A 115,343-nucleotide genomic window follows, 5' to 3' on the forward strand; every position below is an offset into this window, starting at 1 on the left:
ACCACTTGCATTAGGGAGGGTAGCTGTACCACTAGTAACCACTGCCGTCCAACTACTAATTGTAGTCCCTGCCGGAGCAGTATCGGCAACCGTAACACTTGGTGCCATACTTGGACCGTTATTGGTCATCGTGATCGTATAGGCAACTGTAGTACCTGGTGCAAACGTAGTGCTGCCATTGGTTTTTACCGTAACAATATCATTCGATGGTGTATTGGTATCTGGACCATCTGTACAACTCGTACAACTTGGATCCGGATCCGTAGGACTGGTTACCGTAGCGGTATTGCTTAGTGTTCCTGTAAAACTTGCTGGAACATCCACATTAACCGTATAGGTAACTACTCCGCCATTACTCATATTAGTAAGGGTCTCATTAAGATCTCCACTACCACTTGCATTAGGGAGGGTAGCTGTACCACTAGTAACCACTGCCGTCCAACTACTAATTGTAGTCCCTGCCGGAGCAGTATCGGCAACCGTAACACTTGGTGCCATACTTGGACCGTTATTGGTCATCGTGATCGTATAGGCAACTGTAGTACCTGGTGCAAACGTAGTGCTGCCATTGGTTTTTACCGTAACAATATCATTCGATGGTGTATTGGTATCTGGACCATCTGTACAACTCGTACAACTTGGATCTGGATCCGTAGGACTGGTTACCGTAGCGGTATTGCTTAGTGCTCCTGTAAAACTTGCTGGAACATCCACATTAACCGTATAGGTAACTACTCCGCCATTACTCATATTAGTAAGGGTCTCATTAAGGTCTCCACTACCACTTGCATTAGGGAGGGTAGCTGTACCACTAGTAACCACTGCCGTCCAACTACTAATTGTAGTCCCTGCCGGAGCAGTATCGGCAACCGTAACACTTGGTGCCATACTTGGACCGTTATTGGTCATCGTGATCGTATAGGCAACTGTAGTACCTGGTGCAAACGTAGTGCTGCCATTGGTTTTTACCGTAACAATATCATTCGATGGTGTATTGGTATCTGGACCATCTGTACAACTCGTACAACTTGGATCCGGATCCGTAGGACTGGTTACCGTAGCGGTATTGCTTAGTGTTCCTGTAAAACTTGCTGGAACATCCACATTGACCGTATAGGTAACTACTCCGCCATTACTCATATTAGTAACCGTCTCATTAAGGTCTCCACTACCACTCGCATTAGGGAGGGTAGCCGTACCACTAGTAACCGCTGCCGTCCAACTACTAATTGTCGTGCCTGCCGGAGCAGTATCGGCAACCGTAACACTTGGTGCCATACTTGGACCGTTATTGGTCATCGTGATCGTATACGCTACTGTAGTACCTGGTGCAAACGTAGTGCTACCATTGGTTTTTACCGTAACAATATCATTCGATGGTGTATTGGTATCAGGTCCATCTGTACAACTCGTACAACTTGGATCTGGATCTGTAGGACTGGTTACCGTAGCGGTATTGCTTAGTGCTCCTGTAAAACTTGCTGGAACATCCACATTAACCGTATAGGTAACTACTCCGCCATTACTCATATTAGTAACCGTCTCATTAAGGTCTCCACTACCACTCGCATTAGGGAGGGTAGCTGTACCACTAGTAACCACTGCCGTCCAACTACTAATTGTCGTGCCTGCCGGAGCAGTATCGGCAACCGTAACACTTGGTGCCATACTTGGACCGTTATTGGTCATCGTGATCGTATAGGCAACTGTAGTACCTGGTGCAAACGTAGTGCTGCCATTGGTTTTTACTGTAACAATATCATTCGATGGTGTATTGGTATCAGGTCCATCTGTACAACTCGTACAACTTGGGTCTGGATCTGTAGGACTGGTTACCGTAGCGGTATTGCTTAGTGTTCCTGTAAAACTTGCTGGAACATCCACATTAACCGTATAGGTAACTACTCCGCCATTACTCATATTAGTAACCGTCTCATTAAGGTCTCCACTACCACTTGCATTAGGGAGGGTAGCTGTACCACTAGTAACCACTGCCGTCCAACTACTAATTGTAGTCCCTGCCGGAGCAGTATCGGCAACCGTAACACTTGGTGCCATACTTGGACCGTTATTGGTCATCGTGATCGTATAGGCAACTGTAGTACCTGGTGCAAACGTAGTGCTGCCATTGGTTTTTACCGTAACAATATCATTCGATGGTGTATTGGTATCAGGTCCATCTGTACAACTCGTACAACTTGGATCTGGATCCGTAGGACTGGTTACCGTAGCGGTATTGCTTAGTGCTCCTGTAAAACTTGCTGGAACATCCACATTAACCGTATAGGTAACTACTCCGCCATTACTCATATTAGTAAGGGTCTCATTAAGGTCTCCACTACCACTTGCATTAGGGAGGGTAGCTGTACCACTAGTAACCACTGCCGTCCAACTACTAATTGTAGTCCCTGCCGGAGCAGTATCGGCAACCGTAACACTTGGTGCCATACTTGGACCGTTATTGGTCATCGTGATCGTATAGGCAACTGTAGTACCTGGTGCAAACGTAGTGCTGCCATTGGTTTTTACCGTAACAATATCATTCGATGGTGTATTGGTATCAGGTCCATCTGTACAACTCGTACAACTTGGATCTGGATCCGTAGGACTGGTTACCGTAGCGGTATTGCTTAGTGCTCCTGTAAAACTTGCTGGAACATCCACATTAACCGTATAGGTAACTACTCCGCCATTACTCATATTAGTAAGGGTCTCATTAAGGTCTCCACTACCACTTGCATTAGGGAGGGTAGCTGTACCACTAGTAACCACTGCCGTCCAACTACTAATTGTAGTCCCTGCCGGAGCAGTATCGGCAACCGTAACACTTGGTGCCATACTTGGACCGTTATTGGTCATCGTGATCGTATAGGCAACTGTAGTACCTGGTGCAAACGTAGTGCTGCCATTGGTTTTTACCGTAACAATATCATTCGATGGTGTATTGGTATCTGGACCATCTGTACAACTCGTACAACTTGGATCTGGATCCGTAGGACTGGTTACCGTAGCGGTATTGCTTAGTGCTCCTGTAAAACTTGCTGGAACATCCACATTAACCGTATAGGTAACTACTCCGCCATTACTCATATTAGTAAGGGTCTCATTAAGGTCTCCACTACCACTCGCATTAGGGAGGATAGCCGTACCACTAGTAACCACTGCCGTCCAACTAGTAATTGTCGTGCCTGCCGGAGCAGTATCGGCAACCGTAACACTTGGTGCCATACTTGGACCGTTATTGGTCATCGTGATCGTATACGCTACTGTAGTACCTGGTGCAAACGTAGTGCTGCCATTGGTTTTTACCGTAACAATATCATTCGATGGTGTATTGGTATCTGGACCATCTGTACAACTCGTACAACTTGGATCTGGATCTGTAGGACTGGTTACCGTAGCGGTATTGCTTAGTGCTCCTGTAAAACTTGCTGGAACATCCACATTAACCGTATAGGTAACTACTCCGCCATTACTCATATTAGTAAGGGTCTCATTAAGGTCTCCACTACCACTCGCATTAGGGAGGGTAGCCGTACCACTAGTAACCACTGCTGTCCAACTACTAATTGTCGTGCCTGCCGGAGCAGTATCGGCAACCGTAACACTTGGTGCCACACTTGGACCGTTATTGGTCATCGTGATCGTATAGGCAACTGTAGTACCTGGGGTAATCGTACCACTACCATTGGTTTTTACCGTAACAATATCATTCGATGGTGTATTGGTATCAGGTCCATCTGTACAACTCGTACAACTTGGGTCTGGATCTGTAGGACTGGTTACCGTAGCGGTATTGCTTAGTGCTCCTGTAAAACTTGCTGGAACATCCACATTAACCGTATAGGTAACTACCCCGCCATTACTCATATTAGTAACCGTCTCATTAAGGTCTCCACTACCACTCGCATTAGGGAGTGTAGCAGTACCACTGCTAACCGCTACTGTCCAACTACTGATCGTAGTACCTGCCGGAGCAGTATCAGCAACCGTAACACTTGGTGCCATACTTGGCCCACTATTAATCATTGTGATCGTATACGCTACTGTAGTACCTGGTGCAAACGTAGTGCTACTATTGGTTTTTACGGTAATAATATCATTCGATGGTGTATTGGTATCAGGTCCATCTGTACAACTCGTACAACTTGGATCCGGATCCGTAGGGCTGGTTACCGTAGCAGTATTGCTTAGTGCTCCTGTAAAACTTGCTGGAACATCCACATTAACCGTATAGGTAACTACCCCGCCATTACTCATATTAGTAACCGTCTCATTAAGGTCTCCACTACCACTCGCATTAGGGAGTGTAGCAGTACCACTGCTAACCGCTGCTGTCCAACTACTGATCGTAGTACCTGCCGGAGCAGTATCAGCAACCGTAACACTTGGTGCCACACTTGGACCGTTATTGGTCATCGTGATCGTATAGGCTACTGTAGTACCTGGTGCAAACGTAGTGCTGCCATTGGTTTTTACCGTAACAATATCATTCGATGGCGTATTGGTATCAGGTCCATCTGTACAACTCGTACAACTTGGATCTGGATCTGTAGGACTGGTTACCGTAGCGGTATTGCTTAGTGCTCCTGTAAAACTTGCTGGAACATCCACATTAACCGTATAGGTAACTACTCCGCCATTACTCATATTAGTAAGGGTCTCATTAAGATTTCCACTACCACTCGCATTAGGGAGTGTAGCAGTACCGCTAGTAACCACTGCCGTCCAACTACTGATCGTAGTGCCTGCCGGAGCAGTATCGGCAACCGTAACACTTGGTGCCACACTTGGACCGTTATTGGTCATCGTGATCGTATACGCTACTGTAGTACCTGGTGCAAACGTAGTGCTGCCATTGGTTTTTACCGTAACAATATCATTTGATGCGACACAAACATTAGCAGTATTATTGGTCACATTACCCAAACGAGTAGCATCGGTAGTATAAGTTAAACCTGTAATCGCACCGTTGGTAGTAACTCCTGCGTTATTTACAACGCCTCCATACGTACCATCACTATTAGAATCTGCTGGTGAACTTAGATAATCTGTATAACTTGTATTATACGCTTCATTAGCATCATTACAGCCATCGCCATCACTATCGGTATTTATATAATCTGCCGGACTTGTTCCTACTGTATTAGTTGGGGTATTTCCTGTTCCTGCTGTACTTGGTACTCCATTAGTTGTTGGTGTAGTACCAACCGCTCCATTTGCCTGTCCTAAGTTTGTTGCACTTGGAGTTCCTCCTGATTCTACTACATCATAAATCCCATCATTGTCGCTGTCTATATCTAAATAATCTAATATACCATCTTGATCTGTGTCTTTTGGTATACAATAATTTAAAGAACTAACACCAATTCTCTGACTTCCTGTAGGAACTATACTATCTGAGTAAATTATTTCTATTGTATCCACTAGAACAGGAAATGTTATTTGAACATTTCCATCTACGGAAGTATTACCAATACCCTCGAATTCATTTAAACCATTATATTGGGTATATGTAGCATTTAAAGTAAAATCTGAAGCTGTTAGCGTAACCAAACTACCGTTAATATAACCATTAACTGTTATTTTATCAGCCCAACCCGTATTTGCATCAACATCAAGTAATGAAAATGACACTAACAAGGGCTTTGAAAACCCAATTGTAGCAACGGTATTATCACTTATAGAATTTGGCTCCTGGCTGAAGTTCCAAAAATTTGTAAATCCAGAATACGTAGAGCTTGTTTCAATATTTGCATCAGTTACACCTGCTCCTGCTGTTGAAGTTCTCGAAAACGTAAATGTCACCCCATTTTCTGTACTTGTACTTAGCGTAGGGTCTTGTTCATCAGAATAATGTACAGAATAATCAAATGTATTTGGTAAAGTACTACAACCTATTTCATCTGTATCCAAAATACCATCATTATCATCATCTAAATCTGCGGTATCTACTATTCCATCACCATCTGAATCTAATTCACAAACACTAACTGTACTATTATTAATCACATTGCTCAAACGGGTAGCATCGGTAGTATAGGTTAAGCCTGTAATCGCGCCGTTGGTAGTCACCCCTGCGTTATCTACAACGCCTCCATACGTACCATCTGCATTAGAATCGGTTGGTGAACTTACATAGTTTGCATAGCTTGTATTATACGCCTCATTGGCATCGTTACAGCCATCTCCATCACTATCGGTATTTACATAGTCTTCAGGACTTGTTCCTATAGTGTTAGTTGGTGTGTTTCCAGTTCCTGCTGTACTTGGTATTCCGTTTGTAGTTGGTGTAGTACCAACTGCTCCGTCTGCTTCTCCTAAATTAGTAGTACTTGGAGTTCCTCCTGATTCTACTACGTCATAAATTCCATCATTATCGCTATCTACGTCTAAATGATTAACAATGCCATCTCCATCTGTATCACAAGATCTATGTTTTATTCTTAATACTATACCATTCATAGAAGTTGTAGCTGCACCTCCACTAACTATGGAAGATAATATAGAAACAGTATTGGAATTATTAACGGTATAAGTTGCCTGCGGTCCAAAAATATTAGCTGTACCTCCTACCATATTCAATACACCGTTAGAGGTTATGAGTAACCCTGGATTTGCTGGAGGGTCAGATAAAACTCCTCCTACAGGGGTGAAATTTACAACCTCTCCATCTGTGAATTGACCGTCATAGAAAACAGTTACTTCTTCCATTGCTGCAGAAAAAGTAATATTAATTGTTCGCATACTTCCTATAGCATTGGCTACACTTAAAAATGGATTTCCTGGACCTCCAATCAAATTTGACACAGGAGTACTAGGTCCAGTTAACGTATATTCAACAGTCATACTAATTCCATTTAAATCAATGAAACCTGTAGCTGCTCCTAAATCTGCTATGGTTTGCCCACCAGGAGTACTTATACCCATATTTGTTAAACCAATATCATTCCAATTAATAATTGAAAAAATAGCACATTCTATATCATCTGCAATTCCATCATTATCATCATCTAAGTCTGCCGAATCTGGTATACCATCACTATCAGAATTGATTGCAGATACGGCTGGTCCGGTAGGATCAATAATTTCACTATCTCCTATAGAATCATCCTGACCATCTACTCCATCTGTTAAAGTATATTCTACTGTTGGTACACTAGCACCTCCTATTACCTCTGCTCCTGAAGTAACGGTATAATTTCTATAACTTTTTACCGTTCCTCCTGCAGTTAAGGGACCATATTTTCTATATGTATCATATGTTGAGAGTCCGTGCCAATAATACTTTACATCTCCACTTTGTCCAATAGCTCCACAAGCAAGCTTAAACTCTACTAAACCAACAGGGTATTCAAATAGTAAATCTTGGTCACTTAAAGAACTCTCAAACATAGTATTAACGCTTGATATTGTTCCACAATCTCCTGCTGCACTTAAAGTAACATATCCTCCTCCTGTTGCATCTAATAAAGTAGCAACTCCGTTTTGCTGTGAATCTAAAATCCCATCATTATTTCCATCTCCTCCGTTTGGCCCTGCATCCTCAACTGATGTTAGTACTCCATCTCCATCTCCATCTAATGAACAAACATTAGCTGTACTATTAGTTATATTTCCTAATTGCGTTGCATCTGTAGTATAGGTTAAGCCCGTAATCGCACCATTGGTAGTAACACCAGTATTATCTACAACGCCACCATACGTACCGTCATTATTAGAATCGATTGGTGAAGTTGAGAAATCGGTATAATCAGTATTATACGCTTCATTGGCGTCATTACATGCATCGCCGTCACTATCGGTATTTATATAATCTGCTGGACTCGTTCCTACTGTGTTAGTTGGTGTGTTTCCTGTGCCTGCTGTACTTGGCACTCCATTCGTTGTTGGACTTGTACCTACTGCTCCATCGGCTTGTCCTAAGTTTGTTGTACTTGGAGTTCCGCCTGATTCTACTACGTCGTATATTCCATCATTATCGCTGTCTACATCTAATCGGTTTTCTACACCATCGCCATCAGTATCACATATTCTGTATCTTATATTTAATAATATTCCATTTTGACCTGTAGATGCTAAACCTCCTGATAAAATAGTGGAGCTAATTGTCATCCTAGCACCATTTGTTATTTCATATCGTGGGAATGCTGTCAGGATATTTCCTAGACCTCCCACAGGGTTCGTTACACTTTGACCTGTAATATTTAAACCTGACACTGGTCCCGTAGGTTGTAATAACACACCTCCACTTGGTGTGTAGCTTACAGATTCTCCATCTGAAAAATTACCGTCATACATTAAAGATATTTTCTCAAAAGATCGTGTAAAGGATACTTCTACACTTCGTGTTCCGCCTACAGCATTGGCTAGAGCTAGCCAAGGACTTCCTACTCCATTGATAAGATTCGAAGTTGGAGTGGTAGCACCTGTAGTAGTAAATCTAACTGTGACACCTATCCCATTTAATGCTGGAATAGATAAAGCTGCTCCTATATCTGCTATGGTTTGACCTCCTACGGCACTTACACCGGCATCAGTTAACCCTAAATCTGCCCAGTTTATATTTAAACTAGCTAACACTCCACACTCAACAGTATCTAAAATACCATCATTGTCATCATCTAAATCTGCGGTGTCTGGTATACCATCTCCATCTGAATCTAACACACAAATAGTAGCTGTACTATTAGTTACATTACCCAAACGAGTAGCATCGGTAGTGTAGGTTAATCCTGTAATGGCTCCGTTGGTAGTAACTCCTGTGTTATTTACAACGCCTCCATACGTGCCATCTGCATTAGAATCGGTTGGTGAACTTACATAGTTTGCATAACTTGTATTGTAGGCTTCATTGGCGTCATTACATGCATCGCCGTCACTATCTGTATTTATATAATCTGCTGGACTCGTTCCTACTGTGTTAGTTGGTATGTTTCCTGTACCTGCTGTACTAGGTATTCCGTTAGTAGTTGGTGTTGTACCAATTGCTCCATCGGCTTGTCCTAAGTTTATTGTACTTGGAGTTCCACCTGATTCTACTACATCATAGATACCATCATTGTCACTATCTACATCTAAATGATTAACAATACCATCTCCATCTGTATCACATGACCTGTGTTTTATTCTAAATGACACTCCATTTTGAGAAGTTGTGTTTGCGCCTCCAGCAAGTATAGAAGATGTAAAAGAAATAGTATTTGAATTATTTACAGTATAAGTTGCCAGTGGTCCAGTAACTGTTCCTGTACCTCCAACTGGATTGGTTACACTAGTACTTGTTAGAATTAACCCTGTTGTTGCTGGCGGGTTAGATAAAGTCCCACTACTTGGGCTAAAGCTTACAGATTCTCCATCGGTGAATTGACCATCATAAAAAATAGTTACTTCTTCCAATGGGGCAGAAAAAGTAATTTTCACTGTTCTTGTACCACCTGGATCGTTCGCAATTTCTAACCACGGACTTCCTGCACCACCAACTAAGTTTGAAGTATTTATTTGGGCAGTTGCTGTATATTCAACAGTCATACTAATTCCGTTTAATTCAAAATACCCTGTAGCTGCACCAATATCTGCAATTGTTTGGCCTCCTGGAGCACTTATGCCGCCATCTGTTAAACCTATATCGTTCCAGTTAACAAGCGAGAAAAGAACACACTCCGTATCATCTAAAACACCATCATTATCATCATCTAAATCTGTAGTATCTGCTATTCCATCACCATCTGAATCTAATTCACAAACACTAACTGTACTATTATTAATCACATTGCCCAAACGGGTTGCATCGGTAGTATAGGTTAAACCTGTAATCGCGCCGTTAGTAGTAACTCCTGTGTTATTTACAACGCCTCCATACGTACCATCTGCATTAGCATCGGTTGGTGAACTTACATAGTTTGCATAACTTGTATTGTAGGCTTCATTAGCATCGTTACATGCATCGCCGTCACTATCGGTATTTATATAATCTGCTGGACTTGTTCCTACTGTGTTAGTTGGTGTGTTTCCTGTACCTGCTGTACTTGGCACTCCGTTTGTAGTTGGTGTTGTACCAACTGCTCCATCTGCTTCTCCTAAATTGGTAGTGCTTGGGGTTCCGCCTGATTCTACTACATCGTAAATACCATCATTATCGCTGTCTACATCTAATTGATTTGAAATACCATCATTATCAGCGTCACAAATTACTCCACCAAAAATAGAGTATGCCACAGTATCACCAGACCCAACATTTGAACTGGTAACAACCAACTCTGTAATAAGAGTCGAAGAATTACCAACTAACATAATAGTCTGATTATTTATTACATCTCCTAAACTAGATATTAAACCTGTAGAAGTATTATAATTCATTCTATTTGAAAATAATTCAGCTCTTCTGAACAAATTTACTGGAACACTACCTCCATTTACAGTAACCGTATAAGATCCGCCAGGAGAATTTACCCCATCAAAATCATTTATATAAAATGCTATTTCATTTGCAGGAATTCCAGGAGAAAAAGTCACTGTATATATGGCATCACCTGATATAGCAACTCTTGTTCCTGCCCCATTATCATTAATATAATAAGGGGTTTGCCCATCAGACACATTCATTGTATTAGTCTGAGAAGCAAAACCTGGAAGTGTATATGTTGCTGTACTTGTTGTAGATCCTATCCAAGCTCCACTTGAATTCTGCGCTTTAAATCCTTCACAATTTTCTTCTATATCTAAAACACCATCATTATCATCATCTAAATCTGCGGTGTCTGCTATTCCATCACCATCTGAATCTAATTCACAAACACTAACTGTACTATTATTAATCACATTGCCCAAACGGGTAGCATCGGTAGTATAGGTTAAACCTGTAATCGCACCGTTAGTAGTAACTCCTGTGTTATCTACAACGCCTCCATACGTACCATCACTATTAGAGTCGGTTGGTGAACTTACATAATCTGTATGACTCGTATTATATGCCTCATTAGCATCGTTACATGCATCGCCGTCACTATCGGTATTTATATAATCTGCTGGACTTGTTCCTACTGTGTTAGTTGGTGTGTTTCCTGTGCTTGCTGTACTTGGCACTCCATTCGTTGTTGGACTTGTACCTACTACCCCATCTGCTTGTCCTAAGTTTGTTGTACTTGGTGTTCCTCCTGATTCTACTACATCATAGATACCGTCATTATCGCTGTCTACATCTAATCGGTTTTCTACACCATCGCCATCAGTATCACATATTCTGTATCTTATATTTAATAATACTCCATTTTGACCTGTAGATGCTAAACCTCCTGGTAAAATAGTGGAGCTAACTGTCATTGTTGAACCATTTGTTATTTCATATCGTGGGAATGCTGTCAGGATATTTCCTAGACCTCCCACAGGGTTCGTTACACTTTGACCTGTAATATTTATACCTGATATTGGTGGGGTTGGTTGTAATAACACACCTCCACTTGGTGTAAAGCTTACAGATTCTCCATCTGAAAAATTACCATCATACATTAAAGATATTTTCTCAAAAGATCGTGTAAAGGATACTTCTAAATTTCGTGTTCCGCCTACAGCATTGGCTAGACCTAGCCAAGGACTTCCTACTCCATTGATAAGATTCGAAGTTGGAGTGGTAGCACCTGTAGTAGTAAATCTAACTGTGACACCTATCCCATTTAATGCTGGAATAGATAAAGCTGCTCCTATATCTGCTATGGTTTGACCTCCTACGGCACTTACACCGGCATCAGTTAACCCTAAATCTGCCCAGTTTATATTTAAACTAGCTAACACTCCACACTCAACAGTATCTAAAATACCATCATTATCATCATCTAAATCTGCGGTGTCTACTACTCCGTCTCCATCAGAATCGGTTGCAGCTACTGCTGGTCCGGTAGGGTCAATAATTTCACTATCTCCTATAGAATCGTCCTGGCCATCTACTCCATCTGTTAAGGTATATTCTACTGTTGGTACAGTAGCCCCTCCTATTACTTCTGTTCCTGAAGTAACGGTATAATTTCTATAACTTTTTACCGTTCCTCCTGCTGTTAAGGGACCATATTTTCTATACGTATTTATAGTTGAAAGACTATGCCAATAATACTTTATATCTCCACTTTGTCCAATACCACCACAAGCAAGCTTAAAATCTACTAAACCAACAGGGTATTCAAATAGTAAATCTTGATCACTTAAAGAACTCTCAAACATACTGGAAACACTTGTTATTCCTCCACAATCTCCTGTTACACTTAAGGTAACATATCCTCCTCCTGTTGCATCTAATATAGAAGCAACTCCGTTTTGTTGTGAATCTAAAATTCCATCATTATTACCATCTCCTCCGTTTGGCCCTGCATCCTCAACAGATGTGAGCACTCCATCTCCATCTCCATCTAATGAACAAACGTTAGCTGTACTATTAATTACATTACCTAAACGGGGCGCATCGGTGGTATAGGTTAAACCTGTAATCGCACCGTTGGTAGTAACTCCTGTGTTATTTACAACGCCACCATACGTACCATCTGCATTAGAATCGGTTGGTGAACTTATATAGTTTGCATAACTTGTATTATAGGCTTCATTAGCATCATTACATGCATCGCCGTCACTATCGGTATTTATATAATCTGCTGGACTTGTTCCTACAGTATTCGTTGGTGTGTTTCCTGTGCCTGCTGTACTTGGTATTCCGTTTGTAGTTGGTGTTGTGCCAACTGCTCCATCGGCTTGTCCTAAGTTTGTGGTACTTGGGGTTCCGCCTGATTCTACTACGTCGTATATTCCGTCATTATCGCTATCTACATCTAATCGGTTTTCTACCCCGTCACCATCAGCATCACAAATTCTGTATCTTATTCGCAATAATACTCCATTTTGACCTGTGGATGCTAAACCTCCTGATAAAATAGTGGAGCTAACTGTCATCGTAGCACCATTTGTTATTTCATATTGTGGAAAATCTACCGTAATAAGCCCTGTTCCTCCAACAGGGTTCGTTACACTTTGACCTGTAATATTTAATCCTGATATTGGTGGGGTTGGTTGTAATAATACACCTCCACTTGGTGTATAGCTTACAGATTCTCCATCTGAAAAACCTCCATCATACATTAACATTATTTTCTCAAAAGATCGTGTAAAGGATACTTCAACATTTCGTGTTCCGCCTACGGCATTGGCTACAGTTAGCCACGGACTTCCTGCTCCATTGATAAGATTCGAAGTTGGAGTGGTAGCACCTGTAGTAGTAAATCTAACTGTGACACCTACTCCATTTAATGCTGGAATAGATAAAGCTGCTCCTATATCTGCTATGGTTTGACCTCCTGCGGCACTTATACCGGCATCGGTTAACCCTAAATCTGCCCAGTTTATATTTAAACTTACCAAATTACATTCATCGGTATCTAAAACACCATCATTATCATCATCTAAATCTGCGGTGTCTAGTATACCATCTCCATCTGAATCTAATAAACAAACAGAGTTTGTACTATTAATTACATTACCCAAACGGGTAGCATCGGTGGTATAAGTTAATCCCGTAATAGCTCCATTTGTAGTAACTCCTGTGTTATTTACAACACCTCCATACGTACCATCTGCATTAGAATCGGTTGGTGAACTTACATAGTTTGCATAACTTGTATTGTATGCCTCATTGGCATCGTTACAGCTATCACCGTCACTATCGGTATTTATATAATCTGCTGGACTCGTTCCTACTGTGTTAGTTGGTGTGTTTCCTGTGCCTGCTGTACTTGGCACTCCATTCGTTGTTGGACTTGTACCTACTACCCCATCTGCTTGTCCTAAGTTTGTTGTACTTGGAGTTCCTCCTGATTCTACTACATCATAGATACCGTCATTATCGCTGTCTACATCTAATCGATTTTCTACACCATCGCCATCAGTATCACATATTCTGTATCTTATTCGCAATAATACTCCATTTTGACCTGTGGATGCTAAACCTCCTGATAAAATAGTGGAGCTAACTGTCATCGTAGCACCATTTGTTATTTCATATTGTGGAAAATCTACCGTAATAAGCCCTGTTCCTCCAACAGGGTTCGTTACACTTTGACCTGTAATATTTAATCCTGATATTGGTGGGGTTGGTTGTAATAATACACCTCCACTTGGTGTATAGCTTACAGATTCTCCATCTGAAAAACCTCCATCATACATTAACATTATTTTCTCAAAAGATCGTGTAAAGGATACTTCAACATTTCGTGTTCCGCCTATAGCATTCGCTACAGTTAGCCAAGGACTTCCTGCTCCATTGATAAGATTCGAAGTTGGAGTGGTAGCACCTGTAGTAGTAAATCTAACTGTGACACCTACTCCATTTAATGCTGGAATAGATAAAGCTGCTCCTATATCTGCTATGGTTTGACCTCCTGCGGCACTTATACCGGCATCGGTTAACCCTAAATCTGCCCAGTTTATATTTAAACTTACCAAATTACATTCATCTGTATCTAATATCCCATCATTATCATCATCTAAATCTGCGGTGTCTGCTATCCCATCTCCATCTGAGTCTAATAAACAAACAGAGTTTGTACTATTAGTTATATTACCCAAACGAGTAGCATCGGTAGTATAGGTTAAACCTGTAATGGCTCCATTTGTAGTAACTCCTGTGTTATTTACAACGCCTCCATACGTACCATCTGCATTAGAATCGGTTGGTGAACTTACATAGTTTGCATAACTTGTATTATAGGCTTCATTGGCATCGTTACATGCATCGCCGTCACTATCTGTATTTAAATAATCTGCTGGACTTGTTCCTACAGTATTCGTTGGTGTGTTTCCTGTGCCTGCTGTACTTGGCACTCCATTCGTTGTTGGTGTTGTGCCAACTGCTCCGTCTGCTTCTCCTAAGTTTGTGATACTTGGGGTTCCTCCTGATTCTACTACATCATAGATACCGTCATTATCGCTGTCTACATCTAAATGATCTGGAATACTGTCATTATCAGTATCAACACTAGCACTACACCCTGAAAGTGGCTCTATTGCCAATGCATATACTTCTGATGTCCCTGGAAAGAAAGTTGTAGAAGCTGTACCTCCAGTATTTGCTTCCATATCAATTTCTAAGCCAGTAATCTCTAGATTAGAATTTGGGGTGACCGCAAATGAAACTGTCTGTTGTACCCATCCTCCTGCATCTAGAATTGTAGCTTGTGCAGTAGAAATAATCCAGGTACCACTTAAAGTACCTTGATCTGTAAAGATGTTAACATTTCTTGGTGTACTGACATATCCTCCAGAAGTATTTGCGATATTATTATATTGGTGAAAACTTAGATTAAGTTGACCGTTTGCATCTATTGGTATCGTCTTTGGATTTGTATATGTGAAAGAAAATATTCCTCGTCCTCCTGCACTATCAAAACCATTTATAAATATTTCTGGATTTAATGGTGATGGCTGCCCTTGTACAGTTTGCAATTGTGTATAATCTGTATTATTTGATGTATCAAAAACTGAAAGACTTACATTATTTGTGTTACCAATATGGTTTATTTCTGCAGGATAGCACAGGCCCTCATCTGTATCTAAAATACCATCATTATCATCATCTAAATCTAGGTTATTAGGAATTGCATCTGAATCCTGTAGGTTATAATTATATTTATCTAATTGTATACTATTATTTACATTTCCTACTTCTAAAATCCAATCACCATCTTTACCTGTTACGTTATTTGATGCTGATACAGTAATACCTAATTCTTTTTCTAAATAGGAAACTGCCTCAAGGCCTTTTTCACCTTTAGCAAATTCGCAACCATATATATTAATATGTGTTTTTGTTTCTAATCTCTTAGAAGATCTTAACCAAGACGCTAATTGTAAGCTATTATACCATTTACCTTTTATTAATACTTCTCCAGGACGTGCATGAGAGAAAAAATGAAGAATAGAATGTTGTTCTTTTTCTTCTTCTAATAATTTTTCTTGTATTATATATGAGTCTTTTACCGAGGTATCAATATATATATTGGTATGTTTCGATAACAGATCTACACTCTCATACTTAGTTATATTTTCTGAGTTTATAGCTGTTTCTTCACCATATAAATCACTTGTTAATATTTTCACTCCATTATATGCAGCAACTAATTGCCCTATAGGATTGAAAACAAAAAATAGAAAACAAAAAATAGAAGTGTATTGTATAAAGCTACTTTTTAGCTTCATAATACAGAACGGAAAATTAGTAAAAACTTTCATAGGCAATTGATATAATACTATTTATAATATGTGTCTTGTAAAAAATAGAAAACAACCATAGTCTCTTTATGTACTATAAAACTTGGGTAGTTTTTTTAAACTATTGTATTTAATGGCATCTCTAATGTCGATAAAACACTAATGAAATTTCTCTTCAATCTTTATCATGAATCAATTTTATAGTAAAATCTTCAATTAAAGTTAACATTTCATTTCGTTAAAAATACAAGCAAACATCGCTATAATACATTTTTTATCGATGAAGTGAATTTTTAGTTCGACGGAATACAGTTTTAGTTCGACCAATGGTAAAACGCTCTCTTTTAGAGTGCTTTCAGTTTCTGAATTTTTTATTGCTTTTTTTTACAGAAAACTGTTTTTGAAAAGTTACATGCCATTGCAAACTTATAAGCATGTTTGCTATCGCTTTTACTAGTAACATTTCCTGGTTTTTTCTTTATAATATGGTAAGGCTTATTCTCAATTAGCACCGAAAAAGTTTCTAAAAATGAATATGTAATAAAAGAATACGCTCCCATCAAAATGGTAACCATTACTATTAAAACTAGTGCTCTGTAATTAGGTGAGTTATCAACTTGTTTTTGGATGCGACCTGTGTAGGTTTTTTGTATAAAAAAGATGCATCTTTTGATATAAAAAATAGGAATTTCATAATGGTGGTTTGTTTTAAAATTATCGTTATTCAAATCCTTACAATTACTGACTCGCCAAAAGTTTTATAATTGCAGGGTTGTTTTTTATATTTGTTCTAATTTGATATCATAAAAATATTATAACAATCAAAACCTTGTTATGTATAAAATGAAGTTATTTATGTAAAAAACGAAGTTTTTAGATCTAATACAGCCAAATCTATTTTAAAGTTGGTCTAAATGCTCCAATTGTCACATCTTATAAGTCAGAAAGCTTTTGTTCAAATAACTCGTATCAGTAAAACCTATCATATCTTAAGAAAACCTGTTCTTAAATCAAATTAGCCATCCCCCGTTTTTTTTTAAAGATGAAATTGAACTAAATCACAAAATCCAAATAGTTGATTTTCGGTTGTATGTTTTTTAGTATACGCTTTTAAACCTAAAAAAGATTTCCAAATATAAAATCTCTCGAAACACCAATAAAATCAACGTATGTTAAGTTTGAATAACAAATTTTCAGGGGATGGCTAGTTAAATCAAAAAAGCACATCTAACCCGGATTATGGGTATGCTTTAATTTTATATTTCATGTCACTAGCATCCGAAAGTTTTTATTTTCTTTCCTCTTATATGTCAAGCTGAGCTTGCCGAAGTTCTTAAACCTATGATTTTCAATTAGATTTAGACAAACTCAATCTGACAATTGGAACTATGCTAGGAAAATAAGAACAATACCCATCTAAATAATAATAACATTGTAATTAGATATTTAGGCTAAGTTCTAATTAGAATATGTTTTATCTTTACTTTATAAAAACGGAGAAATGATACCAGAAGATTTTAGAGATTTTTTCATTAGTTCATCGGCTTTGGTTCAATCAGAAATTGTTTCCACATTATTGGAGATCTCTACTGAGGGTTCAGCCCTGATTGATAGCAATCAGAGTAAAGCCATAAGCTGTCCTCATTGTAAGTGCAATAAAATTAAGGCTAATGGTAAGCTCAAAGGAGTACAGCGCTATGTTTGTAATACTTGTCATAAAAACTTTAGTGAAACTACCGGTAAGTTCTGGTACAACCTCAAGAAGAAAGACAAAGTTAATCGTTATTTATTCTGTTTACTCTCTGGATATAGTATTCGCAAGAGTGCCAAAGAAACAGGGATTTCTATTCAGACTTCTTTTGATTGGAGGCACAAATTACTTGTCTCCTTTGGGAGCGTAAGTGTGGATGAATTCCAAGGAATCCTAGAGAGTGATGATCTTTTCTTTGCTTACTCTGAAAAAGGGAATCGAAATTTGGATCGTCCTGCTAGAAAACGTGGCGCAAAGGCAAGTAAAGCTGGTCTCAGTAATGAAAAAGTAGCTGTGATAGCCAGTTGTGACCGATCAGGGAACAAAGATTTCAAAGTAGCTACCAGAGGTCGCATTAGTAAAAGTGACTTGGAGACTATATTACAAGGGAAGTTGGCTAAAGTAGAAACCCTTTGTAGCGACAGTCACAGAAGCTATACTGCATTTGCAAAAGACAAGAAGGTAGCACACAAAAAATTTAATGCTTCGAAGGGTCAAAGAGCTGTTGACAAAATATATCACGTACAAAATGTGAATAATATGGATATGCGTCTAAGGAAATTTATGGAGCCCTTCAATGGAGTGGCAACAAAATACCTTCAGAATTATCTGAATTGGTTTTTAGTCTTAGAAAAAATAAAAAATTCAACCAGTAAAATGGCAACCGTAGCAGCTATAGCCTTTGCTTCCAATACTGCCTGGATGGAATTTAAAAACATAGTAGTAAATAATATGCTTTTTAGAACTTAGCCGATATTTATAATATTTCGGTGTTGATTTTATACAAACTTCCGGATGCTAGTGAAAAACAATTAATAAATTTGGTAAGGAGGTTGCTTTAACATACCTTTATGTGTCCCCCTTTTTAAATCGAAAAAAATAAGAATATTCGAAAAAGAAATATATTTATCATTATGCCAAGAACAATTTTTAAGAATATTGTAATTCTAGATTTTCAAAAAATGAATTTTTTTGAGTTTTGTGAATACACGAATATTCGTTTTTTTGAGATTGTATACTTTAAAGAAGGGAGTGGTGTAATAAAAGTTAATGGAAAAGATTACTCATATTACGCTGATAGTTTTTTCCTTTTCATTCCAAATGACATATATCAAGTACGGGTAGATACGCCTACTACAGGATCTTCTATTAAGTTCTTAAGAAATTTTTTTTGTACAACCACTAAAGATGGTTTATCTCCTGAGTTTAATGACTGGTTTCAAAGAATTGAAGTTGTTTTAAATAACGAAAAGCAAAAAGGAGAATTTCAATTTCGATCAAAATCAGATAAAAAAAATCTGGTTTCGCTTATAACAATGCTTTGTGATGAAAATCGAGAAAGTGAAACTTATGACACCATCATAATTCAAAATATGCTATCTACAATATTACATCTCATTACACGAAACTCAAACCAGATAGATCTTCTTAAGTTTTCAAAAAAACCGTCTTTAGAAATTCAAGAAATTATCAATTATATTCATCATCATATTTTTGAGCCAACTCTGCTTTCAAACAAATCTATAGCAGAAAAATTCAATATTTCCAGCAATTATATTGGACAATATTTTAAGAAACATATGGATATTAGCCTTAAGAGTTATAAACTCAATTATAAATTAAAACTGGTTGAAGCACGCTTACAACATACAGATATGCATCTTTCGCAAATTGCTTTAGAACTTGGTTTTATAGATGGTAGTCATTTAGATAAGACCTTTACTGCTTATAAAGGAATGTCTATTGGAGCATTTCGAGCAACTTTAGAATAGGTTTTTCTTATATTTATAAACTCTATTTTTTACTTAAATTACTTCATTTTTTACTCAATCAAAACTTGATTGTAGTGGTAACTTTATCCTATCAAATTAAAACTGATAATAATGATGAAAAAGCCACATGAAGTTTTTGATGATCATCTTAAAGCAATAAAAACTTTAAATCCATTTGCTGTGATAGATAATTATGCCGCTGATGCTCTATTTGTTAACAGAGAAAGTACTTATAAAGGAAAAAAGGAAATACTAACGTTTTACAAGAAAAGATTACCTAGGCTGAAGAGTTTTAATGCTAATACAATTAGGCAATCAATGTGCTCTAATATTATAAACATTATTTGGCTTGTAAAAAACAAAGATGTTGTAAACGATGTTTATATAATAATAAATGAAAAAATTCAATATCAAAGATGTTCAGGGATAATTAAATAACCTAAAAACAAAGAAAATGAATACCGCAGAATTTAAAACTTTTAAAGTAGCAGTAAAAAACGCACAAGCTTGGGTAACTTTTGATTACGAACCGGTTAATATACAAGGTATTCCGATGCTAGAGGTTCTGTCGCATTATCTCGAAGAAGATATAATTTTGAAAGAAACTTACTCTTTAAGCAGCCAATGAACAAAACGTTTTAAACTTTGAATTTTTAGGATTCAAAATCTGACCTTTTCTAATAATGTGTATGATTTCTATTCCTGCGAGTGTTCTTTGTGCTGATTCGAATTCTTTAAATCCTGTGGTAATTGCAATTCTTCTTTTTATACTACGATGATCCTGTTCTACAATATTGTTGAGATATTTGACTCGTCGAATCTTTATCTTTTTTGAAGTTAAACTCCTTTTATTCCAAGTCCGTATTCCAGCTGTATTAGCTCCACTCTTATCAATATTTATTATCCTAGGCTTGCCGTTATTTCTAATAGCTTTACTCAAGAACTTTTGAGCAGAACCTTTCATCCTACGTTTTGTTAATAGGAAATCTATAGTGTTTCCTTGTTTATCAACTGCTCGGTATAAATACCTATCCTTACCGCCTACTTTGATATACGTTTCATCAAGTCTCCAACTATCTGTTAGTTGCCGTTTACGAGTATTCATATTGTGTTCTATTCCTTTAGGAAACTTAAATACCCACCGTTGGATTGTAGAATGGTCAACTTTTACACCTCTAATAGACATCAACTCTTCAATATCACGGTAACTTAAACTAAATCGAAATTTGAAATATATCGCTTGTTGAATAATGATATCAGGATATCGATGGTGTTTGTACATGGAACTAATTTAGAAGCTTCAAACTTTAGTATATTTAAAAGAGTGAAATTAATGCGACAGAACCACTTTGAAATTAATAGTGTATTTGATGACTAAATAGGCATGGTTTTAGAGTTCTCTTCATAGGAGTTCAAAAAGTGGAATTCTTCCTTTTAAATTAATCAGAATATTGGCATAAACACAACTTTTGATCTTGATCCTAAATTAACCAGAATATTTGCATAAACACAACAATTGAGCTTGATCTCACAATTCAATGATTATCTTAAGCTCTATAGGGCATTTCACCCGAAGGACACGAGTATAAAAAATAAAACCTTAGATAAAGCTAAAAATCTAGATGATGCGTAAAACACTACATAACAAGAACTTCACCCAACAAAACTAACTGCAGAAAGTAAATCTATTTGTAGAGAAAAACCTCTCTCATCGTATTTTTTGATGAAAACTGTACGTAAATACTGTACGTAAATCTGAAAAACTGAAGATTTTCAAGAAGAAAAAACAGTTGTAAACAAAAATAACCTCTTCAAAATCAAGAGGTTATCTTTAGTAGCGGGAACAGGACTCGAACCTGTGACCTTCGGGTTATGAGCCATTTCGGTCGCACTCAAACCGTCCTAGCTATCAGTGTCTTATCTTTTTCGAAGTACCTAAAAACTTGCAAATACCTACAAATGGGTACTTAAAATAGGTACTTTTCTATGAAGTACCTATTTAATATTTTTTACTAAAAATTACTATTTCCTTTGTACCAGTATTTATAAAAAAATCATCGTTTTATGAGGTAGAAAAGTAGATTACAAAGGATAAAATTAGATATTGTTTTGTTTTCTGTAATTAGATTAAGTCACTCTTAATAATAAAACCAGGAAAAAAATTAAAAAAAATTTTTGATATCATTTTTTTATTACATTTGATTAAATAATAATGCGTTTTATATAAAGGACGTATTGCCTATATAAATGAAAACGTTTTTCAGATTCGGGCTTAGGAGCATAAAGAAGTCTACTCCAAAAGCTGCCTCAGGGATGAGGAACCGAATTCTCAGGCTGACTTCTAAAGTATATACTATACTTAGACTATTGGAACGAATACAGTTCGTGCCCTACACTGTTTTTATTTTTCGTGTATGAGATTAGATTGAAACTAATTGCTTTCGCAATTTCTTATGTATCAATTTCTAATTTTTCAAACACATCATAATGAAAACAAAATATATCGATTTGATCGAACAGACCTTCCATTTTCCACAGGAAGAGTTTTCGCTCCAGAATAGCCAATTACAGTTTCACGGCATTGACCTTATGAGATTGATTGCTCAATATGGTGCGCCTTTAAAACTCACTTACCTACCCAAAATATCAGAAAATATTAATCGAGCAAAAAGCTGGTTTAACAACGCTATTAAGTCAAATGATTATAAAGGGAATTATAACTATTGTTATTGTACGAAAAGCTCACATTTTCAACACGTATTGAACGAAGCCCTTAAGAATGATATTCATATAGAAACCTCTTCCGCTTTTGATATTGATATTGTAGAAAACTTAAAAACACAAGGTAAAATCAATGATGATACCTATGTGATTAGCAATGGTTTCAAACGTGACCAATACATACAAAACATAGCCCGATTGATCAATAACGGACACCACAATTGTATTCCTATCATTGATAATTACGAAGAACTGGATCTATTAAGTGATGTAATTGACAAAGATTTTCAAGTCGGTATACGTATTGCTTCTGAAGAAGAACCAAAGTTTGAGTTTTATACTTCTCGATTAGGAATTGGGTATCGTAATATTGTACCCTTTTATAATAATCAGATCAAGAATAACCCAAAAGTGAAACTAAAAATGCTTCACTTCTTTATCAACACGGGCATTCGCGATACTGCTTACTATTGGAATGAATTACAAAAATGTCTAAAAGTATATATAAGTCTTAAGAAAATATGCCCATCATTAGATAGCTTAAATATAGGCGGAGGTTTCCCGATAAAAAACTCTTTGGCCTTTGACTATGACTATCAGTATATAATCAATGAAATTATTAATCAAATCCAAATTTCCTGTGAAGAAGCACAAGTAGATGTTCCAAATATTTTCACGGAATTTGGAAGTTTTACAGTTGGTGAAAGTGGTGGTGTTATTTACGAAGTACTATATCAAAAACAGCAAAACGATCGCGAAAAATGGAATATGATCAATTCATCTTTCATTACAACAATGCCAGATACATGGGCAATAAACAAACGTTTTGTGATGTTGCCCGTAAACAGATGGGATGATGAGTATGAACGCGTACTACTCGGTGGATTAACCTGTGATAGTGATGATTATTACAATTCAGAACAACATATGAATGCCATATATCTACCAAAATACAAAAAAGACAAACCATTATATATTGGTTTTTTCAATACTGGTGCATATCAGGAGACCATTGGTGGTTTTGGAGGATTGCAACACTGCTTAATCCCACAGCCTAAGCATATTTTGATAGATCGTGATCAGAATGGAAAGGTAACTACAGAAGTTTTTGCACCACAACAAACTTCAGAACAGTTATTATCTATTCTTGGATATCAAAAAATAGCAAAAGAAGAAGTTTTAGAACATTCACAAAAAGAAATAATTATAAATTCTAACTAACCTAAATCATTAAATCCAAACATTTTTAAAATGGAAACTAAGAAAACATATGCCGGAATTCCAGAACAATATGCTGGCTATGACAAATCAAAAGTAGTATTGATTCCTGTTCCTTATGATGGAACCAGTACCTGGGGCAAAGGAGCAGACAAAGGTCCTGAAGCATTTTTACACGCTTCAGAGAATATGGAGCTTTATGATATAGAAACGGAGAGCGAAGTATACAAACAAGGTATTTATCTTTCTCAACCCATCGACGAAAAAAGCTCACCAGACGCAATGGTCACTACAGTACACGATACTGTAAAAACCAATATTAAACGCAACAAGTTTGTTACGCTTTTTGGTGGGGAGCATTCTATTTCTATAGGAGCTATACGTGCATTTGATGAGTGTTTCAATGATTTAACAGTAATACAAATAGATGCCCACGCAGATTTAAGAAAAGAATATGAAGGTTCTAAGTACAATCACGCTTGTGCACTTTATGAGGCTAATCAAAACACTAATCTTATTCAAGTTGGGATTCGCAGTATGGATGCTTCAGAACAATTAGTAATGAACAAAGAAAATGTCTTTTTCGCTCATGAAATGGCAACCGATGATTATTGGATGGACAATGCAACCGAATTAATGACTGATAATGTCTATATCACTTTTGACCTGGATGCTTTAGACCCTTCTATTTTACCTTCAACTGGAACACCAGAACCGGGAGGATTGTTATGGTATGAAACCCTTGAATTTCTTAAGAAAATATTTGAAGAAAAAAATGTAGTTGGATTTGATATTGTAGAATTATGTCCAAATAAAGATGATAAATCTTCTGATTTTGCTGCTGCTAAACTCTACTATAAAATGTTGAGTTACAAATTTACTGAACAAGATGTTGATGACGCAAATGAAAATTTATATGCCCTTAAAGGCAATGATAAAACTAGCCACTTAAAATTTTCTGACGATGAGCATGAAGGATAAAGGAGCTATTTCACAATTTATAGAGAAATATTATCTGCATTTTAATGCTGCTTCTGTAGTAGATGCGGCCAAAGAATATGAAGCCCAAATTAATAATGGCTCAAAAATGTTAGTATCTCTAGCAGGAGCAATGAGTACAGCTGAATTAGGTAAAATTTTCGCAGAAATCATACGTCAAAACAAAGTACATATTATCTCCTGTACAGGTGCAAATTTGGAAGAAGATATTATGAATCTGGTAGCACATAGTCATTATAAGCGTGTTCCTAATTATCGTGATCTAACCCCAAAACAAGAATGGGATTTACTAGAACAAGGATTAAATCGTGTTACGGATACCTGTATCCCTGAAGAAGAAGCTTTTAGAAGATTACAGCAACATATTTTTAAGATTTGGAAAGATGCTGAAGAAAAAGGAGAGCGTTATTTTCCACACGAGTTTATGTACAAAATGTTATTGTCTGGTGTATTAGAACAGTACTATGAAATTGACATTAAGGATAGTTGGATGTATGCTGCGGCAAAAGCCAATTTACCGATGGTAGTTCCAGGATGGGAAGATAGTACAATGGGGAACATCTTTGCTAGCTATGTGTTGAAAGGAGAGCTTAAAGCAAGCACTATAAAATCCGGAATCGAGTATATGACCTTTCTTGCAGATTGGTATACCGATAATTCTGAAAATGGTATCGGATTTTTCCAGATAGGTGGTGGTATTGCAGGAGATTTTCCTATTTGTGTGGTGCCAATGCTATATCAAGATATGGAACGTACAGACACACCATTCTGGAATTATTTCTGTCAAATAAGTGACTCAACAACAAGTTATGGATCTTATTCTGGAGCAGTACCAAATGAAAAAATCACTTGGGGTAAATTAGATATTGATACTCCAAAATTCATTATAGAGTCAGATGCCACCATTGTAGCACCATTAATATTTGCTTATTTATTAGATATGTAAAAGATATGAAAACTTCAAAAAACAACCATTTAAAAAAGGTTATTGTTGACTTCAAAAAGTTAACCAATACTATTCTAGATTTATTGGTAATAAAGTATCCTGATGGATATGATGATAAAGATATTATTACGTTTAGAAATGCACAAAACGAAATCGTAGAATGTGTAGAAGTAAAAACTGAGGATACCTTATATCTTGTGAAAGTCAGTAAGCATATTGTTACCGCTATGGAAGATCACGATGATAACGATGAAGATAACCAAGATAAAGAAAGTGAATTCGAAGAATTCGAAGAAGAAACAGATGAGCCATCTCTAGAAGAATAATTCAAATTCAACTTGGGATTAGAGTACTCATACGATAGTATCGTGGGTACTCCTTTTCTTATTACTTATTTTAAAATTAAATTTTCAATGAAAGAACAAGTAGAAGCTTTTATGGCAGAGGTAAGAGTCAGAAATGCTCACGAACCTGAGTTTTTACAAGCTGTACAAGAAGTTGCAGAAACTGTAATCCCATTTATTTCCTCTCAGAAAATTTATGATGGTAAAAATATCCTTCTTAGAATGGTTGAACCAGAGAGAGTAATTACTTTTCGTGTTTCTTGGGTAGATGACTATGGGAAAATTCACGTAAACAGAGGATATCGTATTCAAATGAATTCTGCTATTGGGCCATATAAAGGAGGGTTACGTTTTCATCCTACTGTAAATCTGAGTATTCTGAAATTTTTGGCGTTCGAACAGGTATTCAAAAATAGTTTGACTACATTACCAATGGGTGGGGGAAAAGGAGGATCTGACTTTGATCCTAAAGATAAATCTGATGCTGAAATTATGAGGTTTTGTCACAACTTTATGGCAGAACTTTTTAGACATATAGGACCAAATACAGATGTACCCGCAGGAGATATAGGCGTAGGAAGTCGCGAAATTGGGTTCTTATTTGGTATGTACCGTAAAATTAGAAATGAATTTACTGGAGTTTTAACTGGAAAAGGATTAAGCTGGGGTGGCTCATTAATTCGACCAGAAGCAACAGGATACGGAACCGTATATTTTGCCGAAAACATGTTAACCACTAAAGAAGATTCTATTAAAGGAAAAATAGTTTCTATTTCTGGTTCGGGTAATGTAGCTCAGTACGCTGCCGAAAAAGTAATTCAGTTAGGTGGAAAAGTGGTAACGTTATCAGACTCTTCAGGGTACATTTATGATGAAAATGGTATCGATTTGGAAAAACTAAAATATGTGATCCATCTTAAAAATGTTGTTAGAGGCAGGATTAACGAATATGTCAAAAAATATCCATCAGCTAAATTCTTTCAAGATGAAACACCTTGGGATATTGCTTGCGATATTGCACTACCCTGTGCAACACAAAATGAACTTAATGGCAAAGACGCTAAAGCTTTAATCAAAAACGGTTGTATTTGTATAAGTGAAGGTGCAAATATGCCAAGTACTCCAGATGCTATTGCTGAGTTTCATAAGGCAAAAATTCTTTTCGCACCGGGTAAAGCATCTAATGCTGGAGGAGTAGCAACATCAGGCCTAGAAATGACTCAGAATTCATTACGCTACAATTGGACTCGTAAGCAGGTTGATCAAAAACTACAACAAATAATGTCTAGTATTCATGCTTCTTGTTTGGAATATGGAATGGATGATACAGGATATGTAGACTATGTAAAAGGTGCAAATATTGCTGGATTTGTAAAAGTGGCAGATGCAATGCTTGCTCAAGGAGTTATATAAAATATTTATCATGAAAAAAAACGCCTTTGCGCTACAAATTGCAGAAAGTATAGATATAGATGCCTGCAAAAATCACTTTAAACAAACACTTCTATTTTCTAATAGAGATGAATTGTTTTTCGATTTTGAAAACCAGAAATATGCTTATATTTTTAAATACGGTATTCTTTGTGTTTTTAATTTCGCTTCAAACGAACTGGATCAACTGAGACAACAGTTATTTAAATTTACTACACATGCAAAGCTTATAGATAGTTCTTTAACCCAATCTATAGATATAATTATAGATGCCGAGTCCTTTCGTATAGATTTTGAAAGTGTTCATCTAATAGATAATAATATTGAAAAAATACGCTTGGTAATGCATAATGCATCACAATCAGTACTATTAGACTATTATACAGGCATTGCAGAGCAACTTATTGAAGACACAGCACAATACACTAATTTTATAGAGACAAAAAGGACAAGACTATATACAGATGATAAAAAACATAAACATTTCGTTGAAAAGGTTTTAAATTCCAAAAATAAGATTTCTGAAAATCTTTACATATTTGATTCTCCTAGTGCTGTTTCGGATGATGAAACGCTTACTAAACTAAATACTGAACTCAAGAAAAAATTTGAGGTAAATGATAAGCATAAAACTATAAGCCAGAAGCTAAACATTGTAAAAGAAAACCTAGAATTCTTTAAGCATATTACGGTACATAGAAAAAGTAGTAAACTTAAATGGATTATTATAGTCATCGTGATCTTAGTTTTATTCATACTCAAATTTATAAAATAGCACATTCAACAAATTAAGAATAATAAGAAGTGAAGAACGTAAACTAGCTAAAGCAAAAAATATTCTGGATTTGTCAATTGTAAAAAATTAAAATACAAAAAGCATCTAAACCTTATTTTCAATTAATTGACGAAGAACTATGACAATTTACGTTGCAAATTGAAAAAAGAGAAAAAGAAGTGGATTCCGTTTTAACGAATTATCATATGGTTAAAGAGTAAGTAAATTATTTTAAAATTAACAAAGATTAAATAACCAGATATGCGTATAAAAAAGCATAAAGAGAAATCCAGATTAATCGTGTTTCAAGGAGAAAAAATTCTGGTTTTCCAAAAACTTAAAGACAAGTTAGAATACGGACTTATTGGTGGGTTTTTAAAAGGAAAAGAATCCCCAGAAGTAGCACTTATTAGGGAAACACTTGAAGAAACTGCTGTTGAATTAGCTGAAGAAGATTTGATATATCATTGTTCAGTCACAATTGATTTAAAGGATACAAAAAGGGTTCCCAAGCATTATTTCATTTGCGACGATTATTATAAACCATTTGCACTTGCAGAACCACATAAGTTTAAAAATATAAAATGGGTACATTGGAAAGAAGCTGCAAAATTTCTTGGCAAATCAGATAAGAAGGTAGTAAAAGAACTTTTTAACCCTTGTAAACTTAATCACTAAAAAACGCGTAGATGAAAAGCTCTATTATTAATCAAAGTGTTGAGTATGGTGTATTTAAAAAATACTATAACGGTTATTATCAATTTATAATGGATAACGGAGATATTTTAATATTTGAAGGAATAACAAAGTTTGCGATTAACAAATTCGATCTAAAAACAGATAAATTTCAAGGTAAAAGTTTTGAAATCACGTATTCAGAATATAGAGATGATGACGATGACGATTTTATCACATATAAGATTGAAAAATTAGAACTAGCTTAAAGTTTATTATATCAATTTGAATTGATAAGGCAGTGATTGTTTTGCATAGCAGTAGCTATGCAAAATATGAACAAAGAATTTAGACTAAAAAAGAACAAAATGATACGCGACATTATTAGTACTAGTTGGTATTGCCACGAAAAAATAGACGTATTAAACAAGATTTTTATCTAGATAGGAGGTTAAAATTTTGGATTACAAATTGATTAAAAACTTATAATTTAATACAATGAAAAACTTAAAAAAAGTAGTGTTCGTAATGTTTACAATGTTTCTTGGCATATATACAGTACAAGCACAAAAAGATATTGATAAAGGCACTGAAACTATTAAAGGTTTTTTTGATAATTTTGATGAGGAAAATTTCACTTTTACCTATCTAAATGGACATAATAAAGAAGATACCATTTCTTTTCCTAGAATTACCCCTGAAATGCTTAAAAAATACAACTTAAGTAATAATAAATATGTGGGAAAAACCTTTAACATCATTTTTAATTCTGAAATCGAAATTGAAATTGAGGAAGATGGTGACGAACAAGAGTATATAATTAGAACTATTATTGGTTTAGAATTGTTAGAACAGTAAATGTAAAATACTTTTATAAAAGACAAAATTTACTTCTTTAATCACGAAAAAAAAATATGAAAATAAAAATATGCTTTATCATGTATCCTTGGGAAGAAGTCCGTCCATCACAAGATTCTACAATCAGAATCATACATGAAGCTGTTAAAAGAGGTCATGAGGTTTCAATTACCGATCCTTCTAACTTGACTATTAGAAATAGTATTACTCTTAGTTTGTGTAAGAACATATCACTCAAAGAAAAACTCTCTAAAAGTATGACTTCTTTTTATAAGACAGTAGAATTTAAGTCTGAAATGAGAGCGTTGAATGAGTTTGATGTAATATTTATGCGTGACAACCCTCCATTAGATGGTTTGGTTTTGAATTTCTTGGACTCTATAAAAGATGACGTTTTTATTATCAATGCAATTGATGGATTACGAGAAGCTAATAATAAGATTTATACTGCCGCCTACTTCGACCCTAATCATGAGCTTATACCTGCTACATATGTTTCTAAAAACATTGATTATCTCTTAAGCATAATCAAAGAATCAGAGAATGATAAGATGATTATGAAGCCGTTGGATGGTTATGGGGGTAGTGGCGTTATCATTATTGAAAAAGCTGCCATGCAAAATATCCGTTCTTTGTTAGATTTTTATATTAATCACGGTAAAGATCACTCCAACTATGTAATTCTTCAAGAATATGTAGAAGGTGCTGAAGAGGGAGATGTTCGGATTTTGATGCTAAATGGAGAGCCTATTGGTGCATTAAGAAGGAGACCTGTCCAAGGTGATGTAAGGTCTAATATTTCAGTTGGAGGAGCAGTCGAAAAATACAAATTGACAAAAGCAGACAAGATGTTGTGTAGGGAGATTGGTGAAAAATTGGTGAGAGATGGTATTTACTTTGCAGGTCTTGATTTGATTAATGGTAAATTGATCGAAGTCAATGTAATGAGTCCAGGTACAATCACAGACATAAATAGGCTTAATAAAGTTAAACTGCAAGAAAAGATTTTAGGCTATTTGGAAAAAGTAGTAAAAAGCAAAAATAAGTTAAAAGAGGATTTTAGACCTGAAACACTATTAGAAAATGCAGCAATTAAAAATTAGTGAGATAATTAAGCTAATAGAGCAAAAGAAGACCTTTGAAGCTATAGCTCCGGATAATTCTTTCAGTATAAAAATCAATAAGTATGTACCCTATTGCTGTACGGCCATTCATGATGGTGGTAACCTTCGAGATCGGTTAAGAAACAAAATTGCCATCGATGATTATAACCGATGGTATGAAGAAGATCCACATACTGGTCAATTTATCGACTCTTTACCTATTACAATAGTCGGATTGGACTCTCGTTTTGAGTATGATCTCAATAGAAAGCCAGAAGATTGCATCTACGATGAAGCATGGGGTAAACAAGTATGGAAACGTCCACTTACGCCAGCAGAAAAACAAGCAAGTCTTCAAAAGCATCATAACTTTTACAAAGTCATCCATGCATTGATCAAGAAGCTAGAAGAGCTATATGATTCTTGTATCGTTTATGATTTACACTCTTATAACTACCAACGTTGGGATAGGACTGTACCACTTTTTAATATAGGTACAGAACGCATTGATAGTGCGAAATATGAAACATTTATTGAAAACTGGGTCGCCGAATTAAGTGCTATTTCGCTAACAGGTATAGAGAATCAGACGGCAATCAATGATGTGTTCTTTGGTAGAGGTTATAATCTTGAATTTATTACTCAAAACTTTTCTAATACACTTGTGCTAGCTACGGAAATTAAAAAAGTTTATAGCAATGAATTAACAGGTGAAGATTATCCTAAATTAATACGAGAATTACAGCAAAAACTAAAACGAGCAATTCTTAATAACGCACAATATTTCAGTGAGGAAAACACCAATTGGAGATCTAAAAACAGTGTACATTTATTAGATAAGAAAACAGATCCAGCTATTGTTTCTGTAGATAAAAAGCTTTTCAAATTATTGAAAGGTTTTGAATTATTGGCTTACGTCAATCCAATCAACACGAACTCTGAACAAAAGCGGTTTATCAAAAATAAATACGCCAAACCTCCTAAGTTTAAGTATGCACCCATTAAAATCAATCCATTTGAGCTAAAACAGCAATTAAGTACACTAAGAACACAGGATATATCTGATGTTTCTATTCGTGAACTATATGAGTCAGTAATCAATAGTTACTTTGATAAGATTGATTTATTATCAGCTCTAGGTACAAAGAAGTTCTTATACAACTCCCTTCGATATTTTGGAAGACCTAGCAAAAAAGACTTAACCAATGCTGAATATATTCTTCACTTGCCATCTATCCCTAGTGAACCGAAAAGAGTACCTTTTCTATCGATGGATGAAGCCATGGGCGCATTTAAAAATGCACTAGATGAATACGGAATCGATTGTAAAATTGAACTGAGTAAGCGAGTAATTTCTCAAGTAATGGTACTGAACTCAAAAAAGACAATCTTAATTCGACCAGATGCTAAATTCACTAGAAAAGAAGCCAATGCACTCATAGAACATGAAATTGGCGTACACATGGTAACTACACAAAACTCTTCAGATGAGAAACTAAATATTTTCAATCTTGGTCTACCAATGAATACCATGACCCAAGAAGGATTAGCCATTTTATCTGAATATCTAAGTGGAAACATTACTTTGAAAAGGCTAAAAAAAATAGCATTCAGAGTAGTTATTACGGATATGATGTGTAGTGGGGCTGATTTCATTGAATGCTTCAATTTCCTAGTTAATCGACATGGTGTTTCAACTAATGATGCATACATCATAGTGACAAGGATTTTTAGAGGTGGTGGATTTACCAAAGACTATCTATACCTAAGTGGATTTGAGAAAATATTGAAACTATGGAAAGCAGATATAAATCTTTCTCCGCTATTGGTTGGTAAAACTTCTATGGACTTCTACAATACCATCAATGAAATGATAGAAAGAGAAATTATAGCAAAACCAAAGCATATAACGAAAAGTTTCGAGCATCCTATTGACTATCAAAGCAATGAGATTTATGAGTACATCATTAGTGGGCTTAGTTAGTACTTAGCCAGTCCTAAAAAGTTTTTTAATAAATCTATAGACAAACCAAGATAATACCAGGATACAAATTGAGACTATCGAATTAACTGAGAATATATTGGAAGTTTGTCTTACTAATTTAATATTTCCATACTTACTAACCTAATAAGCATAAAAACATTCAAAATTTGTCTGTAAAAATAATTTTCAGAGTCCTCCCGGGTACTTCACCCGAAGGACACAATTTTAATAAATAAAAGTACTGATTATTTCAAAGTCTAATTTTAAATTAAAACACTAACTATCAATCTTTTATAATAAAAACACTAACTCTAGATAGTGAACCTTTTTGTATAGAAAAATCTCTCTCATCGGACTTCTTTAATAAAAACTGTACGTAAATGCTGTACGTAAACCTAAAAAATTGAAGGTTTTCAAGAAGAAAAAACATTCTAAAACCAAAATAACCCCTTCAATATGAAGAGGTTATGTAGTAGCGGGAACAGGACTCGAACCTGTGACCTTCGGGTTATGAGCCATTTCGGTTGCACCAAAACCCTTTTGATTATCAGTTGTTTAATTTTTTTGAAGTACCTAAAAACTTGCAAATACCTACAAATGGGTACTTTAAATAGGTACTTTTTTATGAAGTACCTATTTTGTAGAATTTAAAGCATAATTATAACTGGCTCTCAAATTATAATCTAGGATCCACTGGTTCACTCTCCATCGCTAAAACACCAAAAACACATTCATGAATATCCCTCAATGGAGCTTTATTTACAAATCTATCTAAAGCTTCAAGACCCAAACTGAATTCTCGTATTGCCATAGAACGTTTTTTAGACAATCCTCTGTTACGAAGGTTTTTTAAGTTTATATCTGTATCATAATCTGCTCCATAAATAATTCGTAAGTACTCTTTACCTCGACATTTGATTGCAGGTTGGATTAATCCTTTCTTTCCTTTAGTAATAAAATCAAAAGGCTTTACAACTATTCCTTCTCCGCCTTTTTGAGTAAGCTGTATCCACCAGTCTATAGCATCTGAGACTTCTTTTTCGTTGTCCAAATGAATTACTTTATATGACGTTGCTATTAATAAGCTATCCTTACTGGTTATATCTGCAATAGTATTCATATGCCATTGATGATCTTTATCAGTATGTACTTCCCCTTCTGTAGCCAAAAGATGAAAAGGAGCGATCTTATAATCTTCTATAGATTTTACATCCCAACAATATTGATTATATGCTTTTTTGAATTTAGTATTCAAATTTGACTGCTGCTTTGTTTTGTTCAATAAACTATTTAGTTCAGGGTGTTTTGACACTGCATTCTCTAGTTGTTTGGAAATTGCTTTTAATGCAATTTCACCAGCTGACCCAACTGCCGCATATTGATCTTCTATCAATTGCATTGCTTTTGCTGACCAAGGCATTAATTCACAATCAAAAATTGCCCAATCAGAACCAAAGGTATTCCAAAAATCATTTTTAGTCAATGCATCTCCGAATCTTCTAAGAATAGCTTGTTCTAATTCTAAATCTGTAAAAAAACCTCTTCCAGTTCGAGTATATATTTTCCCAATTCCTTCTCCAGTAATACCGAAACCTTTTGCAATAGCATCTTCATCCTTACCCACAACAAATACAGCTCGGGAGCCCATATGTTTTTCTTGGCAAACAATTTTATTCACACCTCTGGATTGATAATATTTGATCGCTTCTTCTGGATGTTCAAGATAATTTGAAATAGTGCTCGTTTCACTTGGTGACATTGTAGGCGGTAAATATGCTAACCATTTTGGGTTTACAGCAAATCGACTCATTACCTCTAATGCTGCAATGCTGTGTTCTTCTCTTATTGTAATTGTCTCATTATATTTAGTTTTGATATGTCTTTTTCCTGATACATCTTTAATATCAATGATATCATCATTTTCATGTTGTGCAGATAGATTATTTGTTTCTGGAACTAATGGTTTTTTAGATTCAGCATACACTTTTTTTGCTTTCACTTCTACCAATTCTTTTTCTGGATATCTTAGCGCAGTAAGTTTTCCTCCAAAAACACAACCTGTATCAATATCAATTGTTTTGTTTAGCCATTCTGCTTCTGGCACAGGTGTATGACCATAAACTACCATGGCTTTGCCTTTGTAATCTTTTGCCCAGTCTAATCGAACAGGCAAACCAAATTCATCAATTTCTCCAGTGGTATCTCCATACATACAGAATGATCTTACAGCTCCAGATCCTCTACCTTGCATTTCTTCTTTCAATCCGGCATGCGCTACCACTAATTTACCATTATCAAGGACATAATGACTGATCAATTTATCCAAGAATGCTTTTAACTCATCGATAAATTCCTGAGGTTCATTTTCTAATTGTTCCAAGGTTTCTGCCAAACCATGTTTGATTTGGACATTTCTACCACTTAGTTTCTTGTAAAGTTTACTATCATGGTTTCCACAAACAACATAGGCCTGATCATTCTTGACCATAGACATTACTAACCTCAACACCTCATTGGATGCCGGACCTCTATCTACTAGATCGCCCACAAAGATTGCTCTTCTATCAGCTGGGTTACTTACAGTATATCCGTAATTCTTATCCCTGTCTTTATGTGTAATTATTTTATACTCTAGTTTTTCCAGTAATTCTTTAAGCTCTGTAAAACATCCGTGAATATCCCCAATAATATCAAAAGGTCCTGTGATATGCCTTTTATTATTCCATAGCTTATCTTTGACAATTTCAATCTGTTCTACTTCTTCCGGAGAATTGATCACATGGATATATCGAAAACCTTCTCTTTTTAATTGTCTTAAAGACCTTTTTAATTGACTATGTTGGTTTCTAATCACATGGCCTCCAAAATTTCTATCGGGACGTTCTATATTTCTTTCCTGACAAATCTTTTTATCAATGTTTAAAACAATAGCTACAGGAAGTGTATGGAACTCTTTTGCTATTTGTAATAAAGGTTTCCTAGCATCTACCTGAACATTTGTAGCATCTACCACTGTAAGATTTCCTCGTTTTAATCGCTTTTTGATAATATAATGTGCTAACTCAAAAGCATCTTTTGTTGCTTCCATACTATTTTCATCATCAGATACTACTCCTCTACAATAATCTGAAGAAACAGTTTCTGTAGGTAAGAAATTTTGTTTAGCAAACGTCGATTTCCCCGAACCAGAGGTTCCGACTAAAACTACTAATGATAATTCTGGTATATGTATTTTTTTCTTTTCCATTTTATACGTATTTATTCATAATACTAATGAACTTCTCTTCATCTTTCCTTTTCTTTACTAAATCATCAAACAATGATCGATAATTAGTAATCTTAAGATCATTATTCTCTATTTGTACCATAATAGGATAGCCAATATTACTCTTAATTTTTCCATTTAGTATCCCTATATTCATAGTACTCAATTCTTCAAACTCAAGTATTGGTCCATATTGATTGCAATAAAATGACTTCATATTTAGATTAGGGACAATTGCATCTTCCATATGTTTATTCCATTTTTGATCTTTTCTGCCATAAATAAAAAATGCCTTTCCATGATTACTAGCATACCATTTCTTTAATTGGAAAATGTCTCTAATTCTAGTTATTAAGTTTTCAAAAATTAGATAACATGATATTCCAAATACTATATACGCTATTACTTTATTCAGTTGATAAACCCCAAAACTAATTGCCGTCCATATAGCAATTGCCCTAAAAAAATTATAGATCGTTTTATTCATTTTTCTTCGTCTTAAAAATTGCCATTTGACTTGCCCCTCCATACTTCTTATCCACTTCTCCAAGTGGTTTATACGAAACCTCATAATCAAATGTTTCTGCAATTCTATCCCCCCAGGTTTCAAACTCTTTCCTAGTCCATTCGAATCTATGATCCGAGTGGCGCATTTGCCCTACGGACATTCCTTCGAACAATACATTGTATTCTTTGTTTGGGGTGGTGATGATTACATTTTTTGGTTTTGCATATTTGAAAACCACTTTTTCTAAAGCTTGCAACCTCGGTTCATCAAGATGCTCAATAACTTCGACCAATGACGCCCCTTCAAAACCAGCAATACGATCATCTTTATAGTTCAATGAACCATGAATCAAATCAATTTTATTTTTTTGATATTCTGACATTCGATCCCAATACAGCCTTTTTTTTGCGATCTCTAAACTTCTATAAGATATATCCATTCCCAACACCTTTTCGAACTGTTTCTCCTTCAGTAACAATTTTAATAGTTTTCCTTCTCCACAACCTAAATCCACTACAGTTTTGATATCAAGTTTTTTAAGTTCTTCTGCAACAGTCTCTAATCTAATTTGATGTAATGATATCTTTTCTTCAGTTTCTATTGGAATGATTTCATCAGTTTCTCCAATAAGTTGATCTAATGCCAGTCTGGTGTAACTTTTTTTAAACTTCAGGTACTTTTTAGTGATCAATTCTTTTGCGGGATGGTCTTTTAACCATTCACCTCCCTTGTCTAATAACTTTTGAACTTCGTCTTCACTTACATAATAATGTTTGTTATTATCTAGGACAGGAAGCAACACATACAGATGGGTCAATGCCCCTTTTAAGATAATCTCGTTATGCTGTAGTTTCACATTAAAATACGGACTGCTCCCCCAACCTGGGTTTGAAGCATCCAACTGCTCTTCTTCTACATCAATAGTATACCCTAAAGGTTCAAAGAAATCGATAATTTGTGATTTCCCTTTTCTTGACTTAACCGCCGCTACTTCTATCTCTAAAGAAAGTTTTTCATCAACAAGTTCAGGTCTTTTATTACACTTACCATTAAGCGCACTCCCTAAAAATTTTGAAATAGCCGTGGTAAGAAAAGAGGAAGCTACATAAGATCTGTCATTTACATAATGTCCCAGTTTAAAAGATGCATTATAATTCTCTTTAGTGGTTCTAGCAAGATGTACACTATTAATCTCTATGTGCATTGCAAAACTGCAATGTTCTTCTGATACTTCCGGATATAACATATGTACTGCTCCGTAAGGTAATTGTTCTATTTGATATCTATCTGGATGTTTATGTAGTAAGAAGCCTAAGTTGCTTGCACTATTTCCTTTTGAAGTAATTTTTAGTAACATCTATGTAAACTTTATTTTTACATTTCCCCAAACTTCCCTAATATAAGGAGTTATGGAAAAAACATTATTAATATCTTTCTCATCTGGTAAACTCCAATATTTAATTATGGAATAATGCAGATAACATTCTTTTTCTAATATGGTTTTACAAATATTCCAATTCTCTTCAGTTTCTTTATCAAAATCAGAAATATGATCATCAAAGGAAGAGACTATTAATCCCATCAATGTGAATTTATCATCATCATTATTTAACTCCGTTTGATAAACTTTGATAAAATCTTTTATTCTGCCAAAATCGGACACCACAAGCTCCCAATCTTGCATAGTATTATCCCAATATAAGCCAAACCTTTTGGCTAATTTTTCTTCTGAGAATCCGCTTGGGTATCTTATGTATTGTTCTTTTGTATTCATATTTTTCAAAATCTTATAGTCTATCGATCTTACATCTTAAAAAAGATTTCAAGAGCATTTTTTTTGTCTAAATCCAATGTTTTATCCTTTTTTAAACTACTGCGACTTATGGGTTGCACAGAGGGGATTCGAACCCATATCTTTGGATTATTTGATAAAGTTGCACTATTACTACGCAATTATTTTACGTAGTAAAAAAAGATTCAATATAATTTTTATTGAATCCTCTATTCGTCTGGGAACAGGATTCGAACCTGCGTCCACTCGGTCCAGAGCCGAGCGCTCTACCGCTGAGCTATCCCAGAGAATGAGAGTAGGATTCGAACCTACGTCCATTCGGAGTAAGAGCCGAACGTTCTACCGCTGAACTATCTCATTCTTTTTCTCTACTTACCAGAAAAGAACTTTTCTTTCTTAAGTATTGTAGCTAAATATGGATTAAATATTGTTACTCCATGAACTAATTCTGGTGTTGGTATAAACTCTGAAACACTATGGGTTTTTGGAGCAATCCATCCAGATTTCTCTGGATCCAAATTTGCTTTTTCACAAATCTCTATCACCATTTTTTTGTTACAATATTTCTCACCATTAAAAACCTCCCAAGGTAGGGGTAGCTTATTCCATACTTGTGTATTAGAGTCTAAAGCACCTCCAGAGCTTATATGCCAAGCCACCACATCTCCTGCCATTAATCTTAAAACTTTTCCAAAACAGATAGTATCAAGTATCGATTCTAAACCTAGCGAGTACACAATATTCATCCAAACATCACGAGCTTTATTCCAAGCTCCGGCAGTATTATTCCAGGTAGAAGAATCATTCCCTCTTTTTACCACCATCGTTTCTCTATTAATATCGTTCTCATTCCATAATTTTTTTAATAAAGTCGATATTTCCTCAATAGTAGTAGTCCATTTACCCAGTAACATTCCCTTTTCATTGTCAGTTAATTTATCGAGAACTCTTTTTACAGGATATACATACGATATCGTGTAGAAATTTGCAGTCTGATTATTTTTTAAAAAACCACTAACAGTAGCCTTTTTAAATAACATATCCGCAATCTCATCGTAAGGTTTCTGTTGTCCTGTGATCGTAAATTCACTCCTTAAATTACATCTAGATGTATAATACGCTATAAAACATGCTGAAAATTTGTCCTTGACAAAATCTTCTAACTCTATATGATGTACCAAACCATGTTTAGCAATTTTTTGAAATTCTGTTTTTTTAATTTCTTGTATAATCTTATTTAGTTTTTTCTCTAATCTTTTAAGATGGCGAAAAAGCTTATTATATCTCCTTTTTGAAATATCAAAACCTAATTCTAATCGTTCTTTTCTATTAAGCCTATCCGACATCAAATTATTTTGACCAAATTCTTTTCCAATGAGTTTAGACATTTGCTTAATGAAGATTTCAATCTCTTTAGGATCAACAAAATCAAAGTTATCGAAATCATAAGAAGCTTTAAAAACCTCAACCGCTTTTCTAATTTGTTTTTCCGCTCCAATAGGTTCTGAAAAACTTTCCAGCATTGAGGTATACTTCCAAAAACTTTTTACCAATGACTTTCCTGAAGCTTTTCTCAAAGTTTTCATTTCCGAACGATTTAAATCTTCATTTAGAATGACCTCTATCATTTCTGCTACATCCTCTGGTCTCTTCCTTTGATTTAATGTTCTATGTAAATTTTCTAAAGTCATTATCTTTTCATTTTTATTATAGCACAAATGTCTAAACATACTACGCGATTATTCTGCGTAGTATGTACTTTGATCAAATTTTAAAATTATTTAGATTTTAAGCTTCACTAAATATCATCTTAATGGTTGAATTTAAATGACTTTTTAAAACTTCTATTTTTCCCTCTTCTTGATATTCTGGTTTCAATTCTTTATTAGCTCCTTCTTGATTCAAATATTGATAAAAACCTATTAAGAAAAAGGATTGTAGAATTAAGTTATTATGAGTAATAAGTTCTTCCATATCTGATTTAAATTCTTTTGACTCAAGTTGTATCTTTTTTGAACTGTTTAAATGTTTAAAGAAAGGAGGAATTGGCTCTTTTAATGGATATCCATCTTTGTGCTTGACACAGTTGCATATCCAGTTTACCTTGTATGTTATAGGAAAATTATATATTGTTTTTCTTAATTCGATATCAAATTCTTTTTTCAAATAATCTTTGATTGGAATAAAATTGTTATCAAAATCTAATTCCTTAAAGAATTCATCCATTAATATAGGGAGTCTCTTGATATAACTTTCATATTTATGATATGCGCCTACATATCCTAATCGAATAGTTTCATAATAATTTTCATTTAACTCCTCTTCTGTGATATGAAAGTATTTTTTGTATTTGGAGTGTTTTATCTCTTTTTTTACTGCAATTGCTGATTTTTTAGATGCTGGAACATAATACTGCACAAATAATTTTTGATATGAATCAAATTCTGAAACTAACTTAACTACAAAATTAAAAAGTTTATTTCCTAAAGGATCAGTTTGGGTTAGCTCAAAATTTCTAATTTTAGAAAATTGTTCTACCAGATTTTCAAATAACTTATCAATTGAGTTTTCTTTTTTCATTCTCTGTTTTCCTTTTTATTTTGAATTATAAAATTCATTCCTAACTTTAGCTAATAACTCATTTACACGACTTAAGTATGGTCGTTCTATTAAATCAGACTTTTCATAAGAAATTTCTAAACTTTCCTTTAATTCCTCTGCTTTATTGACCAATTCATCATACTCAAAATCTCCATTTTTTATTCCTAATAAACAATCCCGATCTGGTCTTCTTACATTTACTGTACCTTCTTCTGCAATTTCTTTTGCCATATGTAGTAATCGAAATGTATGCATCATATTTTTGGTATCGTAATTTTTTCCATGTGCAACATTGTTATTATAGCGTTCTTCATTTCTTTTTTCTACCCAAATCCAGTATTCTTTATATTTTTTGCAATAGGAAGAGTATCCATCAACATTAAAATATAACATTGCAATTGGTTGTTCTGCTTTAGCAACAGAACTTAAACAAACTTCATTAGCATTATTTCTTGCTACCCCTTGGTATCCTTTTGCTGATCCATAAAAGAGATTATAACAATCTTTCATATGTGGAATTTTGACTAATCCACAATATTCAGCTTCAAGCTCTTTAATTTCTAGAAACTCTCTAAGTATAATAGATTGTTTTTCTGTTCTAACATAACAAAAATCTAAAACAGATTTTCTTTCTTTCTCTACAGGGTTTACAATCTTTTTATTAAGTCCTCTTGCTTTTTTGATCTGAGTATATGCATAATTCGCAAAGGTATTTTTACATAGTTTCGATAAAAAACACTCCATTTTTATCTGATCAAAAATTGGATCTTTGATTAGTACACAGTCTTCTGGCACGTTCAACAATTCGAGGATATTAGGATTGTTTTTTGATAATAACTCAATGAACTTTCTTAATTCATAATAAACAATATCATTTGTATCATTATTGATTTGTTCTACATACTCTAAAGAATAGAATTGTTCTTTTGGCACTATAAAAACACCTCGTATATCCGTATCTGATGAAGCGGTAGCAAGTCCATATGCTCTACTACCGCTAATACATTCAAAAATTATATTTCCCGAAGCCTTAAGTTCTTCTACAGTTTTCATCTTGTTAATTCTTTATATAAAAAGCTATCTACCCTTTCTGCATCTGGTTTGCCAGATGGCAGTGATTTCGCATACTTATTATTAACAGCTATTGTTTCCGAAACAAAACGTATTACTTTTTCATTCCTTGGGTGTAGATAACCTTCATCATTTTCTGATTTTATATGCATCAATGTTCTTATTTCGTTGGCCAGTTCATCAGATATTATAGGTAGCATTTCACTAAAAACTACTGGAGGCATTGTTTTTTGTTCTAGTATCCATTTGCCAGCCATTGAAGTTCTTAATGCATAAAACAAGCTCTTCAATTTCACTGTGTCACCTACTAATTTTTCTTCATATTTTTTGCTCATACTTAAATAATGGAACATACAAGCGATAGGAGAAAAGCATTCTAAAGCGATACTTCTTAGTTCTGAAACCAATAAATCTTCTCCCATATATAGTATTGGAGAGAATAAATGCTCTAAAGCAGGAACATTCGACTTTTTAAGTAACCGTAGGCTTTTACGGAGTTCCCAACCTACGGCATCAAAATCTCCATCCATGATATCTATAGTATCTTTTCTCTCAGATACGGAAAGATACCATTCTAAGGGTTTGGTATATAAAAAACGTACATCATAATCACTGTCTGGAGAAGCAAAGCCCCACGCTCTGCTTCCTGATTCACAAGCATAATTTATGTTAACATTATACTTTTCTTCTATATTTTTAAGTTTTGTTCTCATTTTTCTTTAATTACAATACAAAGATGAAGCTCTACTACGCAATCATTTTACGTAGCTGCTCTAACTAAATGTAATAGTGTATTTATTTTCTAAAATTGTATGTGCTATAACTATTCTATTTGCCAATGCAGCATTTTCAGTTTTAAAGAATATATCTTCAACTTTGGATAACACTATTTCCGATGATAGCCATTCTGATACCTTATTGTATTTTTTATCGCTTAGCTTAAAATTAAATCCATTCAGAACTCCTTCAACAATAAAAAGTGTAGATTTCAATGTTTCTGACTTTGACCATTCTGATAAAGCCATATCTAAATAACCATATTTTAATATAATATCCAGAACTCCATCAATTTGATAATCTGTCGTGTTTTTATCATTGATAATGCTATACCAAAGTACAGTGAAGTAATCTTCAATTGCATTTTGCTCTTCAATAGGCCAGGTTTCCCATTCTGAATAATTTAATTTCTCAAAATAGGTAAAATCAAACAAAAAATCGCTTTTAGGATACTGCATTAATTCTAAAATTCTTGGTAGGAAATGTTTATAATCTTCTATAGTACCAAAAGTAGAAATTGCAGATCTCGAAAAATGCCCTAATTCATTTTCTGATAATTGCTTTAACGGCTTCATAACGATTTCCCTGATTTCTTCATCAGTTACACAACAAGGACAACTATGATCTCTTAATTTGATTACATCCAGATGGTATTTACTAAAAACATTGTATAGATTGTCGATAGCTTTATCTAGTCTAGTTTTCATAATTATACTTTAGTTCTTTGTAAATAGGATCTTTTTCAATCATTTCCAGTAGTTTCTTTTTTGACTCAAACTTCTTTTTTCTAACATAACTTTCAGTATATCCAGTTAATTTTGCTATTTCTTTCATAGTTTTTCTCTCTATATAAAGCCTTAATATCATTTGATCTACATCATTAAGTTTCAAGAAATATTTTCGATATAAATCTTCTCGTTCTTTATACTCAATATTCTTTAGGACTACATCAATCATTTCATTACAATCATTATTTATGTTTTCACTAAACTTCAATCTACTTTTTTTACGTAATCTATTCCTCCACATATTTTTACAAACCCCATAGAAATATGAATTCAAAGAACACCTTAACTCTAAATTACCACTTGAAAGTTTTTGATAAACAAGTACTAATGCATCTTGAAATATATCTTCCACATCATCTTCATTTCCTTTGTTTTGAAGAATAAGTTTTCTTATGTACTGATAATTTTTTTTATAAAAGAACTTGATAATGGTTGTATCTCCCTTCACAATTCCTTCAACGATTTTGTAATCCTCATTGTTCACTAGTCCAAATTTTATAACATTTCTAACTAAGGGTCAAAAATCAAAAAGTATTACGCAGTATTTTTGCGTAGTAAAAAATAATCTCTATTTTTCCACAAAATTCTAGACATGGCATTAAACAAAAACGCATTAATTCGTTATAAAACTATTGATAAATGCTTACAGAATAATAATCACCAATGGACATTGGACAAATTAATCGAAGCTTGTTCTGATGCATTATATGAGTACGAAGGAAAAGATACTCATGTAAGTAAAAGAACTGTGCAACTAGATATACAAATGATGCGCAGTGATAAATTAGGTTACAATGCTCCTATAGTCGTTTATGATCGTAAATATTATAAATATGAAAGTCCTGATTTTTCGATTACTGATATCCCACTTACCGAAAATGATATGAGTGTGCTGAGCGAAACTGTAGAAATGTTAAAACAGTTTAAAGATTTTTCACTTTTCACAGAGTTAGGAGGTATCATACAACGTTTGGAAGATAAAGTCTATACAGAAAAAACCAAAAATAAGTCTATTATTCACATGGATAGGAATGAAAATCTTAAAGGTCTTCATTTCCTAGATGAACTCTATCAGGCAATTTTAAAGAAGGTGGTACTTAAACTTGATTATAAGTCATTCAAGGCTAAATCTGCTAACATCATTACATTTCATCCATACATATTAAAAGAATTTAATAATCGATGGTTTTTGATTGGAAAAAGGACTGGAGCAAGAGGAATTTCAAATCTGGCTTTAGATCGAATTATTAGCATTGATTATGATTTTAAGCTTTCATATTTTGAAGCTGATTTTGATCCCGATCAATTTTATAAAAATGTGATAGGTGTAACTGTTAATCAGGGAGAGCGCCCTACTCCAGTCAATATTTATATAAATGCATACAATGCGCCATATGTTATAACAAAACCATTACATCATTCCCAAATACTCCAACAGCAAAATGATGATGGTAGTATTATAATAAGTATCAAAGTGAAAATTAATTTTGAACTGGAACGGTTATTATTAGGCTTTGGGGAGAGTATTGAGATATTACAACCAGAGCGACTTCGTAAACGAATTGTTAAAAGGCTTAACGAGGCAAATGAATTATATCTGTAAGCTTTTATACTAGGAAATGAGTACTATATCTGAAGTTTACAGTATTTAAGAACTTATATTCTTTAAATAATTCACAAACTTAATTAATACCCTTTCTTTTCTACCTCTAAAAATAAGTAAACATATTTATTTACAACTTTTCGAGTTAGAAATAGACCGATCTAAATTCCTCATTTTACAGCAACTACAAATTCTTGATTTTCAGCTATCAGATATAAAAACTGTAAAAATGGGTACTTCGTTTAGGTACTTCAAAATGTGTTCCTATACACAAAAAAACACATAAACGCATTACAACCAAATAGTTGACACACTTACCTTCTAAAATAATGTATTTGAAACCTCCGGGAGAATCGCACGAAAGGTTCACTATTATTAAGAAAAAACAGGTAAAACATCACAAAAACAAAAAAAGCTAAAACATTTTAGATCAATGTTTTAGCCTTTGCTAGTAGCGGGAACAGGACTCGAACCTGTGACCTTCGGGTTATGAGCCCGACGAGCTGCCTACTGCTCTATCCCGCGATGTATATTATGTAAATCAGAAATCTGATTTGTAAATTTCATTTTATAAAGAACTGCCGATTATATCCTGTTCATATCTCATCTTGTAATCGGAGTGCAAATATACAACCATTTTTAGTTTAAACAATACTATTTTCACTAAAAAAATCAAAAATATTGTAATCCTCTTGCAATAAGCTATTTATCGTTATTGTTCGAGATTCAATGCTTCAAAAGATACTAATTCCTGATCCTCAAATCGTGGATGCAACTCCATAGGGTTACAACACACTTCACAGTCTTCAACATATACCTGATATGGTACAGAAGGATCCAGAAGCATCGATATTTCCTCCCAGCAATAGGGGCATTGAAAATGGTGTTCGAACATAAACTAAATATAATACCTCTTATTCTTTTGTGTAATCAAGAGTTCAATTTTAACAATTTTTATTAAAAAACCTCATAAAACCATCAAAAAGGTACTTATATAAGTGGGTGGTGGTACTTACTATAGTGGGGGTACCCTCTTCAACAAGTGGGTGTATCTTGTTGCTATACAACACATACCCACTTCTGAAGTCCCTGGGAGGTACTTCAAACAGAGGGCAGGCCAAGTAAAAAGAGAGGCAGCACCGAGCTCTGAGAGAGGACCATCCTCTGTTTGAAGTAGGGGGTCCCCACTTCTATAAGTGGGAGGGGGTACTTATCACGTACCCCCTCTCTATTAAAAATTCTTATTTTTTTAACATTAGAGAAGAGGTTATAACTTAATATTTGGATAAAAACACCTGCTATAGTATAATGACTAGACAAGAAAAACTTATATCTATAATTACTTCTCGATAGTCCTGCTGAGCTTGTCGAAGTGCAATTTTTCTTCAAAAAATTACTCGAAGTGACCTTAGTTTTTCGACAGGCTCAGAGTGACACGTTTTCGCATCACATTGCTTGTTATATCATTAGCTCGAAGGTAGCGTTAAAATTCTATATTAAGTAGTTGCCCCGTTAACTGTAATAGCTGAAGTTCTGCAATTTTAGCATCGTATTTTGCCGAATTCTTATTAGTCTCTGCCAAAATCAGATTGATCTGCGCCTGCCTGAATTCTATAGAAGTTATTTGTCCCAGTTTAAAACGCTCCTGAGAACGCTCAAAATTATTTTGATTCGTGATTACATTCTGCTGCTGAATCTCATACACACTCAAACGGTTTTCATAATTCCCCAGTGCATTGGCAATATCTCTATTTACTTCTTTCTCTATTTGACTTTTTATAATTTCCTGATTATCCAATGCGATTTTTGCATTTTTTACTCTGGTAATCGTATTTCCTCCGTCAAAGAGATTCCAGGTAAGACTTACTCCTGCTCCTAGTGTGTAAGTATCTGATACATTACCAGGGAAGAATGTCGATGGTGGATTTCGGCTTTCATTCCAACCATAAGATCCCGTTAATCCAATCGAAGGTAAGTACCCAGATTTACTCACTTTAATATCATAATTGCTAATTCGAATGTTACTTTCATTTTGCAAAAGTGTTATGTTATTCTCTGTCGATTTTGATAGGTACTCCTCTACCTCTAATTTTGGGATAAATTTTATAATGGTATCTACCTCAAATTCATACGCAAGGTCATTATCTAAAATCACATTCAGGTCTCTTTTTGTATTTACTAATTGTTGTCTTGTATTTAGTAAATTAATACTATCATTGGCAACATCAACTTCTGCATTAAGCACATTAAGTTTTGTATTCTGGCCATACTCAAACTGATACTTAGATCTTAGAATACGTTCTTTCGAAATACGAAGTGTTTCTTCGAGAATTTCTACATTTTCAGACAACCTGGCTACTTCATAGTATACAGAGAACAATTGCAAGATTGTATTTTCTATAGTCTCTCTGGCTTGTAGTTCTGTGAGGTTATATTGCTCTTTTAATCTTTTATAATTATAAAATCGCCCTAAACCATCAAATAACGTATAATTAAGGTTTAATCCTGCATTATACCGTTGTGTTTCGGCATCTTCGATCTTGATATCTGTTCGTGGTTCTCCCGTGTTCTGATCTATCGCTCCCTGAAAATTAGTATTCGATGTTGCCGATTGATAATTTGCTCCGGCATTACCGGTTAACGTAGGCAAGTATCCAGAATTGAGCACTCCTTTATTGTTTTTTGCTACTTCTATGTTATTGGTAGCGATCAATATTCCAAAGTTATTTTCTAAGGTGAGTCGTATGGCTTCCTGCTTTGTTAATTGCTGACTGGTTACATTTCCAGAAATCAAAAACAGAAAGAATACTAATTTTAGTATACCACTTCCTTTGCTATTGATGATGCTCTTCATTCTCTTCTTTTTGTTCTTTTATAGCGCGTTCTACTTCTTCTTTGGTAATCTTGTTTCCGGTAACTAACCACTTGGTTCCTACTTTCACATTATTACTAAATGATAAAAATAAAGGTAACAGCAATAGGGTTAATACGGTCGCAAAACCAATCCCATAGGCAATAGAAATGGCCATAGGTTTTAAAAATTGCGCTTGCCTGCTTTTTTCTAACAGTAATGGTGCTAATCCAGCAATAGTAGTAAGTGAGGTAAGAAAAATAGCTCGAAAACGTGATCTTCCTGCCTGATAAATTGACTCGTCAAAACTCAACCCCTCTCGAAGATTACTATTAAATTTCCCAATAAGTACCAAGCCATCATTAACCATAATCCCTATGAGAGCAATAATACCTAACATGGATAATATATTGATAGGAAAATTATGTGCCCAATGCCCTAAAGCTACTGCTGGTAAACTTAATGGAATAAGTAACAGGAGTAATAATGGTTGACTATAGCTTCTAAACGTAAATGCAATGGTTATATAAATCAATGCAAGTACGGTAAGCCCCACAGGTCGCAAAGATCCCAAAAGTTTACCTGCTTCTCTATTTTGCCCTTCATAAGATGGTGTTACCGTTGGATATTTAGAAATAATCTCTGGCATAGTCACCGTACGAATTTCTTGTAATATATCTGTCGCACTGGTAGTTTCTGCATCTTTTAAATCTGCAGAAATCTGTATTTCACGACGTCCTTCGAGATGATTAACTGCTACATCACCTCTTTCTATGCTATACGTTGCAATTTCATTAAGTGGTACTCGTTCTCCACTAATTGTAGTAATACGCATATCATCAAGATTAGATATCGAAGAACGATTATCCCGATCATATCGAACCCAAACTCTAATTTCATCCTGCCCACGTTGGAAACGTTGTGCCTGCACTCCGAAAAATCCTGCGCGAACCTGCGTCATAATATCCCGAAGATTTAACCCCAGTAAATATGCGTTTTCTTTTAATTCTATGCGAATCTCTTTAATTCCTGCAGGGTCATTATCTGTAACATCTTTCAGTAATGAATTATTAACTAATGCTCCTTTTAATTCAGCTTTAGCAGCTTTCAGCTCTGCTATATTATTCCCTAATAATGAAACTGAAACCGGTCTTCCCCCAAAATTACCTCCACTACCATACACAAGGCTTTCTACACCAGCTACTTCTCCCATTTTTTCACTTATAAGGTCTGTAACCATAGCCGATCCTACTGCATCTGGGCGCTCTTCTCCTGGTAGTAAATTAACAACTAGTGAAGCCGAAGACGATCCGGGACCTATATTGGTAATCACATTTTTGAATAATTTCTTACCTGTATATTCGGGTCCCTTTAGGTATTGCTCTGTTAGTTCTTCATTCGTTTCCCAAGCTTTTTCTGCTATCAAAGAGATGATACTATCTGTTATCTTTTCATTGGTTCCGTTGGGCATTGCCAGGTTAATTGATACTCGATCACTTGCTATCTGAGGAAAAAAAGAAGTTCGAACAATTCCTCCTCCTACAGTACCTATCGTTAGAAAAAGAAGGACAATAAAAAGCGAAAACGTAAAGAGTTTATTTTGCAATGAAAAGCGTAATGCCGGGCTATAGATTTTATCTCGTAACCATCGCATAATAGCATCTCCAAACGTATTGATATATCGTAATTTTGCAAATAGTTGTCCAATTCCTGTTTTAGGTTTTGAATCTTGTGGTTTAAGCGCTTTAGAATGTGCTAAATGGGCCGGTAGAATAATCAAAGCTTCGATCAGAGAAACTGTTAATGTGAGAATTACAACTACAGAAACCTCTCCAAAAAATTCTCCTATACGACCATCTAAAAACAGAAAAATACCAAAAGCAAGTATCGTAGTAATAATAGCCGAAATAATGGGCGGTATTACTTCCATAGTACCATCTATTGCTGCCTGCACCGGGGTTTTTCCTTTTTCGTAATGTTGATAAATATTTTCTGCTATTACAATACCATCATCTACCAGAATCCCAATTACGATGATCATTCCGAATAGGGATAATACATTTATAGTCACATCAAATGAGCCTGCAAAAATAAACATCCCCAAAAAGGCTACGGGAAGCCCAAAAGCTACCCAAAATGCTAAGCGTGTATTAAGAAATAAGGATAAAAAGGCGAGTACCAGCAACATTCCGATAATAGCATTTTCTGTTAGAAGTTCTGTACGTTGTACCAGTGTAATAGATCGGTCACTAATCACATTAAGTTGTACGTTGTTATACTTCTGATTAAATTCTGCTATGTACTCTTTTGCTTTTTCTGCTGAAGAAATAAGGTCTTCTGTATTGGTGCTTGTGATTTCGACATTAACCGCCAAATCTCCATTAAAATAGGTAGCATTAGCGGTTTCTGAAAAACGATCACGTATCTCTGCTATATCTTTAAGGCGTATCACACTTCCTGAAGCATCTGCACGTACGATCAGGTTAGAAAGCTCATTACCATAATACGAACGATTATTTGCTCTGATTAGATATTCTTCTGCATCTGTTTTTATGGTCCCTCCGGTAGTTAGAATATTGGCTCTACTTACTGCTTGCGCTACTTCACTAAAACTAAGGTTATATGCTAATAGATTTTTTTCATTTATGGCGATTTCAATTTCTTCTGCAGGATAACCACTCACAGAAATCTGAGAAATCCCTTCTATCCCGCGAAGATCATTTTCTACCTGTCTTGCAATCTCTTTAAGAGTAACCAATGGTATATTATCTCCGCTTATAGAAAAATTGATCGTCGGTCGAATTGCTTCTCGTTTTGCAACTACCAAGGGCTCCATACCCGTTGGAAATGAAGGTACTCGATCTACTGCATTTTTTACTTCTAACAGCATGAAATCGATGTTCTTTCCTTTTTCGATTTCAACATTTATAGTTCCATTATTTTCTCTCGAAGTTGAGGTTACCCGTTCTATCCCATCCAACCCTTTTAGGTTATCCTCTATCTTAAGCACAATCCCTTCTTCTACTTCTAATGGAGAAGCTCCTGGATATATAATATTTATAGTGATATTTTTGGAATCAATTAGTGGAAAAAATGAAGATTTTAAGGATAGTGCTCCTACAATTCCAAATGCAAAAAATGCAAGTACAATCACATTTACCGCTACGTGATATTTAATAAAAAAAGCAATAATTTTACGCATCACTATTGTTTTTTAGCTGTACTAGCAGAACTATCACTATGCACATTATTATTTACTTTCTTTTCCTGGTAGATCTTGATCAGCATTCCTGCATATGCTCCCGGAACACTCTTGGATAAAATTATGGTTTCTTCAGGAATTCCCTTCAGCACCACTTTTTTATCAGAAAAATATACCGGTTTTACATTGATAATATCAAGAATACTATCTCTTACTACAAATATCTTATCTCCTTCCTGAAGCAATCCTCTTTCAATTTCGATAGCATTTTCTTCTTTCTTAGCATCAAGATTGGCTTCGAGATACATACCTTCTCTAAGAGACGGGTCTGCTACTTCGATAAAAGTTGTGATCGTCTGGGTGGCTTGATTAACACTACTATTAATTCTAGATACCTTTCCTGTAAATGTCTTTGTTTTATTAAGGTTAGAAAGTTCTACAGATTCCCCAACACGAAGCAGATCTCCATATTCTTTCCCGATAGCAACCTGCATTTCATATACTTTGGTATCGATGTACTCTCCTAATTTTTGTCCCTGGCGAATTAACGTCCCCTCGGTTACCAGAGCTTCGGTAAGCACCCCATTAAAAGGGGCAGAGATGGTATATTTTGCCAATCGCTGCTCCAGGTTTTTCACATTGTAATAGGTGGTATAAATATTTCTTCCTGTTATAAAATATTTTTCTTTTTCTGAAGTAACTTCTGGCAGTTTTGGTGTGGCTTTACTCATGTCAAAGGTATTGAGATATCCTTGCCATTTTTCATAAATATCTGGATAATCCAATCGCAAATCCGGCATAATAGAGGTGACCAGATTGTATAAATTACTCTTGGCAGATTGCACACTAGCATAATATTCTGATGCATCAATCCTTATCAATGCTTGTCCTCTTTGATATTTTTGCCCTGTTTTAAATAAGTGAGTTCCCCCTTTAAAAATCCCCTGAACTTCGGCGTACAGTTCTAATCTTCTTTTTGCAGTTAAATTACCATTTGCTGCAATTTGTATAGGAATAGTTTTATTTTTTACCGTATCTACAAAAACAGTTTTTATCACTTTTGCAGGTTTGGGTCTAAATCTTTTTTTACTGTCTATTATTGTTCTGGCACCAAAATACGCTGCCACAATCAAAAGTATCCCAAGGATTGAAAGTATAATTTTTCTCATAGTATATCTGTAACCACACTTTTTGTAGAATCGCTACAAAACTATCAACCACACCCTTGGAATGCAGTTAAAGAACTCATAAAAGTTAGTACGAGGGGTTTTACGCCAAGAAGTAGTATACTCTTTTTTCAGTTGGTTACGATAAAAAACAAAAATTAGAAGGCAAAACAAACAATATCTTATGCACCATTTAATACATCCATTTCCTCTTGTAATGCTTCCCAATCTTCCATTAGTGAAGATAAGAGATTTTTTTTTGCCTGGTAATTATCAAAAAAGTTAGGTTGCGCAATAGTTTGATCATAATTGATCGCCAGTTCTACATCAATTTCTTTAATTTCTCTTTCGAGCTTATTGATTTTAGATTCTATATTACTCAACTTATTACTAAGTGATTTCAGTTTTTTCTGATCCTGATAGGATTGCTTTGCTGTCTCTTTGGTATCAGAAGCAATTTTCTCTTGCTTGTCTTTCTTTTCTATATCTCTAAGATCACTAATTCTTTTTTCTTCTAAGTAGAAATTTATATCTCCGAGGTATTCTTTGATTTTTTTATTCTTAAACTCATAAACGGTATTACTTAATCCTTGCAGAAAATCTCTATCATGTGATACCAAAATCAGGGTTCCGTCAAAGTTTTTCAAAGCTTCTTTTAATACATTTTTAGATTTGATATCCAAGTGGTTTGTTGGCTCATCCATCACTAATACATTAAAAGGCTGTAATAGCATTTTACATAGTGCTAATCGGTTTCTCTCTCCTCCAGAAAGTACTTTTACCTTTTTATCCACTTCATCACCTCTAAACAAGAAGGATCCTAACATATCACGGACCTTGGTTCGTGTTTTTTCATCGGCTGCATGGATCATAGTATCATGAACAGTCAATTCTCCATCCAGATATTCTGACTGATTCTGAGCAAAATACCCTATCTGAACATTATGCCCCAACTTAAACTCTCCGGTATACGATATCTCATCAATGATAATCTTAGCCAATGTTGATTTACCCTGACCATTCTGACCTACAAATGCTATTTTAGACCCTCTCTCTACTAGTAAATCAATGTCTTTGAGAATCTCTTTATCACCATAATTTTTACCTACACTATCGGCTTCAATAACTACTTTTCCCGGTTGTACATGTATAGGAAAACTAATATTCATTACTGCATTATCATCTTCATCTACTTCTATTCTATCAATCTTATCCAATTTCTTAATTAAAGATTGTGCCATAGAGGCTTTAGAAGCTTTTGCTCTAAATTTCTCGATCAGCTTTTCGGTCTGTTCTATCTGCTTAGATTGGTTCTTTTGCGTAGCTAATTGCTGTTCCCGAATCTCTTTACGAAGCACCAAATATTTAGAATAAGGTTTGTTATAATCATAGATACGCCCCAAAGATATTTCTATAGTCCTGTTGGTTACATTATCCAGAAACATTTTGTCATGCGAAACAATAACTACTACTCCGGCATAATTTTTCAAAAAATTCTCTAGCCAGATAATAGACTCTATATCTAAGTGGTTTGTAGGCTCATCGAGTAGTAAAATATCATTATTCTGTAATAACAACTTTGCTAATTCGATTCTCATACGCCATCCACCAGAGAACGTATCGGTAAGTTTATTAAAATCTTCACGAGCAAATCCAAGGCCCTGTAAGACCCTTTCTGTTTCTCCTTGATAGTTATACCCACCCAGTATCTCATAATGATGTGTAAGATCACTTAAATCGGTAATTAATTGATTATATTTTTCACTTTCATAATCCGTGCGTTCTGCTAGCTGAGCATTAATAGCATCAATATCGCGCTCTGCTTTCTTAATTTCTATGAAGGCTTCGTAGGCTTCCTCTAAAACCGTGCGTCCTAATACAAAATCTATATCTTGCTTTAAAAAACCAATCTTTATCTCTTTATCCATAGCTATCTGACCAGAATCTGGTTCTTGCTCTTTGGACAAAATCTTAAGCATGGTAGATTTCCCTGCACCATTCTTTCCTATCAATCCAACTCGATCTCCTGCATTTAATCTGAAGCTTATTTCTTCAAAAAGGTACTCCCCTCCAAACGAAATCGATAAGTTATGTATGTTTAACATGTGCTTTTGAATATTTTGTGCAAAGATGATTAATTTTGCGTTAGAATAAAAACGCCCATGAACTTCTTAAAAGGAACAAAGATTTATAGTATTATAACTGGCAGCTGTCCTGTATGCCAGAAAGAAAGCATGTATAAGGAATCCAACCCTTATAAATTAAGCCAGACTTTAAAAATGCAGGAACGTTGTAGTCATTGTAACACCAAATACAAAATGGAGCCTTCTTTTTTTTATGGTGCTATGTATGTGAGTTACCCTGTAGGTATCGCTTTTGCCGTTGCAGCTTTTGTGATTAGCAATCTTATTTTTAAGCTAAATCTAGTGGCTACTTTTCTTATAATTGCCGGAACAATGATTGCTTTTTTGCCTGTTATTTTAAGATTGTCCCGAAATATCTGGATTAACTTTTTTATGCACTACAAAAAAGAAAAACATTCATCGTAAGCTTTCATACCGTTTACAATCTATTTCCTTATCCAAAGAAATTCCTTTTTCTATATGGTTATATAACTCTTTTGCCATAGTAGGGGCCAAAAGTATACCTCTACTACCCATACCATTTAGAATATGCATATTAGCATACCTGGTATGCGTTCCTATCAAAGGTCTTCGGTCCTTTACTGTAGGTCGTATTCCTGCTACCTGATCTACTACTTCGTAAGGTACTTTTAAAAACTTCTCCAGCTTTTTTTGTAACTCTTCTCTTGCAGTAACCGTTACTTCTGGAGATTTATCCTGATTGTTATATGTTGCTCCAACTTTGTATAAATCATCTCCCAGAGGAATAATAAATATTGAAGATTTTATCGTTTCCTGTAATTTAAGTGCTTCAGACTTAATAATAATATACTCCCCTTTATTACCGTATAGTGGTAAATCATTAAAAAACGGATTGTTTTTTACTCCAAAGCCTTCAGCAAATACGATATGTTTTGATTGTACTCCTTTGTATCGAATACACTCTTCTTCTATGATCAGTTTATCATATTCAAAAGATTCATTGAGTAAAAAATCATGTTCTTTAAGGCGTTTTTCATAAGAAGACAGCATGGTATTAAGCTCAATTTTTCCTGTATAATTTACTTTCCCATACTGAAACGGAATATCTAAAGCAGCATTCGTATTTCGAATTAATTCTGAAGAAAGGAACTTACATAAGATTGGTTTATCGCAAGCTTCAAACCAATTATTTTGTTCTTCTACGGCATTAAATCGGCGTAATACCGGAAGCTCTGAAATTAATGGCTCATGAAGTTTGGCTTCTACATTTTTATATAATGAAATTGCCGTATCGATCTGCTCTGATGCCTGCCAGGCCATCGTAAAACGTTTTAGAACAACAGGGTTAAAAATACCTCCAGCAACTCTTGAGGATTTTTGAGAAGCATCCTCATAAACCTTATATGATTTATTATTACTTTCTAATTGTTCTACAAAAGACAATCCTGATATCCCAAATCCTACAACAATATAATCTAACATCATTCAACCTTTTAATCTACCCACAGAAAAGATAAAATAGGGCACTATTATAATATATTCCAAAAATAATAAAACGCCCAACTATAGTTGGGCGTTTTATCTATTATTTATTGAAAAATATTGAAGTCATTAATAGCTCCACATATCCATTTCAAAATTTCGAATACTTTCTTTAATCCTTTCACTTTCAAGAAGTTGCATCAAAGCATTATCAATCACATAGTCCTTGATTTCGCGGTCACCTTGAATGTTATCTTCTTTATAAATCACAGAATTAAAGCGTCTTGCATTAAGAATATGATCATATGTAAACGGCATAGATGTGTTTTTCCTATTAAATGCCATTGCATTATGAAATATTTCTCTAGCATCAGGATACCATATCCAGAATAATGCAACCATATCTGGCTCATCATCATCGATAAAGTTAACATCGGGTGCTACAGGTGCTAATCCAAGCAATCTGTATCTTAATTCCCCTAGTCTCTTATCAAAATACCAATATCCTCTTATTTTATATTCTGAAATATCTGCAGAAGCAATATCTCGTCTATTAATGTATTGAGGATCTACTTCTTCTCCTGCATTATACTGTTCAAACCCTAAATCTGTCGTGTCAATTTTAGACATTGTTGATTTAAGATCTTCAAAAGTACGTGTCTCAGTAAAATATGAATCTGAATAAATATTTTTGATTTTTCCGTTTTTGATATTCGTCACCAATACATCATACAAAGAACGACGATTAGCACCAATATTAAACGTATCAATAGGATAGTACAATGGGAAATTTATTCGCTCATCAAGGTCAATAGTTTCCCAAGTTGTTTTTGCCCACAATACATCACGTTTATCTACATATCCGTACTCTAAGGGACGATCATTGTCATATAAAATCTGTTCTTGAGTTTTCTTTCCTATCTCATCTGGATTGTTGGCATTTAAAACATTTGCCTGTCCGAAAGAAAGAGAAGAAATCAATAGACCAAAAACGGTTAATACAAAATTTCTCAAATTCATAACTATGTAAGTTTATTTTTTAATTCGTTAACTCAATAATAACCGGAGATATTTTTTTCAACTTATATCCAGAGCTATTAGCCAACCGTGCTTTTATATCAATAATCTGAACAGAAGAACCTCTTTTTGCTTTACGCAAAGCTGATTTTGCTTTAGAATTAAGTCTACCTCCAGGAACACTTACTGTTGGCTGTCCTTCTACTTTAAATTTAAATCCAGTAACTTTTAATTTAATATCAAAGTCAAAATCTGGTAGAATCGCACCTACAGATGAAATTTCTAAGGCATTTCTTGCCATTTTGATTGCTCCATCTTCACCACGTACTGTTCCTACAGGTCTTGGTATACCTTTAATTCTAAATTTCTTACTATCACTTACTGTAGTACCATTTGCTAGTTTACCACTAACTTTGATACTAACTTCACGAGCTTTTACAGCAGTAACATTCATCATATATTTTCCTGCACCTCCAGCTTTTCTTAATCCAGGGGCAGAAGCATTTACAGCTGGTACACCAGGAATAGAAATTGTCATTGGGTTATTAACTCCACGATAGACCACATTCATCTTATCTGCAGAAATTACAGCAGAATTTGGTCTAGGGATAACAGTATATGTACTCTTAATATCAATAGGGATAATAGAATCTCCTTCTTTAAACTCAAGAACACCTTTGATCTCTCTTTCTCCAACATTTCCTGCTGGGAAATCTAACATGATTTGTCCATTCTGAACTTCTGTTTGCTCTTTACCATTAACCATTACTTTGGTTGGCTTAAGTGTAGCATCAAAACGTCCAAGAACAATTCTACCTTTAAATTTCTCTCCACTAAAGAAAGCAGTTTTATCTGCCACTACAATTGCTTCATAGTTACTAAAAGAAAGTTCAGAAGCTTGTTGCCCAGCTAATAAAGCTGAAAGCACTTTACTTTCTGTTGTTTTAACATCAGCTTGCATTTGAGTAAGCTTAGTTAAAGAAGCAACTAAAGGAAATCCTTCAAAACTATAATTTAACCATTTTTTATTTACTCCAGATCTGTCTTTTACATCACTAGTAGAAAAGGTTTTAATAACATCATCAGCAACAGAAGCATCAACTTCTTTCACTTCTTTGATTGCTGCAGATACACCATCTCTATACTTTGCAATTTTATCTAAAAACTCCTGAGCTCCAGCAGTAACTTTACCACCTTCAAAAAACTTTTGATCTAACCTATCTGGTCTATCCATAGTTTCATAATCAGTAGGATCATCTCTATCGTCAACCAATTCGGCTTTAAGTTGATCTAGATATGCATTAAACTCATTAGATAAAAGACTAATTTGATCAGCTTTTTCTTTTAATGGGGTATATTTTTCTGGCTGTTCTGAAACCTTTTCGGCCAGACCTGCCATAAATCCAGTATTTCGTTGGGTAGCTAACTCATTTGATTCTGTCAATTTTTCTGACATCAAACCAAACGCAGTTAATACTTCTTTTGACATATTTAATGCCATCATCGCGATGAAAACCAAGTACATCAGGTTAATCATCTTCTGCCTTGGGGATAATTTTCCTCCTGCCATATTCTTCTTAGATTTTGGTAGTTATTATACTATATCTTAATTAATAAAATGTTAACTTCTGTTCATTGCAGTTAACATACCACCATATACTCCATTTAGAGAAGAAAGGTTACTAGTAAGGCTCTCCATCTGGTTTTTAAGCTTATCTGCATTATCAGCTATAGCCTGGTTAGCTTCAGCCTGACGCGAAGAAGATTCTAACTGAACTTTATATAAGCTATTTAAAGACTCAAGATGCGACGCTGCACTTGCCATCTCTTCGCTATATTTTCTAGTTCCTGCAATAGCATCTGTTGTAGGACCAAGGTTTCTTGCTGCTCCTTCGAAATTACGGATACTATCACCAAGACTGCTCATAAGGCCAGTATCAAGTCTAGCTTCTTTAAGCATGTCATCTAATTTTTTAGATAATAATCCTTCTGGAGTTTCTTTCTCTTTTTTATCTTTTTTGTTCCCTCCTGCTAATTCAGGATATACTAGAGACCAATCTAGATCGCTGTCTACTGGTTCGAATGCAGAAACAGTAAATACTAATGCTTCAGTAATCAAACCAATGATAAGCATTTCATTACCAAATGTCCAGTGCATAATTTTAAAAAGTGCACCTAATATTACAACGGCTGCTCCCAGACCGTAGACCATGTTCATTAATTTTTTGCTTGCTTTTGAATTTGCCATAATAAATTTGTTTTTTTTTTTAAATCTTAAGTTTTAAAAAAGGGTTAGTAATTAAGTTGATAGAAAATTTTGGGACTTAGTTTTGATTCTGAGTATTAGCTTCTCCAGTCGATTCAGTACCCATATAGTCCTGAACTGTTCTAAATCCGATAAAACTCCTCGCAGAATCTGCGTATTCGTAATCTCTGGTACTTACCTGTAGGAAGTAAGCAACATCTTTCCAGGATCCTCCACGTACAACTTTACGTTTATTTTCATCATCATTGACATTTGGGTTCATTGATGACACATACTCGTAAGCTGCGGGATCATAGGATGACTGTACCCACTCAGAAACATTACCGGCCATATTGTATAGGTTATAATCATTAGGGTCGAATGTTTTGGCTTCTACAGTATATAAAAAGTTATCTGCTGCGTAGTTTCCTCTAAGAGGCTTAAAGTTTGCTAAGAAGCAACCTCTGTCATTTAACGCATATGGGCCTCCCCATGGATACGTAGCTGACTCTAGGCCTCCTCTAGCGGCATACTCCCATTCTGCTTCTGTAGGCAGTCTGAAGTAATTCACGAATTCTTTACCTTTTTTCTTTTGAAAGGTGTTTTTTTCAATAGTTCTCCAACGACAGAAGGCTCTAGCTTGTTCCCAAGAAACACCTACTACCGGGTAGTCATCGTATGCACTATGCCAAAAATAATCATTATGCATAGGCTCATTATATGAATAATTAAAATCCTTGATCCAAACTGTAGTATCAGGATATACTTTTATAACTTCTTCTTTTACAAAATCTTTTCTTCCACCTTTTCTAGCACGTGCCGCGGCTTGGATATCCATCCATGTAAATCTGAATTCGAATTTACTTACATCTAATGTACGTCTACCGTTATAAGATTCTTCTAGAGGAATATACATAGTATCCATAACTTCGGCATAAAACTCATCGGGATAATCTTCGATATCCCATTCGATATCCATATCTTTATTAAGTCTTCGACCTTCGTAGCCAGTTTCACCTGTACCACTATAGTTATCGTACATATATTTTTCGTAGACAGACATGTTCTCGGTATCAGCATCTAGGAATGCAAATTCTCCAATACCATCATCTCCTGGGGCTTTGCCTAATTCATCAGCCATTATCGCAAGTCTCATTCTAATAACAGAATCGCGAACCCAAGTTACAAATTGCCTATACTCGCTATTGGTAATTTCGGTTTCATCCATGTAGAAAGAACGAACCGTAACCATTCTTGTAGGGGCATTTGCAAGTGCTGCTTTATCATCGTCCGACTTACCCATAATGAACGAACCTCCGGGGATGAGGGCCATACCATATGGTTTCTGCGGGTGCCATTTTTTTCCTTGTGCTCCTACCAGTTCTCCTCGGCTTCCACCACCACAACTGTAGAGCATTGCTAAAATAGCAAAGAGTGATACAAATTTCTTCATAACGTGTTTTAGGTTAAGATCTTCTAGATTTAAGGACGTAAACCTATTTATTTATTTCCAGAAAAACAATTTTTTTCTAAAAAAAACCTTAAATCGACCTAATAAAAATGTTAAACTTCGTTTTTTTGTTTTGCCTTATACCATCTTTCAGGTATTTCTTGATTACAAGCTCGCTCATAATCGCTGTACGTGCAAGGTAATAACGTATGTCTTTTCAATTTATTATTACCAGACGAAATAAATGGTATTTCTATCCACCATCTTCCGGTCATAACGCTTTTATAAAAAGACAAAATTTCGTCTTCTATCGGCACATTATAATGTAGTGTACTTTTTAAATTTTTAATATTAACTTCGTTAGACCTGTAATTGATTCCTTCTACAAAATACCATATCATCTGAGCAATCAACAAGGATGTAGTTTCTTCATTTTTGAAATTTTTAAATTCATAAATTCCAAAACTTTTTACCTTATCACTAATCCCTGCATATCTAGAAATTGCGCAAATTTCACGACCATCAAAACCATTGGGAGAAGCAGTAAATCCGCTTAAACTTGTAGAATTCACAACTCCCAAATCCACAGAAACAATATCAGCATCTCGCATAATTGGCTCTACAATAGTCACATCTGAAATAACTTCTCCCAAACGATACGCATCAAAATATAATTTCTCTATCAGATCTATTTCTTCTTGAGCATTAAAATATGTTTGATATCCTATATTACTATAGTTAAACAAATTATAAGGTTGTTCTACAATAATTTTACCAACAAATGAAGTATTCGTTATAGGCTTAGAAGAATTCCCTAAATCAAATTTACTATCCACATTAACCAAATTTACCATTCGCTCTAAAATGTCAAATGATCTGTATTGTGCATAAACTAAATCTTGACTACCTCCTATAATGATTGGAATAATATTTTTTACCAATAACGCAGACAGAATCTCCTGTACCAAATAATACGTATCACTAACTTCATTCCCCGGAGCAACATCTCCTAGATCTACTATATTAGTACTCCAGTTTCCGGGATAAAGCTCGTATAATGATTTACGAATAGTATCAAAACTCAAGCTTTCTCCTAAAAAATTGATGTCATTTCTATTTTCCCGAATACCGAGAATAGCAACATCTATTTTTTCCAGATCTGGCACTCCATCAGCTGTCGTATGAATTTTAATTTGATTTCCTAATGCCTGTTCAGAAAGCAACTTAGTATGGGCGGCAACTAAATCACTAACTGGTATAAGAAATTCGAAAGACATATTTTGGTTTATTTCTTTTTAGTGGTCTTTTTTGTAGTTTTCTTTTTTGCTGCAGTTTTTTTCTTGGGAGCATTTTTCTCTATCAGATCTTTTACTTTATCCAGCGTTAACTTTGAAGCATCAACAGTCTTAGGTAGTTCGATTTTAACTTTACCTTTTATAATATTACTGCGACCCCATCTAGCTTTTTCAACTCGAATTCCTTCTTCTTCCCAATTATGAATTACCTTATCAATTTCTTTTTGTTTCTTTTCTTCAATAAGAGTTACGATATCGTTATCAGATAAATTATCAAAATCATATTTCTTATTTACATTGATAAACATTCCGTTCCATTTAATAAAAGGACCAAATCGACCTTTACCTTTTTGAACAGGAAGATTCTCATAAGTATAAATAGGAGCATCAGCTTTTTCTTTAGCATCGATTAACTCAATAGCTCTATCCAAAGAAGTACTTAACGGGTCTTCTCCTTTTTCTAAGGAAACAAATTTTTCACCAAAACGCACATAAGGTCCAAAACGACCATTATTAACCACAATAGTTTCTCCTTTATATTCACCAAGTTCTTTTGGCAACTGAAACAGATCCATTGCTTCTTCAAAAGTAACACTACTTAATGTTTGGCCTGGTGCCAAACTAGCAAATCTTGGTTTATCCTCATCATCGGCAGTACCAATCTGAACCATTGGTCCAAATTTACCTAATCGCACACTAACCACTTTGCCCGTAGCTGGATCTTCTCCAAGAATACGTTCTCCTACTTCGCGCTCTGCATTCTGTGACACATCCTCTACTCTAGGATGAAATTCTTGATAAAATTCCTTCATCACATGAGTCCAATCTTCTTGCCCCTCTGCTATTTCATCAAAATCCTGTTCTACTTTTGCCGTAAAATTATAATCAAGAATCGAAGCAAAATGATTTACCAAAAAGTCATTTACCACCATCCCAACATCGGTTGGAATTAATTTCCCTTTATCACTACCTACTTTCTCAGATAATTTTTTCTCATTCACAGCATCTCCCGATAGAATCATTTGAATATAATCACGAACCTCTCCTTCTTTAGATCCTTTTTCTACATAATTCCTATTTTGAATAGTAGAAATCGTAGGTGCATATGTTGACGGTCTTCCTATACCTAGCTCTTCTAATTTTTTAACCAGTGAGGCTTCTGTATATCGACCTGGCGCTCTTGTAAATCTTTCTGTTGCTGAAATGTAATTATTAAACAGGCTTTCTTGCACTTTCATTGCAGGAAGGATTCCTTCTTGCTCTTCATCCTCATCATCGTTACCTTCTAAATACACCTTTAGGAAACCTTCAAACTTTATAACCTCACCATTGGCAGCAAATTGTTCTTTATGTGTATTAGCTTCAATCCTCACATTAGTTCTTTCTAATCTAGCATCACTCATTTGCGAAGCAATAGCTCGTTTCCAGATCAATTCGTATAAACGTTGTTGATCGTAATCTACATTTACACTATGTCTTGAAAAATCTGTAGGACGTATCGCTTCGTGAGCTTCTTGTGCTCCTTTTGATTTTCCTTTATATTGTCTAGGATTACTATACTCATTACCATAGGCCGAATCAATTTCTGCCTTTGCTCCATTTTGAGCTTCTGTAGATAGATTAACACTATCTGTTCTCATATATGTGATTAAACCCGCTTCATATAATCGTTGCGCCATCGTCATTGTCTTACTCACAGAGAAGTACAACTTCCTCGAAGCCTCTTGCTGCAAAGTTGATGTTGTAAATGGCGGAGCTGGTGATTTTTTTGCTGGTTTTGTAGAAAGATCAGCTACCTTAAACGATGCCCCTAGGTTTTTTTGTAAAAATGCTTCAGCCTCTTCTTTTGTTTTAAAATTCTTAGGAAGCTTAGCCTTAAAAGATTTGCCAGCTTGATTAGAAAACTCTGCATCAATTCTATAGGATGCTTCTGGTTTAAAACCTAAAATATCACGTTCACGCTCTACTATCAATCGCACTGAAACTGATTGCACTCTTCCTGCAGATAATCCTCCTTTTACCTTTCTCCATAATACCGGAGAAAGCTCATACCCTACCAAACGATCCAAAACACGCCTAGCTTGTTGCGCATTTACAAGATTATAATCGATAGAGCGAGGGTTTTCTATTGCTTTAAGAATAGCATTTTTAGTAATCTCATGAAAAACGATACGACGTGTCCTGTCTTTATCTAATTTAAGCGTCTCTGCAAGGTGCCATGCAATGGCTTCTCCTTCTCGATCCTCATCACTTGCCAACCATACCATATCAGCATTCTTAGAAAGATTCTTCAGCTTTTTTACGACATCCTTCTTATCTTTGGAGACGATATATTTGGGTTTAAAATCCCCTTCAACATCAACCCCTAATTCTTTGGAAGGTAAATCTGCAATATGCCCAAAACTGGATGCAACTGTATAATCTTTCCCAAGAAACTTTTCTATTGTTTTGGCCTTAGCAGGCGACTCCACAATCACTAAATTCTTAGCCATAGTCCTTTAATTTCTGACGACAAAAGTATATCAATTTTTTGATATCAAGATTCTTTATCAAAAAATTAGTTTAAAAAAAACCTGCCGATCAGCAGGTTTCTTATTTTTTATTTTACAAATAATGTTTCTTTGTTTTCAAATTCATCATCTTCAAAACCTAATGTACCCTTATATATAAAATAGATTGGCATATAAACAAAAGAAGCAGTAAAAAATATTCCCACAAAACATAATACCATACCTACCATTTGGGACAAAATAGATGCAACGATTATTAACCCAAACGAAATACCCCAAATTTTATTACCCAGTTTAAAACTAGCTTTTATAAGATCTGAAGCACTATACTCTGGATTAAAGGCAAATATCACCCCTAGCAATTGCAAAGGAACCATTACATAAAAAATAGGAAGATAGCATAACGTTGCAGCCAAAATCGCTATTCCAAATGTTGCTATTGCTAATGCAAACACTTTTCCTAAATATTTCCCTTTAAGAAACATGAAATACGAAGATGTCTCTGGCAACCCTAAATCTACCTGTTTACAAACCCTATAAAAATGTGCCGTAATCCCGAATTGGAGTGCCGAAGCAATCATAGCTATAACTAAAACCAATATAACAAACAAGAACATTAAACCTATCGATAATTCTTCACTAGGATACCCATAATCACCATAACCACTTTCAAACCCTGACATACCTGCAAGAGCAAAAACAGGAATATATATCACAAAAAATAAAGGAAGCATAATTAATATCGAAATAAGCAAGTGTACAAATCCTTGAAGCCATACTTTTTTAAAGAGCTCGATACTTTTATTAAAAATATCGCCAAAATCCAAAGACTTACTATTTTCTATTTTCTCAAAGAGTGCATTCATCGTTACCTATACATTTATGGGTTAAAAAGTCATCAAATATAGATTTTTTAGAAAATAAATCACTGCCACTTTGTCATAAACCGTATTAAAAAGTATCTTTGCACACTATTTGACCCCAATCGATAAGGAATTATTTTTATGGAGAAGATTATTGACGAAAGTATACAGGGGCAGTCGCTTGCTCTTGATCAGAATAAAGAAAATAAACGCAAGCTTTTTATAGAAAGTTATGGTTGCCAAATGAATTTTAGCGATAGTGAAATTGTCGCTTCTATTCTGGCTAAAGAAGGTTTTAACACCACACAAAATCTTGAGGATGCTGATTTAGTATTAGTAAACACATGTTCTATTAGAGAAAAAGCCGAGCAAACAGTTAGAAAAAGACTAGAAAAATATAATGCAGTAAAAAGAATCAACCCAAGAATGAAAGTTGGAGTTCTTGGCTGTATGGCAGAGCGCCTAAAAAGTAAGTTCCTTGAAGAAGAAAAAATAGTTGATCTTGTTGTTGGGCCTGACGCATATAAAGATCTTCCTAATCTGATAGAAGAAGTAGATGCAGGACGCAATGCTGTGAATGTTGTCCTTTCTAAAGAAGAAACATATGGTGATATCGCACCTGTTCGTTTACAAAGTAATGGAGTATCTGCTTTTGTATCGATTACACGTGGTTGTGACAATATGTGCACATTTTGCGTAGTCCCTTTTACCAGAGGTAGAGAACGTAGTCGAGATCCTCAAAGTATCTTAAAAGAAATAGATGACTTGGTATCTCAAAATTTTAAAGAAATTACCTTATTAGGGCAAAATGTAGATAGTTATTTATGGTATGGTGGTGGCCTGAAAAAAGATTTTGGCAACGCTAGCGATTTTCAAAAAGCTACCGCAGTAGATTTTGCCAAACTGCTGGATATGACAGCAGAGAAATATCCAAAACTACGTATTCGTTTTTCTACATCTAATCCTCAGGATATGACATTAGATGTAATAGAGATTATGGCAAAACATAAAAATATTTGCAAGCACATCCATCTTCCCATACAAAGTGGAAGCGATCGTATTCTTAAGGAAATGAATCGCTTACACACTCGACAAGAGTATATGGATTTGGTTGATAATATTAAAAAAATAATCCCAGATTGCGCAATTACCCAAGATATGATTATCGGTTTCCCTACAGAAACAGAAGAGGATCATCAAGATACATTATCACTATTAGAATATGTAAAATATGAACATGGATATATGTATGCCTATTCTGAAAGACCAGGAACACTTGCTGAGCGTAAATTAGAAGATGATGTTCCCGAAGATGTAAAAAAACGAAGACTGGCAGAAGTCATCGCATTACAACGAACACACTGCGCCTATAGACATCAAAGTTATATTGGACAAACCTTTGAAGTATTAATTGAAAAAGAGTCCAAAAAATCAGATCAACATTGGAGCGGGAGAACTACAAAAAATATTGTAGCAATATTCCCAAAAGGAGAATATAAAATTGGTGATTTTGTAATGGTTCGTATAGATGATTGTACCAGTGCAACTTTACTTGGTGAAGCGATTGGATATTCTGAGAATAATTAATTACAACTGTAGACATACAATTAAAACAAAAAAATAAACTCCATAAATGGAATCAATTCAAGCCATAAAACAACGATTCGGAATCATAGGAAACGACCCTAAGTTAAACCGTGCCGTAGAAAAAGCGATCCAGGTAGCCCCCACCGACATTTCGGTTTTAGTGACCGGAGAAAGCGGTGTAGGTAAAGAAAGTGTTCCTAAAATCATACACTCTCTATCTCATCGTAAACATGGTAAATACATTGCTGTAAACTGTGGAGCAATACCAGAAGGCACAATAGACAGTGAACTTTTTGGTCATGAAAAAGGAGCTTTTACAGGAGCCACGCAAACTCGAAATGGTTATTTTGAAGTAGCCGATGGCGGAACTATATTTCTAGACGAAGTAGGAGAATTGCCTCTTACTACACAAGTACGTTTATTAAGAGTATTAGAGAATGGTGAATTTATTAAAGTAGGGTCTTCAAAAGTTCAAAAAACAGATGTTCGTATTGTAGCGGCTACCAACGTTAATATGTTTGAAGCCATTAAAAAAGGTAAGTTTAGAGAAGATCTCTACTATCGTCTTAGTACAGTAGAAATCCTTTTACCTCCACTAAGAAATCGCAAAGAAGACATTCATTTACTATTTAGAAAATTTGCTTCTGACTTTGCTACCAAATATAAGATGCCAACAATTCGTCTAAGTGAAGATGCGGTTATCCTGCTAGAAAAACATCGCTGGAGTGGTAATATCAGACAACTGCGCAACATTGCAGAGCAAATTTCAGTCCTTGAACAAAACAGAACAATAACAGGAGCTACCTTACATGCCTATTTACCAAATATCGGAAGTAATTTACCCGCAGTAATTTCTGCAGATAAAAAAGAAAGTGATTTCAGTAACGAAAGAGAGATATTGTACAAAGTACTTTTTGACATGAAAAGTGATCTTAATGATCTAAAAAAACTGACCATGGAACTAATGCAAAGTGGCAATACGCAACAAGTACAAAAAGATAATGAAGGGTTAATTCAAAAAATTTACCAAGAGAAGGAAAAAGAAACACATTTTGAAGAACCCGAAAGACCAGCAACAACTCCTGAAGTGCTTGAAATACCATCTCAAATTGCAACCCAGCGACAAGAAGATGACAAATATCATTTTGCCGAAGAAATTGAAGAAGAAGAAACATTATCATTGCATGATAAAGAACTTGAATTGATTAAAAAGTCTTTAGAACGTCATAGAGGTAAACGTAAAGCAGCGGCAGAAGAATTAGGAATCAGTGAACGCACCTTGTATAGAAAAATAAAACAATACGATTTATAATTGATGAAAACAGTAAGATATATAGCAGCGATACTAATTGCAATGGTCTTGTTTCAGGGATGTGGAGCATATTCTTTTACGGGAACAAATATTTCTCCCGACACAAAAACATTTCAAGTTAATTTCTTCCAAAATCAATCCCCAAGAATTTTTCCTGGAGCTGATCAAACCTTTACCAATCAACTACAAGATCTAATCCTTAATCAAACTAATCTTAGTTTATCCACTTCTGGAGGAGATATCATATACGAAGGAGAAATCGTACAGGATTATGTTTCGCCAAATACAGCAACATCAAATATAACAGCTGCTCAAAACCGATTAACTATTGCAGTAAACATGAGGTTTTATGACACAAAAGACCCTACTCAAGATCTGGAACAACGTTTTTCTTTTTTCTTTGATTACCCCGCTTCTTCATCAGAAAACACAATAAGAGATCAGGCCTTGGACGTAATTTTTGAAAGAATCACACAAGATATGTTTAACGCCACACTTGCCAGGTGGTAAAAACAATAGCTATTATTATCAAAAAGTTGAATACTAAATAAAATACATAATTAGTACTAATTGAATATTAAAGAGTTATCATATTTGCTTCAAAATCCTGCCCAACTAAATAAAGAGCAGGCAAAATCCCTTGAAAAGATAACAAGGACATTTCCTTATTTTCAGTCGGCAAGATCATTGGTCTTAAAATCCCTAAAGAATCAGGAAAGTTTTAGATATAACCAGGAATTAAAAACCACTGCGGCATATACCACAGATCGTAGTGTATTATTTGATTTTATCACCTCTGACCTTTTTAAAGACAGTAACAGTTCTGAAGAGGCAAAAAAGAAACACAAGTCCGACATAAAGGTTATCGATCCAGAAGAGATTAAAACACTTCCCAGAATGGATATGGATGAAGCTGTAAGAATGAAGATGAAAGAAGCTGAAGATGTCCTGGATCCAACTTTATTTTACGAAAGAAAAGAAAACAGCACTCTTAAACAAATCGAAATTGCTGAGTCTACAACTCCTGATGCAACAGAAAAAGATCAACCAAAAATCACTCAGGACAAAAACAAAACTCCAGAAGAAACTTTGCAAATTGACAAACCTCTGGATTTTAATAAAAGAGAAACACATTCTTTTGCAGAATGGCTAAAATTGACCTCTTTACATCCGATAGATAGAGATTCTGACCAGGAGATCAAGGCTCCAATTTCTGAAACTGAAGAAAAAGAGTCCGCCAAACCATTAGATCAAAAACATAAATTCGATCTGATTGATGAGTTTATCGCTAGTAATCCTAAGATACAACCCGCTGCCAAAAATACTCCTGCGCGCAATCTGGCTAAGGAAAACCTGGTTCCTTCAGACGAATTAATGACAGAAACTTTGGCCAGAGTATATTTGGTTCAAAAAAACTATAAGAAAGCAATTCAGGCTTATAACATATTAATTTTGAAAAATCCCGAAAAAAGTGGTTTCTTTGCAGACCAAATTCGAGCGATAAAAAAATTACAAGACAATAAATAACAATATAATGACAACGTTTTCAATATTCTTAATCCTAATCGTTATCGTATCTTTTTTACTGGTAATAGTAATTATGGTACAGAACCCTAAAGGAGGTGGATTATCTTCTTCTTTTGGTGGTGGCGGAACACAACAACTTGGTGGTGTAAAAAAGACTACAGACTTTTTAGACAAAAGTACCTGGACTTTAGCTACGCTATTATTGGTATTAATCCTACTATCTAATATAGATTTAATGGGCGGAAGTTCTATTCCTGAATCAAAAGTTAACACCGAAGATGTTCAGATAGAAACTCCTGTAACTCCTCCAGCAACAGAAAAAGATGACAAACAATAACATCTTTAAAAAAAAACAATAACAAAAATGTCGACTTGTCATATAGTCGGCATTTTTTGTTTCAATTTGTCAGTATCGCCCCACTGGCATAATTTCTGAAATAAGAAGCATCGAAGATTTCATTTTAATTTTAACAAAAAAAACAACAAATCATAATGGGAGTAAACATCAAACCTCTTTCAGACCGCGTGGTTGTAGAGCCACTTCCTGCAGAGACGCAAACAGCATCAGGATTATTTATTCCTGACTCAGCTCAGGAAAAACAACAAAAAGGTAAAGTAGCTGCTGTAGGTGGCGGTAAAAAAGATCACGATATGACTGTTAAAGTTGGTGATACTGTACTTTACGGTAAATACGCTGGTACCGAATTAAAATTAGATGGAAAGGATTATTTAATCATGCGTGAGGATGATATCCTTGCTATCGTATAAGAAAGTATCAATTTAAAAATCACAAAAAAACAAATCCACTACTTTATTTATTGAGTTCTATTCCAATATTCTGGAATTTTTGAATACTCAGGTTTGGATTTTAATTTTTAAAAAAATTAATTATGGCAAAAGATATAAAATTTGACATAGAAGCACGTGACGGTATCAAACGTGGTGTAGATGCACTAGCAAATGCAGTAAAAGTAACTCTAGGACCTAAAGGTCGTAATGTAATTATCAGTAAATCTTTTGGAGCTCCTACAGTAACCAAAGATGGTGTTTCTGTAGCTAAAGAAGTTGAACTTGAAGATGCTCTTGAAAACATGGGAGCACAAATGGTAAAAGAAGTAGCTTCTAAAACTAATGACCTTGCAGGAGATGGTACTACTACGGCAACAGTATTAGCACAAGCTATCGTAAAAGAAGGGCTTAAAAATGTAGCAGCTGGCGCAAATCCAATGGATCTTAAACGCGGTATTGATAAAGCTGTAAAAGCGATCACAGAAGATCTTTCAAAACAAACAAAAGAAGTAGGTGACTCTTCTGATAAAATCAAGCAAGTAGCAGCTATTTCTGCTAACAATGATGAAACTATTGGAGATCTTATTGCCAAAGCTTTTGAGAAAGTTGGTAAAGAAGGAGTAATCACAGTAGAAGAAGCAAAAGGAACAGATACCACTGTAGATATCGTAGAAGGAATGCAATTTGATAGAGGATATCTTTCTCCATACTTTGTAACCAACAGCGAAAAAATGACAGCTGATCTGGAAACACCGTATATCTTACTTTATGACAAGAAGATTTCTGCTATGAAAGACCTTCTTCCTGTCTTAGAGCCTGTTGCTCAAACTGGAAAACCACTTTTGATCATCGCAGAAGATGTAGACGGAGAAGCATTAGCAACACTTGTAGTAAACAAACTACGTGGAGCACTTAAAATTGCAGCTGTAAAAGCTCCTGGTTTCGGAGACAGACGTAAAGCAATGCTAGAAGATATTGCTATCTTAACAGGAGGGACTGTAATTTCTGAAGAGCGTGGTTTTACATTAGAAAACACTACTATTGAACACTTAGGTACTGCTGAAAAAGTAGCTATCGACAAAGATAATACTACTGTAGTTAATGGTGCTGGTGGAGAAGATTTAATCAAAAACAGAGTAAATCAAATCAAAGCACAAATAGAAACTACTACTTCTGATTATGACAAAGAGAAGCTACAAGAGCGTTTAGCAAAGTTAGCTGGCGGTGTTGCTGTACTATATGTGGGTGCTGCTTCTGAAGTAGAGATGAAAGAAAAGAAAGATCGTGTAGATGATGCACTTCATGCTACTCGTGCTGCTGTAGAAGAAGGTATTGTTGCTGGTGGAGGTGTTGCCCTGGTAAGAGCTAAAGCTGTATTAGACAAAGTAAAAACCGAGAACGCTGACGAAGCTACTGGTGTACAAATCGTAAACCGTGCAATTGAATCACCACTTAGAACGATTGTAGAAAATGCAGGAGGCGAAGGATCTGTAGTAATCTCTAAAGTTCTTGAAGGTAAAGATAATTTTGGATATGATGCTAAGTCTGAAGATTATGTAGACATGCTTAAAGCAGGTATCATCGATCCTAAAAAAGTAACACGTATAGCTCTTGAAAATGCAGCTTCTGTATCTGGTATGATCCTTACTACAGAATGTGCACTAATAGACATTAAAGAGGATGCTCCTGCTGGAGGCGGAATGCCACCAATGGGCGGAGGTATGCCAGGAATGATGTAGCAGTGAGCCACTGCAGGCTATTATTTAGTCTGTTTGCGGATCAACACCGTGACAGTAAAAATATTTAGCAAGCTTGTGGATATAAATTTGTTAAGAATACAAAACCCCATTCTGAGTTTTCAGAATGGGGTTTTCTTTTACCAAAAAGAGCAGTCTTTAAACTTATCTAATACTAAGAATATTGTTTCATGATACCCTCTACCAACTCTGCCGTTTTTTTATGTTTCTCCTTAGCTAATAATTGCTTTGGAGGAGCCATCCTAACTTCACAATCTACTAGTGAACACGATTCACAAGTGACTCCTACTTTTTCCTTTAATATTTTTGTATCATTAACAAAGTTGATTTTTTTCTCTAGAGTAGAGGACTTCAAAAATCCAATTCCAATACTACGGTAATAGTCTTTTTTAAAAGGATCTTTTGTCGCCGAAGTAAACACCAAGTATTGCTGATCTGTATCTACATAATCAGAGATTTGAATATTAAATGCATACTCCAAATCTTTAGTTGCCGTATGCTGTAAAATCTTTACAGCCATCCACCGTCTACAGTAATGCTCATTCACCTCATTAGCATGAGGTTGCTGCTGGTGTGTAATATGCAGTTCTTTAACCAAATTAAACTTCTCTGCCCCTAATTTATGAGTAAACCGAAGAAAGAATACATTTTGCATACCAAAATCTTTTGGCAATACATTAGTGAGACGTTGATAAAAAGATTCTGGAGAAGCGTTATACAATTTCATAATCTTATGAAAAGCTTTCTCAGAGAATTTTTTCATTGAAAACAACTCTTTAAGATGCTCTTTCAAATGAGCTCTGGGAATAATTAAGGCACCAGCAAAGTACGATGCATAAAAATTATGCAGTACTTCTTCAAAATTATCATACTTTATCCACGAAAAGGTATAAGGCCTTTCAATAATTTCCAGATATTGATATCCCAATTCCTTAGCATAAATAAAAGTTTTTTGAGCCTCATCTACTCGATCTGACAACAGAAGTGTTTTTGTAGAGGGCACAAATACCGATCTCAGGTTATCCAATTCTTCTTGTTTAGGAATCCCGGCAGCATTAATCGTATATCCGTATTCTTCTTTAAGAATATCTTCTAAATCAGCCGAAGTAATTTTTCCGCTTAAATCCAACTGATATGAGTTTGCACATCGTACAGCTTTATCTTCAAGATCCTTAAAAAAGTTATTATGCGCTTCTTGATAAGATCGCAATGAAGCTAAATAAAAACCTTCCCTACTCATATTATAATGCTGTGCAATCTCAATAATCGTACTTATAAATGCATTAACTTTTGATGGTGCATTGGCTATGATATCAATTAAATCACTTTGCTGTATCCCGAATAATTCTAACGGAATCTCATCAAGGATTCCAGATTGTAAAATTTCACCTATCGGAGCCAGGTTTTTATCTAATTTTAGAGAAACTAAATGATCATAAGGAACATCAAATGTCTCAGCAAGTTTGATGATTTTATCTGTTTTAGGGTACTTTTTTCCTTTTTCTATTTCGTTTAAATACGATTTAGAAAGTCCGCATAACTTTGATAATCCAAAAAGAGATAGATCCTTCTCTGTCCGTATCTGCTTGATTTTCAGTCCAAAAATCAACCTAATATATTCTTCTGCTATTGCCATAAGTTCAAAAGTAACCATTTTTGCGTAATTCTCGAAAAAACAAAAAGTTCACATTTAGCGAACGTTCGCTTGTTTTTAAAAAAACTTTTTCATAATATTGTTCACTCAAACGATATTAGTCATGGAAGCTCATAATGGGCATTTAAGAAAAATCATCATTGACAGGCGCATTATATCAATAGATTAACCAGTCATTTAAATTTTTAAACAGATGGAAATTCAAACAAATCTTAGTCAGAAAATTAGCTTCACTAAAGAAGTTAAAAACTACCATCCTGAAATATTGACCGATGGAGCACTGATCTTTTTAGAAGCCTTACAAAATCGTTTTAATGAAAGACGATTAGTTCTTTTAAGAAATCGCGAAAGCCAACAACAGTTATTTGATCTGGGAACTCACCCTTCTTTTCCAGAGAACACAAAAGAAATTCGCAATAGCGAGTGGTCAGCTGCACAAATCCCCACAGACCTGCAAGACCGAAGAGTAGAAATCACAGGGCCTGTCGACAGAAAAATGGTAATCAATGCCTTAAATTCTGGAGCCAAAACATTTATGGCCGACTTCGAGGACAGCAATGCTCCTCTATGGGAAAACTGCCTTCAAGGCCAAAAAAACCTGAAAGATGCGGTTAACAAAACCATTTCGTTTTATAATCCAAAAAAAGACAAAACCTATACGCTTAATGAAAAAACAGCCACATTAATCGTAAGACCCAGAGGCCTACATCTTAATGAAAAACACCTTTTGATAAATGACAAGGAAATCTCTGCCTCTTTATTTGATTTTGCCTTATATCTGTTTCATAACCATAAACAGCTTAAAGAAAATAGTACCGGACCTTATTACTACATTCCTAAACTAGAGCATTTCAATGAAGCTGTATGGTGGAATGATGTAATTGATTTTTCTGAAGAATATTTAGACATCAAACACGGTACCGTAAAAGTGACTGTTCTAGTAGAAACTATTACAGCAAGTTTTCAACTTGATGAAATTATCTATGCATTAAAAGATCATATCGTTGGATTGAATTGCGGAAGATGGGACTATATTTTTAGTTATATCAAAAAACTAAGAAATCATCCAGGTTTTGTAGTTCCCGATCGTGCCCAGGTAACAATGACCAGTCCTTTTATGGACGCATATAGCAAACTGGTAATCCAAAGATGTCACAAAAGAAATATTCTGGCAATTGGTGGTATGGCGGCACAAATCCCTATCAAAGAAGATGAAGACAGAAATGTAATTGCATATACCAAAGTACAAGCCGATAAAGAGCGAGAAGTAAAAAACGGTCATGACGGCACATGGGTAGCACATCCAGGACTGGTAGCATTGGCAATGCGTGTATTTGATACTCATATGCCAAACCCTAATCAAATGGATGTTAAACGTGATGACATAAACATTACCGAGAATGATCTTTTAGCCATTCCAAAAGGCACCATTACCGAAAAAGGAATACGGCAAAATATTAATGTTGGAATTCATTATATCGCAACCTGGTTAGGAGGTAATGGAGCAGTAGCATTATACCACCTTATGGAGGATGCTGCTACCGCAGAAATTAGCCGAACCCAAATATGGCAATGGTTACAACAGGAAGTGGTCTTAGAAGATGGTAGAACACTCAACAATACATTATTTAATACTCTTTTTAAGGATGAACTCAAGATAATTAAAAAACAGGTAGGAAGTTCACTCTTCAAAACTAAAAATTATCAAAACGCAATCCAGATTTTCGAAAAACTAGTAACATCTGATGAGTTTGAAGAATTTCTTACCACCAAAGCGTATCAATACATATAAAATAAATCAATATATAGTAAAATCAATAAGTCATGAACACAGAACAAAGAATAGAAGAATTGATTATCGATTGGACTACAAATCCAAGATGGAAGAATGTAGAACGCCCTTACTCTGCCGAAGAAGTAGTAAAACTACAAGGGTCATACAAAATCGAGCATAGTGTAGCCAAACAAGGTTCAGAAAAACTATGGATGAAACTAAAAACTCAGGATTTTGTAGCAGGATTGGGTGCACTAACAGGCAATCAAGCGGTACAAGAAGTAGAAGCTGGATTAGAAGCAATATACTTAAGCGGGTGGCAGGTGGCCGCTGATGCTAATCTCGCAGGACAAATGTATCCAGATCAATCTTTATATCCCGTAAACAGTGTACCACAAGTAGTAAAAAGAATTAACAACGCATTGCTACGAGCTGATCAAATACAAGTGGTGAATGGTGAAGAAAACAAAAAGGACTATTTGGTTCCTATCGTAGCAGATGCTGAAGCCGGCTTTGGAGGAAATCTAAATGCTTTTGAATTGATGAAATCTATGATCGAGTCTGGGGCTAGTGGAGTTCACTTTGAAGATCAATTAAGTTCTGCTAAAAAATGTGGGCATCTTGGCGGAAAGGTATTAGTACCAACCCAGGAAGCGATCAACAAATTAGTAGCAGCTCGACTTGCTGCAGATGTAATGGGAGTGCCTGCAATTATCATTGCACGTACCGATGCTGATGCAGCCAATTTATTAACCAGTGATGTAGACGAGCGTGACAGAAAGTTTGTTACAGGAGAACGTACAGACGAAGGTTTCTTTCATGTAAATAACGGAATAGAACAAGGTATTGACAGAGGATTGTCATATGCACCATATGCAGATCTAATTTGGATGGAAACCAGTAATCCAGATTTAGAACAAGCTCGCAAGTTTGCTGAAGCTATCCATGCAAAATATCCAGATCAAATGCTAGCATACAACTGCTCTCCTTCATTTAACTGGGCAGCAAAGCTTTCTGTTTCTGAAATGGAAACATTTAGAGAAGAATTGGCCGCTATGGGATACAAATTTCAATTTATCACTCTTGCAGGGTTTCATGCCTTAAACACTAGTATGTTTGAATTATCTAAAGCATATAAAGAAAGAGGAATGGCTGGTTATTCTGAATTACAAGAAAGGGAATTTGCTTTACAAAAAGATGGATTTCGTGCAGTAAAACATCAAGGATTTGTTGGTACTACATATTTTGATGCTGTACAAAACACAGTAACCACAGGTAAAGCTTCGACTGTTGCTATGAAAGGCAGTACAGAAGTCGAGCAATTCTAAACACAGGCATGATTTTTCCGATTTTTACAATTATTGTGCTCAAAAAAACGGCATTCACTAAAGTGAATGCCGTTTTTCTTAAATACTATCTATTTTTAGAAAGCAATAGGCGTTAATCACATTTCCATCTGAAATCTGATATTTTAAATTTTGTGTTTCCTTTAAAATTATAGTGCCACCATTCTGTTCTTATGGTTTTAAATCCATGCTTCTCCATAGTTTCTCGTAGCAATTTACGATGCCCCAATACAGTTGGCGACAGTGATGTGTATGAATGATGTGCTTCTTTTCCAAAATGATCAAAATCCGTTCCCATATCAACATGTCCACCTGATGATCTCACTAAGGTAATATCGACCGCTGCTCCTCTATTATGCACAGATCCTCCTTTAGGGTCTGCAACATATCCAGGGTTAGGAAAAATCTTCCACATCTTTTTCTGAACACTATATGGACGATAACAGTCAAAAAACTTTATTCTGTACCCCTGTGTAAGCAAATCATCATTCGCTTTTATAAGTGCAACTGCCACTTCTTTCCTAACAAAGCATTCGGCACAAGCATATACTTTTTCTTTCAAAAAATTATCAGAAGTTGCATATTTCATGTCCAAAATAAACTCATTAGACATCTCCATAATATTCACAAAATCCTTATCATCTGAAGTAACTTTTACTCGTATACTCGGTTCACCAATAAGCATTACCAGCGAATCTTTATTTCTGAGCATACTCTGTTCAACTTTTTCCCCTCGTAACTGTAGTGCCTTAGATTTTTCTATAAGAGCAAGAGTCTGAGCCGTGGGCTCAGCAGCTACCTTTACTTCACTACAGGAAAAAAAGAGTACAGAAAAAATCAACAAGATCAATTTTTTCTTAATCATATCCTTTTTGTTTTATTCCAATTACAATATTAATCTAGCACGTTTAACCTCTTAAATTTCCCTCAAAATTAAGCTGATTTACGTACTTGATTCGTCTAAATATAATCAATATTTCTGTTATAAGTATTTTCTCATTTCTCTACAAACAAAATATCTTTTACATTTTATATAAAAATAACACGAATTCACCTGTTATTTAAAAGTCTTCTCTACACTTCCGCAGGCAAGCATTTTTTTTCCATAATATGGATTTCTAACTTCTTTAGAATCAGACAACCAATACCCTCCTTCTCCATCAAAAGCCATAGGACAAAACTGTTTATATACTTCTCCCGATGTAATTTTGGCTTTACCAACTAGTTTTTCTACCTCACTAGTTAATGAAACAAAAAAATCACGTTGCTTTTTAATGTCTTTGGTTAGTGAGATAAGTTTTGAAACTGCTTTAATTTGCTTATTCTCTTCAGAGTCTTCAATAACAGCTTCTAGTTTTTTTGTTTCCGCTTGTACAATACCACTTTCAGAATTTACCAAAGCTGCTTTTACAGACAGATACAAATCATATATTTCTTGAGTTTTGATATCAGAAAACTTAACTTTTGATATCAAATCAGTCTTATTATAGTCTACAATTTCATTTATATTCTCATCTACAGCAACAGATTCAGGTTTCTTATCTTTATTACAAGACACGCCTAATAGAGCCGTAAATATAAATACCAAAAAAAATCTTCTTGTTATTTTCAAAACACTATATATTATAATTATACACTAAAAATCAATCTAGTTTCTTTACTGTTAAAATGCCAAAAATACTCTATATATATAAAACAATCACCAGCACATTTTTATTTTTTTAAAGATTTTTTAACAAAACAATACCATTCTAAATAGGAGGCTTTTATATTTTTTTTAGATATTTTTGCCGGGAAAAAATTGTACAGGAATGCTTTTTGAAGATTTAAAACACCAGGTAACTCATTTACTTAAAGACAATAATAAATCTGTTACAGATAGATTACATATGATTTGCAAACTACTCAAAGACAACATAGATCACTATGACTGGGTAGGTTTTTATTTTAAAAACGAGGACAAAGAAGAGTTAAAACTACGCACATATGTTGGCGAAAAAACAGATCACGTTATTATTCCCTTCGGAAAAGGAATCTGTGGTCAGGTTGCTGTTTCGAATGAGAATTTTGTGGTTCCAGATGTGCAAGCACAAGGTAATTATATCGCCTGTAGCCTAACTGTTAAATCAGAAATTGTAATACCTCTCTTTAAAAACGGGGAAAATATAGGTCAGATTGATATTGACTCTGAGAGCTTAGATCCTTTTACAGAAAAAGATGAGAGGTTTTTAGAATTTGTAAATCAAGAAGTTGCTAAAATCCTTTAATTATTGTTCCTTCGTTGGTGCAAATATTAAATCATTTTACATATGAAAATCTTAGTCACGGGGGGATTGGGGTTTATTGGTTCTCACACCGTTGTAGAGTTACAAAACAAAGGGTATGAAGTTGTTATTATTGACAATTGTTCGAATTCATCACCTGATGTACTTAAAGGAATACACAAAATCACAGGAAAAGATCTTATTTTTGAAAAATTTGATCTTAGAGAAAAAGACAAGGTTGAAGAGTTTTTTAAACGCCATCATGATATCGAAGGAGTTATTCATTTTGCAGCATCAAAAGCTGTAGGTGAAAGCGTAGAAAAACCTTTGCTATACTACGAAAACAACTTATCAACTCTTGTATATATCCTGCAACAATTAGCTCACAAAACATCAGCTAGTTTTATTTTTAGCTCTTCCTGTACTGTATATGGTCAAGCAGACGAGTTGCCAATCACAGAAAATGCTCCTGTAAAAGTAGCAGAATCTCCTTATGGAAACACAAAACAGATTGGAGAAGAAATCATAAGAGATACCTGTAAAGTACACCCTGCCTTAAAAGCTATTGCTCTTCGTTACTTTAATCCAATTGGAGCACACCCTTCTGCAGAAATTGGAGAACTTCCTATTGGAGTTCCTCAAAACCTGATTCCGTTTATTACACAAACAGCAATAGGGTTAAGAGAGCAATTGTCTGTTTTTGGCGATGATTACCCCACATCAGACGGAACTTGTATTAGAGATTATATTCATGTCGTAGATCTTGCAAAAGCTCATGTAGTGGCTTTACAACGATTACTGGAAGACAAAAACAAGTCTAACTATGAAGTGTTTAATGTAGGTACCGGAACAGGAAGTTCTGTTCTTGAAGTGATACAGTCTTTTGAAAAAGTATCTAATCAAAAATTAAACTATAAAATTGTAGAAAGAAGAGAAGGTGATATCACAGCTGCCTATGCAGATACCACTAAAGCAAATAACGAATTAGGATGGAACTCAAAAAGTAGTCTGGATGATTCTCTTACCTCTGCCTGGAAATGGGAACAAAAGGTTAGAAGTTAGAAACAAAAGTTTAGAATTGACATAATAAAAAACCCTGAAGATTATAATCTTCAGGGTTTTTTATTTTTTTTATCAATCTATAATTCTAATAGAATTTCGATCTCTTATCTTCAATTTCTGCTGCTTCTTTAAGCGCTTCAAAAACTTTAGTATTCACTGCTCCGGTTTGAGTTTTGGAAGCTTGTGACGCATAACTCATATATGTATCTAAACCACTAGCTGGTGTTTTCTTAGTTACTTCTATAACATATACTCCGTTATTACCAACGATAGGACTCGATATATTTCCTGACTCTAGAGCAAAGGCTGCTCCTACTACTTTTGGCTCAGTTCCTGCTCCACTAATAGTTGGTGTTTTCATAGTCAATGCAGAAGCAACTTTCACAGTTTGCCCTTGACCTTGAGCAATTGCGTCGAGCGTACTACCAGAAATTTTACTTTTTAATTTCTCTGCTTTCTTTTTATTGACTAATATTGGTTTTACAGTTAAACTTGCATCTCCTACCTTCATTGCCCCTTCATCTTCTTTTTCAGTCAATTGAACTACTGCATACCCTTCAGGAATATCAAAGCGTTTTACTATACCTACTTCAGATTCCTCATTAAAAGCCCATTGCACAATTGCTCTTCTAGCTCCTAATCCAGGGATGTTCTCATCCAATTCTTTAATCTTATTTACTGGTCGTACGGTTAATTTATTCTCTTTAGAAACTTCTTCAAAATCTTTGTCTCTAGCTGAAATCTGAAATTTGGTTGTTTCAGTAAAAATCGCATTGATGGTTTTTTCACTCGGTTCAACTTTTTGAGCTACTGTAGCTACCTGTATCGCTTTTTGCTCATTTTTTTGATCCTCGATACTTATAATATGATACCCAAATTGTGTTTCTACAATTCCTTGATCTCCTGTTTTGTTTTCAAAACAATAATCATTAAAAGCAGGAACCATTCTACCTGGTGAGAAATACCCAAGATCTCCTCCTTTATCTTTATTAGACTGATCTGAAGAGAATTGTGTTGCCAAAGCAGCGAATTTTGTTTTATCTGCTTTAGTTATTGCAATAATACTATCTGCCAAAGTCTTCGCTTCTTCCTTAGTTCGTTTTGTATCACCGGCAGTACCTAATCCAACCCAAGAAACAAGAATATGACTTACTTTAACTGAGTCTGGCATTTGCTTTTGCGCAACTACTTTTGAAATTTTAATATAATCTCCATCTTTATATGGGCCATATACATCTCCTATACCAAGATTATAAATTGTATCTGCTTCTGTAGTTGGCAAATCTTTTTTGAACTTAAATCCTCCATCAAATTTTACAGCAGAATTTTGATTCACAAACTCTTCTGCATCCTTTACATCTATATTTTTGAATCCTAAAACAGAATCATTCGCTTTGGTTGCTTCATTAAACTCTACTTTATCGTCTAATAATGCAGCTACTTCCGCTTTTACTTGATTCTCATCTTCTTCACTAGGAAGTTCATTAAACAAGACATAACGTATACTTCTTGAAGCTTCTGCTTTATATTGCTCTTTATGAGCATCAATATATGCTTTAATTTCTGCATCAGTTACTTCTACTTCTGTATCTTCAATACTAGAAAATGGGAGTTGTACATATTTGATATCTACATTATCATTTTCCATTTTATAAGCCAGCTCACCTTCTTTTAGTGTAGATCCTACACCAGCTTTAATCATATTAAGATAAGTTTGTTCTCTAGCACCTTTACTTACAGAAACTTCAAAATCTAACCATTGTTGGTATGCTTGTGGTGAAGTAGCTTTTACATTAGCCACATACTCTTGCATTTTAGCCTTATCAAAAACTCCTGCTTCATTTAAAAACGTAGGGTTATTAGCTAATGATTCTTCTAACAACTGGTTTACCTGATCTTCTCCTACTCTAATATTTAGCTCTTCGAATTGCTCTTCAAAAACTGTTTCTCTCAATTCTTGATTCCACACATAATTCACTGCCTGGATACTTGATGTTCCTCCTCCAAAACTCCTTGATGCTAGTTCTACTTTTCTAGCAAACTCAGTTCGATCAATATCTTTTCCGTTTATTGTTGCAATTGTATTCTCAGCTTTCTGGGAAATGGCTCCTCCATTACGAATCAAATCTGCTAACACAAAAGAGAAAAGTGCTAGTGCAATGATTACGATTAGAAAGACCGAACGCTGTCTGATTTTATTTAAAACTGCCATGGTATTTTATAATTTATTCAAAATATAGTGGGCGAAAGTACCATTTTATTGTAATAATACCAATTAAAAAAACTGAAAGTCTTATGAAGTTTTAACTCTTTTGGTTTTTAATATATAATAGTCCGGTTTTTACGTACTTTTATTACTTTAAAAAATCTGGTTTTTTTGTCTTAAAACACCAAAAACTATCAAAAGCTGAGCTGTTGCATATGTAGCCATAATCCATATGTTACTCATAGGCAAAGGCTGGTAAAACATTGAAAATGCTAAAATGCTATCAGAGGCCATAAAAAACAAAGAGCCTATAAAGACCATGAGATAACTTACCTGAGAGACACGCTTCTCTCTTAGATATGATGCATTTGACATTAATAAAATCACCACCATATACACCATCACAGGAATTAACATATCTCCTAGTCCTGGGTATAACAAATAAAACAGGCCTACACCATAAGCAACTGTTAGCACAAGAAAAATTTTATTTTTTTTATGCTTATTATGTTTTTTAAGAAACACTAAAATATACATTATATGTGCCAACAAAAACATAACTAAACCTGCAATAAAGAAGAATTGAGATTGTATAACAAATAAAAGTAGTATGTCTCCGGCTAAAGAAAACAACAAGGCCAATAGCATTAGTCTAAATATTGAAATACCCAGTCCTTTTCTATGTATTAAAAAGAAGATGATTAACGAACCCAGAATTGAAGGTTTTGTGACACTTCTAAGATTCGAATACGTATCATCACTACTACAAACCAAATCACATATTACAATAATGATGTAAATTACAACAAACACTACAATTCTTAGATTTTGCGTTTTTCTGGTCATCGCAATAGTATTATTAATCCTCTGGTATCACATGTAGTTCTACAATTTCAATTTTGGTATTAGAGGTCTCTATAATTTTAATTTTGAAACCATCTATCTTCACCTCTTCTCCTTGTTGAGGGATTTCTTCGGTATGATTTACAATCATCCCTCCTAATGTTTCATAATTTTCATCTTCAGGAAGATCTAATTTATAAGACTCGTTGATATGATCTACTTCTATTCTTGCAGAAAATCGATATTCATTTTCTGACAATTGTTCTTCGATAAGTTCTATAGAATCATGTTCATCTTCAATCTCTCCAAAAAGTTCTTCTACAATATCTTCTACAGTAATAATACCGCTTGTACCTCCATACTCGTCTATAACTACTGCTATACTTTTATGTTTTTTGGTCAGAAGATTCAATACATCTTTAACAAACATGGTTTCTGGAACAAAAACCACTGGCAGAAGAATTGCTCTTAACGACTTAGGCTTTTTAAACAATTCAAAAGAGTGTACATATCCAATAATATCATCTACAGTATTATTATAAACAATTATTTTTGACAGACCTGTATCTATAAACAAAGTGCTTACTTCTTCTATTGATTGTGATTTTTCTACCCCTACTATCTCTGTCCTAGGAATCATCACCTCTCTTGACTTAACATCTGAAAAATCCAGAGCATTCTGAAAAATTTGAATTTCGCTATCTATTTCGTCATGTTCTTCTATAGTTTCCATTTGCTCGTTTATATAATCTCCCAATTCTGTTTTACTAAAAGCAAGTTGAACTTGATCTCCATCCGTTTTCAAAAATTTTTTTAGCACAAAATCAGAAACCCAAATTACAAACGACGAAATAGGAGTAAAAATAACATAGAAGATATATGCCGGAAATGAAAATACTTTAAGTAATGTATTAGAATAAATCTGAAAGAATACTTTGGGTAAAAATTCTGCTGTAATTAAAATCACTAAAGTTGAAATACACGTTTGTAATAACAAAGTAATACTGCCTGCTATTTGAGGAAAATATCCTGCGATAATCTTCATCAATACTTCGCCCATATAAAATCCATATATGACCAATGCTACATTATTACCGACAAGCATTGTTGCAATAAATTTGGAAGGTTTTTTTGTTAATCTCGCCAGAATATTTGAGATAAACCCTCCTTGTTTTTTCTCTATCTCTATGTGTATTTTATTAGAAGAAACATAGGCAATTTCCATTCCTGAAAAAAAGGCTGAAAGAACAAGAGAAAGAATAATAACAATGATATGTAATTCCATGAATTAGTCTTTGTTATTGGCATCAAATCGTTTTCTAAAGTTTCTTTTAAAGAAAAACATAAAAATTGCGGCGATTGCAAAAAAGATATAAAGCATACTTCTTCCGCCTTCTTGTCCCCATTCTACATATGCTTCGTAGAGAAAAAAACACATGATAGCCAAATAGGCATATTCAAAAAATCTAAACACTTTCATCATAGTACTGGATTACTCCTCTATAAACATTACCCCATCATTTATTCTTGAATTCAAGATAGTAAAATCCTGATTAGCATCAAAACCATCTGCTTCATTAATTGTCCCATCTGGCAAATAACTTTTATAAGATTGATCTGTGAATATCCAATTAATATTTTGGTCCCAATATAACTGTTTAGCTTGCAAATGGGTACTATCTGCAGTTTGTATATCTACATTACCTCTCATATCAATTAGACCTGTTTGCTTATAAGAAATTGCATAATCTGAGGTGACTACACTTACCTTTCCTTCTTTATCAATAATATCAAGTACAATCCCTTCGGGAAATTCGTGATATGCAAAAGATTTGTTTGAATAATCGAGTACTTTTTGTGTTTTTAGTACTGCTGTAAGTCTTCCTGAGTCGGTATATTTAAGATTTATCTCATAACCTTCTGCAATAGGAGCATCTTCTAAAATTAAATTTCCCAGATCATTTTTTGTTGTTGATTGGCATGAAAAAAACATTGTCACAGCAAATGCTGTGACAATGTTCATCATTATATATATATGTTTATTTTGCATTATAGTTTTGGCACTCTAACCGTTTCACCAATCCAACACCCAATACTAATAGATTTTTTTTCTGGATTATTAAAAATATCTGTTTTTGTTGGCGCTTTAGCGTGATAATTAGCAGCAAACTTATTTGCAGTAGATTTTAAACTTGGATCTACTTTTCCTGCTCTTCGAGCATAGTTTTCTGCCAACCAATATACCGCTCTTTTACTAAACACATCAGTTCCACAGCTGTTTGCACTACCTGCGATCATACTCGCAATTCTAAGGTAACATACTCCCATAGAAGGTCTATACTTAAGTGCTTTTCTATAGTAAGATCTAGCTTTTCCTTTACTTCCTTGTCTTTTCATCACCTCTCCAATCTTGAAATACACTTTAGCTTTATCTCTCGCTTTTGTTTCTAATTCTGCAGACTGGTTAAAATACTTTAATGCAGTAGTTGTCTTCTTATCTTTTAATGCTAATATTCCTAAATAATAAGCTGATTTTGCAGACGGTTCTGTTTTATGTAATGCTTCTACCAACTTAAAGAACAATGGATCATCAGTACAGTCTTTAGAAGACATTCTTCCTGCAGCACCTTTTAACCAGCTAACATCTGTTTTTTTAGACTCAAACTGCCCAACATAAAGAGGTATTAGATTTTTACAATCGGCTAATTCTCCAAGCTTCTGGTTAATTCCTGCTTTTACTTTACTAAAAGCAGTTAAATTGATTCCATAAACTTTTAGTTTTCTTTTTTCTTTCGATGACAACGTTGTTCCTGCTTCTTCTTTTTCTGTAAGTTCTCCAAGTGTTTTTGCCAATCTACTTTCTTCATTTTCTATCTTTTCTGTAATATCATCATATAGATCAAAAACCCCCTGAAGTTCTTTTTTCCCTTCACCATGAAGATCTACAAAAAGAGAGAAATAGGTATATAATTTCTTAGGTCTTTTAAAATTTTTCTTATCCTTTGTATATGCTTTATCAAACTCTACAAACTGACTTTCTTTGCTACCTATTTTATTATCATACATTAACTGACCTATATCAGAATGCATATCACCAATTTTAGTTTTTGCAGGGAAGTACTGAAAACGTTCTTTCCATAGTATAATTATTTCATTTGCAATAGCAGATTTCTCTGCAGCAGAAGCTTTTTTATACTTATCTGCTAACAATTTTTGTCCAAATTGATATGTTGCGACGCTATATGTAGGACATTCTTTTCTCACTTTCCACAGAGGTTCCTCTGCAGCAGCATAGTTTTTCACCTTAGCATGCTCATAAGCGATGGATGCTGTAGTTGCACAGTCAGTAGCTTGAGCATCTACTTTTGTAGTACTCAAAGCCAGTCCCGTTGCTATTATAAATAAAACTTTAGTATTCATAGCTGTAGTAATTATTGTATTTAATTAAATTTTATTTTTCTGAACCATTTATCATTTAATGATAAACTTAAAGAAACATTAAAAAACTCTTCTTTAACCAGTCCAAAATTTGTTGTTCCCCGTTGACCATACTCAAAACCTATATTAGTATTCGAGAATAATCTACCAACTGGTAAGCCTACTCCAAAAGATATGCCAAACTCATTAATTGAACCGTTATTAATATTTAATCCTGTCTCTTCATAACGAAACCCTGCACGATATACAACTCTATTAAAATAGCCTGTTAATGAATTATACTTAGGAATATAGTACCCTCCTGCTTTAAATTTTGAAGCGTTCTCATATACAACATTACTCTGGTTAGATACAAGATTAGTAAATTTTCCAGAATCCATGTATATATATTCTCCTCCTACAAACCATTTTTTACGTTCTCCTATTCCAACACCAAACTTAAATTCAGCTGGAAGATCAATTTTTTTATCTTCTACAGTAACCTCTTGCCTTTCTACAACTCGTTCTCTACCATTATTATCAATAACAACAGTAGCAAGCTCTCTTGTACTATCTGATGTTAATTCAAAAGAAGGTGCTGACACTGCAGAAGCAACTATTTCTAGCTTTTCTGTAATCATAGTCTTATATGTCACTCCGAAAGATAAACTAAAAGATGACAAATCTGAATTATTTATTTCTCTTGTATCAAATTGAACATCAGGTCTTCTTAATATTGTCTTGTTCTCTATATTCCCAAAGTTATAATTTAAATCCAGACCTATGTTCAGATTCTTGTTAACTTTATATCCTGTAGCCAAAAAGACTTTATTTAATCCTCCATTTCCGGCGAATCGAATTTCATTTCCATCTGCCTCGATATTATTGAGTTCATATCCTACAGAAGTAAGAGGAACAACTCCAAAACCAAAACCAAATTTACCAGCAGGAATACCAATAGCCAAATAATCTAGAGAAGCATTATCTCCAGAAGATGATTCATTGGCATTGTTAATCTTATAACTGCGATATGATGCACCCACAGTATATGCTGTGAGTCTTAACTCTCCATAAGATGCAGGGTTTTGAAGATTTAAATGGATACTATCTCCATATACACTCAATCCCCCCATCGATCTGTTTTCTACTGTTCCTTTGAACTTCGGAATCCCTATTCCATAAAAAGAATATGGGGATGAAGTCCCTTCCTGAGCGTAAGATATTATGGTAACATGTACCAATACGATTACTAAAATCTTCTTTATCATTTACTATTATTAAAAGCTAAAATGTGGTTTAATCCCTCCAACAAAAAATTAGAAGTGGCAAATATGCTATTTTTTAATCTTTTAGACAAAAAATGTGCATCCCCACCGGTTAAAATAACTGTTAAATCAGTATAAATGTTGCAATATTCTTCAATTACTCCATTAATTTCATGCAAAATTCCAAAAACTACTCCCGAATGTATGGCCTCTTCTGTACTATTTCCTATATGATTTTTTGGGTCAGTCACCTTTAACAATGGCAGTTTTGCTGTATAGTTATGAAGACTTTCATACCTTAATCGCACTCCCGGTCCAATTGCGCCACCAAGATACTCTTCTTTTTTATTTTTAAAATCATATGTTATGCAAGTTCCTGCATCAATTACCAATACATCTCTATTAGGAAATTGATCTACGGCTGCTGCAACCAAAGCCAGTCGATCGATTCCCAATGTAGTCGGAGTCTTATAATGATTTGCAAATGGCATTTCTACCAAATGATCTAGCACAATTGTGTTAAATAAATTTTTAACATATGTTACATGATCTTCCTTTATATCGGACACCGAAGATACTATAGCATCTGTAATCAAAGGATACTCTTCTTTGATTTTTTGTATTACTTGCCTGAAATCATGTTGTTTGATCGTATTTTTATAGATAATTTTTGATGCTTCAAAAACTCCTAGTTTGGTATATGTGTTCCCTACATCAATAATGAGATTCATACTTTAATTTGTAAGTTGCTAAAGTACAAAACGATTTTTTTAATTTTTTCTTTTGAGTATTAAAAAAAGCGTTCTATATTTGCATCCGCTTACAGCAAGGTGCCTTAGCTCAGTTGGTAGAGCAAAGGACTGAAAATCCTTGTGTCCCTGGTTCGATTCCTGGAGGCACCACCTTAAAAACCCGAACAAATGTTCGGGTTTTTTATATTCAATATTGTCCTAAAAAACATTCTCTTTCTAAAACAAAAGATAAAAACTTCTAGTATTTAAAATTTATCCAGATACTTTTATTGTCTCGGTAAGGACATATCCATCGGTTGTATTTCCTGTTACAGAATTCGCTATGCTGCGATTAATATCGTCCGAAAATATTCCATCCTGAGTATTTGAAGTATCAAAGTCTCCTTTGTAATTAGTAGTCGCATAAACTGCTTTAGAAATATTTTCTGGAAAAGCAACCTGAGTAATAAGCAATGATTTTCCTGATGATTTCAAAATTTCTAAGTGAAGATGAGGAGCTCTACCGGGATACCATCCAGGATATATACTTATAAACGAAGCATTACCGTTGGCATCTGTAGTTTGCCTTCCTCTTAAAAACTTTTGACTCGTAAAGTCTCCATCTAACTGACCAGAATATTCAGAATAATTTCCTTTTGCATCACATTGCCAGATATCTACAAACACTCCGGTTAATGGTTTACAATTATCATTTACATTTTGCACCTGTATTGTTATTTTTAAAGGAATTCCTGCACGATCACCGATTATATTTTCTTTTACCAAATCTGCCGGTGTTTTTATCGGAAATGGTCCTGCTGTTTCTACCGCAGAGACAACACATGATCCAGCATCTACTACGCCTCCTGCATCATCATCTTTATTACAAGATGTTATTAATGTTGGAATTGCTATAATAGAGCCTATTCCTGCCATCCCATTTTTCAAAAATTTCTTTCTATCCATAATATCATAATTTGTGGTTGCAGGGGCCTAATTATATTACTACAATATAGAAACGCCCCACAACACTTTATTAATTCATAAAATATCTTAAAGTTTTATTCTGATAATATCTTTTCTTGAAATTACGAACTTGTTCCAAGAATAAAACTCATACAAAAAAAAGAACACTCACCTTCTCAAGGTACTGAAAAACAAAGAGATATCCTTTCACATTATATATAAACAACAATCAAAATTCATTTTACCCTATTTTCTATCTTTTATATGTACCATCTGGCAATCTTGATGGCATTTTATATACTGGATTTGTAAATATTGTCCATGCTTTTGTATCGGTTGCCTCTACTTTGGCTCTGGTGTTTAATTTCCATTCATTACCGATTTCACCTAATCTATTTTCTTGCCCCCCAAGCATAGAACTCATTATCCAATACAAATACTCTCCAACCTGGCAATTGTAATCACAAGTAGTATCATCATAAGTATACCAGGCATTAACTGGATAATTTACTGGAGGAGATTGAAAGCTACCTCCACGAGCAAGGTCCATTGCTTTACTGATTTCTGACCCTGCTTGAGAACTAAAAACCTCAGGATATGCTCTTTCATGCCCTCCATTAGTAACAATATGCCATACTTCTTCTAAAGCAGCATCAAATGACCCCGTATGCCCATTTGTATGCCATGTTGGTACGGTCTCATCTGCTCCTAAATCTTGCCCAACTTCAAACCCTGCAGGAGGGCTAAAATTATCTCTATCCGCTTCTGTTTTCCACATAAACAAAAAAGCTTTGTTAGATTTCATCGAATTGTAAATCGTTATATTATCAATCGAACCATCTTCGTCATTATCTAAATACTGAGCCATTACATTAGCAGCATGCAACAGTTTAACATCTTCTACTGCAGCCACAGCATAAATTGGAATATCAAAGACTATAACTTTTCTATTAAACGCACCAAAGCCTGTATCTGTATTTTCTACAATTTTAAAATTTGGATCATTTCCAGAATTAATCGTTCCGGTTGTTGGTATTGTTGCAATATCATCGTCATTTGAGCAGGCTACGCAACTTAAAATGACGCAGGTTACTATCATCACACTTACTATTCTAAAGTGGTTTCTCATACTTTATTCTTTTGTTACTTTATATCGGGTTATCTCTTCTTCTGTCATCCAGTGAACCCTTTCTGCAGGAGCAGCATTAATCGTGAAATAATAAAAATCCTCGGCTTCTTTCTGTGTAAATCCTACCGACTTGTAATAATTGATATATGGTAGATGTACTGCATGACCTACAGGATATGAAGTAGCAATTGGTTGTCCGGGGTCAGCTCCCCAGGAATGTACTCCGATACGACTTCCTTGTTCTCGTGTTCTTTTTACCCCTCCTACATACATGTCTACTGCTCCTGAAGCAATGGAAGAACTTGCTGATAAATGAAATTCTATACCGCTATCATGCATTTTTTTAGAAACAATCAAATTAGCCTCATCATCTTGAGAACCGGGGCAATCCAACATATTTATCTTTTTCAGCTTAGGATATTTTGCCAATAAATTATTAAAATGAGCTGGGGTACTACCGGTAATCGTACCATTCATTTCTGCTGTGGTATCATTTATTGATTTAAAGATTCCAAAATCGCTTTGTGTTACATTATTATCATCATCATTATTACATGCCCAGAAGCTTATAGACATTAAAAAAAGGATGATAAGTTGATTTCTTTTCATTTTCATGATTCTAAGATTTTATGGTTTATATCTATAACATCCAAATGACGTTTGACCCTAATGATTATTACACTCAACAAGTCCGGCTGCTTCTATTCGGACTTTTTTAGCGATAGCTCATACTGTTTAGGAGTCATCCCTTCTAGAGTCTTGAAGGTATTATAAAATGTTGATTTAGAAGAAAACCCTGCTTCTTGAGCTATCCCTAAAATCGATAACTGTTGAGCCATTGGAGTTTGCACTAATCTTTTAAATTCGGTGACCCGAAAACCATTGATAAAATGATAAAAATTAGTTTTAGCATGAATATTTATAAGTTTGGAGAGTTCCTTTTCTTTGATTTGAAGAGATTCTGAAAGTGTTCGCAAATTCAATTCAGAATTTGCATACAACTTTTCTTTTTCGATGGTTATTTTAATTTCTTCAAATTGTTTTTGATCTTCAGAACACATCTCATCATTAATAACAGTATACTCTTCTAATGATCCAAGAAACTGATTCTCTGGATCACGTACAAAAAGAGTAGTTTGAAATATCTCTGATTGCGAAAACCCGTTATAAGCAATCCAATACACCATAACAAACCCAAGTACTGCTGAAATCGAATAAAGATATGGGTCTATTATTTCTTCTTCAAAACCTATAAATCCTTCTACAATATCAAACACAATGAATGCAAGGCTAATACAAATTATAGTTTTTATCCAAGACAACCTCTTGTTTTCTAATTCAGAATAGAAATTATTTAATTCGATTTTATGTCCTTGTAATTTTTTTAAGATTAATAGATACAGGGCAATTTCGATCATGTATTCAATTAAATCGAGAATCCAAAAAATTTCTTCTGAGTTTATAACAAAAAGAATAACCAAATACGCTAAAAGCAGAGGGAAAAACACATAGATTAACATTTTTGCATAGGGTCTGTTTATCGTCTGATAAGTGTACATATATAAAAGTGGAGCGGTACATAAAGAAATAAAAAAAAGGATACGATCTAATATATCACCCTCTTCTATTTCGTAATCCAGCAAATCGATAAAAATACTCAACGAAAAGATCCAAAGAAATAGTCCCAAAAAAATATTAGCTCTTTTATTGGCAGATTTCATAGTGAAAAAGAGAAACCCCAACATCAAGGCCCCAGAAAATGTAAGAAGCTCTAATATTGAGAAAAAAGATAACTCTATATTCATCCTCACAAAATAAGAATTATTTAATAAGATTTTAAAAAGGGTTCTTTTTGTCTTCAAGTATCAAAAAATTAACCCTTGCAAATAATTATTTACAAGGGTTCTTATCATAAAAAATCAATCATCAATCATGAAATAATCACATTTCATATTTTTTTATAATCCTGCCGTTTATTGCTTAGAAGCACCTATTTCTTTAACGATGTCTTTGGTTGTAAAAACATGACTAGCTATCATTTGAAAGTTTACTACTGCTGCCTCATAAGCATTTAAACCTGGTAAAATAGCTCCTGCGGTCGCATCTTTCACTACAGCAACATCAAAACCAGATTCAATAAGGTCTCTCATATGTGATTCTGTACACAGGTTTGCAGACATACCTGCCAATATTACTTTACTATACCCATGTTTGCGTAATTGCAATGCTAAATCATTAGATTCTGGTCCATATACTTTGTGAGGGCTTGTGACAATAACATTATCCTTTTTTATATACTTTTTGTACTTATCCAACCAGTCTGCTCCAGAGCCTTCAAAACCTTCTGTAGATAATGCATCTTTTCTATCAAACATATTGATTTTATGCATTAATGCCTCTAGTGCTCCTTCTATTTTCCAGGTATGATCATGAGGATAATAATAATGTGGAGAAACAAAAACAGTAATGTTCTTTTGTTGTGCTACCTTAAATAGTGCTTCGATATTATCAACAGTATTATTTGCAGTAACACTTTCTCCTACTACTCCCCAGGTTACACCATTAGGGCTCAAAAAATCGTTTTGAGGATCTGTAATTACAATTGCTGTATTTTGATCTACAGTAAATCCGGGATCAGGTAATTGTGCATACACACTTGTTAGACCTGACATGATTAACGTTACTATTATTACTAAATTTTTCATTGTCTTATTCTTTAGATTAATACTCAATTTGACAATGCAAAGATGGTGTAGAGAAGCAGGTTCTTGTTAGGTAACTATTCCTGAAGTGTTGGCAATTTTTCCTAGCTTACTTTTTCTTTGAATTCTGAAGGAGAACTTCCTTCCTGGTTTTTAAAAAACCTACTAAATGTCTGTACATCCTCATACCCGATTTCATAAGCTATTTCTTTTATCTGCATACTGGTATAATGCAAAAGTCTTCTTGCTTCCAGCATTTTACGATCTTGTATATATTGTAAAGGCGTTTTGGAGCTCATCTTTGAAAAAATATTAGACAATGTCTTTGGAGACTTGTATAACAACTCGGCATACTCAGATACATGATGCTTTGTCTTGAAGTGTTGTTCTACCAAAAAATTAAACTCTTTTACAATATCAGAATCTTCTTTTTCATTGGGAAAATTCTCTTTTGACTTATAAATTCTGGCACATAGAATCAAGTATCGTTTAAGCATCATTTGCAACATCTCTATTTGCAAACTATCATTAGATTGCATCTCTATGGTAAACATTTTCCATAACGTCTCGAATTTATCTAATTCTTCTTCCGGAATTTGAATGATTGGCAATTGTGAGGCTCCAAAGAACAAAATGCCTTTGCAACCTACTTCGGTATCATGATCAAGAATACAATAGAACGGCCTATTAAATCTTAAAAATCTAATACATTCAATATTTTTGATAGTAACATTATGAAACTCTGTTAAGAAAACAATTTCATTCTTAGAGAACACCTGCTTCCTTCCATCAATTATGAGTTCATTTTGATCAGATTCAAACCATAGAATAGTCAAACTACTTTCTATAGTTTCATTTACAATGTTACTATTTTGACTATTGATTGTCTCTAATTGAAGGTACTCCTTTATGTTTCCTAAAAATATCATATAAAGTATAATTATGGCAATTCTGTTTCTTTTGTGCCTCCTCGAATAAATGAATTAATTTCCTCTGATTCTTTTTTCGCTTTTTTGGTAAACAAATATATCCAAAGTATTCTAGCATACTTATAGTTCGTAGTACTCAACAACACAGCACTAATAGATAAAATAATAAAGAAATGAATTGGTTTTGTTATAAAAAAACTACTTAATAAATAAATAGCAACCCCTTCGGCCACAGTTAAACCATAGCTCACATACATCGCTCCATAGAAGTACCCTGGCTCAATCAAAAATTTATGATTACAATGGGGACATTTTTCATTCATTTTAGGTAATTGCAATGCGAATACCCTTCTTTTTTTAATAAAAACATTCCCTTCTTCACACTTAGAACATTTTCCCTTTATAATATTTATTGCTGTTTTCATAAAAACTACTCTTTTACCGCAAAATATAGCTATTTCAGCATTTGTATATTTTATTATTTACACTTTTATTTGTATAATTAAGACATTACTGATATATTATGAATCTTCCTATTTTAGATATTACACAATTTCACGATACCGGAAGTATTGAAAATTTTTATGCAAATGACTTTGCAACTCATCTATTAAATAATCAAGATATAATATCACATCCGCATAAGCACAATTTTTATCTTTCTGTTTTATTTATTGAAGGAACAGGAGTTCACGAAATTGATTTTGAATCATATCAAATTAAACCTGGTAGTGTTTTTCTTTTGAGGCCAGGTCAGACACATTTTTGGAAATTTACTACAAAAAGTAAAGGGTATATTATTTTTCACTCTAAGGAATTCTATGAAGCAATATCCCAAAACAAAAACCTATCTATATTTCCGTTTTTTTTCTCAAACCAAAACCCTCCTTGTATCTATCTGGATAAACAAACACAGGCATTGATTGAGCCTCTCTTTATTTCTATTTTAAAAGAATCTCGCTGCAATGCACTACTAAAAAAACAAAAACTAGTTAACCTTATTGATTTAATTTATATAGAATTATCTCGTCTTGTTTTAAGGGATAATTTTGAAGATCTTATAAATTCTAAGAATCTTACAATGAAACTACATAAGTTTGAGCAATTGATTGAAGAAAAATATAAGAGGGAAAAATCTGCTATTACATATGCAGAAACTATGAATATCAGTGTAAAACATCTAAATCGAATATGTAAAGAGACCGTTGGAAAAACGACAACAGATCTTATTTTAGAAAGAGTTATTTTGGAAGCTAAAAGACAAATTCTATATTCTGAAAATAATTTAACAGAAATCGCCTGGGATTTAGGGTATGATGATTACTCTCATTTTTCAAAATTATTTAAACAAAAAAACAGTATGTCTCCTTCCCAATTTCAAAAAATGTACCTGAAAAAAACTTAATTTTTTTCCTAGCATCACATTTCAGTTTTTTGTTTAAATATCTCCAACCATATGATTTATTATGAATAAGTTATTATTTTTGCATAGCAAATTTCTACTATGACACACAATAAAGCCCTGACAATCTTTGCTTTACTAGTTTTTACCACACTCACTATTTATTCCCAAGATTCTTATGACATGCAAGATCAACGTCATAGCGATACATTGGATACTAAAAACAAAATGTCTACCTGGCAAATGATGAAATATGATGGCCTATCTGTATATGGCGGTGTAAAACATGTATATACGAGTCCATTAAGATGGAAAGGAAAAGATTGGTTAACTTTTGGTGGAGTTATTGCCGGCAATGCAATTCTTTTGGCAGTTGACGAGCCTGCCGATGATGTTTTCAAAAAACAAGGCGATGGGGTTCCCGACCTTATAAAAGAAGCTGGTTTTAGATTTGGAAAACCCTTGTTAAACTATGGTTTAACGACTAGCGTTTATACTTTAGGGCTTATTACAAAAAATGAAAAAATTAGACGAACTGGTGTTCTTCTTATTGCATCTGCAACTGCAGGGGGACTTCTTCAAACGTTAGGAAAAACTGCTGTGGGTCGTGCACGACCCTTAGAAGGTGAAGGAAACTTAAGTTTCCGTTTTTGGTCCAATGAAGCTGGGTATCACTCCTTTCCTTCTGGGCATGCAATTTTGGCTTTTACTACAGCACACGCCTTTGCTAAACAATTTGATAACTTATTTGTAAAGGGGGGAATTTACGCTCTTGGTTTGGTCACTCCCGTTTCACGATTATGGGATGGTGCACATTGGTTGACCGATGTAACTCTTGGGTTAGTAATGAGTGTATTTATTGTTGACAGTGTTGATAATTATTTGAAGAAGGATAAGCGTTATGCTTTTGGCTCTAAAAAACACAAAATTCGATGGAATTTACGAGTAGGCGTAGGGCAAATAGGTGTTGTTGGCAGGTTTTAACCTATTTTACATGAATTCTTTTTCATAATAGGTAACAGCATCCTGTAATAACAAGTCAAGATATCTATTTTCGGTTTCGATACGGATTTTATCCCAGTTTAAATATTCAATAATATCTTCTTGAACCAATTGCCGATATTTATGAACACTATTAATATTAAAATAGAGTTTCCCTGTTCTTCTTACAAAGAAATCTGCTAAGGTATTGGTCATTTCATAGTAAACACAATACCATAATTCGGCTCTAATCAATCGTTCTGCCGCTTCATCGTTTAAAAAACAGGTCATCTTATCTATAATAACATCTGCTTGTTTACCATAGGTCGAAGTAAGATACCAACCATAATAGGGATCCTCTATTTTTAAAGCTTTGAGTTGTTGGGTAATCTTATACTGGTATGCATGTACTTCTTCGGTATCTTTAAGAGGTGTACTGGTTAGCGGTATTTTCTGGGTATGTGATTCAGAAAACTTACTGCTCGTTTCATCACTCATGGTTTTAAGTACAGTATCAATTACGCGTTGTGCCATTTTACGATAACCGGTAAGTTTTCCTCCTGCTATAGAAATTAACCCTGTTTTTGATACAAATATTTCATCTTTTCTAGATAATTCTGAAGGATCTTTACCATCTTCATGAATTAAAGGTCTTATTCCCGCCCAACTAGATTCAATATCATCCGTAGTAAGTTTTAAAGCGTGAAACATATGATTTACCGCTTTGAGTAAATACATTGCATCATCTTTTGTGGCAACTACTCGATTGAGATTTGCATTATAATTTGTATCTGTAGTTCCTACATAGGTTGCTCTTCCTCTTGGAATCGCAAAAATCATTCTACCATCTGGAACATCAAAATAAATTGATTGCCTAAGAGGAAAGCGTTCTCTAGAAAAAACTAGATGTACACCTTTGGTCAGGTGTAAATGCTTACTACTCATCGAGTGATCTTTCTCTCTCAGCAGGTCTACCCAAGGTCCAGCAGCAGAGATATAATTCTCAGATCGAATTGTAAAACTTTTTGCTGTATTATGATCTACACATTGTACACTTCTGATATTACCTTCTGCATCATAATTAAAAGAGGTCATCTCACAATAATTGATACAATTAGCCCCAAAAAAAGCCGCTTTTTTTAGCAGTTCTATAGTAAGTCGCGCATCATCTGTTCTGTACTCTGCATAATAGCCTCCTCCTCTAATTCCTTCTTCATTAAGTAAAGGTTCTTTATCTATTGTTTCTTCTACATTAAGCATTTTTCGTTGATCATCACCTTCAACATTAGCTAAAAAATCATAGATTTTCAGCCCTATCGACGCCATAATCTTACCATAAGTACCTCCTTCAATAATAGGAAGCAACATTTTTTCTGGCATTACCAAATGCGGTGCTAATTTATGTACTATCGCCCTTTCACTCCCTGATTCTTTAACCAGACCTATTTCCATTTGTTTCAGGTATCTAAGCCCTCCATGAATAAGTTTAGTAGATTTATTACTGGTACCAGAGGCAAAATCATTTTTCTCTACCAGACAAGTCTTTAAGCCTCTAGAGGCAGAATCCAGAGCAATTCCTGCTCCTGTCACCCCTCCTCCAATCACAACAAGATCATATACTTCGTTTTTTGCACTTTGTAACTGTGCATCACGATCCAAAACCGAAAACCTAATCGAGCTTTCTTCTTTTGCAGTACTCTTGTCTTTATTCACTGTAGTTGTTTAGATGTTCACCTCTGTTCAAATTTTAATGAGTAGAATCTCTTAAGATCAAGGATGTTTTGACAATTTCGGTATTTGCTCTATGATTTTCAACAAAATCGTCTAGTTGATTCACTAAAACCTGAGCGGCTTTTGCTCCTAAATCCTCGGCATGCTGAGAAACAGTAGTAAGTTTTGGATAAGAATACTTAGACAACAAGCCATCTGTAAACCCAATAACAGAAATATCTTTGGGGATTTCATAACCTAATTTATGTGACATATTTATAGTGATAGCAGCAGCCGTTTCATCTAATCCAAGAACCGCATCAATATCATTATTCTTAAGAAACTTCTCTATTTCTTGTTCATTATTATCAGAATCATTTACAGATAGCTCTATTAAGGACACCTGATCATTAGCATCTACACCTTCTTTTGCTCCTTCCAAACGCAACTTAGCTACACTTAGACTGCCAATTGTTGTAATCACCGCTATCTTTTTACAACCTGTATCAATAAGATATTTCGCAGCTGTTTTTGAAGCTTGTTTATCATCTACAATGACTTTATCACATTCGATCTCCTTTGTAACTCTATCAAACATCACTATCGGTACATTATCTCTTTTTAGTTCTTTAAAATGTTCAAATTCGTTTAGAATCTGAGTTTCTTGACTTAGAGACACTATAAAACCATCAACACTACTATAGTTTAGCATCTCTACATATTCCACTTCTTTTTTATACGATTCATTTGTAATGCAAGTCACAATTTTATATCCATTTTCTGAAGCTTCCTTTTCAATTCCATAAAGAGCTTTTGCAAAAAAATGATTGAGAATTTCTGGTAATATTACTCCAATAGTTTTGGTCTTGTTGCTTTTTAAACTCACCGCTAATGCATTTGGCTTATAATTATAAAAATCAGCAAGTTCATGTACTCTTGTGATCGTTTTTTGGCTAATCTCCGGATCGTTTTTTAATGATTTTGAAACTGTAGAAATAGAAAGATTTAATTCTCTGGCTAGTTGTTTTAAGGTTACTTTTTTCCTCATAGTTTCAATTTTGGCTTCATAATATTAGAAGAAGAACTGTCCAACTTCAACGCCTAAATTAAGCTTTTTTCTTAACGTAATATTAATATCGTGATTAGTTTGTAGTGTAATTCCTATATTTTTGCCAAAAAAATAATTCATTTATTAATTAGGGTTTTTTATCTTACATATCTTTAAGAATTTACATACTTTTTAAAGAAATAAATAATTTCTAATGTAAGTATAACATACCATCAACGACATAATATTGCATGTCTGTAACTCAAAAAAAACAATCCCATATGTCAAAAACATATTATGACCCTGCCGACTTAAGAAAATTTGGAAAAATTACTGAGTGGAGTGAAGAATTAGGTACTAAATTCTTTGATTACTACAGTAAGGTTTTTGAAGAAGGGGCATTAAGTGCCCGAGAAAAATCATTAATTGCACTTGCTGTTTCTCATGTTGTAAAATGCCCCTATTGCATTGATGCCTATACTAAAGATGGCCTACAACGTGGGATTACAAAAGAAGAAATGATGGAGGCTGTACATGCTGGTGCTGCTATAGAAAGTGGTGCTACTTTGGTTCATGGAGTACAAATGATGAACAAATACGATAAACTTTCTATGTAAGTAAATATGGTCTTAATAGGAACAAAACTTTATAAGTCAAGCATAATGGCTAGCATTAAGGCAGGTAAAATCAAAAAAGATCAGCCCCAATTACATTAGCTCCAAAAGAAATATAACCCAAGAACAGAAGATGTCAGAAGCTAAAACAAAACAATCTTTACATAAACGAAATGATCAGTTGGCAAATGCCAACAGACAATTAGAAATCCTGAGTAATGGTATTTTTGCTAGTGGTGAGCTTCCTAGGTTTGCTGATAAAATAGCAGAAATTGGTCATACTACTTTACGCCCCAATAAATTGGAAATCTTACAAATCAATGTAGGATATATGTGCAATCAGGTTTGTGAGCATTGTCATGTGGATGCAGGCCCCGATCGTAAAGAAATTATGACCCGGGAAACCATGCAACAATGCCTCGAAGTCATTAAAAAAACCGGCGCACACACTTTAGATTTAACAGGAGGAGCCCCCGAAATGAATCCTAACTTCAGATGGTTTGTAGAAGAAGCAAGTAAGGCAGGAATTAAAGATTTCATAGTACGTAGTAACCTAACCATTATTAGAGCAAATAAAAAATATTATGACCTTCCTGATTTCTTTAAAAAACACAACGTACATGTAGTCTCCTCTATGCCCCATTGGACCAGAGGAAAAACAGATAAACAGCGTGGAAATGGTGTTTTTGACAAGTCTATAAAAGCACTTCAAGAACTTAATGAAAGGGGGTATGGTATGCCCGGCAGTAGCTTAAGATTAGATTTGGTATACAATCCTTCTGGAGCGTTTTTACCAGGAAATCAGGCTTCAATGGAAAAAGATTTTAAAAAGGCTTTATTAGAAGATTTCAATATTCAATTTCATCATCTTTTTGCCATTACCAACTTACCCATAAGTAGATTTTTGGATTATCTAATCGCATCAGAAAACTATGAAGATTATATGTATGCTTTGGTAGAGGCATATAATCCAGAGGCTGTTGCAAATGTAATGTGCACTAATACAATTTCTGTAAGCTGGGATGGGTGGTTATATGATTGTGATTTTAATCAGATGTTAGACCTTAAAGTAGCTAGTAAAGTAAAACATATAAGTGAATATAATGAAGAATTACTTCAGGACAGAAATATTATTATTTCGCAACATTGTTATGGATGTACGGCGGGAGCAGGAAGTAGTTGCCAAGGAACAGTAGCTTAATATTTCTCGAGACCCCAAATGAAGATTTTTATACTTTCAATATCATTATTTTTTTCTGTTATAACTAGTGCTCAAAATTCATTAGATGAATTACTACGTCAATACAATAACGAAAGCATTCCCTACATTTCGGTTTCAACATTAGAAACTATTCAGGATACAGTATTATTATTAGACGCAAGAGAGAAAAAAGAATATCAGGTAAGCCATTTAAAAAATGCTGTCCATATAGGATATGACCATTTCAAAATAAAATCTTTTACTCAACAACACATATCAAAAGATCCTTATATAGTTGTCTATTGCAGTATAGGTATTCGATCAGAAGATATTTCAGAACAACTTAAAAAAGCCGGATATACTAATGTTTATAATTTATATGGAGGTATTTTTGAATGGAAAAATAATGACCTCCCCATTCTAAATTCTAATGAAGAATTAACAGATGAAATCCATACATATTCTAAAAAATGGGGTAAATGGTTACATAAAGGAAAAAAAATCTATTCGAATTGAAAGAAAAAAATTTACTTCTAATCTTTACCCGAAATCCAGAATTGGGTAAATGTAAAACGCGATTGGCTGCTACTATTGGAGACCAACCAGCTTTGGATATTTATAAATTTCTACTACAACACACAGTTGAAATCACCAAAAACCTGAAAGTAGACAAAGAAGTTCATTATTCTGTACAAATAAGAGATAATGACTCCTGGAGTCCAGAGATTTATGCCAAAAAACAACAGGTCGGAGATGATTTGGGGCAGCGAATGGAGTACGCTTTTGCAGCAGGTTTTGCTAATGGATATCAGAACATTATCATTATCGGAAGTGATATGTATGATTTAACTCAAAAAGATATTGAAAATGCATTTCTGGCTTTGGCATCTCATGAGTATGTAATTGGTCCTGCAGAAGATGGAGGATACTATTTATTTGGAATGAAATCCTTAAATTCACAAGTTTTTAAAAATAAAACCTGGGGAACAGAAACTGTTCTTAAGGATACATTAAAAAATATTCAAAAAGAAAACCTAAAATTATTGGAAGAACGCAATGATATTGATTATTATGAAGATATTAAAGACATTACCGTTTTTCAAAAATTTCTACCAATTTAATTTTTTGATGACGTATAATTAAATTGAATTATTTTTTTCAAGATTAAGGCAAAATATTTTAACAAAAAAATTGAGGAAAACAAACTATTTAATGCGTAATTAGAAAGTTAAATTGGTAATATAAGCTAACAAAAAAATATGATCAAATACATCGAAGAAACCACAGAATTCCTTCAGAAAAAAGGCTTTGAAAATCCTGAAATAGGAATCATACTAGGAACTGGATTAGGGCAATTAATTAATGAAATAGACATCATTAAAGAAGTAAGTTATAATCACATTCCTAATTTCCCAACAGCTACTGTAGAATTTCATAAAGGAAAATTAATTTATGGAAAACTAGAAGGTAAAAATGTAGTAGTCATGCAAGGACGTTTTCATCTTTATGAAGGATATTCGCTTCAGGATGTTACCTATCCGGTACGTATCATGCAAAAACTAGGGATCAAAACTTTATTAGTTTCTAATGCTTCTGGAGCTGTTAATCTCAATTTCAAAAAAGGAGAATTAATGCTTATCGATGATCACATTAACTTACAAGGAAGCTCGCCTCTGGCTTTTAAAGGTGTAGAACAATTAGGAAGTCGCTTTACAGATATGAGTGCTCCTTATGATGCAGATATAAATGCAAAACTCGAATCTATTGCCAGAGAAAACAACATCAATCTTCATAAAGGAGTATATGCCTCTGTAGTAGGTCCTCAACTAGAGACTCGGGCAGAGTATCGTTATCTTAAAATTATCGGTGCCGATGCAGTAGGAATGAGTACCGTGCCCGAAGTGATTGTAGCTAATCACCTGGATCTGTCTGTAGCTGCAGTTTCTGTTCTTACTGACGAATGTGATCCCGATGATCTAAAACCCATAAATATCGATGAAATTATTGCAATGGCAGGAAAAGCAGAACCAGAAATGATACTGTTATTCAAAGCATTGATAAAATCATTGTAAGTCGTGATGAAAGTTTTTTTCTCACTTTTCGACAAAACTTATTATAACCCAAAATAACTTATATTTCCTTCTTAACTGGAAAGACAAAAAATACTATATGAGCTACTTAAATACCACTCACGATGTGTATAAAGAAGCGGCATTAACCCCCGATGTAGGTTTATGCTGTACCACTAACCCAATCTGGGAACTACCCGGGCTTAAAATTCCTAAAATTATGCAGGAAATGAATTATGGCTGTGGTAGTACGGTAAATGCACGTGATTTGACTAATTCTCCAAAAACCTTATATGTAGGAGTTGGAGGTGGAATGGAATTATTACAATTCTCTTATTTTTCTCGTCAAAAAGGTGGTGTTATAGGAATTGATGTTGTTAATGAAATGTTGGAAGCTTCTCGTAAGAATTTTGAAGAAGCCGAAGCTCAAAATGACTGGTTTAAAAGTGAGTTCGTTGATCTAAGGTATGGAGATGCTCTTAATCTTCCTGTAGAAGATAACAGTATTGATGTTGCTGCACAAAATTGTTTGTTTAATATTTTTAAAGCAGATGATCTTCGAAAAGCAATCGAAGAAATGTATCGAGTATTAAAACCACACGGAAGATTGGTTATGAGTGATCCAACTTGTGAGCAACCGATGAATGATACATTGCGTAATGACGAGCGATTAAGAGCTTTATGTCTAAGTGGAAGTTTACCTATTGCAGAATATGTAAAAGCGTTAACCGATGTAGGTTTTGGTACTATCGAAATCAGAGCACGTAAACCTTATAGAATTTTGGATCCAAAACATTATGATACTGATGAATTGATCTACATAGAGTCTATAGAAGTAGCTGCAATCAAAGATCCAATGCCAGAAGATGGCCCCTGTATATTTACAGGAAAAGCAGCGATATACTTTGGAGATGAAGATTATTTTGATGATAAAAAAGGCCACGTATTACTTAAGAATCAACCAATAGCCATATGTGATAAGACCGCTGGTGCTATAGCAGATTTAAACAGAGATGATATATTTATTAGTGAATCTACCTACCATTATGATGGAGGTGGATGCTGTTAAAAGCGAGGGCTAATTAACTATAACTAGAGAAGTCGAAGACAAGTATTTGCCTTCGGCTTCTTTTTTTGTTTTCTTTCATAAATACTGTAAGGTAGCCCAATACAATACGTCGGATTATGGACAACTAATTCTTAACTGGATACTAATGATATTGATTCTTCTTTTTATTGCTGCTTGTTTCTTGGCTTATAGTAATGGTGCAAATGATAATTTTAAAGGCGTTGCCACACTCTTCGGAAGCGGAACTACTAATTACAAAAAAGCAATAAACTGGGCTACAATAACAACATTTTCAGGTTCTGTGGCTGCTATCTTTTTAGCTGAAGAATTGGTAAAAAACTTTTCTGGAAAAGGACTGGTTCCTAATGAATTAATCCAGATGCCAATTTTTGCAATCTCTATTGCTCTTGGAGCTGCTTTCACTGTGTTTATTGCCACAAGAATAGGAATGCCAATATCAACAACTCATAGCCTTGTAGGCGCTCTTTTTGGCGCCGGAGTAATGGCCATTGGTACCGAGTTTAATTTTGCAAAACTTGGGAAAACGTTTTTAGTTCCTCTTATTGTAAGTCCTTTAATGGCAGCTGTATTAAGTTTATTATTATATATCATTTTTAGATATATCAGGAAAAAACTTAATATCACAAAAAACAGTGGTATCTATATTGATAAAAAGCAAGAAGCAGAAGCGATAACAGTTTCAGCAAATCATATGAATACAGTTGCTACAGAAACCAAGATTACAGCTTCTATCCACCACACCAAAGTAGAGACCTATAACGGAAAATTATTAGGTGTTAATTCACAGAAAATATTAGACAGTTTGCATTACCTAAGTGCCGGGATTGTTAGTTTTGCACGTGGACTTAACGATACTCCTAAGATTGTAGGGTTACTATTAATCATTAATACTTTGGATATTAAATGGGGAATGATTGCTGTTGCTATAACCATGGCATTAGGAGGACTCATAAATGCCAAAAAAGTTGGTGTTATTATGAGTAAAAAAATCACACCTATGAATTCTGGGCAAGGGTTTACCGCTAACATGATTACAGGTTTATTAGTAACCACAGCAAGTATTCATGGTTTACCTGTTTCTACAACACATGTATCTGTTGGTTCTATATTTGGAATCGGTACTGTAACCAAAAAAGCAAACCCTAAGATGATTTCTAAAATATTATTATCCTGGGTACTTACTCTTCCGATAGCAGCTATTGCTAGCGGATTATTATTTAAGTTACTTCAAAATATAGTATAATTGAATTTCAAAATTTATGAAGTTTAATTAAATCCTTAAGAGCTTTAAAATCAATAAATTGTTATCTTTAGAAAGCAAATCATTTTAAAGATAAAATATCATGGATAGAAGACAATGGCTAAAATCCACTTCGTTGGGAGGGAGTTTTGCATTATTAGGAGGTATAGGTATTACTAATGCCCTGACATTAGAAGAAATCAACAAATTCAATCCCAGACCGCTATCAAAACGCATACGATTAAGTTCTAATGAGAATCCTTATGGCCCTTCAGAAAGAGTAAGAAAAGCTATCATAGCTGCTTTTGATCATAGCTGTCGATATCCATATGCATATGCCGATGAACTAGCCACAATTTTAGCTCAAAAAGAAGGAGTAACCAAAGATCATATTATCATCTGCGGTGGTTCTACAGAAGGCTTAAAAATCACTGGGCTCACTTTTGCTGCAAATGGAGGAGAAATTATTGCAGGCAAACCCACTTTTCTGGCAATGATGACCTATGCCAAGCAATGGGGAGCAGAGGTAAATTGGGTACCAGTTGGTGACGATAAAGGATATGATATGGAAGAGATCGAAAAACGAATTTCTTCAAAAACAAAACTAGTTTTTCTTTGTAACCCCAATAATCCAACGTCTACTATTCTCCCTTCAGAAAAACTAATAGATTTTTGTGATGCTATTAGTAATAAGACTATTTTATTTAGTGATGAAGCTTATTATGATTATATAGAAGATCCTGACTACCCTTCGATGGTCGAACTCGTAAAACAAGAAAAAGATGTCATCGTATCCAGAACATTTTCAAAAGTATATGGTATGGCAGGTCTTCGTATTGGTTATCTTATTGCAAAACCAGCTTTAGCAAAAAAACTTCGAAGAAATATGGTCGCCTATAGTAATGTTCCTGCTATTGCTGCAGCTAAAGAAGCACTAAATGACAAGGAGTTTTATAGCTTTAGTCTACAAAAAACCCGGGAAGCAAAAGATATGATGGCTAAGTTCTAATTAGAATATGTTTTATCTTTACTTTATAAAAACGGAGAAATGATACCAGAAGATTTTAGAGATTTTTTCATTAGTTCATCGGCTTTGGTTCAATCAGAAATTGTTTCCACATTATTGGAGATCTCTACTGAGGGTTCAGCCCTGATTGATAGCAATCAGAGTAAAGCCATAAGCTGTCCTCATTGTAAGTGCAATAAAATTAAGGCTAATGGTAAGCTCAAAGGAGTACAGCGCTATGTTTGTAATACTTGTCATAAAAACTTTAGTGAAACTACCGGTAAGTTCTGGTACAACCTCAAGAAGAAAGACAAAGTTAATCGTTATTTATTCTGTTTACTCTCTGGATATAGTATTCGCAAGAGTGCCAAAGAAACAGGGATTTCTATTCAGACTTCTTTTGATTGGAGGCACAAATTACTTGTCTCCTTTGGGAGCGTAAGTGTGGATGAATTCCAAGGAATCCTAGAGAGTGATGATCTTTTCTTTGCTTACTCTGAAAAAGGGAATCGAAATTTGGATCGTCCTGCTAGAAAACGTGGCGCAAAGGCAAGTAAAGCTGGTCTCAGTAATGAAAAAGTAGCTGTGATAGCCAGTTGTGACCGATCAGGGAACAAAGATTTCAAAGTAGCTACCAGAGGTCGCATTAGTAAAAGTGACTTGGAGACTATATTACAAGGGAAGTTGGCTAAAGTAGAAACCCTTTGTAGCGACAGTCACAGAAGCTATACTGCATTTGCAAAAGACAAGAAGGTAGCACACAAAAAATTTAATGCTTCGAAGGGTCAAAGAGCTGTTGACAAAATATATCACGTACAAAATGTGAATAATATGGATATGCGTCTAAGGAAATTTATGGAGCCCTTCAATGGAGTGGCAACAAAATACCTTCAGAATTATCTGAATTGGTTTTTAGTCTTAGAAAAAATAAAAAATTCAACCAGTAAAATGGCAACCGTAGCAGCTATAGCCTTTGCTTCCAATACTGCCTGGATGGAATTTAAAAACATAGTAGTAAATAATATGCTTTTTAGAACTTAGCCGATATGATTTATAAAACTCTGGATACTTTTAAACTCCCCTATGTAAAATCGCATACCAACTTTATCTTCTTCAAGTCTGGAAAAGATATACGCACATTACATAAAGAAGTGTTAGAAAAAGGAGTTTTAATAGGTCGACCATTTCCTCCTTTCTTTGATTGGTGTAGAATAAGTACAGGAACTATCGAGGAAGTTACTCTATTCACACAAGCATTAGCCAGTCTCTATAAGTAGTTTATACAATATCATTACTGACTATATGTAATATTTAAAGTTTCCCTTTTTTTTCAAAGAACCAATTGTACAACGGATTCTTATTCGCATATAGAAAATTAAAACTTCTGATTAACTAATTATAAACACATTATAACCAAATTCTATTTTGCAAAGAAGAAAAGTATATCCAGTTTAGTTTTGAGTAGAATCTTCATCTTACTCAGAGTTTTATCCAATAGGAAATGTATCTTAGTTAAATTAAAAAGTGATCGTCTAATGAAGAGCTTATTTTTTATTGTATTAATTTGTGTATTTGTTGCCTGCGGCGGAAGTAAAAAAGCTATTCAGAATACTACTCCCGATGAGCACACAACAGCCAAAGAAAAAATAAATTCTCCTAAAATCACTGTTCCAGTAGAGGAAAAAGCACCAGATACAGCGATTGAAAAAGTAGAACCAGAAGAGGAAGAAGAAGTTGAGGAAGCTGCACAACAACAAAAAGAAACGATTACAACAAAGGAAAATCCAAAAGCCGATATTCTTGAAGTATTTAACCATCAATCATGGAATGATTTGCTACAGAAACACGTCTCTGATAATGGTACAGTAAACTATATTGGTTTTAAACAAGACCATCTGGCACTTAAATCTTATTTAGCTGCATTACGTAAAAATATCCCCGCAGAAAACTGGAACAAATCTGATATATTAGCCTATTGGATGAATGTATATAATGCATTTACTATAAAATTAATCCTCGACAATTATCCTTTAAAAAGCATCAAAGACATTAAGAATCCATGGGATTTGCGTTTTTTTAAACTAGGAAACAAATGGTATACTCTTAATGATGTAGAACATAGAATTTTAAGAAAAATGAGAGATCCCAGAATTCATTTTGGGATCAATTGCGCCTCTATTTCTTGCCCTCAGTTATTAAACAAAGCGTTCACTGCTCAAAATGTGGATAGTGAATTAGAAAAATTAGCCATTGACTTCATTAATGATCCAAAACGTAATACAATAACTTCTAATAGTCTTCAACTTTCTAAAATATTTACCTGGTTTGCAAAAGATTTTAAAACTGAAGGTTCTTTAATTCATTTTTTAAATAAATACTCCAAAATTGCTATTAATACTAATGCAAAAAAAAGCTTCAAAAAATACAATTGGAGTTTAAATGAATAGTAAAATGTTATGGTATTTTATTCATTTCTTACCTGAATTTTTTATTCTGAAAAAAATTAGAGAAAATAAGTAGTTCATTATGGCTTTTCAAAAAGTTAAAGTTAACCTAAAAAAACTATCTCTAATACTAACCGAAACACTTAATAAACCACAAACCCTTTTCATCGTTAAACATTAAAAAACAGTTGTTTATACTTATTTTTCAATCATAATCCTCATGCTTACCCTATATTTTTTATTCTTGGTTATGAATTCAAAAATCAACTGAAACTAAATTTTACCTGTAAGTTCATTTCCTGATTTTCTACTAAAAACATAAATCTTAAAAGAAGAATTAATAAAAATTAAATAATAACCATTCTAAAACCTAAAAACATGAAAGCTCCAAAAATTATATTAGTGCTATTTGCTATACTATCAATAAATCAAATGCAATCACAAAACAGTTTTGATCACATCATTTGGGATCAAGCATTATTACTAAATGTATCTGATGATGGAAAAGTAGATTATAACGGATTTATGAGAGACAGCTCTCAATTATACCGATATTTTAAACAACTTTCTGAAAATCCACCTCAAGAAAATTGGACAAGAGAAGAGAAATTAGCGTATTGGATCAATGCCTATAATGCATATACCATAAAACTTGTAATAGATAGTTACCCTTTAAAAAGTATTAAAGATCTTGATGATCCTTGGGGTAAAAAATTCTTCAAAATTGATGGAGTATGGCATAGTTTAGGTGAACTAGAACATAAAATTTTAAGAAAATTTGGAGATCCCAGAATTCACTTTGCTATCAACTGTGCATCAATTTCTTGCCCTGTGGTATGGAACAGAGCATATACTGCCGATAACCTTAATACTGCTCTGGATCATCAAACTGAAAAGTTTATTAATGACCCTACCCGAAACACTATTACAAAAGATAAAGTCATAGTTTCGAAAATATTTACCTGGTATAAAAAAGACTTTAAAGTAAATGGTGGAAATGTTAAAGATTTTATCAATCGATATGCTTCAATAAAAATTGATAAACAATCAAAAAAAGGATACAAAGAATATAATTGGAAGCTAAATGAGCATTCAAATGAGTATCCTGCAGCAGTTGTACTAGATTAGAAAACAAAAAAGAAATAGGGTAGAGTCAAAATTAACTGTTGTGAAATAAAACAAATGTATTGTACTTTAAGTTTTATGAAATAAATTGGTTAGACAATGATCTCTTAATATCTGTTTTAATTATACAATTGGTTATCTTAAAATCAATAGAATCAGCATTCTATTAGTAAGTTCATTCTCTAATTTTCTGCTAAAAACATAAATCTTAAATAGACGAGTTAATAAAAATTAAATAATACCTATTCTAAAGTTTAAGAAAATGAAAGTTCCGAAAATTATATTAATGCTATTTGCTATACTATCAATAAATCAGATGCAATCACAAACCAATTTTGATCACACCGTTTGGGATCTACAATTACTGCTAAATGTATCTGAAGACGGAAAAGTAGATTATAATGGATTTATGAACGATAGCTCTCAATTGTATCGATATTTTAAACAACTTTCTGAAAATCCGCCTCAGGAAAATTGGGCAAGAGAAGAAAAATTAGCGTATTGGATCAATGCCTATAATGCATATACGATAAAACTTGTAATAGATAGTTATCCCATAAAAAGTATTAAAGATCTTGACGACCCTTGGGGCAAAAAATTCTTCAAAATTGATGGAATATGGCATAGTTTAGGCGAGTTAGAACATAAAATCTTAAGAAAATTTGGAGATCCCAGAATTCACTTTGCTATCAACTGTGCGTCAATTTCTTGCCCTAGAATTTGGAATAGAGCTTATACTGCTAACAATGTAAATAATGCTTTAGACTATCAAACTAAAAAGTTTATTAATGACCCTTCTTTTAACACTATTACAAAAGACAAAGTTATAGTTTCGAAAATATTTACCTGGTATAAAAAAGATTTTAGAGTAAATGGTGGAAATGTTAAAGATTTTATTAATAGATATTCTGCAATAAAAATTGATAAACAATCAAAAAAAGGATACAAAGAATACAATTGGAAGCTAAATGAACAATCCAAAAAGGATCCTGCTGCGATTTCACTAGATTAAGAAACCAAAAAGAAAATAAAGAAATTTAGGTTGGAGTTTTAAATGAGTAAATTTGCCATATAAATGAATTCATATCAAAATTGAAAATATCTATTATCATCCCCATCTTAAATGAAGCAGAAACGATTTCTAATTTGGTTTCTCATATAATAAGATACTGTAACGCGAAGGATAACATAAAAGAAATAATCATTGTTGATGGAGGAAGTGATGATGGCTCTCGGGATGTTGTAAATACTATTATAGAAAATGAAACAATCGCAATTAGGCTTATCATATCAAAAAAAGGTCGTGCCAAACAATTAAATGCAGGTGGTAATGTTGCAAAAGGCGATATCCTGTACTTTCTTCATGCAGATTCTTTTCCTCCTCAAGGTTTTGATACCGATATTCTAAAAGAAGTTAAAAAAGGAAATAATGCAGGTTGTTTCAGAATGAAGTTTGATTCTAATCATTGGTGGCTACGTTTTCTTGGATGGCTTACACAATTTAGGAGTAAACGATGTCGAGGTGGTGATCAAAGCCAATTTATAACAACTTCTCTTTTTGAACAAATTGATGGATATGATGAATCGTTTATAGTATATGAAGATAATGATTTGGTAGATCGTCTTTTTGCTATAAATCAATTTGTAATCATTCCTAAACATGTAATTACTTCAGCCAGACGATATGAAGAGATTGGTATTTGGCGCTTGCAGTATCACTTTTTGAATATTCATATGCGAAGATGGATGGGAGCTTCTTCTGAAGATTTATATCGATATTATAAAGAAAAGGTTGTTTCTTAATCATCATATTACAGAAAATGGCACTTTTTATAGATAGTTCATTACTTATTGATGGTATGAAATCCACAAAGTTCATCGAAATTTGGTTTATATGTAATTAAAATCAAATTTTTAAAAATACTGCCCGATCCCAAATACAAATCCTTTGGTAGCGTTGTCTGTAACTCCATGCCCATAATCGATTCTAAAAATGGCATTAAAAATTCGTTTATGCATAAAACGTAAACCCACACCGGGATATAATCTAAAATTTTGAGAATCTCCAAAATCCCCAAAATCTCCCCCGGGATTGCGCCAACTTCCTCCGTCAACAAAAACATTACTTTGCAATACAAACCAATCTTTCTCATACAGAGTGTGTCTATACTCGGTATTAAGTACAACTACCCCCGTTCCTCTATCAATTGTATTACCAACACCTCTAATATTAAGATTATTATCTACTGCAAATGGTGCAAATGGAGAGTCATCATTGCTCGCTAATCCTAAGCGTAACCTAGAAGCCCAATTTCCTTTTTTACCTATTCTTTTATGGTATAAAAAATCATTCCACCCGATAATAAAATCTGGTAAGACGTTTTCGGTACTAATCACATATTGTAAATTTAATGTGCTTTTAAATCCAGATACATATTGGTAATCATAATCCAAATTATCGTATTCATATATTAACTTATATAATAGCTTATTAACATCAAAATCTTGTGGTATTCCTGCTTCAGTAGCACCACGCTTATATGTATAATCTTCATTAAAGTAATTGACTCCCAACTCAATACGATTCTGAAGATTAAATTGATATAACCCTAATACTTCATACGAGGTATTGTTATACTTATAATCCGCCGTACCACTCTCTAGAAACACAGGTTCTTCTGTGGTAATATTACTGTAATTAAATGCCACTCCTAACTTCTTACTGAATAAAAATGGTGCTCTTAGATTTGCTCCATAAGAACTATAAATATCATTTTGATACAATCCCCCCAGAACTATATTTCGACCAAATAAGTTAAACTCATACAACCCCACTCTAAAGGCAAATTCATCATTATTAGTCGTATAAAGATTGGCAGAAGGAATAATAGTAAAATTTTCTTCTATTCCATAAACTACCTGGTAGCCTTCTTCTTTTTCATGAACCTGATAGTAGGCATGTGCGATAGCCGGCAATCTCTTTAACCTCTTAATATCCTTCTCGATCTGCAAAGAATCTAAGGCTTTTCCTTGCTTAATATTAGTGAGTCTTGTTATAGCTGATGTTTTGGTCTTTTTGTTTCCTTGTATACGAATTTCGGAAACCACTTTATTTTGCCCAAAGGCGAAACAGGTTGTAAAAAATATGAGAAAAGCAATTCGGGAAAGATTCATTTATTTGTTGAGTAAAACTCTTTTATTAGTTGTTCTGAAGGTTTGTTTTGTATTGTAAATCTATTATTACGTTCTCCTCCAACTTTATTATGATTATGGTACCATTTCCAAAGAAATCCCCCTGCAAACCAAGGTTCATTCCAAAATTCCTGATACAAAGCTGTCAATGCATTATTTTGACCTTTCAGATCAATATTTCCATTTGTACGATTAGAATCCCAAGGTTCTTTTGCCGTAAAATGAACGCTTCGATAGCCATACTCTGTAAATAGAACAGGTTTTTTCATTTTAGTCTGTAATGTTACAATATGATTTTTATGTTTCTGCCAGCCATTCTTAAGCTCTTCCACTGTAGGTGTTTTACTATGAGAAATCGGAAAATAGGCATCTACACCTATATAATCCAGTTGACCCCAAAAAGGTACTTTATCAAACTGATCCCAGTTTTCTGCATAGGTTAACTCTCCTTTATATACTGACCGTATTTTAGCAATTAATCGATTCCAAAACTCAGGTCTTTTCTGAACGAACGTATGTAACTCTGTACCAATACAAAGTATTGGAATCTGCATCTCTTCAGCCAATACTGCATAGAGCAATATAAAATCTTCATATGATTTTTTGAGTGTATTCCAGTCTTCTTCAGATTTCATATTAATATCTCCCGTAAACTCTCCTCTCCAAACCCATATCTGAGGTTTTAGCATTACCTCGATTTCTCTATCCTGTAATAATTCGATTGTTTTTTTGGCCCCATCTCTTCGCTCTCCCCACCATTGTCTCTCGACATTAAAAACTACAGTCGGAGTTTCTAAGTTTTTTATAAATCCAAAAGGCATCACTGCAGCCCAATTAGCATTAACATTGACAACTGGTTCAATCTCTGCAGCAGTAATCTCCTCTGGAGACCCTACAAAACTAACCCCGTTAATTTTAGGTTGTTGCCCAGAACAATTTATAAAAACAGTACTTAATAGCAGTAGCACAAAAATCTTTTTCATAGCAATTTTTCAATTGTTTATTTTGTTACTGTTGAAAAGTACAATTTTTATGTTCAATTTTTTAAAACAACGCTCGGATTCCTAAACTAAATGTCTGACCTAATCCTTGAAAATTATTTCCTCTAACAATCTTACCAAAGGACGCTTCTAAGTTAAGAACATCAGTTAATTGATACTTTCCTCCAAGTCCTAGCTGTGTATAATCCTGATCAAAATCATTTCCTAAATCAAACAAAAAAGCCTGTTGGGCATTTACAAAAACTGTAGATTTTGAACTTGGGAAATAACTTAAAAAAGCACTTAATGGTACAAACAAACTATTATTTGCAAATCGCTCTGATATATTTTCGCTAGCTGGATCAGCATCTGCCGACTTTTCTCCAAAATTATATCCAAAATCCGCTTCTGTAAAAATCTGCCATTTATTACCCCCAAAAGTTTTATCATAGAAAAACTTAGTCTCCCAGAAAAAACTTCTTTTATCTAAATAAGGTGCATTTGGAACATCTTCAAACACAGGGATAAAAAATGAACTGGTAAGTGAAAAGTTTGCTATCTTTTTAAAAGGT

At 34.3% G+C, this 115,343-nt stretch carries 93 protein-coding genes and 4 tRNA genes (2 of these 97 cut by a window edge); 45 read left to right on the forward strand and 52 right to left on the reverse strand.

Annotated features, from left to right (window positions below; translation table 11 throughout):
- A protein-coding gene (locus ATE84_RS00250) for a gliding motility-associated C-terminal domain-containing protein (protein ID WP_101444839.1) crosses the window boundary here: on the reverse strand, positions 1-16,263 show its 5' portion. Its footprint begins 5,637 nt before the window's first position; only the first 16,263 of its 21,900 coding nucleotides appear in the window; the start codon lies at positions 16,261-16,263; the stop codon falls past the left edge of the window.
- Between the two features lie 350 nt (positions 16,264-16,613).
- Entirely contained in the window at positions 16,614-16,970 is a 357-nt protein-coding gene (locus ATE84_RS00255; protein WP_101444840.1) for a hypothetical protein, read from the reverse strand.
- Positions 16,971-17,743: 773 nt separating this feature from the next.
- Here ATE84_RS00255 and ATE84_RS00260 point away from each other — a divergent pair.
- The 4 genes from ATE84_RS00260 to ATE84_RS25950 all read left to right on the forward strand — a co-directional run bounded on the left by ATE84_RS00260 (position 17,744) and on the right by ATE84_RS25950 (position 20,392).
- Positions 17,744-18,742 carry an IS1595 family transposase gene (locus ATE84_RS00260; protein ID WP_101444842.1) on the forward strand — a complete coding sequence of 333 codons (999 nt, stop codon included), beginning with the start codon at positions 17,744-17,746 and terminating at the stop codon, positions 18,740-18,742.
- A gap of 164 nt (positions 18,743-18,906) precedes the next feature.
- Positions 18,907-19,764 (forward strand): helix-turn-helix domain-containing protein, encoded by an 858-nt coding sequence (locus ATE84_RS00265; RefSeq protein ID WP_101444843.1) that lies wholly within the window; start codon positions 18,907-18,909, stop codon positions 19,762-19,764.
- A 111-nt stretch (positions 19,765-19,875) separates the two neighbouring features.
- On the forward strand, positions 19,876-20,202 hold the full coding sequence (locus ATE84_RS00270; protein ID WP_101444845.1) for a hypothetical protein: 327 nt from the start codon (positions 19,876-19,878) through the stop codon (positions 20,200-20,202).
- Positions 20,203-20,218: 16 nt separating this feature from the next.
- Positions 20,219-20,392, forward strand: coding sequence for a hypothetical protein (locus ATE84_RS25950; RefSeq protein WP_158237142.1), 174 nt, complete (start codon positions 20,219-20,221; stop codon positions 20,390-20,392).
- Here ATE84_RS25950 and ATE84_RS00275 read toward each other — a convergent pair.
- Positions 20,378-21,046 (reverse strand): IS6 family transposase, encoded by a 669-nt coding sequence (locus ATE84_RS00275; RefSeq protein ID WP_101444847.1) that lies wholly within the window; start codon positions 21,044-21,046, stop codon positions 20,378-20,380. The two genes, ATE84_RS25950 and ATE84_RS00275, sit on opposite strands and share 15 nt — an antisense overlap.
- A 1,205-nt stretch (positions 21,047-22,251) precedes the next feature.
- Here ATE84_RS00275 and ATE84_RS00280 point away from each other — a divergent pair.
- From ATE84_RS00280 to ATE84_RS00330, 11 genes are all read left to right on the forward strand, one after another.
- Entirely contained in the window at positions 22,252-23,706 is a 1,455-nt protein-coding gene (locus tag ATE84_RS00280) for an arginine decarboxylase (protein WP_101444849.1), read from the forward strand.
- A gap of 30 nt (positions 23,707-23,736) precedes the next feature.
- A complete protein-coding gene (gene speB, locus ATE84_RS00285; RefSeq protein WP_101444850.1) occupies positions 23,737-24,684 on the forward strand; it encodes an agmatinase in 948 nt (315 codons plus the stop codon).
- Positions 24,674-25,648: a deoxyhypusine synthase family protein gene (locus ATE84_RS00290; RefSeq protein ID WP_101444852.1), complete on the forward strand. Its 975-nt coding sequence runs from the start codon at positions 24,674-24,676 to the stop codon at positions 25,646-25,648. The genes speB and ATE84_RS00290 overlap by 11 nt, the downstream gene beginning before the upstream one ends.
- A 5-nt stretch (positions 25,649-25,653) precedes the next feature.
- Positions 25,654-25,974 (forward strand): hypothetical protein, encoded by a 321-nt coding sequence (locus ATE84_RS00295; protein WP_101444853.1) that lies wholly within the window; start codon positions 25,654-25,656, stop codon positions 25,972-25,974.
- An 87-nt stretch (positions 25,975-26,061) separates the two neighbouring features.
- Entirely contained in the window at positions 26,062-27,405 is a 1,344-nt protein-coding gene (gene gdhA / locus ATE84_RS00300) for an NADP-specific glutamate dehydrogenase (RefSeq protein WP_101444855.1), read from the forward strand.
- A 10-nt stretch (positions 27,406-27,415) separates the two neighbouring features.
- The gene (locus tag ATE84_RS00305) at positions 27,416-28,198 is read left to right on the forward strand and encodes an RMD1 family protein (RefSeq protein WP_158237143.1); all 783 of its coding nucleotides are present in this window, start codon (positions 27,416-27,418) and stop codon (positions 28,196-28,198) included.
- A gap of 261 nt (positions 28,199-28,459) precedes the next feature.
- Complete coding sequence (locus tag ATE84_RS00310) at positions 28,460-28,876, forward strand: NUDIX hydrolase (protein ID WP_101444858.1); 417 nt, start codon at positions 28,460-28,462, stop codon at positions 28,874-28,876.
- A gap of 11 nt (positions 28,877-28,887) precedes the next feature.
- Positions 28,888-29,142, forward strand: a complete 255-nt coding sequence (locus ATE84_RS00315; RefSeq protein WP_101444859.1) for a hypothetical protein — start codon at positions 28,888-28,890, stop codon at positions 29,140-29,142.
- A 229-nt stretch (positions 29,143-29,371) separates the two neighbouring features.
- On the forward strand, positions 29,372-29,731 hold the full coding sequence (locus tag ATE84_RS00320) for a hypothetical protein (protein WP_101444861.1): 360 nt from the start codon (positions 29,372-29,374) through the stop codon (positions 29,729-29,731).
- A 56-nt stretch (positions 29,732-29,787) separates the two neighbouring features.
- Positions 29,788-30,834 (forward strand): glutathione synthase, encoded by a 1,047-nt coding sequence (gshB, locus tag ATE84_RS00325; protein WP_101444862.1) that lies wholly within the window; start codon positions 29,788-29,790, stop codon positions 30,832-30,834.
- Positions 30,815-32,818: a flavohemoglobin expression-modulating QEGLA motif protein gene (locus tag ATE84_RS00330; RefSeq protein ID WP_101444864.1), complete on the forward strand. Its 2,004-nt coding sequence runs from the start codon at positions 30,815-30,817 to the stop codon at positions 32,816-32,818. Before gshB ends, ATE84_RS00330 begins: the two co-directional genes overlap by 20 nt.
- A gap of 676 nt (positions 32,819-33,494) precedes the next feature.
- On the opposite strand, the gene ATE84_RS00335 is transcribed toward ATE84_RS00330, so the two are convergent.
- From ATE84_RS00335 to ATE84_RS00390, 12 genes are all read right to left on the reverse strand, one after another.
- On the reverse strand, positions 33,495-36,065 hold the full coding sequence (locus ATE84_RS00335) for a polynucleotide kinase-phosphatase (RefSeq protein WP_101444866.1): 2,571 nt from the start codon (positions 36,063-36,065) through the stop codon (positions 33,495-33,497).
- Position 36,066: 1 nt separating this feature from the next.
- The gene (locus ATE84_RS00340; protein WP_101444867.1) at positions 36,067-36,570 is read right to left on the reverse strand and encodes a hypothetical protein; all 504 of its coding nucleotides are present in this window, start codon (positions 36,568-36,570) and stop codon (positions 36,067-36,069) included.
- The gene (locus tag ATE84_RS00345; protein ID WP_101444869.1) at positions 36,563-37,948 is read right to left on the reverse strand and encodes a 3' terminal RNA ribose 2'-O-methyltransferase Hen1; all 1,386 of its coding nucleotides are present in this window, start codon (positions 37,946-37,948) and stop codon (positions 36,563-36,565) included. Before ATE84_RS00345 ends, ATE84_RS00340 begins: the two co-directional genes overlap by 8 nt.
- Positions 37,949-38,365 carry a hypothetical protein gene (locus tag ATE84_RS00350; protein ID WP_101444871.1) on the reverse strand — a complete coding sequence of 139 codons (417 nt, stop codon included), beginning with the start codon at positions 38,363-38,365 and terminating at the stop codon, positions 37,949-37,951. It lies immediately after the preceding gene.
- Between the two features lie 233 nt (positions 38,366-38,598).
- Positions 38,599-38,670, reverse strand: a tRNA-Gln gene (locus ATE84_RS00355).
- Positions 38,670-38,744: transfer RNA gene (locus ATE84_RS00360), tRNA-Lys, on the reverse strand. Before ATE84_RS00360 ends, ATE84_RS00355 begins: the two co-directional genes overlap by 1 nt.
- 7 nt (positions 38,745-38,751) lie before the next feature.
- Positions 38,752-40,074, reverse strand: coding sequence for a hypothetical protein (locus ATE84_RS00365; RefSeq protein ID WP_233195722.1), 1,323 nt, complete (start codon positions 40,072-40,074; stop codon positions 38,752-38,754).
- Positions 40,075-40,171: 97 nt separating this feature from the next.
- Positions 40,172-40,963 carry a hypothetical protein gene (locus ATE84_RS00370; protein WP_101444872.1) on the reverse strand — a complete coding sequence of 264 codons (792 nt, stop codon included), beginning with the start codon at positions 40,961-40,963 and terminating at the stop codon, positions 40,172-40,174.
- A gap of 15 nt (positions 40,964-40,978) precedes the next feature.
- Positions 40,979-42,037: a DNA polymerase beta superfamily protein gene (locus tag ATE84_RS00375; protein WP_101444874.1), complete on the reverse strand. Its 1,059-nt coding sequence runs from the start codon at positions 42,035-42,037 to the stop codon at positions 40,979-40,981.
- A complete protein-coding gene (locus ATE84_RS00380; protein WP_101444875.1) occupies positions 42,034-42,768 on the reverse strand; it encodes a nucleotidyltransferase domain-containing protein in 735 nt (244 codons plus the stop codon). The genes ATE84_RS00375 and ATE84_RS00380 overlap by 4 nt, the downstream gene beginning before the upstream one ends.
- A 60-nt stretch (positions 42,769-42,828) precedes the next feature.
- Positions 42,829-43,539: a hypothetical protein gene (locus ATE84_RS00385; RefSeq protein ID WP_101444877.1), complete on the reverse strand. Its 711-nt coding sequence runs from the start codon at positions 43,537-43,539 to the stop codon at positions 42,829-42,831.
- Positions 43,529-44,104, reverse strand: coding sequence for an RNA polymerase sigma factor (locus ATE84_RS00390; RefSeq protein WP_158237144.1), 576 nt, complete (start codon positions 44,102-44,104; stop codon positions 43,529-43,531). The genes ATE84_RS00385 and ATE84_RS00390 overlap by 11 nt, the downstream gene beginning before the upstream one ends.
- 108 nt (positions 44,105-44,212) lie before the next feature.
- Here ATE84_RS00390 and ATE84_RS00395 point away from each other — a divergent pair, with 108 nt between their 5' ends.
- Positions 44,213-45,223 (forward strand): YafY family protein, encoded by a 1,011-nt coding sequence (locus ATE84_RS00395; RefSeq protein ID WP_101444881.1) that lies wholly within the window; start codon positions 44,213-44,215, stop codon positions 45,221-45,223.
- A 452-nt stretch (positions 45,224-45,675) separates the two neighbouring features.
- On the opposite strand, the gene ATE84_RS00400 is transcribed toward ATE84_RS00395, so the two are convergent.
- From ATE84_RS00400 to ATE84_RS00425, 6 genes are all read right to left on the reverse strand, one after another.
- Positions 45,676-45,748 (reverse strand) — tRNA-Met (locus tag ATE84_RS00400).
- A gap of 187 nt (positions 45,749-45,935) precedes the next feature.
- Positions 45,936-46,118 (reverse strand): CPXCG motif-containing cysteine-rich protein, encoded by a 183-nt coding sequence (locus ATE84_RS00405; protein WP_101444883.1) that lies wholly within the window; start codon positions 46,116-46,118, stop codon positions 45,936-45,938.
- Positions 46,119-46,706: 588 nt separating this feature from the next.
- Positions 46,707-48,077, reverse strand: a complete 1,371-nt coding sequence (locus ATE84_RS00410; protein ID WP_101444885.1) for a TolC family protein — start codon at positions 48,075-48,077, stop codon at positions 46,707-46,709.
- On the reverse strand, positions 48,058-51,276 hold the full coding sequence (locus ATE84_RS00415; RefSeq protein WP_101444886.1) for an efflux RND transporter permease subunit: 3,219 nt from the start codon (positions 51,274-51,276) through the stop codon (positions 48,058-48,060). Before ATE84_RS00415 ends, ATE84_RS00410 begins: the two co-directional genes overlap by 20 nt.
- A 2-nt stretch (positions 51,277-51,278) precedes the next feature.
- Positions 51,279-52,445 (reverse strand): efflux RND transporter periplasmic adaptor subunit, encoded by a 1,167-nt coding sequence (locus ATE84_RS00420; protein ID WP_101444888.1) that lies wholly within the window; start codon positions 52,443-52,445, stop codon positions 51,279-51,281.
- A gap of 179 nt (positions 52,446-52,624) precedes the next feature.
- On the reverse strand, positions 52,625-54,547 hold the full coding sequence (locus tag ATE84_RS00425) for an ABC-F family ATP-binding cassette domain-containing protein (protein ID WP_101444890.1): 1,923 nt from the start codon (positions 54,545-54,547) through the stop codon (positions 52,625-52,627).
- A 57-nt stretch (positions 54,548-54,604) separates the two neighbouring features.
- On the opposite strand from ATE84_RS00425, the gene ATE84_RS00430 reads away from it, so the two are divergent.
- Entirely contained in the window at positions 54,605-54,991 is a 387-nt protein-coding gene (locus ATE84_RS00430; protein ID WP_101444891.1) for a DUF983 domain-containing protein, read from the forward strand.
- Here ATE84_RS00430 and ATE84_RS00435 read toward each other — a convergent pair.
- The 8 genes from ATE84_RS00435 to ATE84_RS00470 form a co-directional block, all read right to left on the reverse strand.
- The gene (locus tag ATE84_RS00435; RefSeq protein ID WP_101444893.1) at positions 54,983-56,029 is read right to left on the reverse strand and encodes an FAD-binding oxidoreductase; all 1,047 of its coding nucleotides are present in this window, start codon (positions 56,027-56,029) and stop codon (positions 54,983-54,985) included. The two genes, ATE84_RS00430 and ATE84_RS00435, sit on opposite strands and share 9 nt — an antisense overlap.
- Positions 56,030-56,158: 129 nt before the next feature.
- Complete coding sequence (gene gldN, locus ATE84_RS00440) at positions 56,159-57,049, reverse strand: gliding motility protein GldN (protein WP_101444895.1); 891 nt, start codon at positions 57,047-57,049, stop codon at positions 56,159-56,161.
- 19 nt (positions 57,050-57,068) lie between these two features.
- Entirely contained in the window at positions 57,069-58,616 is a 1,548-nt protein-coding gene (gldM, locus tag ATE84_RS00445) for a gliding motility protein GldM (protein WP_101444896.1), read from the reverse strand.
- 51 nt (positions 58,617-58,667) lie between these two features.
- The gene (gene gldL / locus ATE84_RS00450) at positions 58,668-59,294 is read right to left on the reverse strand and encodes a gliding motility protein GldL (RefSeq protein ID WP_101444898.1); all 627 of its coding nucleotides are present in this window, start codon (positions 59,292-59,294) and stop codon (positions 58,668-58,670) included.
- Positions 59,295-59,370: 76 nt separating this feature from the next.
- Positions 59,371-60,744, reverse strand: coding sequence for a gliding motility lipoprotein GldK (gene gldK / locus ATE84_RS00455; protein WP_101444900.1), 1,374 nt, complete (start codon positions 60,742-60,744; stop codon positions 59,371-59,373).
- A gap of 110 nt (positions 60,745-60,854) precedes the next feature.
- On the reverse strand, positions 60,855-62,018 hold the full coding sequence (locus tag ATE84_RS00460; RefSeq protein WP_101444901.1) for a formimidoylglutamase: 1,164 nt from the start codon (positions 62,016-62,018) through the stop codon (positions 60,855-60,857).
- 8 nt (positions 62,019-62,026) lie between these two features.
- Positions 62,027-64,528, reverse strand: coding sequence for a type I DNA topoisomerase (topA, locus tag ATE84_RS00465; RefSeq protein ID WP_101444903.1), 2,502 nt, complete (start codon positions 64,526-64,528; stop codon positions 62,027-62,029).
- A 107-nt stretch (positions 64,529-64,635) separates the two neighbouring features.
- The gene (locus ATE84_RS00470) at positions 64,636-65,412 is read right to left on the reverse strand and encodes a hypothetical protein (RefSeq protein ID WP_101444904.1); all 777 of its coding nucleotides are present in this window, start codon (positions 65,410-65,412) and stop codon (positions 64,636-64,638) included.
- A gap of 138 nt (positions 65,413-65,550) precedes the next feature.
- Here ATE84_RS00470 and miaB point away from each other — a divergent pair, with 138 nt between their 5' ends.
- From miaB to groL, 7 genes are all read left to right on the forward strand, one after another.
- Complete coding sequence (miaB, locus tag ATE84_RS00475) at positions 65,551-66,996, forward strand: tRNA (N6-isopentenyl adenosine(37)-C2)-methylthiotransferase MiaB (RefSeq protein WP_101444906.1); 1,446 nt, start codon at positions 65,551-65,553, stop codon at positions 66,994-66,996.
- Between the two features lie 46 nt (positions 66,997-67,042).
- Positions 67,043-68,308 carry a sigma-54-dependent Fis family transcriptional regulator gene (locus ATE84_RS00480; RefSeq protein WP_101444907.1) on the forward strand — a complete coding sequence of 422 codons (1,266 nt, stop codon included), beginning with the start codon at positions 67,043-67,045 and terminating at the stop codon, positions 68,306-68,308.
- A gap of 3 nt (positions 68,309-68,311) precedes the next feature.
- The gene (locus ATE84_RS00485) at positions 68,312-68,818 is read left to right on the forward strand and encodes an LptE family protein (RefSeq protein ID WP_199176846.1); all 507 of its coding nucleotides are present in this window, start codon (positions 68,312-68,314) and stop codon (positions 68,816-68,818) included.
- Between the two features lie 60 nt (positions 68,819-68,878).
- On the forward strand, positions 68,879-69,835 hold the full coding sequence (locus ATE84_RS00490) for a hypothetical protein (RefSeq protein WP_101444911.1): 957 nt from the start codon (positions 68,879-68,881) through the stop codon (positions 69,833-69,835).
- Between the two features lie 7 nt (positions 69,836-69,842).
- The gene (gene secG / locus ATE84_RS00495; RefSeq protein WP_101444913.1) at positions 69,843-70,172 is read left to right on the forward strand and encodes a preprotein translocase subunit SecG; all 330 of its coding nucleotides are present in this window, start codon (positions 69,843-69,845) and stop codon (positions 70,170-70,172) included.
- A 155-nt stretch (positions 70,173-70,327) separates the two neighbouring features.
- Positions 70,328-70,603: a co-chaperone GroES gene (groES, locus tag ATE84_RS00500; RefSeq protein ID WP_025663354.1), complete on the forward strand. Its 276-nt coding sequence runs from the start codon at positions 70,328-70,330 to the stop codon at positions 70,601-70,603.
- 122 nt (positions 70,604-70,725) lie between these two features.
- Positions 70,726-72,363 (forward strand): chaperonin GroEL, encoded by a 1,638-nt coding sequence (groL, locus tag ATE84_RS00505; RefSeq protein WP_101444915.1) that lies wholly within the window; start codon positions 70,726-70,728, stop codon positions 72,361-72,363.
- A 172-nt stretch (positions 72,364-72,535) separates the two neighbouring features.
- On the opposite strand, the gene ATE84_RS00510 is transcribed toward groL, so the two are convergent.
- Complete coding sequence (locus ATE84_RS00510) at positions 72,536-74,035, reverse strand: helix-turn-helix domain-containing protein (protein ID WP_233195723.1); 1,500 nt, start codon at positions 74,033-74,035, stop codon at positions 72,536-72,538.
- A gap of 193 nt (positions 74,036-74,228) precedes the next feature.
- Here ATE84_RS00510 and aceB point away from each other — a divergent pair, with 193 nt between their 5' ends.
- Together aceB and aceA are read left to right on the forward strand one after the other, a co-directional pair.
- Positions 74,229-75,827, forward strand: a complete 1,599-nt coding sequence (aceB, locus tag ATE84_RS00515; RefSeq protein WP_101444916.1) for a malate synthase A — start codon at positions 74,229-74,231, stop codon at positions 75,825-75,827.
- Positions 75,828-75,859: 32 nt separating this feature from the next.
- Positions 75,860-77,137, forward strand: a complete 1,278-nt coding sequence (gene aceA / locus ATE84_RS00520; RefSeq protein ID WP_101444918.1) for an isocitrate lyase — start codon at positions 75,860-75,862, stop codon at positions 77,135-77,137.
- A 112-nt stretch (positions 77,138-77,249) separates the two neighbouring features.
- On the opposite strand, the gene ATE84_RS00525 is transcribed toward aceA, so the two are convergent.
- Entirely contained in the window at positions 77,250-78,020 is a 771-nt protein-coding gene (locus ATE84_RS00525) for a M15 family metallopeptidase (RefSeq protein ID WP_233195724.1), read from the reverse strand.
- A 192-nt stretch (positions 78,021-78,212) separates the two neighbouring features.
- A complete protein-coding gene (locus ATE84_RS00530; protein ID WP_158237145.1) occupies positions 78,213-78,743 on the reverse strand; it encodes a DUF3347 domain-containing protein in 531 nt (176 codons plus the stop codon).
- Between the two features lie 223 nt (positions 78,744-78,966).
- Between ATE84_RS00530 and ATE84_RS00535 the strand changes: the two genes are divergently transcribed.
- A complete protein-coding gene (locus ATE84_RS00535) occupies positions 78,967-79,422 on the forward strand; it encodes a GAF domain-containing protein (RefSeq protein ID WP_101444921.1) in 456 nt (151 codons plus the stop codon).
- Between the two features lie 42 nt (positions 79,423-79,464).
- Positions 79,465-80,481, forward strand: a complete 1,017-nt coding sequence (gene galE / locus ATE84_RS00540; RefSeq protein ID WP_101444923.1) for a UDP-glucose 4-epimerase GalE — start codon at positions 79,465-79,467, stop codon at positions 80,479-80,481.
- Positions 80,482-80,566: 85 nt separating this feature from the next.
- Here galE and ATE84_RS00545 read toward each other — a convergent pair whose 3' ends face one another.
- The 8 genes from ATE84_RS00545 to ATE84_RS00580 all read right to left on the reverse strand — a co-directional run bounded on the left by ATE84_RS00545 (position 80,567) and on the right by ATE84_RS00580 (position 88,943).
- On the reverse strand, positions 80,567-82,693 hold the full coding sequence (locus ATE84_RS00545; protein ID WP_101444925.1) for a peptidylprolyl isomerase: 2,127 nt from the start codon (positions 82,691-82,693) through the stop codon (positions 80,567-80,569).
- A 147-nt stretch (positions 82,694-82,840) separates the two neighbouring features.
- On the reverse strand, positions 82,841-83,533 hold the full coding sequence (locus tag ATE84_RS00550) for a lysoplasmalogenase (RefSeq protein ID WP_101444927.1): 693 nt from the start codon (positions 83,531-83,533) through the stop codon (positions 82,841-82,843).
- A gap of 13 nt (positions 83,534-83,546) precedes the next feature.
- Positions 83,547-84,815, reverse strand: coding sequence for a hemolysin family protein (locus ATE84_RS00555; protein ID WP_101444928.1), 1,269 nt, complete (start codon positions 84,813-84,815; stop codon positions 83,547-83,549).
- Positions 84,816-84,818: 3 nt separating this feature from the next.
- Positions 84,819-85,013 carry a hypothetical protein gene (locus ATE84_RS00560; protein WP_101444933.1) on the reverse strand — a complete coding sequence of 65 codons (195 nt, stop codon included), beginning with the start codon at positions 85,011-85,013 and terminating at the stop codon, positions 84,819-84,821.
- 9 nt (positions 85,014-85,022) lie between these two features.
- A complete protein-coding gene (gene lptC, locus ATE84_RS00565; protein ID WP_233195725.1) occupies positions 85,023-85,556 on the reverse strand; it encodes an LPS export ABC transporter periplasmic protein LptC in 534 nt (177 codons plus the stop codon).
- Positions 85,557-85,579: 23 nt separating this feature from the next.
- A complete protein-coding gene (locus ATE84_RS00570; protein ID WP_101444936.1) occupies positions 85,580-86,950 on the reverse strand; it encodes a M48 family metallopeptidase in 1,371 nt (456 codons plus the stop codon).
- A gap of 20 nt (positions 86,951-86,970) precedes the next feature.
- Positions 86,971-88,215 (reverse strand): hypothetical protein, encoded by a 1,245-nt coding sequence (locus tag ATE84_RS00575; RefSeq protein WP_101444938.1) that lies wholly within the window; start codon positions 88,213-88,215, stop codon positions 86,971-86,973.
- Positions 88,212-88,943, reverse strand: a complete 732-nt coding sequence (locus ATE84_RS00580) for a type III pantothenate kinase (RefSeq protein WP_101444940.1) — start codon at positions 88,941-88,943, stop codon at positions 88,212-88,214. Before ATE84_RS00580 ends, ATE84_RS00575 begins: the two co-directional genes overlap by 4 nt.
- 98 nt (positions 88,944-89,041) lie before the next feature.
- Between ATE84_RS00580 and ATE84_RS00585 the strand changes: the two genes are divergently transcribed.
- Positions 89,042-89,114, forward strand: a tRNA-Phe gene (locus ATE84_RS00585).
- A gap of 102 nt (positions 89,115-89,216) precedes the next feature.
- On the opposite strand, the gene ATE84_RS00590 is transcribed toward ATE84_RS00585, so the two are convergent.
- The 7 genes from ATE84_RS00590 to ATE84_RS00620 all read right to left on the reverse strand — a co-directional run bounded on the left by ATE84_RS00590 (position 89,217) and on the right by ATE84_RS00620 (position 95,094).
- Complete coding sequence (locus tag ATE84_RS00590) at positions 89,217-89,909, reverse strand: intradiol ring-cleavage dioxygenase (protein WP_101444941.1); 693 nt, start codon at positions 89,907-89,909, stop codon at positions 89,217-89,219.
- A gap of 253 nt (positions 89,910-90,162) precedes the next feature.
- Positions 90,163-91,038: a hypothetical protein gene (locus tag ATE84_RS00595; protein WP_143273538.1), complete on the reverse strand. Its 876-nt coding sequence runs from the start codon at positions 91,036-91,038 to the stop codon at positions 90,163-90,165.
- A gap of 3 nt (positions 91,039-91,041) precedes the next feature.
- On the reverse strand, positions 91,042-91,653 hold the full coding sequence (locus tag ATE84_RS00600) for an alpha/beta hydrolase (protein ID WP_101444944.1): 612 nt from the start codon (positions 91,651-91,653) through the stop codon (positions 91,042-91,044).
- An 86-nt stretch (positions 91,654-91,739) separates the two neighbouring features.
- On the reverse strand, positions 91,740-92,843 hold the full coding sequence (locus ATE84_RS00605) for an AraC family transcriptional regulator (protein WP_101444946.1): 1,104 nt from the start codon (positions 92,841-92,843) through the stop codon (positions 91,740-91,742).
- A gap of 168 nt (positions 92,844-93,011) precedes the next feature.
- Positions 93,012-93,743, reverse strand: a complete 732-nt coding sequence (locus ATE84_RS00610) for an isochorismatase family protein (protein ID WP_101444947.1) — start codon at positions 93,741-93,743, stop codon at positions 93,012-93,014.
- Positions 93,744-93,844: 101 nt separating this feature from the next.
- Entirely contained in the window at positions 93,845-94,669 is an 825-nt protein-coding gene (locus ATE84_RS00615) for an AraC family transcriptional regulator (RefSeq protein ID WP_101444949.1), read from the reverse strand.
- 11 nt (positions 94,670-94,680) lie between these two features.
- Positions 94,681-95,094 carry a DUF983 domain-containing protein gene (locus tag ATE84_RS00620; RefSeq protein ID WP_101444950.1) on the reverse strand — a complete coding sequence of 138 codons (414 nt, stop codon included), beginning with the start codon at positions 95,092-95,094 and terminating at the stop codon, positions 94,681-94,683.
- A 98-nt stretch (positions 95,095-95,192) separates the two neighbouring features.
- Between ATE84_RS00620 and ATE84_RS00625 the strand changes: the two genes are divergently transcribed.
- Both ATE84_RS00625 and ATE84_RS00630 read left to right on the forward strand, forming a co-directional pair.
- A complete protein-coding gene (locus ATE84_RS00625) occupies positions 95,193-96,074 on the forward strand; it encodes an AraC family transcriptional regulator (protein ID WP_101444952.1) in 882 nt (293 codons plus the stop codon).
- A gap of 99 nt (positions 96,075-96,173) precedes the next feature.
- Positions 96,174-97,055, forward strand: coding sequence for a phosphatase PAP2 family protein (locus tag ATE84_RS00630; protein WP_101444953.1), 882 nt, complete (start codon positions 96,174-96,176; stop codon positions 97,053-97,055).
- A 6-nt stretch (positions 97,056-97,061) separates the two neighbouring features.
- Here the strand turns inward: ATE84_RS00630 and ATE84_RS00635 are convergent, their stop codons facing one another.
- Positions 97,062-98,765, reverse strand: coding sequence for a glycerol-3-phosphate dehydrogenase/oxidase (locus tag ATE84_RS00635; RefSeq protein WP_101444955.1), 1,704 nt, complete (start codon positions 98,763-98,765; stop codon positions 97,062-97,064).
- A gap of 34 nt (positions 98,766-98,799) precedes the next feature.
- Positions 98,800-99,810: a LacI family DNA-binding transcriptional regulator gene (locus ATE84_RS00640; RefSeq protein ID WP_101444957.1), complete on the reverse strand. Its 1,011-nt coding sequence runs from the start codon at positions 99,808-99,810 to the stop codon at positions 98,800-98,802.
- 281 nt (positions 99,811-100,091) lie between these two features.
- Between ATE84_RS00640 and ATE84_RS00645 the strand changes: the two genes are divergently transcribed.
- The 14 genes from ATE84_RS00645 (at position 100,092) to ATE84_RS00710 (ending at position 112,402) form a co-directional block, all read left to right on the forward strand.
- Complete coding sequence (locus ATE84_RS00645) at positions 100,092-100,427, forward strand: arsenosugar biosynthesis-associated peroxidase-like protein (protein WP_101444958.1); 336 nt, start codon at positions 100,092-100,094, stop codon at positions 100,425-100,427.
- 130 nt (positions 100,428-100,557) lie between these two features.
- Positions 100,558-101,625 (forward strand): arsenosugar biosynthesis radical SAM (seleno)protein ArsS, encoded by a 1,068-nt coding sequence (arsS, locus tag ATE84_RS00650; protein ID WP_101444960.1) that lies wholly within the window; start codon positions 100,558-100,560, stop codon positions 101,623-101,625.
- A gap of 18 nt (positions 101,626-101,643) precedes the next feature.
- Positions 101,644-102,141, forward strand: a complete 498-nt coding sequence (locus ATE84_RS00655; RefSeq protein WP_101444962.1) for a rhodanese-like domain-containing protein — start codon at positions 101,644-101,646, stop codon at positions 102,139-102,141.
- Positions 102,138-102,746, forward strand: a complete 609-nt coding sequence (locus ATE84_RS00660; RefSeq protein WP_101444964.1) for a TIGR04282 family arsenosugar biosynthesis glycosyltransferase — start codon at positions 102,138-102,140, stop codon at positions 102,744-102,746. Before ATE84_RS00655 ends, ATE84_RS00660 begins: the two co-directional genes overlap by 4 nt.
- Before the next feature lie 138 nt (positions 102,747-102,884).
- Positions 102,885-103,697 carry a purine-nucleoside phosphorylase gene (locus tag ATE84_RS00665; protein ID WP_101444966.1) on the forward strand — a complete coding sequence of 271 codons (813 nt, stop codon included), beginning with the start codon at positions 102,885-102,887 and terminating at the stop codon, positions 103,695-103,697.
- 97 nt (positions 103,698-103,794) lie between these two features.
- Positions 103,795-104,763 (forward strand): arsenosugar biosynthesis arsenite methyltransferase ArsM, encoded by a 969-nt coding sequence (gene arsM, locus ATE84_RS00670; protein WP_101444968.1) that lies wholly within the window; start codon positions 103,795-103,797, stop codon positions 104,761-104,763.
- Positions 104,764-104,908: 145 nt separating this feature from the next.
- Entirely contained in the window at positions 104,909-106,027 is a 1,119-nt protein-coding gene (locus tag ATE84_RS00675; protein ID WP_101444969.1) for an inorganic phosphate transporter, read from the forward strand.
- A gap of 100 nt (positions 106,028-106,127) precedes the next feature.
- The gene (locus ATE84_RS00680; RefSeq protein WP_101444970.1) at positions 106,128-107,033 is read left to right on the forward strand and encodes a histidinol-phosphate transaminase; all 906 of its coding nucleotides are present in this window, start codon (positions 106,128-106,130) and stop codon (positions 107,031-107,033) included.
- Between the two features lie 39 nt (positions 107,034-107,072).
- Complete coding sequence (locus tag ATE84_RS00685; protein ID WP_101444842.1) at positions 107,073-108,071, forward strand: IS1595 family transposase; 999 nt, start codon at positions 107,073-107,075, stop codon at positions 108,069-108,071.
- A gap of 5 nt (positions 108,072-108,076) precedes the next feature.
- A complete protein-coding gene (locus ATE84_RS00690) occupies positions 108,077-108,307 on the forward strand; it encodes a hypothetical protein (protein WP_101444971.1) in 231 nt (76 codons plus the stop codon).
- 258 nt (positions 108,308-108,565) lie between these two features.
- A complete protein-coding gene (locus ATE84_RS00695; RefSeq protein ID WP_101444972.1) occupies positions 108,566-109,477 on the forward strand; it encodes a DUF547 domain-containing protein in 912 nt (303 codons plus the stop codon).
- A gap of 375 nt (positions 109,478-109,852) precedes the next feature.
- A complete protein-coding gene (locus ATE84_RS00700; RefSeq protein ID WP_101444974.1) occupies positions 109,853-110,602 on the forward strand; it encodes a DUF547 domain-containing protein in 750 nt (249 codons plus the stop codon).
- 259 nt (positions 110,603-110,861) lie between these two features.
- Positions 110,862-111,611, forward strand: a complete 750-nt coding sequence (locus ATE84_RS00705) for a DUF547 domain-containing protein (RefSeq protein ID WP_101444975.1) — start codon at positions 110,862-110,864, stop codon at positions 111,609-111,611.
- Positions 111,612-111,691: 80 nt separating this feature from the next.
- Entirely contained in the window at positions 111,692-112,402 is a 711-nt protein-coding gene (locus tag ATE84_RS00710; protein ID WP_233195726.1) for a TIGR04283 family arsenosugar biosynthesis glycosyltransferase, read from the forward strand.
- 111 nt (positions 112,403-112,513) lie between these two features.
- On the opposite strand, the gene ATE84_RS00715 is transcribed toward ATE84_RS00710, so the two are convergent.
- From ATE84_RS00715 to ATE84_RS00725, 3 genes are all read right to left on the reverse strand, one after another.
- Complete coding sequence (locus ATE84_RS00715) at positions 112,514-113,773, reverse strand: FtsQ-type POTRA domain-containing protein (protein ID WP_101444979.1); 1,260 nt, start codon at positions 113,771-113,773, stop codon at positions 112,514-112,516.
- Positions 113,770-114,774 carry a glycoside hydrolase gene (locus ATE84_RS00720; protein WP_101444981.1) on the reverse strand — a complete coding sequence of 335 codons (1,005 nt, stop codon included), beginning with the start codon at positions 114,772-114,774 and terminating at the stop codon, positions 113,770-113,772. The genes ATE84_RS00715 and ATE84_RS00720 overlap by 4 nt, the downstream gene beginning before the upstream one ends.
- A gap of 61 nt (positions 114,775-114,835) precedes the next feature.
- On the reverse strand, positions 114,836-115,343 hold the 3' portion of the coding sequence (locus ATE84_RS00725) for a hypothetical protein (RefSeq protein ID WP_101444982.1). The gene runs 407 nt beyond the window's last position; 508 of the gene's 915 nt are visible here — the last part of the coding sequence; its start codon lies beyond the right edge, outside the window; it ends in the stop codon at positions 114,836-114,838.

Source organism: Aquimarina sp. MAR_2010_214, assembly GCF_002846555.1.
GTDB lineage: Bacteria > Bacteroidota > Bacteroidia > Flavobacteriales > Flavobacteriaceae > Aquimarina.

Coding starts and splice junctions, on each gene's coding strand:
- ATE84_RS00365 (WP_233195722.1), bottom strand. CDS start 40,074: ATGACTTTAGAAAATTTACATAGAACATTAAATCAAAGGAAGAGACCA.
- ATE84_RS00370 (WP_101444872.1), bottom strand. CDS start 40,963: ATGAAAAAAGAAAACTCAATTGATAAGTTATTTGAAAATCTGGTAGAA.
- aceB (WP_101444916.1), top strand. CDS start 74,229: ATGGAAATTCAAACAAATCTTAGTCAGAAAATTAGCTTCACTAAAGAA.
- ATE84_RS00615 (WP_101444949.1), bottom strand. CDS start 94,669: ATGATATTTTTAGGAAACATAAAGGAGTACCTTCAATTAGAGACAATC.
- gldN (WP_101444895.1), bottom strand. CDS start 57,049: ATGAATTTGAGAAATTTTGTATTAACCGTTTTTGGTCTATTGATTTCT.
- ATE84_RS00350 (WP_101444871.1), bottom strand. CDS start 38,365: ATGAATACAAAAGAACAATACATAAGATACCCAAGCGGATTCTCAGAA.
- ATE84_RS00695 (WP_101444972.1), top strand. CDS start 108,566: ATGAAGAGCTTATTTTTTATTGTATTAATTTGTGTATTTGTTGCCTGC.
- ATE84_RS00460 (WP_101444901.1), bottom strand. CDS start 62,018: ATGTCTTTCGAATTTCTTATACCAGTTAGTGATTTAGTTGCCGCCCAT.
- gldK (WP_101444900.1), bottom strand. CDS start 60,744: ATGAAGAAATTTGTATCACTCTTTGCTATTTTAGCAATGCTCTACAGT.
- ATE84_RS00575 (WP_101444938.1), bottom strand. CDS start 88,215: ATGATAAAGAAGATTTTAGTAATCGTATTGGTACATGTTACCATAATA.
- ATE84_RS00435 (WP_101444893.1), bottom strand. CDS start 56,029: ATGTTAGATTATATTGTTGTAGGATTTGGGATATCAGGATTGTCTTTT.
- ATE84_RS00715 (WP_101444979.1), bottom strand. CDS start 113,773: ATGAATCTTTCCCGAATTGCTTTTCTCATATTTTTTACAACCTGTTTC.
- groL (WP_101444915.1), top strand. CDS start 70,726: ATGGCAAAAGATATAAAATTTGACATAGAAGCACGTGACGGTATCAAA.
- ATE84_RS00290 (WP_101444852.1), top strand. CDS start 24,674: ATGAAGGATAAAGGAGCTATTTCACAATTTATAGAGAAATATTATCTG.
- ATE84_RS00535 (WP_101444921.1), top strand. CDS start 78,967: ATGCTTTTTGAAGATTTAAAACACCAGGTAACTCATTTACTTAAAGAC.
- galE (WP_101444923.1), top strand. CDS start 79,465: ATGAAAATCTTAGTCACGGGGGGATTGGGGTTTATTGGTTCTCACACC.
- ATE84_RS00595 (WP_143273538.1), bottom strand. CDS start 91,038: ATGAGAAACCACTTTAGAATAGTAAGTGTGATGATAGTAACCTGCGTC.
- ATE84_RS00260 (WP_101444842.1), top strand. CDS start 17,744: ATGATACCAGAAGATTTTAGAGATTTTTTCATTAGTTCATCGGCTTTG.
- gshB (WP_101444862.1), top strand. CDS start 29,788: ATGAAAATAAAAATATGCTTTATCATGTATCCTTGGGAAGAAGTCCGT.
- ATE84_RS00620 (WP_101444950.1), bottom strand. CDS start 95,094: ATGAAAACAGCAATAAATATTATAAAGGGAAAATGTTCTAAGTGTGAA.
- ATE84_RS00590 (WP_101444941.1), bottom strand. CDS start 89,909: ATGGATAGAAAGAAATTTTTGAAAAATGGGATGGCAGGAATAGGCTCT.
- ATE84_RS00550 (WP_101444927.1), bottom strand. CDS start 83,533: ATGACCAGAAAAACGCAAAATCTAAGAATTGTAGTGTTTGTTGTAATT.
- ATE84_RS00410 (WP_101444885.1), bottom strand. CDS start 48,077: ATGAAGAGCATCATCAATAGCAAAGGAAGTGGTATACTAAAATTAGTA.
- ATE84_RS00420 (WP_101444888.1), bottom strand. CDS start 52,445: ATGAGAAAAATTATACTTTCAATCCTTGGGATACTTTTGATTGTGGCA.
- ATE84_RS00545 (WP_101444925.1), bottom strand. CDS start 82,693: ATGGCAGTTTTAAATAAAATCAGACAGCGTTCGGTCTTTCTAATCGTA.
- ATE84_RS00335 (WP_101444866.1), bottom strand. CDS start 36,065: ATGGAAAAGAAAAAAATACATATACCAGAATTATCATTAGTAGTTTTA.
- topA (WP_101444903.1), bottom strand. CDS start 64,528: ATGGCTAAGAATTTAGTGATTGTGGAGTCGCCTGCTAAGGCCAAAACA.
- ATE84_RS00270 (WP_101444845.1), top strand. CDS start 19,876: ATGATGAAAAAGCCACATGAAGTTTTTGATGATCATCTTAAAGCAATA.
- ATE84_RS00570 (WP_101444936.1), bottom strand. CDS start 86,950: ATGAATACTAAAGTTTTATTTATAATAGCAACGGGACTGGCTTTGAGT.
- ATE84_RS00340 (WP_101444867.1), bottom strand. CDS start 36,570: ATGAATAAAACGATCTATAATTTTTTTAGGGCAATTGCTATATGGACG.
- lptC (WP_233195725.1), bottom strand. CDS start 85,556: ATGATGAACATTGTCACAGCATTTGCTGTGACAATGTTTTTTTCATGC.
- gldL (WP_101444898.1), bottom strand. CDS start 59,294: ATGGCAAATTCAAAAGCAAGCAAAAAATTAATGAACATGGTCTACGGT.
- miaB (WP_101444906.1), top strand. CDS start 65,551: ATGGAGAAGATTATTGACGAAAGTATACAGGGGCAGTCGCTTGCTCTT.
- ATE84_RS00310 (WP_101444858.1), top strand. CDS start 28,460: ATGCGTATAAAAAAGCATAAAGAGAAATCCAGATTAATCGTGTTTCAA.
- ATE84_RS00295 (WP_101444853.1), top strand. CDS start 25,654: ATGAAAACTTCAAAAAACAACCATTTAAAAAAGGTTATTGTTGACTTC.
- ATE84_RS00560 (WP_101444933.1), bottom strand. CDS start 85,013: ATGATGAAAGTGTTTAGATTTTTTGAATATGCCTATTTGGCTATCATG.
- ATE84_RS00485 (WP_199176846.1), top strand. CDS start 68,312: ATGAAAACAGTAAGATATATAGCAGCGATACTAATTGCAATGGTCTTG.
- ATE84_RS00375 (WP_101444874.1), bottom strand. CDS start 42,037: ATGAAAACTGTAGAAGAACTTAAGGCTTCGGGAAATATAATTTTTGAA.
- ATE84_RS00685 (WP_101444842.1), top strand. CDS start 107,073: ATGATACCAGAAGATTTTAGAGATTTTTTCATTAGTTCATCGGCTTTG.
- ATE84_RS00345 (WP_101444869.1), bottom strand. CDS start 37,948: ATGTTACTAAAAATTACTTCAAAAGGAAATAGTGCAAGCAACTTAGGC.
- ATE84_RS00415 (WP_101444886.1), bottom strand. CDS start 51,276: ATGCGTAAAATTATTGCTTTTTTTATTAAATATCACGTAGCGGTAAAT.
- ATE84_RS00470 (WP_101444904.1), bottom strand. CDS start 65,412: ATGAATGCACTCTTTGAGAAAATAGAAAATAGTAAGTCTTTGGATTTT.
- ATE84_RS00675 (WP_101444969.1), top strand. CDS start 104,909: ATGATATTGATTCTTCTTTTTATTGCTGCTTGTTTCTTGGCTTATAGT.
- ATE84_RS00645 (WP_101444958.1), top strand. CDS start 100,092: ATGTCAAAAACATATTATGACCCTGCCGACTTAAGAAAATTTGGAAAA.
- ATE84_RS00720 (WP_101444981.1), bottom strand. CDS start 114,774: ATGAAAAAGATTTTTGTGCTACTGCTATTAAGTACTGTTTTTATAAAT.
- ATE84_RS00555 (WP_101444928.1), bottom strand. CDS start 84,815: ATGGAATTACATATCATTGTTATTATTCTTTCTCTTGTTCTTTCAGCC.
- ATE84_RS00385 (WP_101444877.1), bottom strand. CDS start 43,539: ATGAAAACTAGACTAGATAAAGCTATCGACAATCTATACAATGTTTTT.
- ATE84_RS00315 (WP_101444859.1), top strand. CDS start 28,888: ATGAAAAGCTCTATTATTAATCAAAGTGTTGAGTATGGTGTATTTAAA.
- ATE84_RS00305 (WP_158237143.1), top strand. CDS start 27,416: ATGAAAAAAAACGCCTTTGCGCTACAAATTGCAGAAAGTATAGATATA.
- ATE84_RS00610 (WP_101444947.1), bottom strand. CDS start 93,743: ATGAAAAATTTAGTAATAATAGTAACGTTAATCATGTCAGGTCTAACA.
- speB (WP_101444850.1), top strand. CDS start 23,737: ATGGAAACTAAGAAAACATATGCCGGAATTCCAGAACAATATGCTGGC.
- ATE84_RS00605 (WP_101444946.1), bottom strand. CDS start 92,843: ATGAATATAGAGTTATCTTTTTTCTCAATATTAGAGCTTCTTACATTT.
- ATE84_RS00580 (WP_101444940.1), bottom strand. CDS start 88,943: ATGAATCTCATTATTGATGTAGGGAACACATATACCAAACTAGGAGTT.
- ATE84_RS00655 (WP_101444962.1), top strand. CDS start 101,644: ATGAAGATTTTTATACTTTCAATATCATTATTTTTTTCTGTTATAACT.
- gdhA (WP_101444855.1), top strand. CDS start 26,062: ATGAAAGAACAAGTAGAAGCTTTTATGGCAGAGGTAAGAGTCAGAAAT.
- ATE84_RS00265 (WP_101444843.1), top strand. CDS start 18,907: ATGCCAAGAACAATTTTTAAGAATATTGTAATTCTAGATTTTCAAAAA.
- ATE84_RS00405 (WP_101444883.1), bottom strand. CDS start 46,118: ATGTTCGAACACCATTTTCAATGCCCCTATTGCTGGGAGGAAATATCG.
- arsM (WP_101444968.1), top strand. CDS start 103,795: ATGAGCTACTTAAATACCACTCACGATGTGTATAAAGAAGCGGCATTA.
- ATE84_RS00330 (WP_101444864.1), top strand. CDS start 30,815: ATGCAGCAATTAAAAATTAGTGAGATAATTAAGCTAATAGAGCAAAAG.
- ATE84_RS00630 (WP_101444953.1), top strand. CDS start 96,174: ATGACACACAATAAAGCCCTGACAATCTTTGCTTTACTAGTTTTTACC.
- ATE84_RS00510 (WP_233195723.1), bottom strand. CDS start 74,035: ATGGTTACTTTTGAACTTATGGCAATAGCAGAAGAATATATTAGGTTG.
- ATE84_RS00625 (WP_101444952.1), top strand. CDS start 95,193: ATGAATCTTCCTATTTTAGATATTACACAATTTCACGATACCGGAAGT.
- secG (WP_101444913.1), top strand. CDS start 69,843: ATGACAACGTTTTCAATATTCTTAATCCTAATCGTTATCGTATCTTTT.
- groES (WP_025663354.1), top strand. CDS start 70,328: ATGGGAGTAAACATCAAACCTCTTTCAGACCGCGTGGTTGTAGAGCCA.
- arsS (WP_101444960.1), top strand. CDS start 100,558: ATGTCAGAAGCTAAAACAAAACAATCTTTACATAAACGAAATGATCAG.
- ATE84_RS00525 (WP_233195724.1), bottom strand. CDS start 78,020: ATGATTAAGAAAAAATTGATCTTGTTGATTTTTTCTGTACTCTTTTTT.
- gldM (WP_101444896.1), bottom strand. CDS start 58,616: ATGGCAGGAGGAAAATTATCCCCAAGGCAGAAGATGATTAACCTGATG.
- ATE84_RS00640 (WP_101444957.1), bottom strand. CDS start 99,810: ATGAGGAAAAAAGTAACCTTAAAACAACTAGCCAGAGAATTAAATCTT.
- ATE84_RS00680 (WP_101444970.1), top strand. CDS start 106,128: ATGGATAGAAGACAATGGCTAAAATCCACTTCGTTGGGAGGGAGTTTT.
- ATE84_RS00665 (WP_101444966.1), top strand. CDS start 102,885: ATGATCAAATACATCGAAGAAACCACAGAATTCCTTCAGAAAAAAGGC.
- ATE84_RS00320 (WP_101444861.1), top strand. CDS start 29,372: ATGAAAAACTTAAAAAAAGTAGTGTTCGTAATGTTTACAATGTTTCTT.
- ATE84_RS00480 (WP_101444907.1), top strand. CDS start 67,043: ATGGAATCAATTCAAGCCATAAAACAACGATTCGGAATCATAGGAAAC.
- ATE84_RS00380 (WP_101444875.1), bottom strand. CDS start 42,768: ATGAGAACAAAACTTAAAAATATAGAAGAAAAGTATAATGTTAACATA.
- ATE84_RS00700 (WP_101444974.1), top strand. CDS start 109,853: ATGAAAGCTCCAAAAATTATATTAGTGCTATTTGCTATACTATCAATA.
- ATE84_RS00395 (WP_101444881.1), top strand. CDS start 44,213: ATGGCATTAAACAAAAACGCATTAATTCGTTATAAAACTATTGATAAA.
- ATE84_RS00690 (WP_101444971.1), top strand. CDS start 108,077: ATGATTTATAAAACTCTGGATACTTTTAAACTCCCCTATGTAAAATCG.
- ATE84_RS25950 (WP_158237142.1), top strand. CDS start 20,219: ATGAATACCGCAGAATTTAAAACTTTTAAAGTAGCAGTAAAAAACGCA.
- ATE84_RS00275 (WP_101444847.1), bottom strand. CDS start 21,046: ATGTACAAACACCATCGATATCCTGATATCATTATTCAACAAGCGATA.
- ATE84_RS00600 (WP_101444944.1), bottom strand. CDS start 91,653: ATGAAAATGAAAAGAAATCAACTTATCATCCTTTTTTTAATGTCTATA.
- ATE84_RS00425 (WP_101444890.1), bottom strand. CDS start 54,547: ATGTTAAACATACATAACTTATCGATTTCGTTTGGAGGGGAGTACCTT.
- aceA (WP_101444918.1), top strand. CDS start 75,860: ATGAACACAGAACAAAGAATAGAAGAATTGATTATCGATTGGACTACA.
- ATE84_RS00280 (WP_101444849.1), top strand. CDS start 22,252: ATGAAAACAAAATATATCGATTTGATCGAACAGACCTTCCATTTTCCA.
- ATE84_RS00705 (WP_101444975.1), top strand. CDS start 110,862: ATGAAAGTTCCGAAAATTATATTAATGCTATTTGCTATACTATCAATA.
- ATE84_RS00430 (WP_101444891.1), top strand. CDS start 54,605: ATGAACTTCTTAAAAGGAACAAAGATTTATAGTATTATAACTGGCAGC.